Source organism: Mycoplana sp. ABR4_002, from assembly GCF_056159645.1.
The window spans coordinates 343,525-453,998 of the sequence record NZ_JBSWVO010000002.1; the positions used below are offsets into that span (position 1 = coordinate 343,525).

Genomic DNA, 110,474 nt, shown 5'->3' on the forward strand with positions numbered 1-110,474 from the left:
TGTCAAAATAGACCTTGCCGCGGTTCCACTGCACGCCCTTCTCGACGAGCTCGGCGCCGCAGCCGAGCCGGTCGAGGATTTCCAGCGTTCGCTTGGAAAAGCAAATGGCGCGCGAGCCAACACTCAGCTTATCGTTGTCGTCGAGCAGGAGCACGGGGACACCCTGCGCGGCAAGGTCGACCGCGACGGCCAGCCCGACCGGTCCGGCCCCGACCACGATGACCCGGTGGCGCACGGGCGCTGGCGCATCCTGGTCGGTTGACCGAGCGAAAGGGTAGACCGGGGTCTCGAAGATCTTCGCCATGTCTGCTCCTCCCGCCGATGCCGCCAACAGCGCTTAGACCTGCTCATGCTCCGGCAGGTCCATCATCCCTGCAGCGCATGCCACATCTGGCGGTCGCGCTCGGCGGTCCAGATCCGCGGTGTGTCGATGCCGAGCGCCTCGTCATAGGCGCGAGCGACGTTGAAAGGCAGGCAGTGCTCGTAGATGGCGTAGCTTGCGAACTTGGGGTCGCATTGCGCCCTGCAGACGTCCCACGCCTCCTTCAACGAGCCGCCGCCTTGCGCGACGCGGGCCACGGGACGGAATGTCGAGGTGACGAAATCGGCGGTGTTGCCGAGCGCCTCATTCACCAGTTTTTTGCCGACCAGCGCATCGCCCCTGCCGGGGGCGATCGCATCGACGTCAAAGCTGCGGATCGCCTCGATGGTCCGCGGCCAGTCGGAGAAATGGCCGTCGCCGCAATAGCAGGCGGAGCGATGCTCGACGATGTCGCCGGTGAACATCACATTCTGGTCCGGCACGTAGGCGACGATGTCGCCAGCGGTGTGGGCGCGGCCGAGATGGATCAGGTCGACGCGGCGCTTGCCGAGGTAGACGCTCATGCGCTCCTGGAAGGTCATGGTCGGCCAGGTCAGCCCGGGGATGCTCTCGTGGCCCTGGAACAGACGGGGAAAGCGCTGGAACTCGGATTCCCAGTCCTCCTTGCCGCGCTCCGCCACCATGGCGCGGGCCTTGTCCGACATGAGGACCTGCTCGGCGCCATAGGCGGAGGCGCCAAGCACCCGCACGGCGTGGTAATGCGTCAGCACCACGTACCTGATCGGCTTGTCGGTGACGGTGCGGATCTGCTCCACCACCTTGCCGGCCAGCCGCGGAGTCGCCTGCGCATCGACAACCATCACGGCGTCGTCGCCAATGATGACACCGGTGTTCGGATCGCCCTCGGCGGTGAAGGCCCACAGATCCCGGCCGATTTCGGTGAACGATATCTTCTTTTCCGTGCTGTCGCCCTGGGATGCGAATGCCCTGGTCATCGTCCTGCCTCTGTCGCGTTTGTCGCCGGCACCGCGATGGGCGGTGCCGGCCTGGATCCTCAAGCCTTCTCGTATTGCCGCACCGTCTGCTCGATGGCGCCGAAGATCGAATGCCCGGACTTGTCCTTCATCTCGATGCGCACGATGTCGCCGAAGCGCATGAATGGAGTCTTCGGGGTGCCGGTCTCGATCGTCTCGATGGTGCGGATCTCGGCGATGCAGGAATAGCCGGCGCCGCCTTGCGCGACCGGCTTGCCGGGCCCGCCGTCGAGCTTGTTGGAGACGGTGCCCGAACCGATGATCGTGCCCGCCGCCAGCGGCCGCGTCTTCGCCGCATGGGCCACCAGCTGGCCGAAGTCGAAGGTCATGTCCACGCCCGCGTCCGCCCTGCCGAAGGGCTTGCCGTTCAACGACACCAGCAACGGCAGATGGAGCTTGCCGCCATCCCAGCTATCGCCCAGTTCGTCCGGCGTCACCGCAACCGGGGAGAAGGCGGAGGAAGGCTTGGACTGGAAGAAGCCGAAGCCTTTGGCGAGTTCGGCCGGGATCAGCCCGCGCAGCGAGACGTCGTTGACGAGCATGACCAGCCGGATTGCCCGCCGCGCCTCCTCGTCGCTTGCCCCCATCGGAACGTCGTCGACGACGACGGCGACCTCGCCCTCCATGTCGATGCCATAGGCCTCGTCCGCCATCACAATCGGGTCGCGCGGCCCAAGGAAGCTGTCCGAGCCGCCCTGGTACATCAGGGGGTCGGTCCAGAAACTTGCCGGCATCTCGGCGTTGCGCGCCTTGCGCACCAGTTCGACGTGGTTGACGTAGGCCGATCCGTCGGCCCACTGGTAGGCGCGCGGCAGCGGCGAGGCGGCCTCGTGCTCGTGGAAGCGCATGGTCGGCTGCGAGCCGGTTTCGATCCCCTCGGCCACGCGGGCGAGCCGCGGGCCGGTATGGGGCCAGTCGTCGAGGGCCGCCTGCAGCGTGCGGGCGATGTGCCCCACCTCCGAGCAGCGCGTCAAATCCTTCGACACGACGACCAGCCTGCCGTCTCGGGTACTGTCCTTGAGTGTGGCGAGTTTCATGCTTCCTCCCGTGATCTTGTTTTCCGCCGCGCCAGTATGGCATCTTCGCCGCGAAGCGTCCCCTCCAGTGCGGCGCGCCTGCCAAGGAAGTCATCCGCTTGAAACGATCCCCGTGGAAATCGCTCGGCGTTGCCGCAGCCGCCATCGCGGTTACAGCTGTAATCCTGCACCTGATGGGACGCATCTGGATCTGCAAATGCGGCTACGTAAAGATCTGGCACGGCGTAGTCGTCTCCTCGGAGAACTCGCAGCACCTCTCGGATTGGTACACGCCGAGCCACATCATCCACGGCATCCTGTTCTACGCGCTGTTCACCTGGCTGCTGCCGAAGGCAAGCATCGTCACGCGCTTGGCGTTCGCGCTGGTCGTCGAATGCGCCTGGGAGATCTTCGAGAACACCGACCTCATCATCAACCGATACCGCGAGGCGACTATCTCGCTCGACTACTTTGGCGACAGCATCCTCAATTCCGCCGCCGACATCGTCGCGATGCTGGTCGGTTTCTTTCTCGCCGCGCGTCTGCCGGTCTGGGCAAGCATCGCGATCATCATCTTCTTCGAGGCCCTTACAACCTACCTTATTCGCGACGGGCTGGCGCTGAACATCCTGATGCTGGTCTGGCCGCTGGAGGCGGTGAAGGCCTGGCAGGCGGGCGGCTGAGGCTCCTGCCTGGTCGGGACGTCTCCCCTCCTCCGTCATGCCGAACCTGATCGGGCGTCCGGGGCGCCCGACGTCTCGGGCGCAGGCAAGGGCGTGGCGACGCGCCGGCGCTGGACCCGGAAGGGGGCGGTTGGCATTTATCGCTTCTCCTTCGTCCAGAACCGGGGTGCCTTGTTCGTCCAGAACCGGGGTGCCTTGCAAATGCGGGGTAGGAGCCGGACCGGTCCTCAGGTCCGGAGCGCAACGGCCCGACATTACTTGAGGCCCGGCGTGCCGTCGAACTTGCGCTCCAGCCCGTCCCAGCAGTCGATGTAGTTGTCCTGGAGCGTCTCCAGCTCGGCGGCGAAACGCGTCAGCTGCTGCGGGTACCGGGTTTCGAACATGAACGCCATGGTGTGGTCGAGCTTGACCGGCTTCAGCTCGCTGTTCGAGGCTTTTTCGAAGCCCATCGCGTCCGGCCCGTGCGGCAGCATCATGTTGTGCAGGCTCATGCCGCCGGGAACGAAGCCTTCCTCCTTGGCGTCATACTGGCCGTGGATCAGGCCCATGAACTCGCTCATGATGTTGCGGTGGTACCAGGGCGGGCGGAAAGTGTGCTCGGCCACCATCCAGCGCGGCGGGAAAATGACGAAGTCGACGTTGGCCGTACCGGCCTCCTCGGTCGGCGCCGTCAGGACGGTGAAGATCGACGGGTCCGGGTGGTCGAACAGGATCGCACCGACCGGCGAGAAGGTGCGCAGATCGTATTTGAACGGTGCGTAGTTGCCGTGCCAGGCGACGACGTCGAGCGGCGAGTGGCCGATCTCGGTGACGTAAAACTTGCCGCACCATTTCACATGAACCCGGCAGGGCGTCTCCTTGTCCTCGAAGGCGGCGACGGGCGTCTTGAAGTCGCGCGGGTTGGCCAGGCAGTTGGCGCCGATCGGACCGCGATCGGGCATGGTGAACTTGGCGCCGTAATTCTCGCAGATGTAACCGCGCCAGGTATCGCCGTCGCCAAGGCGCGAAACCTTGAACATCATGCCGCGCGGGATCAGGCAGGTCTCCAACGGCTCGACATCGATGATGCCGGTTTCGGTAAAGACCCGGATGGCGCCCAGCTGCGGCACGACCAGCAGCTCGCCGTCGGCGTTGAAGAAATAGTCGTCGACCATGTCGGCGTTGAAGGCGTAGGCGTGCGCGGCCATGCCGACCTGGGTCATGACGTCGCCGGCCGTCGTCATGGTGCGAATGCCTTCGAGGAAGTTGACCGCCTCACCCGGGGCCGGAAGCGGGTTCCAGCGCAGCTGGCCGAGCGGAAGCGAGTGATCGTCGAGGCAGGGCGCCGTTCGCCAGTGCGGATAGCTGGCGTTGGAGAAGCGGCGGGTGTGCCGCACGCTCGGCCGGATCCGGTACAGCCAGGACCGTTCATTGGTGCCGCGGGGGGCGGTGAAGGGGGAGCCGGACAACTGCTCGGCATAGAGGCCATAATTGCATTTTTGCGGGCTGTTCTGGCCCTGCGGCAAGGCACCGGGCAGCGCCTCCGTCTCGAAGTCGTTGCCGAAGCCCGGCATGTAGCCGACGCTGTTGGACGCGGTCGTGCTTCCGGCAGCCGTCTTGTCTGACTTGTCGAGCATGGCTTGCACCTCCGCTGCAAAGCTGCGATATCGCAGGAACTGGTTGCAGTCGTAACTGTCTATTTTGTAACTATCAAGGCGACCGCATGGGCAGGCGCTCCGGCACTGACGCGTCGAAATCCTCGGTGACCGAGGATGGCTTCGATCTCGATGGCTTTCTTCCCTACCGCTTGAACCGGGCGGCGGAGATGGTGAGCCTGCGCTTTGCTGCGCAATACAGGGCGCGTTACGCCATGACCCGACCGGAATGGCGCACGCTCGCGGCGCTCGGCGCCTACGGACGAATGACGGCGACCGAAGTCGGGATCAGTTCGACCATGCACAAGACCAAGGTCTCGCGCGCGGTCAAGTCGCTGGAAGACCGACGCTGGCTGAAGCGGACGGTCGACGACAACGACCGGCGCGTCGAGCATCTCGAACTGACCGCGCCCGGCCTGCGGACCTACCGCGAGATGGTGGACCTGGCGCGCGCCTATGAACGCGAACTGGCGGACCTGCTCGGCGGCCCGGGGCTGAAGCAACTGGAAGCCGGCCTCGGCGCGGTGGAAAAAAGCCTGACGTTGTCGGCGGACGGGCACGGCAGTCGGTCTGCGAGGGCGAACAAGGACAGGCGATAACAGGCTGGGATCGTCCCGGCACGGCCGGAGGGCGCGCGCGGAGACCGATCGAGCGGGCGTCAATTGCCCCTGACGGCCGCACTCCTCGCGAGGAGGCATGTCGGCGCCCTCCACGGCCGCGCGCCTTGCCGGTCGCACCGTGCGCGCCCCTCCCCCCGTGCCCGCTAGCGCCAGGACAGCTGGTCTTTCGGCAGCCGGCCGCTGGGGTCAAAGACCTTGACCCGGTGCGGCAGGTCGGCGCCCCATTTCCACAGCACCAGGTTGACGTCGTCTGCGCCTGCACCGGGCGCGTAGCTCGGAACGACGATGCCGGCGACGGCGCGCGCGACGAGCCGATCGTAAACCGCCCAGGAGGCCGGGCGCCTGCCATCGGCGAGGGCCTGGGCCCAGGCGCAGGCCATTTCCTCCGTCGTGACGGCGACTTCGTCGCGACCGGCCTCCGTGGTAAGGTCGGCGATGTGTTCGCAGTCGATCTCGTAGGCGCAGAGGACGCAGGGGTCGATCCGGTGCGCAAAGCCCTGGTTGGCCTCCTTGACGGCGGTCATGATGCTCAGCGCCAGATAGAGCGCCGGCACGCCCTTCGGATTGAATCGCGCGCCCCGGATCGCCGCGCCGTCGCCGGAGACCGGCTTGAAGGACCAGCGCGGGTCATGTGCACGGTAGGCCGTGCCGACAAACCTCAAGCAAAACCCCCGACGGCCATATGGTCGAGATAGTCGCGCACCGCCGCGGCCTTGCCGTCCTTCACCAGCGCCTCCGCCGTGCGCCCGCCGAAGGCGGAAATCGGCTGCGCCCGGTACCAGGCCATTGCCTGTTCCTTGCCGCCCGCCCAGTCGTTGACGCGGCTGATGATCTCCAGCATCTCGCGCAGCCGCCCTTGCGTCTTCGGGCCGCGGCTCCGTTCGGCGCGATAGAGCGTCTCGCGGGCGATCCCGGCTGTCTCGGCGAGCTGGCTCTTGGACATGCCGAAATCGTCCGCTACCTCGTCCACGGCGATTTTCCCGCCCGCGCCGATATAGGCCAGCACGAGCGGTGCCGAATCTTGATCTCGCTTCAGAGCCCGGGCCATGTCATGCCTGCCATATCGTTTGCCATCAATCCTGTGCGTAATATATGACGAAGATGTCGGTCGCACAAGCGAGAGCCCTGATGCGCGCATCGCACCGCCACACCGGGCATCACGGACACGAATCGGTCGCGGCCGATCGATTCAAAGCTTTCATTGGACGGCAAGGCTGACGCGAGTGAGAATCCCGCTCATGAGCACGGCCCCCTCCCCTCCCCCGCCAGCACCGCTTGATGATGGGCTTGTCTTGCGCCGCATCGAGCCGGGGCGCAACATGGCGCGCTTCTATGTCCTGGCGTTGGAACCGACGCTGTTCGGCGATGTCGCCGTGATCCGCAGCTGGGGTCGCATCGGCACGAATGGGCGGCGGGCGACCTTCTATCTCGGCTCGGCGGAGGCCGCGCGCGCGGCCTTGGCACAGCAGGTCGAACGCAAGCGGCGTCGGGGCTATGTGACGGCCTGAGCGGGCAGCGTCAGCGCCGCCCCCGCAACGAGGCGGCCGCCCGTCGGCCAGTTAAGGAGTTAACCTGTTGTTAACGATAAACCGTTTGACCGGGCAGGCAAATCAGTTGAAAAACAGTCGCGACGGAATTTTTCCGACTTTCCTCATTTAACCGTCGGGCATCATGGATCAAGTACTGAAATCCCTTCAAACGACGCTTCCCTCTTCGGCCGAGCAGATCATGCGCCACGCGCAGATCCTGTCGGCGCAGCTGCAAAGCCTGCGCCAGCAGATGTATCCGCCGGAGGCGATGAAGTCGCTCAAGACCTTTTCGTCGAAGGATGCGGCCGCTCTGCTCGGCGTCGCCGAATCGACGCTGCGGCAGATGTCGCTGGACGGCGAGGCAGTCATCCCCGACCGGCAGGAGAACGGACGGCGGGTCTATACGCTGGCGCAGATCAACGAGATCCGCGCCTATCTCGCCAACCGCCGTCCGAGCGAGGCGCTCGACTTCCTGCCGCGACGTCGCCCCGGCGACAAGCTGCAGGTGCTCGCCATCGCCAACTTCAAGGGCGGATCGGCCAAGACGACGACGACCGTGCACCTTGCCCATTTTCTCGCGCTGCAGGGCCTGCGCGTGCTGGTCATCGATCTCGACCCGCAGGCCTCGCTCTCGACCATGTTCGGCTACCAGCCCGAATTCGACGTCGATGCCAACCAGACGCTCTATGCCGCGATCCGCTATGACGAAGCCGATCGCGTGCCGCTCTCCGCCGTGATCCGCAAGACCTATTTTGACGGCGTCGACATCGTGCCCGGCAATCTCGAACTGATGGAATACGAGCACGAGACGCCGCAGGCGATCGCCAGGGGGCTGTCGCGGGGCGACGGCATGTTCTTCCGCCGCTTGAAGACCGTTCTCGGCGAGGTCGAGGCAGACTACGACGTCGTGCTCATCGATGCGCCGCCGCAACTCGGCTACCTGACGCTCGGCGCCCTCTACGCGGCGACCGGTCTGTTGATCACCGTCCATCCGGCCATGCTGGACGTCGCCTCGATGAACCAGTTTCTGGCGATGACCAGCGACCTGCTCGGCGTCATCGAGGACGCCGGCGGCTCGCTCGAGCACGACTTCATCCGCTACGTGCTGACCCGCCACAATCCCCATGACGTGCCGCAGGTCAACGTCGTCGCGCTGCTGCGCTCGCTGTTCGGCGAGGACGTGCTTGCCGCCTCGGTCGTCGACACGACGGCGATCGCCAGCGCCGGCCTTGAGAAGAAGAGCCTCTACGAGATGGCCCGCGGCAGTGTCGGCCGCGATACGCTCAACCGCGCGCTTGAATCCGTCGACGCCGTCAATGCCGAGATCTTCCGCCACATCAAGACTGTCTGGGGACGCAAATGAACAGCGCCAGTGACCGCTCCAAGAGAATGAAGGCCATGTTCGGCGGCATTAACCCGGAGGAACTGGCCGCTGCCGTCGCCCCCTCGCCGCTGTCGCAGGCCAGCCGGCGCGTATCCTCCGGCGCCGTCCGTTCGATGCAGGATTCCTTCTCGGCGATTGAGGACGAAAACGCCCGCCTGCGCGAACAGATCGCCGCGTCCGAGGCCGTGATCGAGATCGCCCCGGACCAGCTGGTGCCGTCCTTCGTGCGGGATCGCATGGACGGACAGGCCGACCCCGGGCTCGACGATCTGGTGCGCAGCCTGCGCGAGCACGGCCAGCAGGTGCCGGTTCTGGTGCGGCCGCATCCGGACCGGGACGGACGCTTCCAGATTGCCTACGGTCACCGCCGCTGGCAGGCGGCGCAGGCGCTGAACCGGCCGGTGAAAGCGATCGTGCGCGAACTTTCCGACGATGCGCTGGTGATCGCCCAGGGCAAGGAGAACAGCGAGCGCAAGGATCTCTCCTTCATCGAGCAGGCATTGTTCGCACAGGAACTGAAGGAGCGCGGCTTCGATCGCCAGACGATCGCCGCCGCGCTCGGCCGCAGCGAGGACAAGGGGCTGGCCTACATCTCGATCCTGACTTCGCTGGTGAGCACGCTGTCGCCCGAGGTGGTGCGGCGAATCGGTCCGGCGCCGAAGACCGGCCGTCCGAAATGGGAGAAGCTGGCGGTGCATTTCTCCGAGCGCAAACTGCCGGCGGCGCGCTCGTCCGCCGCCAACGGGCTGATGTCATCCGACAAGTGGCTGGCCGCGGACAGTGACACGCGTTTTGCGCTGCTGCTTTCGCTGCTCGAGGCAAAGGAGAAGCCGACCGCGGCCAGAACCACGATCAAGGGCGCGGCCGGGCAGGCCGCTGTGACGATCGAGCGGGCAGGGACCGTGACGCGCTTTTCCGTTGACGAGCGGCAGGCGCCGGGGTTCGCCGAATGGCTGGCAAGCGAACTGCCGGCGCTGGTGGCGCGGTTCGAGCGCCGGGACTGACGCGAGGGCCGGGATGCCCATCGCTTTGGCCTCCCCCTGTTCTCGGGGGAGCGGCCGTCGCCGGACCGGGCATTCCGGTGTGCGGAAATGGCTGAGTCGCCAAATCTGCGCTAGCACACTGAAAATACAGAGTAAAATTCGACGACGTTTCAGCTGTAACTCTACCGCGCGAGATACCAGATATCTCCCCTTGCAGAATGTAAGGGAGACCATCCACCGGTCCGATGAAGCGCCCGACATGGCGTGTCGACAGGAAGCGTGTAAATAGCAACATCTTGAAATTTCTTGCTAATCGATTTGAATGACTTTCAATCGATTTGGTGTACGTTCATCACGTTCGGCCCTGTTGCCAGGCTCCGCGCTTCTGTGATTAGTGCCGGTCACCCGTACTTAGTTTGTTATCAGGGAGAGATGGAATGGCGTTGATTACCATGCGGCAGCTGCTCGATCATGCGGCCGAGAACAACTACGCGCTGCCCGCATTCAACGTGAATAATCTGGAATACATCCAGGCCGTCATGCGCGCGGCCGACGCGACCGACTCGCCGGTCATCCTGCAGGCCAGCCGCGGCGCCCGCGCCTATGCCGGCGACGCCTTCCTGCGCCACCTGATCCTGGGGGCGGCCGAGGAATATCCGCACATCCCGGTCTGCCTCCATCTCGATCACGGCGACCAGCCCGCGACCTGCATCTCGGCCATTACCAACGGCTTTACCTCGGTAATGATGGACGGGTCGCTGCTGGCCGATGGCAAGACGGTCGCAAGCTACGAGTACAACGTCGGCGTGACCGCCGAAGTCGTGAAGATCGCGCATGCGGCCGGCGTCTCGGTCGAGGGTGAGCTTGGCTGTCTCGGCAACCTGGAAACGGGCGCCGGCGACAAGGAGGACGGCCACGGCTTCGAGGGCAAGCTTTCGCGCGAGGAACTGCTAACCGACCCCGACCAGGCGCTCGACTTTGTCAGCAAGACCGGCGTCGACGCGCTCGCCGTCGCCATCGGCACCAGCCACGGCGCCTACAAGTTCACGCGCGAGCCGGACGGCGATATCCTCTCGATCGAGACGATTGCGCGGATCAATGAGAAGCTGCCGAACACCCACCTCGTCATGCACGGCTCGTCGTCGGTGCCGAAGGACCTGCAGGACCTGTTCAATGCCTATGGCGGCAAGATGAAACCGACCTGGGGCGTGCCGGTGGCCGAGATCCAGAAGGCCATTCCGCTCGGCGTGCGCAAGGTCAACATCGACACCGACCTGCGGCTCGCCATGACCGGAACGATCCGCAAGAACTTCGCCGAAAACCCGGAGAATTTCGACCCGCGCAACTACCTGAAGCCGGCGACGGCGTTGATGGTGGAGGTGTGCAAGGAGCGCTTCGAAGCTTTCCGCACCGCGGGCAAGGCCTCGGCGATCCGCGTCAGGCGCCTGCCGGAGATGGCGAAGTTCTACGCATCGGCCAAGTGAGACCGAGGGGCGGGGAGGCGTCTTCCCGCCCCTTTTTGGGCCTGGCTTGGAGGCGTGCCGGCCTCCCAAGTCGTGCGCGGCGACGCCGGCGTGCGGGGAGGAGGTGCCCGGGCTTTGCAGCCGGCAAAGCGCTCAGAGCCCTGCCGCCTTGGTCAGATTGATGCGGAACCGATCGCGCCGGCGTTGGTAGCGCCGGGTCATTTCGGCGCTGGCGTGGCCAAGTTGGCGCTGCACGTGGCGCTCGTCGACCTCGGCTGCGGTCGCCAGCCCGGCGCGCAGCGAATGCCCCGAAAATATTTGCCTGCGCTCGCTCTCGGCCAACTCACCGCCGATGCCGGCCGCAACGACCGCACGTTTCACCAGCCGGGCGACCTCCTGATCATGAAGACGCTCAGTGCCGATGGCCCTGCCTTTGCCCTTGCCGGCGACACGGCGGAAGAGGGGGCCGCGCGCAAGCCGGGCCAGGCGGATCCAGATCTGCACCGCTTCCACCGGGCAAGTGATCTCTGACGTACCGCGGCCGACCTCGACCTCACGCCATCCGGTCTTGCCGCGCAGCGTCACCAACAGACCCCTGTCGAGGATCTCGATCCAGCCACGCCCGTCCTCGCTCTGGTCGCGGCCGAGGTCAAGGCCGGTGATTTCCGAGCGGCGCAGACCGCCGGCAAAGCCCAGCAGTAGGATGGCGCGGTCGCGCAGGCCACGCAGGCTGCCGCGGTCGAGCGTCTCCAGCATGGCGCGCAGTTCCTCGGGCCGAAGCGCCTCCTTTTGCCGCGGCGGAGCCGCATGGCGGTTGCGGATGCCGGCGAGAACGGTGGCGACGTGTCGGTCCTTGCGGTCGAGCGAAAACCCGCGTTGGGCGTAGTTCCAGGCAAGCGAGGACAGGCGCCGTTCGATCGTCGCCACCGAAATTGACCTGCCGTCGCGGCCAATCGTTCCGGCGGCGCAGGCCGTGATGTAAAGGCCGATCACCTGGGGATCCGGGGGTAGGGGAGAGAGGTCGGTGCGCCGGCACCAGCCGGAGTAATGCTTCCAGTCGGCCGCGTAGGCGCGACGGGTGTTGGCCGAACTCGCCGCTTCGACATAGGAGCGGGCGCGTTCGACCAGGGGCTCCAGACGATGGGGGAGCGGTGGCGCGTTCGGCAGGTTCTCTGGTGACCGACCTGCCGTTGTTTGGGCTGGCTCGGAGGTTGGCTCCGGTTGTTCTCCGGCCGATGGAGGCGTGGGCGTCATGGTCAGGCCGCCCGTAGCGAGATCGGCGGGACGACGTCATCGCCTGCGGGACAAGGCGGCTGCCTGGTCGAGGGTGCAGAAGCGCGCGAAAGCGCGCCATGGTCGCTGGAATTCACTCGTCGGGGGGCGGGTTTGCTGCAGCCCCATCGCGAGGCCAACGAGGGAACTCGCGCGGCCGCGCATGGCTTCGGTGACAGGCTGGTGGCTTTGACCGGAACGGAACTCGCCGGGGTGGTATTGGCCGTATGGCGAAGGGGTCGCGGGCGCCTGTTGCGGGCCGTCCTCCACTGCATCCTTGGCTCCTCTGTCCGATGGGCAATGTCGGCGACGTTCATTCGTCTGTCCCCGCCATCGCGGCGCACACACCGCGTGCCACAACCAGTGCACATAATGAACGATAATGCAAGATTATCGTTCATTATGAGCGATCGACATGACGTGCGCTTATCGAAGAATATTGCGCACTAAACTGCTCGCGATGGTCGCCTCTATCGACAGGGACGCGCGGCCCTCCATCCATCAAGACCGGGTTGAAGGCCAGCTTTGGTTCCGTTGCAACAGGTCAAGCCGACACTGCAAATTGGTACAGACGCGCTCAAAGGCCGGGACGCAGGTCGAGTTGATCGGCGATGGACGGGCATGGAAAGCCGGCAAGGCTCGCCTGCCGCTTCTACACCATGTGGATCAAGACGATACCGGACAAAATGGCTGAGCTGGCGACGACGCTTGACGCGTCGATGGTCACGGTCGATCCGGCTGTTGAGACACTTGTCCTGCGGACGCGGCGCGGAGCCGTTAAGGTCCTGTTGGCGGGCGTTGCAGTGCAGGATGCGCCGCTCGGAGCCCGAGGTCGACGCCAGTGGTTTCGCTGAGCCATGGGCGAGGGGCCATGCACGGTGAAAATGCACGGTTGGCGCCTGCCTCCGCGCCAGTGGCGGCAAAATGTAAGGCGGACCATCCCGCTCACGGCTGCTGTCGGGCCGTACGGGGTCCGGAAAGGAGGCGGCGCACCCTGCGCCATGGGGATCATCACTGACAAGACGTGGCCCCGATGGCGCGACCAGTCGTGGCGTCAGCCCAGGCAGGTGCCCGCCCCCGCAGGAACGGGCAAAGGCATGCCCATCGCCAGCGCCCCGCTTTCGCGCGCCTCTTGATGCTCGCATGTCAGCCGAAGACAGATTTCACCGCATCAACCGTACTCTTCACGACGGTGTCTGCCTCCTGCGTCGTCAGGCAGAGCGGCGGTGCAAAGCCGAGAATGTCTCCCTGCGGCATGGCGCGAGCGATGACGCCGCGTTCGAGGAGGGCGGCGGCAACCTGCGGGCCGATTTTTCTCGACGGATCGAAGAAGGCGCGGTCATCCTTGTCCTCGACGAATTCGACGGCGGCCATCAAGCCGTCGCCGCGCACCTCGCCGACGTGCTTGTGGCCGCCGACCGCGCTGGCCAGTTCGGCGCGGAAATATGCCCCGGTCGAGCCGGCGTTCTCGACAAGGCCGAGTTCGTCTATGAGCTCGAGATTGGCGATGCCGGCGGCTGCGCAGATCGGATGCGCGGAGTAAGTCCAGCCGTGGCCGATGGGACCGAGCTCATCCGAGCCCTTCACCAGCACTTGCCAGACCTTGTCCGAGACGATGGTGCCGGACAGCGGCGCATAGGCCGAGGTCAGGCCCTTGGCGATGGTGATCAGGGCCGGCTTCATGCCATAGTGGTCTGAGCCGAACATCGTGCCGAGGCGACCGAAGCCGGTAACGACCTCGTCGGCGACAAGCAGAATATCGTACTTGTCGAGCACAGCCTGGATCTTCGGCCAGTAGCCCTTCGGGGGCGGCACGATGCCGCCGGTGCCAAGGATCGGCTCGCCGATGAAGGCAGCGACCGTATCCGGCCCTTCCGCAAGGATCATTTCCTCCAGCTTGTCGGCGCAATATTGCGAGAACTGCTCCTCGCCCATCGACCGGTCCGGACGGCGGAAGAAATAGGGCGCTTCGGTATGCAGGATCGGTGCGCGCGGCAGGTCGAAGGCGTTGTGGAAGAGATGGAGGCCAGTCAGCGAACCGGTCATCACACCAGAGCCGTGATAGCCTCGCCAGCGTGAAATGATCTTTTTCTTCTCCGGCCGGCCGAGGATGTTGTTGTAGTACCAGATCAGCTTGATGTTGGTCTCGTTGGCATCGGATCCGGAGAGGCCGAAATAGACGCGGCTCATGCCTTGCGGCGCCCGGTCGACGATCATCTTGGAAAGCGTGATCGAGGCTTCCGTACCGTGGCCGACATAGGCGTGGTAATAGGCAAGGTTCCTGGCCTGCTCTGCGATCGCGTCGGCGATCTTCGTCCGACCGTAGCCGACATTCACGCAATAGAGGCCGGCAAAGGCGTCGAGGCTCGTCTTGCCGCTGGTATCGGTAATGTAGACGCCTTCGCCGCCGCCGATGACGCGCGTCGGCGTCTCGCCGCGGGCATGCATGCCCATATGCGTGGAAGGATGGAAGAAGTGGTCGCGGTCCCAGGCGGTGAGTTCGTTGCGTCTGTCGGACATGGTCGTTCCTTTCTGTGTGGCGGCGGCCGGGATCAGGCGGTCGTGTCGATGCAGAGATATTTGAGCTCGGTGAAGGCTTCCATGCCGTGGCGCGAGCCTTCACGGCCGAGGCCGGACTGTTTCCAGCCGCCAAAGGGAACCGGGCCGCCGGTGATCTTCACCCGATTGACCGCTACCATGCCGTATTCCAGCGCGCGGGCAAGGCGCATCTGGCGCGCGCCGTTTTCGGTGACGACATAGGCGACGAGGCCGTATTCGGTGTCGTTGGCGCGGGTGACAACCTCCTCCTCGCTGTCGAATGCGGTCACGGCGGCGACGGGGCCGAAGGTTTCCTCGCGCATGATCAGCGCGTCGTCGGAGACATCAGTGAGAAGCGTCGGCTCGTAGAAGAGGGGGCCGGCCTTGTGACGCTTGCCACCGGTCAAGAGCCTGGCGCCGTGCTTTACGGCGTCCCCCACCTGTTCTTCCACCTTGGCGATGGCCCGCTCATGCATCAGCGGGCCGATCTCGACGCCGTCCTCCAGGCCTGCGCCGACCTTCAGCCTTTCGATGCGCGCCTTGAAAGCCTTGACGAAGGCGGCGAGCGCCGGACGCTCGACATAGATGCGGTTGGCGGCAAGGCAGTCCTGCCCGGAGGTCGCGAACTTGGCGTTGACCGCGATGTCGGCGGCCTTGTCCATGTCGGCATCGGAAAAGACGATCAGCGGCGCATGGCCGCCGAGTTCCATCACCAGCCGCTTCATGGTCGGTGCGCACTGGCCGGCGATAAGCCTGCCGATCTCCGTCGAGCCGGTGAAGCTCATGGCGCGCACGCGCGCATCGGCGCTCAATCGCCCGACAATGGTCGCCGCATCGCCCGTCACCACGTTGAAGACGCCGGCGGGAAGGCCCGCCCGCTCGCCGAGTTCCGCAAGGGCGAGGGCGGAAAGCGGCGTTTCGCTGGAGGGGTGGGCGATCACCGTACAGCCTGCCGCGAGCGCGGCGGCGGCCTTGCGGGTGATCATGGCTGAGGGGAAGTTCCACGGCGTCACGATGCCGACGACGCCCAGCGCCTCGCGCCGCACGATCATTTCGGCGCCGGGCAGGTGGCTGGTAATGCTTTCCGAATTGAGGCGCTTTCCCTCCTCCGCGTACCACTCGACGAAGGAGGCGGCATAGTCGATTTCGCCGCGTGCTTCGGCAAGCGGCTTGCCCTGTTCCAGCGTCATCAGCAGCGCAAGGTCCTCGCGGGCCTCCAGCATGAGGTCGTGCCATTTGCGCAGGATCGCCGCCCGCCGCTGTGGAAGCATGTCCCGCCAGGCGGCAAAGGCCCGCGATGCGGCGGCGACGGCCTCCAAGGTCTGCTCGCCATCGAGCGCTGCGATCCAGGCGAGCGTTGCCGTGGAGGCGGGATCGGTGACCGGGAAGCTCTTGCCGTCCCGACCTGCAACCCAGCGCCCGCCAATGTAAGTAAGTTCACGCAAGAGGTGAGGGTCGCGGAGCCGGGCGAGGGCTTGGTGGAAAGCGGTGCGGGCGAATACGGCGGTCATGGCGGCCTCCTCTGGCGAATGAAAGCAGTGTGCCAGAAGCGAGACGACAGATTGTCTATTGCCGGAGCGGGATAAAGAGACTTTGGCCAAATGTCGCGGTGGCGATAGGCGATCTCTCTACCGGGGGGCGGGCAGGAGGGTGGAAAGCGGCAGCGCGGTGTCCTCCTTCACCGTCTTGGTGACGATATAGGTGAAGTAGCGGTCGATGCCGAGCTCACGATCGAGCAGGCCGTCGACGAGCCGCTGATAGGCGTCGATATCCGGCGTCATGATCTTCAGGATATAGTCGACGCCGCCGCCGACCGACCAGCAGGCAATGATTTCCGGTGTCATCGCGACGGCGCGCTCGAAGCGGTCGAAGTCTGCCTGGCGATGATTGGCGAGCGTGACCTCCATCATGACGCTCGCAACCGGTGCAACGCGCCGCACGGCGATGCGCGCGTGGTAGCCGGTCACGATGCCCGCCTGTTCCAGCTTGCGCAAACGCAGCCAGCAGGGCGTGGGCGAAAGGCCGGCCCGTTCCGCCAGCGCCAGCTTGGTGATGCGTCCGTCCTGCTGGATCGCGTCCAGGATGCGCAGGTCGATGGCGTCGAGTTTCAAAGGGACGCCCTCCGGGCGGATATCATGTCAAACGAGGGAAATAGACAATGCGAAGGCAAATAGGCGTTGTCAATTGAGCTGAATTTGAGCACTGTTGAAATCATGACAAGTTGGCGTCCCGACATATCCCAATTGCGCCGGCCGGCCTATCTTTCCCTTGCGGAGCAGATCGCCCGGGCCATTCAGGAAGGTCAGCTGCCGGACGGTGCGCGCCTGCCCCCCCATCGCAAGCTTGCCGATGACCTGAAGCTGTCGGTGCAGACGGTCAGCCGTGCCTATGACGAGTTGATCCGCCGGGGGCTCATCTCCGGGGAGGTCGGTCGCGGCTCCTTCGTGCAGACGCAGCCGAAGGAACCGGAGCCGCCCTATCTGCCCGAACGCGTCGGCGAGCTGGTCGATCTCTCGATCCTGAAGCCCGTTTGCGAGAAGCTGCACCTCGAGCGTATGCGCGCGGCTTTCGGCTGGCTTGCAGAGAATCTGCCGTCGAGCTCAGCGCTCTCCTTTCGGCCGAACATGGTCTTCCCGCGCCATCGCAACGTCGCCGCCGAATGGCTGGCGCGCTGTGGCCTGGAGGTCTCTCCGATGAATGTGAACATCACCAACGGAGCGACCTCGGGCATGACGGTTGCGTTGATGAGCGTTGCACCGCCCGGCGCCACGGTTGCGACGGAGGCGATCAGCCACCACACGCTGGTGCCACTTTCCACCTATCTTGGCCTGCATCTGCAGGGGCTGCCGATCGATGATGACGGGATGATCCCGGATGCGCTGGACGAGGCCTGCCGGACGGGCGTTGTTCGCGCCGTCTTCCTCCAGCCCTCCGTCATCAATCCCACCGTGACGCTGATGAGTGCTGAACGCCGGCAGGCGCTGGCCGAAGTGGCCCGGCGCCACGATATTGCGATCATCGAGAACGACATCCTGGGGCCGCTGGTCGAGGGCCGGGCGCCGCCGGTTGCTGCCTATGCGCCGGAGCGGACGCTCTATGTCACGAGCTTCACCAAGATCACGGTGCCGGGGCTGCGCATCGGCTATCTGGCGGCGCCCGATCGCTTCGTCGCGGCGGTTGCCAATCGTCACCTCGTGTCCAACTGGATGGCGACGCCTTCGATTGCAGAGATTGCCACGCGCTGGGTCAGCGACGGCACGGCCCTGGAACTCGTCGACTGGCAGCGCCGGGCACTCGGCATCCGCCATGCGATTGCAAAGGAAGTTCTTGCGGGACTGCCGTTCCGCTCGCATCCCCAGAGCCTGCATGTCTGGCTGCCGCTGCCGGACGGCCATGAGGAGGAGAGTTTCGTTTCCCAGGCGCGCCTGCGCGGGGTCGCCATCGCACCGGGGTCCTCGTTCCGCACCTGCAACGATGGCTGGCACCCGGCCGTGCGTGTGTCGCTCGGTTCAACGAGCGAACTGGAGCTGCGCACCGGCCTCGGCATTCTCGCCTCGCTTGCCAGCGGCAGCCCCGAGGCGCTGCTGCTCGCCATCTAGCGATATCGCCCGGCCGGGCGCGGTGAGAATAATTGTACTGATATTATTATTCGGATTGACATGATTTTGATCGCCGCGCATCGTTGGGCCATCACTTGTCTCAACAGGGAGAGACATGCATGGCCGCCCCGATCATCCGCATCGACAACATCGTCAAGCGCTACGGTCCGTTGACCGTGCTTGACGGCTTGTCGATGGAGGTCTTGCCGGGTGAAAAGCTTGCCCTTATCGGCCCGTCGGGTTCCGGCAAGACCACGATCCTGCGCATTCTCATGACGCTGGAGACGATCAGCGGCGGACACATCGAGGTCGACGGCGACCAGCTCTATCACATGCCGAAGAACGGTAGCCTCGTGCCCGCGGACGAACGCCATCTGCACAAGATGCGCGAGAAGATCGGCATGGTGTTCCAGCATTTCAACCTCTTCCCGCACAAATGCGTGCTCGACAACGTCACGCTCGCGCCGATGCTGACGAAGGGCGTGACGAGGGCCGAGGCGCAGAAGCGGGCGATCGAGCTTCTCGACATGGTGGGTATGGCCGACAAGGCTAGGAACATGCCCGCGCAACTGTCCGGCGGACAGAAGCAACGCGTCGCCATCGCCCGTGCCCTCGCGCTCTCGCCCAAGATCATGCTGTTCGACGAAGTCACCTCCGCACTCGATCCTGAACTGGTCGAAGAGGTGCTGAGCGTCATGCGCAAGCTTGCCGACGAGACCGACATGACCATGCTGCTCGTCACCCACGAGATGGGGTTCGCGCATGACTTCGCAGACCGCATCCTCTTCTTCGACCGCGGCAAGATCGTCGAGGAGGGCAGGCCGGACGAGATCTTCCGCAATCCCAAGCAGGAGCGCACGCAAACCTTCCTGCGCAAGATCATCGCGGCAGGGCACCGCGTCTGAGCGACATCCGTCGCCCGGAAACAAGGCCCCAACCAAAACCAGGACAGCCAGAGGAGTTCGGAACAATGAGCATGAGGACGTTTCTGACTATGGCCGCCGGCGCAAGCGCGCTGATCGCAAGCGTGAGCGTGGCGCCCGCTTCGGCCGATGACGGCAAGCTGGATCAACTGAAGGAGCAGGGTTTCGCGCGCGTCGCGATCGCGAACGAGCCGCCGTTCACGGCGGTTGCCGCCGACGGCAAGGTGTCGGGTGCAGCCCCGGATGTCGCGCGCGAGATCTTCAAGCGCCTCGGCGTCGACGATATCGTGGCATCGATCTCGGAATATGGCGCGATGATCCCGGGCCTTCAGGCCAGCCGGCACGACGTGATCACCGCCGGCCTCTTCATGAAGCCGGAGCGTTGCGCCGCCGTCGCCTATTCCGAGCCGATCCTGTGCGATGCCGAAGCCTTCGCCCTGAAGAAGGGCAATCCGCTTGGCCTCAAGAGCTACAAGGACATCGCCGACAACCCGGATGCCAAGATCGGCGCACCGGGCGGCGGCACGGAAGAGAAGCTGGCACTCGATGCCGGCGTGCCACGTGACCGTGTCATCGTTGTGCCGGATGGCCAGAGCGGCCTGAAGATGCTGCAGGACGGTCGCATCGATGTCTATTCGCTCCCCGTTCTGTCGATCAATGACCTTGTCTCCAAGGCGAACGATCCGAACATCGAGGTCGTTGCCCCGGTGGAAGGGGCGCCGGTCTACTGTGACGGCGCGGCCTTCAGGAAGGGCGATGAAGCCCTGCGCGACGCCTTCGACGTGGAACTCGCCAAGATGAAGGAAACGGGCGACTTCGCAAAGATCATCGAGCCCTACGGCTTTTCCGCCGCCGCCGCGATGTCGACGTCCCGCGAGAAGCTCTGCGCGGCTGATTGAACGGCAAGCTTGCCCGTAGCCGCGCTGCCTCGACCTTCTCCCCTTCTTAGGGGGGAAGGCCTCGGCGGGCGCATGAGGGGACGTGCCTGCATGATGCAAACCTGGGACACACCATGATCGACTGGTCCGGATACATTGGGCTGATCCTGCAAGGCGCGCTGGTCACGCTTGAACTCACCGTGATGGGTTCCGTGCTGGCGGTCATCATGGCGTTCATCGCCGGACTCGGGCGCGTCAGCCGCTACGCGGCCGTGCGGGCGCTTGCCACCGCCTACATCGAGTTTTTCCGCGGCACGTCGATCTTCGTACAACTGTTCTGGGTCTATTTCGTGCTGCCCTTTTCCGGCCTGACGCTCTCGCCGTTGCAAGCCGGTGTGCTGGCCCTCGGACTCAACGTCGGAGCCTATGGTGCGGAGGTCGTGCGCGGCGCCGTCAAGGCCATCGGCCGCGAACAGCGAGAGGCCTGCATTGCACTCAACCTCACCCGCTATCAGTCGATGCGCTACGTCATCCTGCCACAGGCGCTGCCACTGATGCTGCCGACCTTCGGCAACAATGCGATCGAGCTTTTGAAAGGCACGGCCGTCGTCTCGCTGATTTCGCTTACCGACATGACCTTCCAGGCGCAGGTGGTGCGCGCGCAGACCGGCAGTACGCTGGTACCCTTCGCCACAATCCTGGTGCTCTACTTCCTGATGGCGCTCGCCATCTCCTACGGCATGCGCTGGCTGGAACGCCGGGTCACCCGCGGCCTCGACGGCATGAGGACCTGACGATGGAATGGGACTGGAATTTCGTCTGGCAGATCATGCCGACCCTCCTCGAGGGTCTGAAAATCACGATTCTTGCCACTGCGCTCGGCGCCGCCGTCGCCGCGATTGTCGGTCTCGTCTTCGCCATCTTGCGCATGACGGCGCCGAAGCCGATTGCCAGGGCGACCGGCTTCATCGTCGAGTTCATTCGCGGCACACCGCTGCTCGTGCAGCTCTACTTCATCTTCTATGTGCTGCCGGATATCGGCGTTCGCCTGCCGGCACTGCTTGCGGGCGTCATCGGCCTCGGCCTGCACTACGGCACCTATACGGCGGAGGTCTATCGGGCCGGCATCGAGAACGTGCCGCGCGGCCAGTGGGAGGCGGCGAAGGCGACGAACCTGACCGGTCCGCAGACCTGGATCCATGTCATCCTGCCCCAGGCCATCCCGCCGATGATCCCGGCGCTCGCCAACTATCTCATCGCTATGTTCAAGGAGACGCCGCTGCTCTCCGCCATCACCGTGCTGGAGCTGATGAACCAGGCAAAGAGCGTCGCCAACAGCAGCTATCGCTACATCGAGCCGATGACGATGGTGGGGGTCTTCTTCCTGATCATGAGCCTGATCTCCGTCGTCTTTCTGCGCTGGCTGGAAGAGCGCTATGCCCGGGTGGAGGAACGCTGATGCCGCCGCTTCATCTTTCACTCGCCTCCCGCGCGCCGAAGCTCGACGAGCGTCCGCTGGCCAAGCGCGTCGGCTTGATCATCCTTGCGACGGATCATACGACGGAGGTGGATTTCCAGCGCATGGTGGCGAGTGAGCGGATCGGGGTCTACGCGACCCGCATTCCCTATGCCAATCCGGTGACGCCGGAGAACCTGCGCGCCATGCAGCCATCGCTGACGTCCGGCGCGGCGCTGATCCTGCCGGACGAGTCGCTCGACGTCGTCATGTATTCCTGTACATCCGCTTCGGTCGTCATCGGCGACGCGGAGGTCGAGGCGGCGGTCAAGGCCGCCAAGCCGACAGCCGCCGTCGTTACGCCGACAGCTGCAGCCGCGTCGGGACTGAAAGCCTTTGGCGCAAAGCGCCTTTCTATCCTCACGCCCTATACCGCCGAAACCAGCAGGCCGATGGCCGACTATTTCCTGGCGCTTGGCTTCGACATTGCCCGCTTCACCTGCCTGGGCCTGACCGACGACCGGGAGATGGCACGTATCTCCCCCGCCGAGATCGTGGCCTTCGCGAAGGAGGCGGCAGCGCCGGACAGCGACGCGCTCTTCATTTCCTGCACGGCCGTGCGGGCGGCCGGGGTCGCCGCCCAGATCGAAGCGGCCCTCGGCAAGCCGGTCGTCACCAGCAACCTCGCCACCGCCTGGGCCTGTCTGCGCCGTTGCGGTGAGACCGCGCCGCGGCCGGACCTTGGCCGGCTGATGACGCTAGCCCACCCGGATCGGTAAGCCATGGCGAACATTCCCGTCACCCTTGCGGATATTGAACAGGCGGCGCGTCGCATCGAGGGACGTGTGTTGCGCACGCCCTTGGTCACGTCCGCTTCGCTTACGGACCGGTGCGGCGTGCCCGTCGCCCTCAAGCTCGAGCATCACCAGACGACCGGCAGCTTCAAGCTGCGTGGTGCGACGAATGCCGTTCTCCTGCTTTCCGCCGGGCAACGGGCACGGGGTGTCGTTGCTGCCTCGACGGGAAATCATGGCCGCGCGCTTTCCCATGCCGCCAAGGCCGAAGGATCTGCGGCGACGATCTGCATGTCCCGGCTCGTGCCGGAGAACAAGGTGTCGGAGATCCGCCGCCTTGGCGCCAAGCTCCGTATTGTCGGCAAGTCGCAGGACGAGGCTCAGCTCGAGGTCGACCGGCTCGTCGCGGAGGACGGCCTTGTCATGGTTCCCCCCTTCGATGACGCCGCTGTGGTGGCCGGACAGGGCACGCTCGGGCTGGAGATCGTCGAGGCCATGCCGGAGGTGGCGACGGTGCTCGTGCCGGTATCCGGCGGCGGACTTGCCGCCGGGGTCGCGGCGGCGGTCAAGGGGCGCTCGCCAAAGGCGCGCGTCATCGGCCTGACGATGGATCGGGGCGCGGCGATGAAGGCGAGCCTCGATGCGGGCAGGCCGGTGCAGGTGCAGGAGGTGGCGAGCCTTGCCGATTCCCTCGGCGGCGGCATCGGCCTCGACAATGCCGTGACCTTTTCGATGTGCCGCGAACTGCTCGACGACGTGATCCTGCTGTCCGAGGCCGAGATCGCCGCCGGCATGCGGCACGCATACGGCGAGGAGCGGGAAGTGATCGAAGGGGCAGCAGCAGTTGGGATAGCGGCTCTTCTCTCCGGCCGGCTCGGAAGGCTGGAGGGCCCCGTGACCGTCATCCTTTCCGGCCGCAATGTCGACATGGCCCTGCACCGGCGGGTCGTCAATGGTGAAATCGATCCGTTCCGGGAGGACCGGCCATGACCAGGATGAAGATTCTTACCGAAGGGGAGTTGCGGCGGATCGTTCCGCTCGATTCCGAGGCGATCGCCTGCGTGGAGGCGGCGTTCCATGCGCTCGCGACCAAGGCTGTCGCGATGCCGCCGATCCTAAGGCTCGACATGCCCGAGCAGCGCGGCGAGGTTGACGTGAAGGCCGCCTATGTTCCCGGGCTTGACGGATTTGCCGTCAAGATCAGCCCCGGCTTCTTCGACAATCCGAAAATCGGCCTGCCGAGCACCAACGGCCTGATGGTGCTGTTCTCGACGAAGACCGGTCTCGTCCAGGCAGTGCTGCTGGACAACGGATACCTCACCGATGTGCGCACGGCCGCCGCAGGTGCCGTCGCGGCAAGATACCTTTCGCGCCCCGATGCATCGGTAGCCGCCATCTTCGGCGCCGGCATGCAGGCGAAACTGCAGCTGGAGGCCTTGAGTCTCGTGCGCCCGATCCGCGAGGCTCGAATCTGGGCTCGCGATCCGGCAAGGGCCGAGGCGACGGCGGCCGAACTGACCGCGCGGCTCGGCTTTCCCGTTCGCGCCGCCATCGATGGCAGAACTGCCGTCGATGGCGCCGATGTCATCGTCACCACCACGCCCTCGCAAAAGCCGGTGCTCAAGGCCGAATGGATCCAGCCCGGTCAGCACATCACCGCCATGGGCTCGGATGCCGAGCACAAGAACGAGATTGAGCCCGCCATTATCAGCGGGGCGGGTCTCTACGTTGCCGACAGCCTCAAGCAGACGCGCCGGCTCGGCGAGTTGCACCATGCCATCGAAGCCGGTCTTCTGACGGAGGGAGCGAGCTTTCCCGAACTCGGCGAGATCGTCGCCGGGCGCCTGCAGGGCCGCAGCGGCCCCGAGCAGATCACCGTGGCGGATCTAACAGGCACGGGTATTCAGGACACGGCCATCGCAACCCTCGCCGCCGCTCGCGCAGCGGCGGTGAATGCCGGCACCACCTTCGAAAGTTGAGACCGGCTTTGGCCGCGTAGCGAGGAGAACATGATGAAACAAGCGAACCTGAAGTTCTCACTTCCGGAGTATGCAGCTCGCCTTGAAAAGACACGCAAGGCGATGGAGGCCAAGGGCATCGACGTTCTGATCGTCAGCGACCCGTCGAACATGAACTGGCTGACAGGCTATGACGGCTGGTCCTTCTATGTGCACCAATGCGTCGTCGTGCCGCCGGCGGGCGAGCCGATCTGGTACGGCCGCGGCCAGGATGCCAACGGCGCCAAGTTCACCGCCTATCTCAAGCACGAGAACATCATCGGCTATCCCGACCACTATGTGCAGTCCACCGAGCGTCACCCGATGGACTACCTTTCGGCCAGGCTTGCTGAGCGCGGCCTCGACAAGCTCACGGTCGGCGTCGAGATGGACAATTACTGGTTTTCCGCTGCCGCTTTCGCCTCGCTTCAGAGGCACCTGCCGAATGCCCGCTTCGTCGATGCGACAGCGCTCGTCAACTGGCAGCGCGCGGTCAAGAGCGAAACGGAGATCCGGTACATGCGCAATGCCGCGCGCATTGTGGAGAAGATGCACCAGCGCATCGTCGACAAGATCGAGATTGGCATGCGCAAATGCGATCTCGTCGCGGAAATCTACGACGCCGGCACGCGCGGCGTGGAGGGGATCGGCGGCGACTATCCGGCGATCGTGCCGCTGCTCCCGTCGGGCGTCGAGGCCTCCGCCCCGCATCTGACCTGGGACGACCGGCCGATGAAGTCGGGCGAAGGCACGTTCTTCGAGATCGCCGGTTGTTACAATCGCTACCATGTACCGCTGTCGCGCACGGTCTTTCTCGGCAAGCCGACACAGGCGTTCCTCGATGCGGAGAAGGCGACGCTCGAAGGCATGGAGGCCGGCCTTTCCGTCGCCAAGCCCGGAAACACTTGCGAGGACATCGCCAACGCCTTCTTTGCGGTGCTCAAGAAGCATGGGATCGTCAAGGACAACCGCACCGGCTATCCGATCGGCGTTTCTTATCCGCCGGACTGGGGTGAGCGCACGATGAGCTTGCGCCCCGGCGACAAGAGCGAACTCAAGCCGGGCATGACCTTCCATTTCATGACCGGCCTCTGGCTCGAAGACATGGGCTTCGAGACGACGGAAAGCATTCTCATCACCGAGACCGGTGTCGAGTGCCTCGCCGACGTGCCGCGCAAGCTTTTCGTGAAGGATTGAACCATGCCGGAACGCGCCCTTCGTCCGTCGCCCATCAGCGCCACGGTCGATTTCTCAGCCGATGGCGTGCAGCACGGCTTCCTGCGCCTGCCATACAGCCGGGACGATTCCGCCTGGGGCTCGGTCATGATCCCGGTGACGGTGGTGAAGAACGGGGAGGGGCCGACGGCCCTTCTCACCGGCGGCAACCATGGTGACGAATATGAAGGGCCGATCGCACTCTTCGATCTCGCCCGGACGCTGACGGCGGAGAGCGTCTCCGGCCGCGTCATCATCGTGCCGGCCATGAACTATCCGGCCTTTCTCGCCGGCACCCGCACGTCCCCGATCGACAAAGGCAACTTGAACCGTGCCTTTCCGGGCGCCCCTGATGGTACTGTTACCCAGAAGATCGCCGACTATTTCCAGCGCACGCTTTTGCCGCTCGCAGACATCGTGCTGGATTTTCATTCGGGAGGCAAAACGCTGGACTTCCTGCCTTTCTGTGCCGCGCACATCCTGCCCGACAAGGGACAGGAGGCAAAGGCCTTCGATCTCGTCCGCGCCTTCGGAGCGCCGTGGTCAATGAAGATGCTGGAGATCGACGCGGTCGGAATGTACGACACGGCGGCCGAGGAAATGGCGAAGATCTTCATTACAACGGAACTTGGCGGTGGCGGCACGGCAACGGCGAAAAGCGCGGCGATCGCCAAGGCCGGGGTCGCCAATGTGCTCAAGGCGGCGGGCATCCTGAGGGGGGCGGTTGCGACGGCAGAGACCACCTGGCTCGATATGCCCGACGGCAATTGCTTCTCCTTCGCCGAGGATGGGGGCCTGATCGAGCCCCTGTTCGATCTTGGGGATGAGGTCAGGAGCGGCGCGGTCGTCGCCCGCATCCATCCCGTCGGCCGCACCGGTGCAGAGCCGCTGGAAGTCAAGGCGAAGATGGACGGCGTCCTCACGGCCCGCCATTTCCCCGGCCTCGTGAAATCCGGTGATTGCGTCAGCGTGCTGGCAAGCGTCGTGGCCGGTTCCTGATCGCTGCTGGTGCTCAGTCCGGTCTCGCCGGTATGTTGTGCGGCGTGATGATCTGGACGTCACTGAACCTGGGCACGTCGGCCGAAGCGACCAGCCTGTACCGGGCCGAGAGAGCGCGAAAAGCGTGGCGCAGGTCCTGCTTCAGATCGTGGTGCAGAACAAAGCCAATCTCGCCCTCCTGCAACAGCGAGAAGTTGTCCTCGTCGAGGTCATGGGCGATGAACTGCTTTGGGGTTAATTGCGCATGCTTGAGCACCTCGAGGATGGCACGATTTCCGCCTCCCATCGAGTAGACGGCGTCGACGGACTTGAGTCTGTGCAGTTGCTCGGCAAGTCGCCGACCGGTGTTTCCCGCCAATCCCGCACCGCCCGTGACCTCCACGATCTCGTAGCCTGGTCGCATGGACAGGAACCGGTCTCGGAAGCATCGAAAGCGTTCGGCTTCGCCTTGAAACTCCTCCTGGCTTCTTGAGGTCAGGACCGTGCCGGTCGGCGCGGCCAGCACGTTTGCCAGGAGGTAGGCGGCGGTGCAGCCGGCCTTGGCGTTGTCCACGCCAACATAGGCGGAGCGGGCGGAAGCGGGAATGTCGGTTACCAGCGTGATGACGGGGATCCCGGCCGCTTCGAGTTGATCGACGGCAGCGGCAATGCTCGGAACGTTTCGCGCCTTGAGAAACATTCCATGGCTGCCGCGTTTTCTGGCCCTTGTGAGTGCCGAGACGATCTCCCGCTCTTCCATAACCTCCTGAAACAGAAACCGTGGGCGAAAGACCGCCTCTGCCAGTTCCGGCAGCACCGCTTCACAAGCCGACCGAATCTGCCGGCTGAACCGCTTCGGGGCTTCGACCACCACGTCAACGAACATTCGGCGGCCAAGTGCTGCGAGCTGTTGCTCTTGAGCTTCCAGCTCCGCGACGGCCGCAGCAACCCGCAGACGGGTTTGCGGGCTCACATGGGCGCGATCGTTCAGGACACGGTCGACCGTGGCAGTCCCAAGACCGGCCTGCCGAGCGATTTCCTTGATAGGGAAACGATGAGTCATTGATGTCTTATTGATGTATCTTTGCCCGCAATCAAGGCGGCAGTTCGACTATCCTGCGGTGAAGACAGGAGGACACCCATGACGATCCAACTCGCGCCGCGGAACGGCTACTACACCGAGGCGGCCTGCGATCAGAGCGAATTCGTGTCGCTGACGGCGCGCAAGCTCGCTCTTTCGGAGGTCCCGAACGCCGCATCGGTCGAAAGAAACATCCCGATTTACGATGTTTCGGCAATGACCGAACGGCTGAATGATCCCGCCGCGCGCCGCGCGGTGATGGCGGAGTGGGCGCGGATCCTGCATTCCGGCGCCGGCGTCTTTGTTCTCAAGCAGGCCCAGCCCGATCACGGCGCTATTGATACGGCGACGGCAGCCTACGAACAGATCATTGCCGAGGAGAAGAAGGCGGGTAGGGAAGGTGCCGATCATTTTGCCGCCGCCGGCAGCAACGATCGGATCTGGAATTCGCTGCAGAAGCTTTGCATGGCCGCTCCGGAGGCTTTCGTCCGGTATTTTGCCTCGCCTGCGATCGACGCTGCCGCCGAAGCCTGGCTCGGCCCGAACTACCAGATGACAGCCCAGATCAACCTGGTCCATCCGGGGGGCAAGGCACAGCAGGCCCATCGGGACTATCACTTGGGGTTCCAGACGGCTGAAGTCAGCGCTACCTATCCCGCCCATGTCCACGACCTGTCGCCGCTGATGACCCTGCAGGGGGGCATCGCCCATTGCGACATGTCGGTCGAAAGCGGTCCAACCAAGTTGCTGCCGTTTTCGCAACTCTACCGCCCCGGCTATGCAGCCTGGCGGCGCGAGGACTTCCGTAGTCACTTCGAGGCGCACTGCGTGCAGCTTCCGCTGGAGAAGGGCGATGCGATCTTCTTCAGCCCGGCCCTGTTCCATGCCGCCGGCGAAAACAGCAGTGCGGCCATCCACCGGATGGTCAATCTGTTGCAGATTTCCTCTGCCTTCGGACGCGCGATGGAAAGCGTGGACCGGACAGGGATGTGCAAGCGACTCTTCCGCCCGCTGTGCGAGGCGTGGCGGGCCGGGGATTTGTCGGAAGCGGCCCTGGACGCGGTGATCGCCGCTTCGGCCGAAGGGTACTCCTTCCCGACGAACCTCGATCGGGACCCGCCGGTCGGTGGCCTGGCGCCCGAAACCCAGGCCGCCCTGCTGAAGAGGTCCATTCTCGATCGAACAGCCGAGGACCGGTTCGTCGCTCTTCTCGATGAGCGGGACGCGCGCAGACGTCCGTGACGCGCAACGCCGATTGACGATCCTACGGTGCCGGAAATGCCTCCGGTGTCGATCCGGTCCGGAAGCTGTCGGGGAAAGTCGTGACCGGGCGTGCGGTTCAATGACGGAAATGCTGGTATAGACCGCACGGGCGCAATAATCTCGCGGCGATGGATTCGCCCGCGCCGCCCCTGTCGATAGACCCGATATCGCGCCACCTTCCCGGCTGGACGGCGACGCGCGGCACCGACACTGGCGATGCCGACGCCGCCGTAGCCGCCGGGGCGGCCCTGGCCGTATTGGACGGTGTCGTCCGTGCAGAGCCGGCCTGGGCCGGATGCTGGCGCGCCCGCCAGGCGTTGAAGTGTGCGGTCGCGGCGGTGCGCCTGATGGGGCGCGGCGAGGACGAGGCCGCGCTGCGCGATGCCATCCTGCTGGCGGCGGACGGCGACGATGCCGGGCCGTCCGGGAGGGCGCTGCTGGCGTGCCGCCGTCTGGCCCGACATCGGACGACCGTAGGCACTGCGCTGCTCGAGGCGCTGGCCGTCCAGTTTGCGCTCGCATGGGACGACCGGCTGGCGTCCGTGCCCGCCGCGTTCGACGACGCGCTACAATCCGGCCGCTCCCCGCCTTTCGCGGTGGCGGCTCTGGTTGCTTCGCTATGCGCGCTGCGTCCGGATGCCGAAGCGCTCGCCTGGTGGCTGGCGGACCGGCTCCTGGCGGAGCGGCTGGGGTGGGACCGGCCAGTGCCGTTGCTGATGGCCGGACGATATGGACCGGCCTACCGACTTTCGGGCGGCCGGGGACGGATCGGCCCCGGCGACGACGGTTTCGGCCGGGCCGTCTGCCTGGCCCTGGTGGAGGGCACGGCCGAGGCGTTGCGGGCGGCGAACGAGATCGGTCGACGCGCATTGCAGCTTCAGGCCGCTGCACCGAGGATCCGCACCAAGGGGGCAGCGCCGGTGCTCGCGCGGCTGCTCGACGACGATGCGTTATTGGCTGCAGCTCCCGGGACAAATCTTTCCCGTTGGGCCAGTCGGCGGCTGTTCGAGCGGTTGGAACGGCTTGGCGCGGTGCGGGAACTCTCGGGACGATCGAGCTTTCGGATATACGGGCTGTAGCCATGGCGAGAGCGGAGGCGGTGCACGCAAAGGACAAGGGCGCGGGCGACGCCGATCCCATCGATCGTGCGCTCGCAGACCTGCCGCCGGAACTGCGCTGGCGCGAGTGGATGCTGCGTGTGGAGGCGGTGATCTTCGCCTCCGCCGAGCCGGTCAGCAGGGCGATGTTGTCAAGGGTGGTTGGCGAAGGCTGCAGCATCGACCTGCTCATCGACGACCTGCGCGAGGAGTTGCGGGGACGGCCCTATGACATTGTCGCCGTCGCCGGCGGCTACCAGCACCGCACAAGACCGGCCTACGGCGCCGTCATCCGGGCTTCGTCGGCACAGGCGCGTACGGCATCAGCAGCGTTGTCGGAACACGAGGCTGCGGTCTTGGTGGCGATCGCCTACCTACAGCCGGTAACACGCGGGGCATTGACGAATACCTTTGGCAAGGAGGTCTCGCGCGACACGATCGCCGGCCTCCGAGACGCCGGCTTCATTGCCTCCGGCCCGCGCAGTCCCACGCCCGGCGCGCCCTACACCTACGTCACCACGCCGCATTTCCTCTCCGCCTTCGGCTTCGACACGCTGCGGGACCTGCCCGACATCGAGATGCTCGAGGATGCGGGCCTGCTCGGCGAGGACGGCGCATCGACGGGAATTCTTGATGGCACCCTAAGCGGTCGGGGCGAGCCCATTTCCGACTAACCGATCTCGCTTGCAAGGAGCCCGGCGTGCGGGCTTCACCGGTCCAGCATGGCGATCCAGCCGATCGCCATCACCATGCAGCCGATCGCGACGGGAACGCCGGCGCGGGCAAATTCGCCGAACGAGATGGCGATGCCCTTTTTCTTCGCTTCCTCGACGACGATGATCCCGGCGAGGCTGCCGAAGACGAACATGTTGCTTGAGAACCCGGTTCCCAGAGCGAAGGCTGCAGCAAGGGCGTCACGGCTTTCCGCACCGCCGACATAGGGGATGAGCAGCATCACCGCCGGGTTGTTGCCAACGGTATCGCTCAGGATCGAGACAACGAGGAACAAAGTCAGCGGCTGCTCAAGGTCGATGCCGGTCGCCTTGAGATCGCCGAGCGCTTGCTGCGGCAAACCGGTAGCCGCCAGGGCCGCGTTGACGATGAAGAGACACATCAAAAGCAGAAGCAGATTGCCGTCGACGTGGCCGAGCATGTCGGATGAGGCGATACGGCGGTTGACAAGCAGCGCCGCTGCCGCGCCCAGTGCGATGAGTTCCTTCGGCCAGCCGGTCGCCACGAAGGCGAGAACGACAAGGAGCGTCACGACGGTCGCTTTCGCGGTCTCCAGTCGGTCGATCGGCGGCTGCGCAACGGCTTCGCCACTGGCCGTTCCATGCCAGCGGCCGCGGTAGAGGAAGGCAACAATTCCCCAGACGATCGGCAGCGACACCAGGGCCGGGAGCGCGGCCACGCGCAAAAAGCCGTTGAACGAAATGCCAAGGCCCTGGGCGGCGATGATGTTCTGCGGACTTCCGATGATCGTGCCCGCCGAGCCGGTGTTCGCGGCAAAGCAGAAACCCAACAGGAACGGCACAGGGTTGAGCCCGCGCGACAGGGTGATGGCGACGAGAAGCGGCGTCATCGCCACGACCACGACATCGTTCGTCAGAACCGAGGAGAGCAGTCCGGCAATGCCAACGAGAATTGCCAGAAGCGCGGGCGGCGACACGTCGAGCGTGGCGACACGGTGGGCGGCCCAACCGTAGAAGCCGCAAACGACGAAGGCGGCGGAGACAACCATCAAGCCGAAAAGGAGGGCGACGGTGTCGTAGTCGATCGCATCCCAGGCGGCCTTCGGAGCGATGTGACCGGTGGCGATCAGCACCAGAGCTCCGACGACCGCTGCGCCCGTGCGGTCGACCTTGAAGCCGGGCACCTGCCCGACGCCCATCGCGACATAGACGAGCAGGAAGATGACAACGGTGAGGGTCATGCGGACGAGAATGGTGCGGAGGGATTGGCGGTGGACGGACCAGTCATTCTCCCCCCTTCTTTTCCGCCTGCTCCGCGGCGTGGTACTTGCGGCGGATCTCGTCAAGATCGACGGTCGGCTTCGGGTATTCGAGCCTCATCGCCTCCATTGCCTCGAGAACGATGCCCGCCACCGCAAGGTTGCGGAACCATTTGTGGTCGCAAGGGATGGTAAACCACGGTGCGTTGGCGGTGGAGGTGCGCTCCAGCGCTTCGTCGAACGCATCCAGATAGTCGTCGAAGTAGGCGCGCTCGGCGTAATCGCCCTCGCTGATCTTCCATTGCCGGTTCGGATCGTCGAGCCGCTCGGCAAACCGCCGCAGTTGCTCCTCCTTGGAAACGACGAGGCAGAACTTAAGGATGGTCGTGCCGTTCTCTTCATACAGCAGCCGTTCCCACTGGTTGATCGACTCGTAGCGGCGCTCCCAGACCTTCTTGCCCACCAGCTTGTGGACCCGCGTGACCAGAACATCCTCGTAGTGCGAGCGGTTGAACACCGCCACGGTGCCCTTGGCCGGCGCTTGCGCATGGATGCGCCAGAGGAAATCATGGGCGGCCTCTTCGGCCGTCGGCACCTTGAATCCGTGTACCCGGCACCCTTGCGGATCCATGGCGCTGACCACGTGCCAGCAGACCCCGTCCTTGCCGGCGGCGTCCAGTCCCTGCAGCACGACGAGAAGCGAGTGCCGGTTGTCGCCGTACATCTTGCGCTGGAGCGCGCCGATCCTGCTTTTCATCTCCTCGAGCGTGCCGGCCGCCTGTTCTTCGTCACCGTGTTTGCCGTGAAAGGCGGGGTCGAATTTGGCCAGCCGGACCTTTGCGCCCGGTTCTACGATGAGCTTCTTGGTATAGTTCATCGCTTCATCCCCCCGCGATCGATTGGCTCAACTGACGGCTCTCGACTTCGCGCCGGTGCTCCAGCCGGAGGTAGATCAACTTCACGACATCGAGAACGGCCATCCAGGCCAGAACATACAGCCAGACCACGCCGATGAGGGGCCAGGGCAGCTGGGGAACCAGAATCCCGCTGGCGCACATCACGACGGCCAGGATCTGCGTGGCCACAATGGCGAAAAACAGGGAGACGGATGGGTAGGGCGGCTTGAGGACGGAGTGCGGCGTGCGAACGACGAACAGCATCAGGTGGCCGCCTGCGGCAAGCTGAAGAAACAGCATGGTCTGCAGGTGCGCCTCGTCGAGTGGGAACCGGGCCATGCGGGCCGGATCGCTCATCCACTCCATTCCCGCCAGCACGAGGCCGAAGCTCTGAGCGATCGCCAGCAGCCCCATCAGCGACGAAAAGACCATGGTTCGGTGCATGTCCCAGCGCACGGGCCGGGGCGAGGGCACGACGCGATCATAGGCGATGGTCATGATCGGGACGTCGTCGAGAAGGGCGAGTGCCACGATCATGATCGCGGTCAGCGGCTGGAAGCCGAAAAAGATGTAGGACAGGACGACGACGAACATGATGTCGAGCGTCATGGCGATGCGATAGTAGGCGTAGTTCTGGATCCTGCCAAAGATCTTGCGGGCCTCGACAATGGCGGTGACGATGGTGGACAGGCCGGGCGCGGTCAGGATCAGCGCGGCGGCGTTTCGCGCCGCGTCCGTCGCGCCGCTGACCGCGATGCCGCAATCGGCCTGCTTGAGTGCCGGCGCGTCGTTGACGCCGTCGCCGGTCATGGCGACGATGTGACCAAGGCCCTGCAGGCTCTTGACGATCTCGTACTTGTGCTGCGGAAAGACCCGCCCGAACCCGTCGGCTCGCTCAACGGCCCGTTCCGCGTCGAGCGGTATGTGATCCGGATCGGTCCCCGTGGCGAAGACGTCGCCCGCGACCAGCAGATGTTCGCCCATGCCGAGCTGCTTTGCGATCTCGCTGCCGATCGCGACGTCGTCGCCCGTCACCATCTTGACCGACAGGCCGAGTTGCCTGGTCTTCTCGATGGTCTCGCGGGCATCGGGGCGGGGCGGGTCCATGAGCGAGAGCAGGCCCACGAGCGTCCAGCTCTGCCCGTCGGACGAACTCGCGACGCCGAGGGCGCGGTATCCCCGGCTTGCGAGGTCATTGACCTGGCCGTCATATTTGCTGCGCGTCGCCGGATCGAGCCTGCACATGCCAGCGATGGCCTGGGGCGCCCCCTTGGCATAGTGATGGCTGCGGCCCTGGGCGTCGGTCACGGTCGAGACGGTACGCTTGTTGACGGGATCGAACGGGGTGAAGTCCCCCGGCTTGTACTGGTCAAGCACGGCAGGGGTCTTGAGCGCATGCAACACCGCCGCGTCGATCGCGTCCTGGCTACTGCGCTGGGTCGCCAGCGCCGCGGCGAGGATGACGTCGTCGGGTCGCGCAGGTCCGTAGGGAATTGGCTGGTCGAGCGTCAGCTGGTTCATCGTCAGCGTGCCGGTCTTGTCGCTGCACAGCACGTCGACCCCGGCCAGTTCGTCAATCGCCGAGAGGCGGCTGACGATGGCCTTCTGCTTTGAAAGCGCCAGCGCGCCGAGCGCCATCGTCACCGACATCACCGCCGGCATCGCCACCGGCACGGAGGCGACCAGGAGCACCAGGACAAACTGGGTGATGCTGCCGATCGTCGCCCAGGACCAGGTGTCTGCTACGACGACGTTGCGCCAGACCTGGAAGCCGATCAGCAACAGCGCGAGGGCGCCGGCGAGCAGGATCAGAAAGTCGCCGATCTGGAGCACTGCCTTCTGAGAATGGGACACGGTGCCGGCCGCGGCGACGAGCTTGGCGGTTCGGCCAAAGAAGGTCTGGTTGCCGGTTGCCGTCACCACGGCGGTCATCGAGCCCTGCTTGGCGATGCTGCCGGAATAGGCGATGTCGCCGACCTTCTTGCTGGCTGGAAGGGACTCGCCCGTCAGCGCCGCCTGATCCACGCTGAGGTATTCGCCATCAAGCAGCAGAAGGTCGGCCGGTACGATCTCTCCGGCGCTGATTGTCACGATGTCGCCGGGCACCAGTTCCGCGGCCCCCACCGATGCCCATTGGCCGTCGCGCAAGACCCGCGCCTCGAGCGCCAGCCCCTTCTTCAACGCCGCCAGAGCGTCGGCGGCCTTGTTGTCCTGCCAGAAACCGACGGCGGCGTTGTAGAGCAGCAGGCCCGTCACGACCGCAAAGTCGGGCCAGTCCTGTCGGGCGAGCGAGATCAGGGCGGCTGCCTCGATCATCCAGGGAATTGGGCCCCAGAAGTACCCGGCCAGCTTCTTCCAGCGGCTCTCTTCCTTGCTTTCGATCGCGTTGCGCCCGTATTTCTGCAGGCGTGCCTTCGCCTCGTCCGCCGTCAGGCCCTTGGGCGAGGTGTCGAGCGCCTTCAGCTTGGCAGCGATCCGGGCTGGATCGAGGACGGTGTCGCCCTGATCTGCACTGGTCGGGGGCTGCGCATTCGCTTGGGCCATGTTCGGCTCACGGGTGGAAGAAATTTCCCAGAATGTCTAGTTGCTGATCGCAGATCGGCCTGCTCGTCCGGTACAAGTCCTGCGCAAAGGCCGCGAAGTCGTTCTCGAGCAGGTCACAGATTTGTTCCGACCCACCTGGGCAGCAGCGTAACATCAAAAGGCGGGAATTACCTAATTGTGGCAGGCGTCGGCGCCTTTTCAAGGAGGGCCGCCACCTCAACGGCAGAAAAGCTTGCTCGGGAAGCGCAAGGCAAGAACAGCCACCGGATTGCCTGCGGTCGACGCCGCATGACGGTTCCGGCCGGATGTCCTGGCTCGAGAACGGTGCGCCATGACCGCCGAGACCGCCAGCCAGTATACCATCGTACACTGGACCTTTCCGCCGCCGTGCCCGATTAGAGCTTTCTGTCAGTCAGCCGAAAGGCACCGCCAAGCGAGGTGTACAGGATCCGACGGTCCGGGGTCCGTCAACCGTTGTTCCGCACCGTCGGGTGAGTTCGCGACGGTCGGGTTGACGATGTTCGTTGCGGCTCCATATCCGCATGCGGCGACCTTGGGCAGTCGCAGCACGATGGAATAAACCGATCGTCGGGGGCCGGCCTGCGGGGCAGGCGGTTGGGCCTGACAGTAAGCCTTCATCCAACCAGCACCTGGAGCTACTGCAATGATCCAAACCTTTGTCACGACGAAAGACGGGGTCGACATCTTCTACAAGGACTGGGGCGAGGGGCAGCCGATCGTCTTTCACCACGGCTGGCCACTGTCCTCGGACGATTGGGATGCGCAGATGCTCTTCTTCGTCAACAAGGGCTATCGGGTCATCGCCCATGACCGCCGCGGCCATGGCCGTTCCACCCAGGTGAGCGACGGTCACGACATGGAGCACTATGCCGCCGACGCTGCCGCACTTGCGCGTCACCTCGACCTGCGCGACGCGATCCACATCGGTCATTCCACCGGCGGCGGCGAGGCGGCGGCCTATGTCGCCCGCCACGGTGACGGCCGGGTGGCCAAGCTGATCATGGTCGGGGCCGTGCCGCCGCTGATGGTCAGGACGCCGGCCAACCCGGGCGGCTTGCCGATCGAGGTGTTCGACGGCCTCCGCGCCCAGCTCGCCGCCAATCGCTCGCAGTTCTACTACGACCTCGCCGGCGGTCCATTCTACGGCTACAACCGCTCGGGGGCAAAGACCTCGCAAGGCATCGTCGACAACTGGTGGCGCCAGGGCATGATGGGTAGCGCCAAGGCTCACTACGAGGGCATCAAGGCGTTCTCCGAGACCGATTTCACCGAAGACCTGAAGAAGATCGCCGTGCCGACCCTCGTCATGCACGGCGATGACGACCAGATCGTGCCGATCGATGATTCGGCCCGGCTGGCGGTGACGCTTCTCAGGAACGGCACGCTGAAGGTCTACGAGGGCTATCCGCACGGCATGCTGACCACTCACGCCGACGTGCTCAATCCGGATATCCTGGCCTTCATCAAGGGCTAGCGTCTCACCTCGGGCCCGGGCGCTTCGGACTGTATGGCGCGCTCATCGATTTGCGGGGCTGCGGCCGTAGAGCAGCAGCATCAGAATGATGACGATGCCATAGACAATCTGGCGCCCGGCCTCCGGCATCTGCATGACCGAGAGAATGGATTGCAGCAGGGTGATCAGGATCACGCCGGCGACCGTGCCGAGGTATGAACCGCGTCCGCCGAGGATCGACGTGCCGCCGAGCACCACCGCTGCGATCGACGGCAGCAGATAGGCGTCGCCCATGGCCTGGGCCGCCTTGGAGGCGTAGCCCGCCATCAGCACGCCGCCGAAGGCGCTGAGCCCGCCGGAAATCGCAAAGGCGATCATGACGATGCGTCGGGTGCCGATCCCGGAAAGATAGGCGGCGCGCTCGCTATTGCCGATGCCGTAGACCGATCGCCCGAAGGTGGTGCGCGTCAAAAGGAACACCATCGCCGCGCTGACCGCCGCCCAGACCAGAATGGCATTCGGTACGCCCGGAACGATGAAGCCGGTCGCGAGCCATCGCATCGCCGTGGACGCCGAGTCCTGCGGCGAGAAGCCGCCCGTGTAGAGCACCATCAGTCCCTGCGCCACGACGTTGGTGGCGAGCGTGACGATCATCGAGGGAATGCGCATGTAGGCGACACAAAAGCCGTTCAGGAGCCCGAACGCCATGCCGCAAAGGCAGCCGAACGGAATGGCGAGGATCGTACCGGCAGCACCGAACCCCGCTGCGGCACAGGCCATCATGGCGCCCATGGTCATCATCCAGGGCACCGACAGGTCGATGTGGCCGAGCAGGATCACCAGCATCATGCCGGCGGCGATCACGCCGAGAAACGAGGCGACCTTCAATTGCTGCAGCAGGTAGTCCAGCGAGAGGAAGTTGCTCGAATAAAGGCTGCCGAGAAACAGCAACAGCAGAATGCAGCCGAAGGCGGTGATGACGGCCGGATCGGCCCGCCGGAACAGGCGCGGCAACCGGGTACGAATGGGCATTCGCTTTTCCGTTGCTTCTGTCATTGGAACCAATCCAGGCGGTTGCGCACGCGCAGGAGCCCGACGGCGCCGATGCTGATGGCGATCAGCAGCACGATCCCCTGGAGCAGCGGCTGCCAAAGGGGATCGACGTCAAAGACGAACAGCATGTCGCCGGTGGTGCGCGCGGCAAACGCGCCGAAGATGGCGCCGACCGCACTGCCGCGACCGCCATAGAGCGACACGCCGCCGAGGACAACGGCGGCGATCGACCACAGCGTATAGCCGCTGCCGCTCGCATAGGCCGCTTCGCCGGTATAGGTGAAGAAGGTCAGGAACAGCCCGCCCATCCCGGCCAGCAGGCCGGCAAGCGTGTAGGCGATGAACCTGGCGCGTCGGATGGGAACGCCCGACATGAAGGCGGCCGCCTCGGATGAGCCGGCAGCATAGGCTGCGCGTCCTGCCTCGGAGCGCCGGAACGGCAACCATACAATCAGGACGACGCCCAAGAGCACGACAAGGCTGGAGGGAACGACGCCGAACAGGCGCCCGGTCATGGCGTCGGCCAGATCCTCGTTCACTGAGCCGCCCGGGTATGGCCGCAGCAGCAGCGCCACGCCGAAATAGACGGCGCCGGTGGCGATCGTTGCCACGATCGGCTGCAGGCGGCCATAGATCACGAGCACAGCGTTGATCGCGCCGCAGACGGTCCCCGCGAGCAGGACGCCGACAACGCCGAACGCCGTTTCGAGCGGTGTGCCGACGACGATCCACGAGGCCAGGCAGTTCGTCAGCACGAAGATCATGCCGACCGAAAGGTCGATTCCGGCGGTGATCACCACCAGGGTCTGGGCCATGGCGATGAAGGCAAGCAGCACGCCCTTGTTGGCCGCCGTCTGGGCGACATTGGCGGTGAGGCCTGCCGGGTGGTTGGCGATGTAGACGCCGAACATCAGGAGGAAGATGGCGAGCCCCATCAGCGTGCCGCGTTGCTCGTTAAGCCAGTAGCGCCATTCGCTCATACTACGGCCTCCCCCGACGGCTGGACGTTGAGCGCGCTCGCGACCAGAGCGCGTTCTGTGATGTCGGCCCCTTCCAGTTCGCGGACGATCCGGCCGTCGTAGAGCACCAGCACCCGGTCGCAGCAGCCAACCAGCTCGTCGTACTCGGTCGAGTAGAAGAGGATGGCGGCCCCGGCATCAGCCAGCCGGCGCAGCAGCTGATAGATCTCCTGCTTGGTGCCGACATCGATGCCGCGTGTCGGGTCGTTGAGGAGGATGATCCGCGGCTGACGCATCAGCCACTTGGCGATCACAACCTTCTGCTGGTTGCCGCCGGACAGCGAACCGACGGGAATGTCGAGGCCGACGGTCTTGATCGCCAGCAGGCGGACCATCTCATCGATCGCGCTCTCCTCCTTCTCACGGTCGATGACGCCACGCGCCGACAACTTGTCGAGCGCGGCGAAGGAAAGGTTTTCGCGCACGGTCATCGGCAGCATCAGCCCCTCTGTCTTGCGATCCTCGGGGATCAGGGCCATGCCTGTCGTGCCCGCGCGTGCGGTCGAAGGAGCCGCGACCGGCATCGCGGAACCATCGATGCTGACCGTGCCCGTCATGCCCTTCAGGACACCGAAGAGCCCGAGCAGCAGCTCGCGCTGCCCCTGACCGTCGAGCCCGCCAAGGCCGACGACCTCGCCGGGGTGAACCTTGAACGTGATGTCGCGCAGCCGGTCGGTCCAGCTGAGACTGCTGCAGGCGAGCACGGGGCTTTCGGCAGGGGCGCGCTGCGGTTTGGGAGGGAAGGCATTGGTGACCGCTCGGCCGATCATCATCTCGACCACCTCGTCGTCGGTTCGGGTGCCGGCGGCATAGCTTGCGACATTGCGACCGTTGCGGAATACGGTGCATTCGTCGGCAAGCTCGGCAATCTCGTGCATGCGGTGGGAGATGTAGAGCAGCGCCAAGCCTTCCGCGCGCAGCCGCCGCAGCACCGAGAACACCTTTGCCACGTCGTCGGCCGTCAACGCCGAGGTAGCCTCGTCGAGGATCAGAATGCGCGGCTTCCAGGCAAGCGCCTTGGCGAGTTCCACCATCTGGCGCCGCGACAGGGGCAGGTCGCGAACGAGCGCGCGGGGGTGGATGTCGTCGGCGCCGGCTCGGGCCAGCACCTCTTCCGCCACCCGGCGCTGCGCGGCCCGGTCGATCAGGCCCATCCGGCGTGGCGGGTTGGAGATTGATATGTTGTCGGCGACGTTGAGGTCGGGGATCAGCGAAAGTTCCTGGAACACGCAGGCGATGCCGGCGCCGGCTGCCTGGGCCGGCGAACGGAAGCGCACCTCGCGATCCCCAAGGTGCATGCGGCCCTCGTCCGGGGTGACCACGCCGGCCATGACCTTGATCAGCGTCGACTTTCCGGCGCCGTTCTCGCCGAGGATCGCGTGGATGCGGCCGGCCTCGACCACAAGCGAGGCGTCCTCCAGGGCGCGGACCCCGCCATAGCGCTTGCAGATGCCATCCATCCGGAACAGCGGGGGCGCGGCCTGTCCTTGCGTTGGGGTCATGAACTCCTCGATCCGAGCTGCCGTCGCAAGCCGTCGCTGTGCGGCCATGTTGCGAATTCGGTGACCACGACTGGTCCTTGCGGTCGCGGGGTTCGCCCGCGACCCTGCCGTTTGGAGAGAGGCCTGCCAGGCCTACTGGTTTTCCTGCGTCTGCCCCATGATTTCCTGCGCGCTGAAGTCGATCCCGCAGGTAGGGAAGGAATTGCCGACGAAGAAGTTGTCGGACTGGTCAGGATAGAAGTCCTGCCCTTCCTTGAAGTCCGGGTCCTCGACGATGGCCAGCGGCAGCTTGATCGATTGCGGCACAACCTGGCCTTCGAGCGCAGCAATCGCCGTCTTGATCGCGACCGCCACCTGGGCCGGGCCGGTGCCGGCCGACGAGCATTTCAGGCCATCGGCCGCATGCTGGGCGCAGAACTTGCGGAAGCCGTTCTCCGTCTCGCCGCCGAAGGGCACGAACGGATGGCCGGCATCGATCATCGCCTGTACGACGCCGGTGTCGCCGCCCTGGGCGGTGACGCCGTCGAATTTCTTGTGCACGGCGATCGCATCGGCCGTGGCCTTCTGCGCGGTCGGGTCGTCCCACTTGCCGACGACTTCGACGACGTCCCAATCCTTGCCGGTGGCGCCCAGCGTTTCATGGATGCCGTTGTGACGGTCGGTGTCGACCGACGTGCCGGCGACGCCGCGAACCTCGAGGATCTTGCCGCCTTCGGGCAGGTGCTTGGCCAGCCAGTTGGCCCACAGGATGCCGAGGCCCTTCTGGTCGACGTTGACATTGATCGCGTCCTCGGTGTCGAGGATGTTGTCGAAGGCAACGAGCACGACGCCGGCTTCCTTGGCCCGCTTGATCACCGGGCCGAAGGCCGTCGGGTTCTGGGCGTTGACGACGATCGCGTCAAAACCGGAATCGATGAAGTTGTTGATCGCCGAGATCTGTGCCGGCACGTCCTCGCCGGTCGAGACGACCTTGAATTCCTTGAGCTTGGCGGCGACGTCCGGCTGCGACGCGTAGGCCTTCGCCGTCTGAATCATCTGGATGCGCCAGGTGTTGGCGATGAAGCCGTTGGCGAGGGCGATCCGGTAGGGGCCTTCCTTCATCGGGAATTTGAAGAACTTGGTTTCCGCGGTCCAGGGCGCGAAACACTCCGGTTCGGCCGCGGGGCCGCTGACGACCTCCGGTTCGGCGAGAGCGGTGGTGGAGACAAGATTGAGCGCAGCGGCCGCCAAAAGGCCACCGAGAAATGGCTTGAGCATCGAATTCCCTCCCAGGCGTTTCGGAACGGGATGCGGAATCGAAATGAAAGGCCGGCGATAATCGAGCATGCGACGCAGACGATGGCCTGCTTCCAGAACCATTCCGGCACTTATCTCGATGCGCTATACCGGTGACGTTTCACGAACTCCTCCCTCAACGTCACAGATTTATGGTAGCGCTACCAATGGTAGTTGTAAAGCTGATCGCCCATCCGGTGCCGGCCGGGCGATCAGGACCGGATCGTGCTCTCGCGAACCTTCAGGGCAAAGCCGAGGTCGGCGACGGCGGGGTCGGGGCGTTCCCCACTGAGGGCGGCGCGGACCATCGCGATCGCGCGTCGGCCGATCTCGTAGCGTGGCGTGCGGATACTGGTGATCGGCGGACAGGCGACCGCCATCATCTCAAGGTCATTGTAGCCGGCGATCGCGATGCGCTGCGGGACCGGAATTCCGGCGCGATGGCATTCGAACAGCGCGCCCAGCGCCACGTCGTCGTTGTTGCACACCACCGCGTCCAGGTCAGGGGTCTTGGCTAGGGCCTGGCGAAGCAGGCCGGCTCCCATCGAGACGCTTGACGGCGCAGGCGTCGTGGTCAAGAGCGTTTCATCGAAGCGAGCGGCCGCTTCCAGCGCGGCGCGGTAGCCGGCCATCCGCCGCTGCGATCGCGGGTCCATGCGGGCGCCGAGGAAGCCAATGCGACGGTATCCCGTCTCGAGCAGGTGTTCGGTCACGGCGCGGCCGCTGTCGAGGTGCGAGAAGCCGACCATCATGTCGACCGGCTCCGGACCGATCTCCATGATCTGGACGATCGGGCAGCCGGCGGTTTCGAGCAGGCGCCGGGTTGCCGTCGACTGGTCGATGCCGGAGACGATGAGCGCCGAAGGGTGCTGCCCGAGAAAGACACGCAGCAAGCGTTCTTCCTCCTGCACGGAATAGTGGGTGTTGCCGAACTGGATCTGCAGCGTGCTGTTGCCCAGACCGTCATGGATGCCGCGGAGCACGTCGGCAAAGACACTGTTGGTGAGGGAAGGCACCAGCACGCCGATCACGTCTGCCCGGGCCGAGGCGAGCGCACGGGCGTTCGGATTGAGGACGTAGCCGAGGGCGTCGATCGCGGCGTCGATGCGAGCGCGCAGTTCGCGCGAGACACGCTCGGGGTCGCGCAGCGCGCGGGACACGGTGATCGTGCCGACGCCGGCGCGGCTTGCGACATCCGCCAGCGTCGGTCGTCCACTGCCTCGCCTCGGTCTGTTCGTCACAGCATCTCTCATCGTAAATGGTCCGCGGATCGCTCGCGCATCATAGTCGAACCGTCTCGCTCTGCAAAAGCGCTCTCCATCGACGGCGGGCTAGCTGGCATCCTGTGCGGGCGCCTGCGAGGTCAGCCGGTGCGAGGCCGCGATGATCAGCTCGTCCACCGCACGATTGGGGAACTGCCGCTCCACGGTCAGCGCGAAAAAGGTCTCGCTGATCGAGGGGAGCGCCACCACTTCCCTGAGCGTGCCCGCCTGAAGCTCGTCGCGGACAACGATTGCCGGCAGCGGCGCCAGCCCGATTGCCTCGCGCGCCATCAGGCGAAGCATGGCCATGTCGTCGACCTCCGCGACTATCGTCGGCGCCACGTTCAGACGCCGGCAGAGGGCGTCGAACTCGAGGCGGATGCTGCTTGCCCCGGTCGGCAGGATGACCGGCTGCCCGAGCAGCACTTCCTGCGCCAGCGAGGCCGGGTAGTCGAGAGAGGGGGCCGCGAACAGGCTGATGGTCTGCTGGGCCAGGCGGGTGACGACGATGCCGTCGGCGCCTGCGCCCTGGGGCGGCTGGTTGCAAAGCACGACGTCGAGGTCGAGCCGCCGCAACAGGCCTTCAAGTTCCGACAGGCTGCCGGACGTCAGCACGATCTCGACATCGGCCCGCCCGAGGCAGGGGCGCAGAAACTCGATCTGGAAGTTGCGCGACAAGGTCGCCAGCGCGCCGACCCGCAGGACCCGGCGCCGCCCGGTTTCCGCCCTCAGCGTTGCAAGCAGGTCGTCGCCCACGGCAAAGATCGCATCGGCATGGTCGAGCGCGATGCGACCGGCCTCCGTCAGGATCAGTTGGCGGCCGATACGCTCGAACAGTGGATGGCCAAGGCGCTCCTCCAGCGTGCGGATCTGCGTCGACAAGGCGGACGGGGAGACGGCAAGCCGTTCTGCGGCGCGCGTGAGGTTGCCCTCACGGGCCACATCCCAGAAGTAGCGGAGATGATTGTAGTTGAGATTGGCCATAGTTCTATTTAATGGAACGATTTGTTCCAAACAATGAATTTTTCAGAACATACGGAACCGGATAAATCGCGCTCCAGACAAGTAGACGCAAACCTCCGGTGGTCCTATGGACGTGCTTTTCTCCCCGATGATCCTGTTCTTCCTGCTCGGCGGGCTCGCGGCGATGATCCGCAGCGATCTCGCCGTTCCCGAGCCGATCAGCAAGGCCGTGGCGCTTTACCTGATGGCCGCGATCGGCCTGAAGGGCGGCGTCCAGCTGTCCGATTCCGGCTACAGCCACGAACTGCTCGCCGCCGGCATGGCCGGCCTGGTCCTGAGCTTTCTCCTGCCGCTGCCGGCCTTCTGGGTCGCGCGGTGGGTCGGCCGGCTTGACCGCGCGAATGCCGGTGCGGTCGCCGCTCATTATGGCTCGGTCTCGGTCGTGACTTTTGTCACCGGGATCGAGGTGCTGAAGGCGGCGAACCTGCCGGCCGAGGGCTACATGGTTGCCGTGATGGCGCTGATGGAGGCACCGGCGATCCTGATGGGTCTTTGGCTGGCGCGCGCGGGATCGGCCGCCGCCCACAGCGGCGGCCGGCAGATGGCCGAGGCCTTCTCCAACGGCTCGGTGGTGCTGCTGGTGGGGAGCTTCCTGATCGGCCTCGTTGCCGGCCGCGAGGGCTTTGCCCCGGTAGCGCCGCTGTTCGAAGGCGGCTTCAAGGGCATGCTCTGCCTGTTTTTGCTCGACATGGGGATTACCGCCGCGCGCCAGTTGCTGCAGTCGCGCAACCTGACGCCCGCGCTCGTGGCCTCGGCGGTGGCGATCGCGCTTCTCAACGGCACGGTCGGCGTCATCGTCGGAACGAAGGCGGGGCTCGCCCCCGGCTCGGCCGCAGCGCTCGGCATCCTCGCCGGAAGCGCCAGCTACATCGCCGCGCCGGCGGCCGTCCGGCTGGCCCTGCCGCAGGTCAATATCGGGCTGCCGCTGACCATGTCGCTCGCCGTCACCTTCCCCTTCAACCTGCTTGCGGGCATCCCGATCTTCGTCGCCCTTGCGCGCTGGCTGGTCTAGCCGGAAGCTCTCGCCGTCAGCGCGCCTTCCGGGCGAATTCGCTGCGGACGATGCCATGCCGCTGCAGCTTGTCGTAAAAGGTCTTGCGGGGAATTCCGAGGGCGGCGACAGTCTGCTGCACGTCGCCGCCGAAGGAGGTCAGCGTCTCGCGGATGACGGTGGCCTCGTAGCTCTCGAGCCGCTCGGGAAGAGAGGGCAGAGCGCCATTGGCGGGGAGGGGCGAGGGGTCTGCCCCGGCCGGCTCAAGCCCCAGCGCCACGCGCTCGGCGAAATGCGACAGCTCTCGCACATTGCCCGGCCAGTCGTACTCCCTGAGATGGCGGCCAACGGCGGCGGACAGTTGCGGCACATCCCGGCCGAACCGCCGTGCCGCCTTCTCGACGAAGTAGCGGAACAGCAGCGGCACGTCCTCGCGCCGCTCCCGCAGCGGCGGAATCGAGACCGCCACCACGTTGAGGCGATAGTACAGATCCTCGCGAAAGCTCTTGCGCCGGTCCGGGTCGCCGAGGTCGACCTTGGCCGCGGCGACGACGCGCAGGTCCACTGGTCGAACTTCGTTGGTGCCGAGCGGCGAAACCTCGCGCATCTCCAGGACCCGCAGCATCTGCACCTGCGCCGACAGCGGCATGCTTTCGATCTCGTCCAGAAACAGCGTTCCGCCGCTCGAATGCTCGATGCGGCCGACGCGCTTCTTCTGCGCTCCGGTGAAGGCGCCGGGTTCATGGCCGAAGAGTTCGCTCTCGATGATCTGTTCGGGCAGCGCCCCGCAATTGAGCGCGACGAAGTTGCCTTTGACGCGCCGGCTCCAATCATGCAGCAGCCGCGCCACCACCTCCTTGCCGCTTCCCGTCTCCCCGGTCACCAAAACGTCGACGTCGGTCTCCGCGATCTGTCGCAGCGTCTGGCGCAGGCGCTCCATCGCCGGGGTCTGGCCGATCAGCGGAAGGTCGTCCCCGGCCCGCGTTGCCGCCTCGCGCAGCCGCCGGTTTTCGACGACAAGCGCGCGCTTTTCCGCCGCCCGGCGAACGCACTGGACGAGCCGCTCGGCCGGGAATGGCTTGGCGATGAAGTCGTAGACCCCGTCCTGGATTGCCTGGACCGCCATCGGGATGTCGCCGTGGCCGGTGATCAGGATGACCGGCAGTTGCTCGTCCAGCGCGCGGATGCGCTCGAACAGTTGCAGTCCGTCGATGCCCGGCATGCGGATGTCGGAGACCACGACCCCCTCGAATGTCCGGTCGAGCCCGGCCAAAGCGTCGGCCGCGGCCGGCAGCGCCGTGACCCCGAAGCCAGCAAGTTCCAGGGTCTGCGCGGTGGCCCGCAAAAGATCACGATCGTCGTCGATCAGGAGAACGGGAACAGCGGCGTTCATGGACCTGCCTTTTGCAGATGGACGAGGAAGCAGGCCCCTGATGGACTGTTTTCCACCTCGATTCGACCGCCATAGTCGGTGACGATCTCCTTCGAGATGACCAGTCCGAGGCCAAGCCCTCTTTCCTTGGAGGTGTTGAATGGTTCAAACAGTGAACCGAGGATCGCGGGCGAAATGCCGGGGCCGTTGTCGCCGACGGCAACGGTGACCGCATCAGGAGCTTCTTGAATACGGACGCTGACCCGTCCGTCGGGGTGGTCCTCCACCGCCTCGAGAGCATTCTGGAACAGATTGATGAAGACCTGCTCCAGCCGCAGCCGGTTGCCCATGACCTTCAGGCCGGCGGGTGGCGGTGTGATCGCCAGGCGGCCCAGCTGCCCGGTGAAGCGACTGCGCAAGAGAAGAATGGCGCCGTCGATCACGTCGGCAAGGTCCACCGCCTCGGGCGCAACGCGGCCCTTTCGCGCCAGCGCCTTCAGGTCGGCGGTGATAGCGCCGATCCGTTCCGTGAGCCCGGCGATGAGATCGAGATTTTCCAGGGCCGGGCCCGGCTGCTGCCGCGCCAGGAAGACCTTGGAATTGTCCGCGTAGGCGCGGATGGTCGCAACCGGCTGGTTGATCTCGTGGGCAACGCCCGCGGCCACCTGGCCGAGAATGGCGAGCCTGTTGGCGTGGACCAGGTCTTCCTGCACCGACTGCAAGCGGGCCTCCGTTGCCCGGTGGTCGGCAATCTCGGCCTCGAGCCGGTCGCGCGCGCGGCTCAGGTCGATCGTCCGTTCAGCCACGCGGCGCTCCAGCTCGTCCCGCGCCGTCTGCTCTCTGGTCCTGTCCGCCATTGCCTGCTGGCGGCGGCGCAGCCAGATCGCCACCGCCAGCAGCAGCATCGCCAGGCCGAGCATCGCCGTCATCCTGGCCGACCGTACGGCCGCCGCGACGGCCGGATTGGTCGGCACAAGATATTCGAAGGTCCAGGGCGTCGAAACGACCGGGGCGGTGATCCGCAGGTAGTCCGCTGCCGCGCCGCCGGGCAGGACGGTGCGAACGAGGCTTGCGCCTGGTTCAGGAGGTTCGATGGCTGTGAAGGGAAGGGGAACGAGAGGTGCCTCGCCGAACTGAAGGCTCTGGCGAATTTCGGCCAATTGCCGTGGAGCCAGCGCCGTCGTCGTCATGAAGCGCCAGGACGGAATGCTGGTGATCAGGATGACGCCATTGGCATCGGTGACGTAGGCGGGGCGTCGCGCGTCGCGCCAGTCAGCTTCGAGCCGGTCGAACTCCATCTTGACCACGACGACGCCAAGCGGGACCGCCGCGGGCCCGACCCGGTGCGAGATGTAAAGTCCCGGGCGCTTGCTGATGCTGCCGAGCGCAAAATGCTCCGCCGAACCGTCCGTCATCGCCCGCGAAAAATATTCTCGGAACGAATAGTCGTTGCCGACAAAGCTGGTCGGCTCTTGCCAGTTGCTCGCCGAGATGGTCGTGCCCGCCGGATCGATAACGTAGAGCACGGCGGCACTGGTGCCGACCACCAGTTCCTCCAGCTTGCGGCTGAGCACCTGGCGCGTCTCCGCGCCCGGCGCCAGAAGCGCCTCTTCGACATCGCGATCGCGCGCGAGGAGCAGGGGCAGCGCCCGCGGCCGCTCGAGCACAGCCCGAAGCAGCGAAATCTTCAGGTTGGCGTCGGCCCGTCCTTCCGCCTCCAGGCCTGCCAGGGCGGTTGCCCGCCCGTAGAGCCCGGCGACGTGGAGCGCGGCGAGAACCAGCGCCAAGGCCACAAGGCCGAACGCGATCCAGGTTCGCCGCGTGTGCAGGCGCGGCGCCGGGCTGTCGCCTCGCAGGGTCTGTTCCATGTTCTATCCTGAGCATTTTTCCGCACAAACCTCAAGACGATTTGTGCGAATCGCCGCACAAAGCAATTCGTTGTGATGCGGCCTTTCTGTGTAACCGTAAAATAAAACAACAGGTTAAGGCGGTATATCCGCGTCTGGCACGCCGATTGCTGTTCTCCGGCAGATATCAGCAATCCGCCCTGGGAAGAGCCAATGTCTGGTGTGGGCGCGAAGGAGGACATCATGCACATCTCTTCTGAAGTCTCCGGGCAGCGCGCACCGCTGCCGTTCTATCGCCACCTCTATTTCCAGGTGGTGGTGGCGATCGTTGCCGGCATGCTCGTCGGTCACTATGCCCCGGATCTCGGCGCCAGCCTGAAGCCGCTGGGCGACGCTTTCATCAAGCTCGTCAAGATGATCATTGCCCCGGTCATCTTCCTCACGGTCGCGACCGGCATCGCCGGCATGTCGGATCTGAAGAAGGTCGGGCGTGTCGCCGGCAAGGCGATGATCTACTTTTTGACCTTCTCCACGCTGGCGCTCGTCGTCGGCATGCTGGTCGCCAACGTCGTGCAGCCGGGCGCAGGCATGAACATCGATCCGGCCTCGCTCGATGCCAGCACGGTGTCCGGCTATGCGGCCAAGGCGCATGAGTCGACCATCACCGGCTTTTTGATGAACATCATTCCGCAGACGATCGTCGGCGCGTTTGCCGAAGGTGACATCCTGCAGGTGCTGTTCTTCTCGGTGCTGTTCGGCGTCGCGCTGGCCATGGTCGGCGACCACGGCAAGCCCGTCGTCGACTTCCTGCACGCGCTCACGGCGCCGATCTTCCGGCTCGTCGCCATCCTGATGAAGGCCGCTCCGATCGGCGCCTTCGGCGCGATGGCCTTCACCATCGGCAAATACGGCATCGGCTCGATCGCCAACCTCGCCTTTTTGATCGCGACCTTCTACATCACCTCGTTGCTGTTCGTCTTTGTCGTCCTCGGCGCTGTCGCCCGCTACAACGGCTTCTCGATCGTGGCGCTGATCCGCTACATCAAGGAAGAACTGCTTCTGGTGCTCGGCACTTCCTCGTCGGAAGCCGCCCTTCCCGGCCTGATGCAGAAAATGGAGCGGGCCGGCTGCAAGCGCTCGGTCGTTGGCCTCGTCATTCCGACCGGCTACTCGTTCAACCTCGATGGCACCAACATCTACATGACGCTGGCTGCCCTGTTCATCGCCCAGGCCGTCGGCATCGACCTGTCCTGGGGCGATCAGATCCTCTTGCTGCTGGTGGCGATGCTGAGCTCGAAGGGGGCCGCCGGCATCACCGGCGCCGGGTTCATCACGCTCGCCGCGACGCTTTCCGTCGTGCCGGCGGTGCCCGTCGCCGGCATGGCGCTCATCCTCGGCATCGACCGCTTCATGTCGGAATGCCGGGCGCTGACCAACTTCGTCGGCAACGCCGTCGCCACCATCGTCGTCGCGCGCTGGGAGAACGAACTGGATGTCGCCAAGCTCGATGCCGCGCTTGGCGGGCGCAGCACGGAGGCGGCGGCCGAGACGCCGGCTCTCCAGCCGGCCGAATAGTTTCCTCCCAAGGAAGAGAGGCCGGCAAGGTCTCCGGAAAGGGCCCACTCTTGCAGCGGGCCTTTTTTGTGCCGGGCTGGTCTTCGGTCAGGCCGCCTCGAGCGCCTGGGCCAGGTCGGCAATCAGATCGTCCGGATGCTCGATGCCGATCGACAGGCGGATCGTCGAATCGAGCACGCCGATGCGCCGGCGCACGTCCTCCGGCACGCCGGAATGGGTCATCGATGCTGGATGGCTGGCCAGCGACTCCGTCCCGCCGAGGCTGACCGCGAGCTTGAAGATCTGCAAGGCGTTGAGGAAGCGGAAGGATGCCGGCTGGCCGCCGCGGATGTCGAAGGAGAAGGTCGAGCCGGCTCCGCTCGACTGGCGGGCGAACAGCCGACCGACCGGGCCCTCGGGATCGTGATAGGGGAGATAGTGGATCGCCTCGACCTTGGCGTGGTCGCGCAGGAAGTCGGCGACAGCGCGGGCGTTGCTGTTCGCCTTCTCCATGCGGATCGACAAGGTCTCGAGCGAACGCCCGAGCATCCAGCACGAATGCGGGTCGAGCTGGGTGCCGATCGCCCCGCGCAGCGCCTTGACCGGTTTCATCACGGCCCTCGCGCCAAGGGCGGCGCCGGCGATCAGGTCGGAGTGCCCCCCGACATACTTGGTCAGCGAGTAAAGGGAGATATCGGCGCCGTGCGCGATCGGACGCTGGAACACAGGCCCGAGCAGCGTGTTGTCGCAGGCGACGACCGGCCGGTGCCCCTGCGCCTCGCCCATGGCCTCGGCGATGCGGCGCACCATCGCCACGTCGACGAGGCTGTTGGTCGGATTGGCCGGCGTCTCCACGAGGATGACCGAGACGCGCCCCTTTTTCATCGCCTCGTCTGCGGCCGTCTGGACCGCGTGTTCGCTGACGCCGTCGGCAAAGCCCACTGCCGAGACGCCGAGATTGAGCATGGTCCTGGCCAGCAGCGTTTCCGTGCCGCCGTAGAGCGGTTGGGAGTGCAGGATGACATCGCCGGGCCGGACGAAGGCCAGCAGCGTGGTGGCGATGGCCGACATGCCCGAGGAGAACAGCGCGCAGCTTTCGGTCCGCTCGTAGAGGGCCAGGCGGTCCTCGACGATCTCGCTGTTGGGATGGTTGAAGCGGGAATAAACCAGCCCGCTCGCCGTGCCGGCCGGCGGCTCGCGCCGGCCGGCGGTGTAGTCGAAGAAATCGCGCCCTTCCTCGGCGGAGTGGAACACGAAGGTCGAGGTCAGGAACACCGGCGGCTTCACGGCCCCTTCGGACAGTTCCGGATCAAAGCCGTAGTTGAGCATCTGGGTTTCCGGATGCAGCTCGTGGTTCCCGATATGGGTCTTCGAGGGACGGGGCGCGGTCATCGCGATTCTCCTGGCTACCTTCGCCGGCCGGGCCGCGACATGCGGTCCGCCCTTGCGCAATTCTTGCAGGAGTTGCCGAAGGAGAAAAGCCGGTCCCGTCGGCCGCCTGGCGAAACTCTCCGATGCCGCAAAGGCCAAGAGCAACATCGGCCGGCGATGGGATACGAGGCGAGCGACGCTCGCGTGGGTCAGCGTCCAACCGGCGCCGGCAGGTCCATGCCGGTCAGGCGAACGCTCTCCCGCCACAGGGCCTCGGCCAGGTTGGGGTCGACGGCAAAGGATCGCACGCCGCGGCGGGCATCGTCCGACAGCTGCGCCACGTCGCCGTCTTCGCAGTAAAGTCCGCCGAGCCCGTCGAGGCGGGGGCTCGTCGCGCACCACACGGTCGTGGCGGCACCCTGTGCAGCCGTCTTCCTGTCCCGCTCCGGGTCGATGACGGGGTTGCCGTCCGCGTCCACCGCGCCGAAGCTGTCGATCTCCTCGCGTGACAGGTGCCGGGCGAGGGGACCGAGGACCGAGCCGGGGTGACTGCTTTCTCTTGTCGCTGGGCGTCCCCTTCTCGATGCCGGCTCGGGTTCGGATTTCGTTTCGATCGGCGGCCGAATGGTGGCCCCGCCGGGCGTTGAAATCGCCTGATGCGGTTCTGGGGCACATCGCCGCTGAACTAGAATACCAGTCCGAAAGCGCCTTCGGCGCGGCCTTCAAACGCGTCCATGGCGTGTCGCCACGCCGGCTGGCGGCCAGACTTCGCCGGTAGCGAGCGGGGTACGCCGTGAGGCCCAGGAAGTAAGACTGGCGAGGGAAGGCTTGGTCTCTTGCCCAAGGGACGATAAGTCTGTTCTCGACCTTGCGTTGGGCGGTCAACACTCCTGACGTGTATCGAGACTGCCGCTTGATATCTGCGCTGGTATGGTGCGGCGACAACGAACGATCAGGAGGAACGCCATGAACTGGAAGAGGCACGTGGATACTGCCCTTGACGGCAAGCATCCCGGGCTGGGACATCGCGTCGAGCTTTGCCTCCACGCCCTCATTGTCTATTCAGCCATAGAGATGGGGATCGAGACCATTCCCGGTTTGCCGGCCTGGGCAAAAACAGCGCTCTCCGCTTCGGAAATTTTCGTGGTTGCCGTGTTCACGATCGAGTACGTGCTGCGTCTCGTCACTTCGCCGAACCGCAGGGCCTACGCGTTCAGCTTCTTCGGTGTCGTCGATCTCGTCGCGATCGCTCCGTTCTACCTTGGCCTCTTGTTTGCGGGATTCGGGATCGACGTTCGTGCGATCCGAGCGCTGCGGTTGCTGCGCCTTGCCCGGCTGTTGAAACTCGTGCGCTACAACAATGCGCTCGAGCGTCTTCAGGCAGCTTGGCGCGTGGTGCGCGAGGAGGTGATCATCTTCAGTGCAGCGTCATTTGTCGTCCTCTATGTCTGCGCGCTGGTGATCTACCAGTTCGAGCACGACGCCCAGCCCGAGGCCTTTGCATCGATTCTCGACGCGATGTGGTGGGCTGCCGTGACATTGACGACGGTGGGCTATGGCGACATCTATCCGGTCACGGCGATGGGACGGTTCTTCACCGTTGTCATGCTGTTCGTCGCGCTCGGCATCATCGCCGTGCCGACCGGACTGGTGGCATCGGCCTTGAGCGCCATCAGGGGCCGTGAACGCAACGACTCGGGATCCTGAGCCGCGTCGGCAAGACCGTGCCGAACGCCGATCGCGCCTTCCCCGGTATCGCGTCGACCCCCGACTACCGCGCAGGCCCTGCCGCCTTGACGAAATCGACGAAGGCACGCAGGGCGGCGGGCATCTGCCGCCGGCTTGGGTAGTACAGATAGAAGCCGCTGTAGTACGGGCACCAGTCCTCCAGCACCCTGATCAGCCGCCCTTCTGCCACGTAGGTCGAGACCTGGTCCTCGAAGGCGTAGGCGACGCCGGCGCCGAGGAGGGCGGCCTCGACCATCATGTCCTGGTCGCCGACCACAAGCGGCCCGTCCACCGCCACGCTTAGCTCCAGCCCGCCCCGCTCGAACTCCCACCCGTACAGCCGTCCGCTGCCGAAGCGCAGGCCGATACAGGGAAGCGCCTTCAGTTGCTCGGGGGCAGTCGGGATCGGAAAGCGCTCGAACAGCACGGATGCTGCCACAATCGCGCTGCGCTGGCGCCCGCCGATCGGAACCGCGATCATGTCCTGCGCGATCACCTCGCCGAAGCGTATGCCGGCATCGAAGCCCTCGGACACCATGTCGACCAGATCGTTGTCGACGACAACCTCGACGCTGACCTTCGGGTAAGCCGCGAGGAAACGCGCGACGACCGGCAGCAGCACCATTTTCGCGGACGTGCGGGCGGCATTGAAGCGCAGCCGCCCGACCGGCGCGCCGCGCAGGCTGTTGAGGTCGTCGAGCGCATCCTCGATGTCGCGATAGGCCGGGGCGACACGGGACAAAAGGCGTTCGCCCGCCTCGGTCAGAGCGACGCTGCGCGTGGTGCGGTTGAACAGGCGGAGATCCAGCCGCTCCTCCAGCGCCTTGAGGGCGTGGCTGAGCGCCGACGGCGTGCAGCCGATCTCCGCTGCTGCGAGACGAAAACTGCGGTGGCGTGCAAGCGCCAGAAACGGCGACAGGTCGGTGGGGGAGATGGCGCGCATTGCTGAATTTTACTCATCAACGCGCAGAAAATCCAGTCGATTATCTCAGCAACAACGACGCGATAGAACTAAGCCAGCCGCCGATGATGGAGCGGCGATCAACCAGGAGGTTCTCATGCATACGTGGTTCATCACCGGGGCATCTCGCGGCTTCGGCGCGCTCATCGTCGAAAAGGCCCTAGCCAAGGGTGACCGAGTCGTCGCCACCGCCCGCAATCCCAAGGCGCTCGCCGAACGCTTCGGCGAGCGGCCCAATCTCCTCGCCGTCGCCCTCGACGTTACCGATGAGACCCAGGCGCATCAGGCGGTGAAGGCGGCTGTCGAGCGCTTTGGTCGCATCGACGTACTCGTCAACAATGCCGGCTATGGTCTGCTGGGCGCGGTCGAGGAGGCGAGCGGACCGGAGGTCGAGGCGCTTTATCGAACGAACGTGTTCGGCCTTCTCGCCGTGACGCGCGCCGTGCTGCCGCACATGCGCCGCCAGCGCGCCGGTCGCATACTCAATTTCTCCTCGATCGGCGGCTATCGCAGCGCCGCAGGCTTCGGGGTCTACTGCTCGACGAAATTCGCCGTGGAGGGCCTGACCGAGGCGCTCGCCGACGAACTGAGACCGCTCGGCATCCATGCCACGGCGATCGAGCCCGGCTATTTCCGCACCGACTTCCTCGACGCGACCTCGCTCGGGGTCAGCCCGATCCAGATCGACGACTACGCCTCGACGGCCGGGCTGGTGCGCACGAAGGCGCGCGAGATCAGCCACAACCAGCCCGGCAATCCAGACAAGCTGGCCGAGGTGGTGGTTGCCTTCGTCGATGCCCAGGACCCGCCGGTACGTCTGCCGCTCGGCAGCGATGCGGTCGCGGCGATCGCGGCCAAGCACGTCGACGACGGCGAGTTGATCGCAAGGTGGCGGCCGCTTTCCGTCTCGACCGACTTCCCGCCGGCTGCGTGATCGACCGGCAGGATCTCCAGCGCGTTGACGCGGCGGGTCGGCCATGCCGACCCGCCAAACTGTCGGTGTGTGACTGTCTTGCTGTTGCGGCTTTGCCGCGCGAGCGCTGCCGGGCAGTCTTACTTCAAGTCTAGTGAACGTCTGAGTGACGTGTGCGATGGGTGTGCGACCCCGTTGCGTTCGGGTTGCGACGGCTGCGGCGAGGGCGGCAACCGCCGCAGCAATTGCGCCGCCTGCCTCAAGTCCCGGGTCGCAAACCCCTCGTCAAAGCGGTGATAGACGGGGTGCAGCACGTCATGGGCCTTCGCCCCTTCGCCGCGCCGGTACAGGAGTTCGGCCAGCGACGTCGCCGAGCGGAGCTGCCAGCCGAGCGCGCCCTGCGCCTCGGCCATGGCAAGGGACTCCTCGAGCAGCGCCATGGCGGCGCTGGCGTTGTCGCTCTGGATGACGAACGCCTTGACCCGGAGAAGCTCGGGCAGGCACCAGTGTTCGCATGAGACGCGCGCCCGCTGGACCGCTTCTTCCACCGTTGCAGTGGCTTCCGACCAGCGGCGGCGCTGCACAAGAGCGGCGGCATAGTGAGCCAGGGCGCGGGTAAAGACGGGGCCGAGGCATTCGGTCCGCAGGTGCGAAAGCGCGCCCGCAAGGATGGCCAGGCCGTCGTCGCTGCCGCGATCGAGCTTCTCGATGCCGTCGTAGCATTCCCCGATGGTCCTCCAGACTTCCAGCCCTTTCGCGGCCGTTCGCTCCACAACCAGCCGAGCAAACCGCCGCAGCGCCGCAAGGTCGCCGACGTTCCAGGCGACCGGACAGGCGCCCTCGGTCAACGCATAGGAGATCGTACCGGGATGATTGATGGCCATAGCATCCTCGACGTTCCGGCTCGCCATGGCGATGGCCTGGTCCGGGAAACCTTGCAACCAAAGAATCTGTGCGAGGAAGCATCGTGACGAGATCCACTGGTCGAACTGGTATGTGGCGATGTCGCCGGGATCCCGGTCGCTCGCAAGCACCCGCTCCACGAACTGCCGCGACAGCGCAAGGTTGCCGACGAAAAAGTGGGAGATTCCCTGCATCCGGCTGGCATTGCGGCGAACGCGTGAATCGCCGGAACGGGCGGCAAGGCGATCAAACCGCCGGCTGAGCTGGACTGCCTGGTCATATCGCCCGCGATTGCGCGTGTCGACCCACAGGCCCCAAAGCGCCCGTTGCCGGTAGTCGATGCTGCCGAGCTGCCCGGAGAGCCGCAGGACCTTCAACCAGGCGGAACGCGTGTTGGTGCCCGCGCCTTCGATGTTCATATAGGCGCTGCCGAGCGCAGCATGCAGCTGCATCGATTTCCAGTCCGACCCGCCTCCTCTCCGGAGCTTGGAGATCGCCTGCTCGACGCGCCGCCGGCACTCGTCGATCATCGAGCGGGCGAACCAGGCCGGAACCGCGGCCAGGGTGAGCTCGCAGGCAAGATCGAGATTGCCGTCGACCGAGAACGCCCAGTCGAGCGCCCCGCGAACCTCCTGCAAGTAGGAGTCGTCGTATAGGACCGAACCGTTGCCGGACCGAGCAGCGCGTTCGGATTGCAACTGGCTCCCGACATGCAGGGCATGGCGGCGGCGAACGGCACTTTCCTCGCCACTGCTGATCAGCCTCTCCGCGGCATAGGCGCGGGTCGTGTCCAATAGGCGGTAACCTTGATGCTCGTGAACCTGGCGCAAGCTCAATAGCGACTTTCGATAGAGATGGCCCAGCCCGTCCAACACGTCCTGTTCGTCGAGCCCGCCGGTGGCCGCCACCGCCATCGCCGCCTCGGCGGTGAAAGCCGACTGGAAGGTGGACAGACGGTTCAGCAGCATCTGTTCCTTGTGCGGAAGCAGATCGTAGCTCCAGTCGAGCGCAGACCGCATGGTTCGCTGCCGCGGCGACCCGTTGCGCAGACCGTCGGTCAAAAGGCCCGGATGCCGGTCGAGCCCGTTCAGCAGACCGCCAATTCCGAATTGTTCGACCCTCGCCGCGGCGAGTTCGATGGCCAGCGGCAGGCCGTCGAGGCGTGCGCAGATCTTGCCGACCATCGCGTGGCTTCCGGCATCATCCGGCAGGGTGAAGCCGGCGGCCGATGCCTTTTCCCGGAACAGGTCGATCGCGGTATAGGCGCCGGCATTCTCGAGGCTGGCCGGCTCGTCCTGCGGAAAGCGTAGCGGCTGCAGCCGGTGCACCCATTCGCCCTCAACGCGAAGCACTTCCCGGCTTGTCGTGAGGATATCAAGCCGCTCGGTGTCTGCGAGGAGGCCCGAAACCAGCATCGCCATCGCCTCGATGACGTGCTCACAGGTGTCAAGGATCAGCAGCGCCGGCGCACCCGCCAGATGGTGGGCAATGGCATCGAAGGGCGACCGGTCCGAGACGGCAAGGCCGAGCGCCGACGCCAGCATCGACGGAACCAGGCGTTCGTCACGCAGGCTGGAAAAGTCGACGTAGTGCACCTCGCCCGATCCGGTCCGACTCCTTCTCCGGCCGACTTCCATCGCAACGGCGGTCTTGCCGATCCCGCCCGCTCCCGTCAACGTCACCAGCCGATGGTCTTGCAGAGTGGCGGAGATGGCTCCGATCACCTCGTCTCGACCGATCAGGCGGCCGACCGTCGGAACGGCGCGATAGCCTTGGGCGGGGGCGCGAGGGGCTGCCGACTGGGCCGGGTCGATGAAGGCGTAGCCGCGCCCGCTTCGGTTCACGACGTAGCAGTCGGCGTCGTGAGCGGACAGGACCTTCCGCATGTTCCGGATCTGGACGCGCAGGGTGTTCCCTTCGACGATGCTGTTTGGCCAGGCGGCATGCATGAGTTCGTCAGGGGAAACCGTCTGCCCCGGGGTCTGGACGAGGCGTACCAGCAGGTCGAGTGCCCGCGAGCCGATCCGCACCGGCTTGCCGCCCGCAAGCAGCACGCGTTCGCTGAGCAGCAGTCGACAGTTGCCGATCCGGACCGAGTTTGCTTCGCCCGTCATCCCGCGCTCCGTGCCGAACCGTTCCACCGCGGACCAGCTGTGCCTGGCCAATTCCCCAGCGGGCGGCATGATAGACCGACATGGCGTCCATGGGGAGGCGGCTCTGGTGCGGATTTCTGCGGGCGGTCCCGCCGGGCGGTGGAAACGGCGGCGAGCTTTGGCACGCGCTGCCACCCGACCGTAACGGCAACGTCGTCAAGGTCGGTGACACTACGGCCTCGACCGGGCATCCCCGGCGGGGTCGCGGCCTGTTGTCGGGCCCTGGCTCAGACCATATCGGTTGGCAGGGGCTCGCAGGCTCGGCCGGTCGGGTCAGCAGCGCTGTGGTTTCACGATTGCGGGCTCCGCTCGTCACGCGCTGGCACGGATTGGGGCCGACTGAACTTGATGCGCTTCTGTTCGATCAGCAGGTAGCGCTCGTCGGCCTCGGCGAGGGCCATGGTCATGAAATAGATCAACAAGGGCGCCGGCTCCTTGTCATGCTCGGCAAGCTTGATCAATTCCATCAACACACGGGCAATGTATTCAAGTCGCTCCTGGCTCATGCCTTTCCCCTTCCCCGGGAATAGACTATCACGTTAGGTAAGTCGGAGACATAAATCCGCATCATCAATATTTTGATCTAGAACGTTGCCGTCCTGCCGCCGCGATCAAGAGCAGGCACCGCAGGCTGTGATCGCGGCTCTCAGGTTGTAATCTGATCGCCCCGCGCTAAGGTTGCCTTGCCTCTCCGCAGGCGTGTCTTCTTGGGCCGCAGGTGAACCGCAGGAACCCGGCGCCGCCCAACCACCAGGGGAACGAAAACAATGAACCTACGAACCAAGCATGCCTTGATTGCAGCGGCCGTCGTCGCCGCGCCGTCGATCGCCATGGCCCATACGAGTGCCGACCCGTCCGCCAGTCTCGCTCACGGCTTTGTCCATCCGGTCGGCGGCATCGACCATTTGCTCGCGATGATCGCGGTCGGAACGCTCGCCTTCATCCTCGGCGGACGCGCCCGCTGGCTTGTGCCGGTGACCTTCGTTGTGATGATGGCCCTTGGCGGGCTGCTTGGCATGCAAGGTGTCACCATTCCCTTCGTCGAGGTCGGCATTGCCGTCTCGGTCATCGTGCTGGGCCTTGCCCTGTCGTTGCGGTGGAAGGCGCCGACGGCGGCGGCGATGGCCACCGCCGGCCTCTTTGCGATCTTCCACGGCCATGCTCACGGTGCGGAGATGCCTTTCGATGCGGCCGGCCTGTCCTACGCGTTCGGGTTCATGGCGGCAACGGTGCTGCTGCATGGCCTCGGGATCGGTCTTGGCGCTGCCGTCAGCCGGACGGGATCACTTTCGGTGCCGGCGATGCGGCTCGGCGGCGGTGCGATCACGCTCGCCGGCCTGGCGCTGCTGGGGGGCGCCCTCTGAGCTGGCAGGGGTGAGAGGCAGCCTGGGGGAGGCGGGCGGTCTCGATTTGTCATCTATCTGGCCCAGTGAAGGGCGGCGCAGTGGTGCGCGCCTCCCTTCACTGTCCTATGTGGCTCACACAGCGTGCAGCACGTGCGTGGCCTTGACCGCGGCGGAGGCGCGGTTCTCGACGCCGAGCTTCACATAGATCTGCTCTAGATGTTTCGTCACGGTGCGGGCGCTCAGGCCGAGAATCTCGCCGATGTCCCGGTTGGCTTTGCCCTTGGCGATCCACAGGAGCACCTCGGATTCGCGCTGCGTCAGCGAAAAGTGCTGACGCAGGATTTCGTCGTCGCTGAGCCGGTTCTCGGCCGTCAGCCGGAACAGATATTCGTCCGCGCCGATCGCGCCGAGATAGGACAGATGAAGGCCCGACTGGCCGCCCTGGCGGATGGTGAAGCTGCCGTCCCGGCCCGCTTGACCCTCCCCCATCCAGAGGGCGATCTGCGCCGCCACCGCTTCCAGGCCATCATCCCCGCCCGTTGCCGCGTTGACGAGGCGCGTCGCCTGCGGCGTCGACCAGCGCACCCGGCCGTCGCCGTGCACGGCCAGCAGGTGCCGGCCCGCGGCGTCGAGCGCCACCCGTGCGCTTTGCGCGGAGCGGGCGTTGGAAAGATGTACCCGGATGCGGGCGCGCAACTCATCGATGTTGATCGGCTTGGTAAGGTAGTCGACGCCACCGACGTCGAGCGCGCGCACGACATGTTCCGTCTCGGTCAACCCGGTCATGAAGACGACCGGAATCTGGCCCGCCGCCGGGTTCGCTTTCAGGCGCAGGCAGGTTTCGAACCCGTCCAGGCCTGGCATGACCGCATCCAGCAAGATGACATCCGGCGTGATGCGCTCGACGATGGCAAGTGCAGAGCTGCCCGAGGTGGCGATCAGGACGGTGAAGCCGGAGTGCTCAAGCGCCTCGGTGAGAAAGCCGAGCGCCTCGGGGGAATCGTCCACCAGCAGGACGATGTCGCGGGGGGTGGATGTTTCAGTCACGACCGGGCGCCCCTTCCGCAAAGCCCTTGAGGAAGGCGTCGTAGCCGGACAGGTCGAACGCCTGCACGTAGTCGCGCAGGGCGTCGGCAAAGGGGCGGTGTTCCGGCCGCCGGGCGATTTCGGTCAGCTTCGCCTCTATTCCGCGGACATAGCCGATCTCGCCGAGCCTGATCAGTTCGGCCACGTGCGCCGGCCCCGGATGGATGATCCTGTCCAACCGCTCGAGCATTTGCCCATTCTCGCCGTCATCGCCGTAGCGCCATTTGAGCCCGAGATGCAGGGCGAGCTTGTCGTAGAGCTGGCGCAGGTCGAACGGCTTGGCGAGGGTGTCGTTGTGGCCGCTATCGCTGCGTTGGGCCGAGCCGTCGCCGATATTGGCGGAGAACATGATGATCGGCACCGTCTGCCCAATCTGGCGCAGCCGCGCCACGAGTTCCCAGCCGTTCATTTCCGGCATGGAGATGTCGACCAGAAACAGATCCGGGTGCATGGCTTCGACCAACGCAAGACACTCGCGGCCGTTGCTTGACTGCAATACTTCGAAATCGAGCGGCGCCAGGGTCTCCTGCATCAGCCGGCGGTGGTCCTCGTTGTCGTCCACGACCATGATGCTGCGGCGCTGCCCATCGTAGCCGCAGATGCGCCGGGCCGGCTCGATGAGTGCCTGCGGGCGGTCGATGGCCGACAGCATCAGTCGGATCCGGAACGAAGTCCCCTGGTCCCGAGCGCTGGTGACTGCGATCTCGCCGCCGAGTGTCTGGGTCAGCAGCCGGGTAATGGTCAGGCCGAGCCCGAGGCCCGGCATGCGCCCGAGATGCTCGGCCTCGCCGCGCTGGAACGGGTCGAAGATCTTTGGCAGATCCTTCGCGGCGATGCCGCGGCCGGTGTCTTCAATAGTGAAGGTGGCGACCTGGCTGCGATAGGCGACATCGAGCCGGATGCGGCCGCTGTCGGTGAATTTCAGCGCGTTGGAAAGCAGGTTGACGAGGATCTGGCGCAACCGTTTCTCGTCGGTGCGCACGTATCGCGGCAGCGACGGTGCGCGCGTGTGCTCGAAGGCGACGCCCTTGGCCTGTGCCTGCGGCCGGAACATTTCCACGATCTGGTCCAGGAAGTCGTGGATGTTGAGCTCGTTGGAATAGACCTGCAGCTTGCCCGCCTCGATCTTGGAGATGTCGAGCAGGCCGTCGATCAGGCCCGAGAGATGTTCGGCGCTGCGCCGGATCACCTTGATCGCCGACTGGCGCGGGGCCGGGATGGTCTCGTCGCGCTCGAGCAGTTGTGCATAGCCGAGCACGGCATTGAGGGGCGTGCGCAGTTCGTGGCTGAGGCCGACGACGTAGCGGCTCTTGGCCCGATTGGCCGCCTCCGCCGCCTCCTTTGCCTCCTGCAGTGCGGCATCGGTCTTCTTGTGCGCTGCGATCTCCTTCAGAAGCAGCGTGTTCTGGCGCGAGGACTCTTCCTCCGCCACCACCCGGCTGTCATGCGCAAGCACGTAGAACCAGCAGACGACGCAGGTGACGACGGCGAAAACGAAGAAGACGATCGCCACGGTGCGCTCGACCACGGCTGCCGTTTCCGGGGAGGCGCCGCCGGCGTGGTGCGCTATCATCGCGAGGATGATGCCGATGCCGGTGATCGAAAGCGCGGCCGAGACGGCGTAGCGGCCGAGCCGGGTCGCAAGTCGGTCGATGATGGGCCTGGGAAGCAGTGCGTGCGCAACGTGGGCGGCCTGCGCATGGAAGCGCGCCTTGGGCTTGCACATGTCGTGGCAGCGGCTGTCGAGTGAGCAGCAGAGCGAGCAGATCGGAGCGGCGTAGGCGGGGCACCAGGCCATGTCCTCCGGCTCGAACGGGTGCTCGCAGATCGAGCAGGTTATGGTGTCCTGCTGCTGCCAGTTCCGTCGCGGCTTGCGGGCAAGGTAGTATTTGCCGTCCGTCCACCAGGCAATCAGCGGCGAGGCGACGAAGGCGGTTCCGGCGGCAATGTAGGGGGCGAGCGAGGAGGCGACGTCGCCGAAAGCGCCGAAATGGGCAAAAAGCGCGACCCCCGCCGATATCGCCATGGCACCGAGGCCGACGGGATTGATGTCGTAGAGATGGGCGCGCTTGAACTCGATGCCGGGCGGCGACAGGCCGAGCGGCTTGTTGACGAACAGGTCCGCCGAGATGGTGCAGAGCCAGGCCATGGCGACGATGGAGAAGATGCCGAGTGTCTCCTCCAGCAGTCGGTAAATGCCGAGTTCCATCAGAAGCAGGGCGATCGCGACATTGAATACCAGCCATATGACGCGGCCGGGATGGCTGTGGGTGAGGCGCGAGAAGAAGTTCGACCAGGCCAGCGAGCCCGCATAGGCGTTCATCACGTTGATCTTCAGCTGCGACACCACCACGAAGGCGACCATCAGCAAGAGCGCCGCGGTTTCCGATGGCAGCATGTAGCCAAAGGCAGTGAAATACATCTGCGCCGGATCTGCCGCGCGCGTCGACGGCACGCCGGCGCTCAGCGCCAGCACGACAAGGAATGAACCGGCGATGAGCTTCGGCGCGCCGACAATCACCCATCCGGATCCGGCGAGGAAGACGGCGACGCGATGACGCAGCTTGCGCTGGCCGTCGGGCGGGAGGAAGCGCAGGAAGTCGACCTGTTCTCCGATCTGCGCCATCAACGCGAAGATGACGGCGGATGCCGCGCCGAATTCGACCAGGTGGAACGGGGCGAAGGTGCCGGCCGGGCCGGAGGCATGGTGGATGCCGGCATAGGCCAACCATTCGCCAAAGCTTTCCCAGTCGGCAAAGGCGATGAAGACGAAGGGCAGGATGTTCAGCACGATCCAGAAAGGCTGGGTTACGAGCTGGAACTTCGAGATCAGCCGCACGCCATAGGTCACAAGCGGGATCACCGCGACCGCACTGATGATGTAGCCGATCCACAGCGGGATGCCGAGAGCCAGTTCCAACGCCCCGGACATGATCGATGCCTCGATCGCGAACAGGATGAAGGTGAAGCTGGCATAGACGAGCGAGGTGATGGTCGAGCCGATGTAACCGAAGCTGGCGCCGCGGGTGAGAAGGTCGATGTCGACGCCGTGGCGGATCGCGTAGCGGCTGATCGGCAGGCCGACAACCAGGATCATGAGGCTCGCGACCGCAATCGCCGCAATGGCATTGGTCGTGCCGTAGGACATGGTGATCGTGCCGCCGATCGCCTCCAGTGCCAGGAACGAGATTGCGCCGATCGCCGTCTGCGAGATGCGTTGCGAGGAGAAGCGGCGGGCGCTCTTGGCGGTGAAGCGCAGCGCATAGTCCTCCAGCGTCTGGTCGGCGACCCAGCGGTTGTACTGCCGACGGACGGGGATGATGCGCTGGCGTGCGGCCATGGGCTTCCTTTGCAACAGGCGGGCCGATGCGATCGCCCTCCGGCATGGTCCTACCACATCGCGTCGGCTCGGAAAATTGGTGCGTTGCGGCAAGAATGCCGCCGATGTCCCCCACACCTACGTAGAATGACGTATGTGCACTGCAGCGTGAACGTCGGATGATCGCTCGAGCAACGGTCAAGAAGACCAACCGTCCCGTTGCCCGTCCGAACTAGAGGGGTTCACGAACATGACTATCAAGGCACGCCTGACTGGCGCATTTCTCGGCGCCGTCCTTTCGACGACGGCGCTTCATGGCGCCTTCGCCGCCGACGACACGATCAAGGTCGGTATCCTCCACTCGCTGTCCGGCACCATGGCTATCTCGGAGACCACGCTGAAGGACGCCATGCTGATGCTCATCGAGGAGCAGAACAAGAAGGGCGGCCTGCTCGGCAAGAAGCTCGAGGCGGTCGTGGTCGATCCAGCCTCCGACTGGCCGCTGTTTGCCGAAAAGGCACGCGAACTGATCTCGGTCGACAAGGTTTCCGCGGTGTTCGGCTGCTGGACCTCGGTGTCGCGCAAGTCGGTTCTTCCGGTCTTCGAAGAGCTGAACTCGATCCTGTTCTACCCGGTCCAATACGAGGGCGAGGAAAGCCAGCGCAACGTCTTTTACACCGGCGCGGCTCCGAACCAGCAGGCCATCCCCGCCGTGGACTACCTGATGGAGAGCGAGGGCGTCGAACGCTGGGTACTTGCCGGCACCGACTACGTCTATCCGCGCACGACCAACAAGATTCTTGAGGCCTACCTGATCGCCAAGGGCGTTGCGCCCGAAGACATCATGATCAACTACACGCCATTCGGTCACTCGGACTGGCAGACGATCGTCTCCGATATCAAGACCTTCGGCTCGGCCGGCAAGAAGACCGCCGTCGTTTCGACCATCAACGGCGATGCCAACGTGCCGTTCTACAAGGAACTCGGCAACCAGGGCATCAAGGCCGAGGACATTCCGGTCGTCGCCTTCTCGGTCGGCGAGGAGGAACTGGCCGGCCTCGACACGGCGCCGCTCGTCGGCCATCTGGCCGCCTGGAACTACTTCCAGTCGGTCGACAACCCGGCGAATGCGGAGTTCATCGAGACGTGGAAGGCGTTCACCAAGAACGACAAGCGCGTCACCAACGACCCGATGGAAGCCCACTATATCGGCTTCAACATGTGGCTGAAGGCGGTCGAGAAGGCCGGTACGACCGATACCGACGCCGTGCTCGATGCGATGATCGGCGTCTCCGTGCCCAATCTGTCGGGCGGCTTGTCCACCATGATGCCGAACCACCACATCACCAAGCCGGTCCTGATCGGCGAGATCCAGGAGGACGGCCAGTTCGAGACCGTTTGGGAAACACCCGGCCTCGTGGTTGGCGACGAGTGGTCCGATTTCCTGCCCGACTCCAAGGATTTGATCGCCGACTGGCGGGCGCCGATGTCGTGCGGAAACTTCAACGTCGATACCGGCAAGTGCGGCGGCAAGGGCTCCTGATCCATAAGAATCGGCCGGCCGGCCATGGTGGCTCCCCCACATGGCCGGTCGGAGGCATCCCGTCGTCTCCGGTGGCGGGATGCTCCGATGCTTTGCTGCGCGCGCCGGATGTCGGCTTCCGGTCCGGCCTTGCGAGGATATCAACATGTTCATGCGGCTAGCCTATAGATCGCTCCAGTGCCTGCTGGTGGCCGTCTCGATCCTGATCACGGTGCTCGCGACCGATCTTCGCGCCGAGGACGATCTGCGCGCGCTGATCAATGCGCTTGCGGAGGGCGGGTTCTCCCAGACCGAAAGGCAGGTCGAGGCGCTGGCGAAGACCGGCGATCCGAAAATCGTTCCGGCGCTGGAAGCGCTTGCCTCGGGCGACCTCTACCAGCGCAAGTCCGACGGCCAGGTGTTCCTGACCCGGCGCGCCGGCGGGAAACTCGCCCTGATCGATCCGCTGAGCGGCGAGAAGGTCGGCGAGGAGGCCAAGGCGGGGCTGGTCAAGATCAAGGTCAACAACGGCCTGCGCCGCTCGATCCGGTCGGCGCTTGGCGGCCTGACGCTGATGAGCCCGGATGCGTCCGTGCGCCGCCAGGCGGCGCAGACGATGCTGCGAACGCCGTCGGCCGATGCGCTCGAGCAGATCGAGACCGCGCTTGCGAGCGAGCGCAACGCCGACGTGAAGGCCGTGCTGGAGCAGGCGCGATCGGCTGCGCTGCTGATGTCCGACCGATCAGACGCTGAAAAAATGGCGGCGATCGCCGTCATCAGCGCGACGGGCGGGCAGGATTCGCTGTCGCTGCTCTCTGGCGCGCTCGCCGTTGCCGACGACGGCCTCAGGCCGGCGCTCGAAGAGGCGATCGCCAGCATCCAGGAGCGGCAGGCGTTCTGGGCCGCGGGGCAAAACGTCTGGTACGGACTGTCGCTCGGCTCGGTGCTGCTGCTTGCAGCGATCGGACTTGCGATTACCTTCGGGGTCATGGGCATCATCAACATGGCCCACGGCGAAATGGTGATGCTCGGCGCCTATACGACCTTCGTCGTTCAAGAGGTCGTCCGCACGTCCTTTCCCGCCCTGTTCGACTGGTCGCTGGCAATTGCGCTGCCGCTCGCCTTCCTGGTCACCGGCCTTGTCGGTCTTGCGATCGAACGCGGTGTCATCCGCTTTCTTTACGGCCGGCCACTGGAAACATTGCTCGCCACCTGGGGCATCTCGCTGATCCTGCAGCAGGCCGTGCGGACCATCTTCGGCCCAACCAACCGCGAGGTCGGCAACCCCGCCTGGATGTCCGGCGCGTTCGAACTCGGCGGGCTGACGATCACCTGGAACCGGCTCTGGATCATCGTCTTCTCGCTCGCGGTCTTCGCCGCCCTGCTGTTCCTCCTGAAGCGGACGCCGATGGGGCTGCAGATGCGGGCGGTCACACAGAACCGCCGCATGGCGGCATCGATGGGCATCCGCACGCCCTGGGTCGACGCGCTGACCTTCGCGCTCGGCTCCGGCATCGCCGGGATCGCCGGGGTGGCGCTCTCGCAGATCGACAATGTCTCGCCAAACCTCGGCCAAGGCTACATCATCGACAGCTTCATGGTCGTCGTCTTCGGCGGAGTCGGCAACCTCTGGGGTACGCTCGTGGGCGCGTTCACGCTCGGCATCGTCAACAAGTTCCTCGAGCCCTATGCGGGCGCCGTGCTCGGCAAGATCCTCGTGCTCGTGCTGATCATCCTCTTCATCCAGAAGCGGCCGCGCGGTCTCTTCGCACTCAAGGGAAGGGCGGTGGAAGCATGATCGCCTCGTTTCTCCTCAAGTCCTTCGATCGTACCGTCGTCGTCGCCGTCGCCGTCCTGATGGTGCTCGCGGCGCTGGTTCCGGCGCTGAATCTCCTGACCGCTCCCGACCATCCCCTGCATGTGCCGACCTATCTCGTATCGCTGTTCGGCAAGTATCTGACCTATGCGCTGCTGGCGCTTGCGCTCGACCTCGTCTGGGGCTTCTGCGGCATCCTCTCGCTCGGACACGCGGCCTTCTTCGCGCTCGGCGGCTATGCCATGGGGATGTATCTGATGCGCCAGATCGGCGCGCGCGGCTCCTACGGCAATCCCATCCTCCCCGATTTCATGGTGTTCCTGAACTGGAAGGAGCTGCCCTGGTTCTGGCACGGCTTCGACATGTTCTGGTTCGCCGCACTGATGGTCGTGCTGGTGCCGGGGCTGCTTGCCTTTGTCTTCGGCTGGTTCGCCTTCCGCTCGCGCGTTAACGGCGTCTATCTCTCGATCATCACCCAGGCGATGACCTATGCACTGCTGCTGGCCTTCTTCCGCAACGACATGGGTTTCGGTGGCAACAACGGGCTGACAGACTTCAAGGACATCCTCGGCTTCAACATCCAGGCGGACGGCACCCGCGCAGCGCTGTTCGCGGCGTCGGCTGTTGCGCTTGCCGTCTCGCTGGTGCTCACCTCCGGCATCGTCAGGTCGAAATTCGGCAAGATCCTGGTCGGCGTCCGCGACGCCGAGAGCCGCACCCGCTTTCTCGGCTACCGGGTGGAGCACTTCAAGCTGTTCGCCTTCACCGTTTCGGCGATGATGGCGGGGATTGCCGGGGCGCTCTACGTGCCGCAGGTCGGCATCATCAACCCCGGCGAGTTCGAGCCCGGCAATTCGATCGAGGTCGTGATCTGGACGGCCGTCGGCGGCCGCGGCACGCTGATCGGCCCGATCATCGGTGCCGTCCTCGTCAACGGCGGCAAGAGCATATTTACCGCCGCTTTCCCTGAATTCTGGCTGTTCGCGCTCGGCGGGCTGTTCGTGCTCGTCACGCTGCTGCTGCCCAAGGGCATCGTCGGCACCATGAAGGCCTGGCTGGCGCGGCGCAGGGAATACCGAATGGCCGCGGCCGCCAACGAGTCGACAGACCCGGCCGGCGCGGCAGAACCCCAGGCGGCGGAGTAACCCGGCATGAATGCGCTCGTCAGCAACGCCAAGCCCAACAGCCTGCTCTATCTCGACGGCGTGTCCGTCTCCTTCGACGGGTTCAAGGCCCTGAACGCACTGTCCTTCGTCATCGAGCCGGGGGAACTACGCGCTATCATCGGTCCCAACGGCGCCGGCAAGACGACGATGATGGACATCATCACCGGCAAGACCCGACCCGACGAGGGCTCGGTGTTCTTCAAGGGTGACATCGACCTGACCCGGAGGGACGAGGCGGAAATCGCCCAGCTCGGCATCGGTCGGAAATTCCAGAAGCCGACCGTGTTCGAGAGCCACACCGTCTGGGACAATCTGGAACTGGCACTGAACCGCCACCGGGGGGTGTTTGCGACGCTGTTCTACCGCATGTCCGGCGAGGACAGGACCCGCATCGAGGAAATCCTGTCGACGGTGCGGCTTGCCAATCGCCGCGACGACCTGGCCGCAAGCCTGAGCCACGGCCAGAAGCAGTGGCTGGAGATCGGCATGCTGCTGGCCCAGGAACCGGAACTGCTGCTGGTCGACGAGCCGGTCGCCGGCATGACCGACGCGGAAACGGCCGAAACGGCAATCCTGCTCAAGGCGATCGCCAAGACCAGGTCGGTGGTCGTTGTCGAGCACGACATGGGCTTCATCCGCGACCTCGGCGTGAAGGTGACCTGCCTGGCGGAGGGATCGGTGCTGGCGGAAGGCTCGATCGACTTCGTCAGCGCGGACCAGAGGGTCATCGAGAACTATCTGGGACGGTGACGATGAACCCACGGCTCACATTCTGCGGCGTGCCCGGCCATTTTCCGTGCCACCAGCAGATCGATCATGCCGCCGTCTTCGGGCGGGCGAAGTCGCTCTTTTCAGGAGATTTCTCATGCTGACCGTCGAGAAAGCCAATCTCTATTATGGTGCCGCCCAGGCGCTGCGCGGCATCTCGCTTCAGGCCGAGATGGGCAAGATCACCTGCGTACTCGGCCGCAACGGCGTCGGCAAATCGAGCCTGCTGCGGGCGATTACCGGCCAGCACCCGTTGTCTTCGGGCGCTGTCGCCTTCAACGGCGTGGCATTGAACGGCCTGGCGCCGTACGGCCGCGCCAGGCAAGGGATCGGCTATGTGCCGCAGGGTCGCGAGATCTTTCCGCTGCTGACGGTCAGGGAGAACCTCGAAAGCGGCTTTGCGCCGCTGAAGCGGGCGGAGCGGTTCATCCCCGACGACATCTTCAGCCTGTTTCCGGTTCTGCAGTCCATGCTATCGCGGCGTGGTGGCGACCTTTCGGGTGGCCAGCAGCAGCAACTGGCGATCGGCCGGGCGCTGGTGACGCGGCCGAAGATCCTCGTGCTGGATGAGCCGACCGAGGGCATCCAGCCGTCGATCATCAAGGATATCGGCAGGGCCATCCGATATCTTCGCGATTCCACCGGAATGGCGATTTTACTTGTGGAACAATATCTTGACTTCTGCAGTGAACTTGCCGATCACGTCTATATCATGGACCGCGGCGAGATCGTGCACGAGGGACCTGCCGAGACGCTGGACACGCCGGAAGCGCGCCGGCATCTGACAGTATGACGGTTCCGATCCGGTTCGCGCCGTCTTGTGCCAAGGCCCATCATCGGAGGCGGACGAGCGACGTGGCGACGGCGACAACAGCATCCCTGCAAAGGGCGCACGGCGCGGGTCGGCTGAGGACCAAGCAGCAGGCCGGGCGCAGCCGACTCGACACCTTCTATCAGGAAGGCTGTGCCAAGATCCGGTTACCCGAAACCTACGACGCGACGATGGAGGCGGTGCTGATCAACACCGCCGGCGGTCTCACCGGTGGCGATGTGCTCGACTGGCGCTTCGAGGCGGGCGAGGGGACGGTCCTGACCCTGACGACCCAGGCCTGCGAAAAGGTCTACAGGGCAGGTGCCGGCACCGCGGCGGTCGGCACGACAATCGTTGTCGACGAGGGAGCCCGGGTCGACTGGCTACCGCAGGAAACGATCCTGTTCGACAGGGCTTCGCTGACGCGTCGGCTGGAGGTGGATCTGGCGCAGGACGCCGAGTTCCTCGCGCTTGAGGCCGTAGTCCTCGGACGAAAGGCGATGGGCGAGACGATGCGGTCCGGGCTGTTTCGCGACCGCTGGCGCATCCGCCGCGCCGGCCGGTTGATCCATGCGGAGGAGACACTGCTGTCGGGCGGGGTGAGCGATCTCGGTGCGCGCGAATCCGTTCTTGGCGGCGGCCGCGCCTTCGCCACGCTCGTCTATTGCGGCTCCAGGGTCGAGGCGCTGGTCGACCCGCTGCGGGCCGTGCTCGACGGCACGTCCGCCGGCGCCAGCCACTGGCAGGACAAGCTCGTGGCCCGTATCGTGGCGCCGGACGGCTTCGCCTTGCGAAAAATCCTCATCCCGGTCATTTCGCACTTGCGCAATGGCGCGAGCCTGCCGAAAGTCTGGACTCTGTAGTTGCAACGGACAGGCACCCATGAACCTCACCCCGCGTGAAAAGGACAAGCTGCTGGTCGCCATGGCGGCCATGGTGGCACGCCGGCGTCTCGAACGCGGCGTCAAGCTCAACCATCCCGAGGCGATCGCGCTGATCACCGACTTCGTGGTCGAAGGGGCGCGCGACGGACGCCCGGTGGCGGAACTGATGGAGGCGGGCGCGCACGTCATTGCCCGCGGGCAGGTGATGGAGGGCGTCGCCGAGATGATCCACGACATCCAGGTCGAGGCGACCTTTCCCGATGGCACCAAGCTCGTGACCGTTCACGAACCGATCCGGTAAAGCCATGCTCGAGTTGCGCCCCAACTGCGAATGCTGTGACCGAGACCTCCCCCCGGAAAGCCCGGACGCGCTGATCTGCACCTTCGAATGCACCTTCTGCGCCGTTTGCGCGAAGGACCTGCTCCTCGGCATTTGCCCAAATTGCGGCGGCGAACTCGTGCGGCGTCCGGTGCGTCCCCCCGCCATGCTGGCGAAATATCCTGCTTCGACGAAACGCGTATTGAAGGCCGCCGGCTGCCGCCCGGCCCAGGAGGATGATGCATGATCCCCGGTGAAGTCATTGCCGCAGACGGCGAAATCGAGCTCAACGCCGGCCTCGCGGTGGTGACCCTCGATGTTGCCAACACCGGCGACCGGCCGGTCCAGGTCGGCAGTCACTATCATTTCTTCGAAGCCAACCCCGCGCTGTCGTTCGACCGCCAGCAGACCCGCGGCATGCGGCTCGACATCCCCGCCGGAACGGCGGTCCGGTTCGAGCCGGGCCAGACGCGCACGGTCAGGCTCATCCCTTTCGGCGGCAAGCGTGAGGTCTACGGTTTTCGCCAGCAGGTGATGGGCAAGCTTTGATGCGCGCGCTCCCCCTTCTGGTTGCGTGCACGATGCTGTTCGCCGGTCCGGCTGGCGCCGCGGCCCAGGATGCTGCGCCGGAGGTCGATTGCGGGAACGCCGCGACGCAGATGGAGCTGAATGTCTGCGCCGACCGGGACTACCGGGCGGCCGACGTGGAGCTGAACAAGATCTACCGTGCAACCATCGCGTCGATGGAGGCGATGGACCGGGACATGGCCGACCTCGGTCCGGGCTTTGTCGGGGCAGTGGAGGCTTTGAAGAAAGCGCAGCGCGCCTGGATTCCCTATCGCGACGGCCAATGTACGCTTGCCGGCTTCGCGGCGCGCGGCGGCTCGATGGAGCCGATGCTGGTCTTGGCCTGTCTTGCCGACCTCACGCGCAAGCGCACGCAGGAACTTAAGGAGCTTGTCGAAGGGCAGGGAAATTGAGCGTCATCCTTTCTCCAGACAGCGTTTCATTGCAGAGGTAGAGCCATGCCCTTCAAAATGTCCCGTGCCGCCTATGCCAGCATGTTCGGTCCGACCGTGGGGGACAGGGTCCGGCTGGCGGACACCGAACTCTTCGCTGAAGTCGAGCAGGACTTCACCGTCTATGGCGACGAGGTCAAGTTCGGTGGGGGCAAGGTCATTCGCGATGGGATGGGCCAGAGCCAGGCGACGCGCACCGAGGGCGCCGTCGATACCGTCATCACCAATGCGTTGATCCTCGACCATACCGGAATCTACAAGGCCGACGTCGGACTGAAGGACGGCCGCATCCATGCGATCGGCAAGGCCGGCAATCCCGATACCCAGCCCGGAGTGACGATTATCGTCGGCCCGTCGACCGAGGCGATCGCCGGCGAGGGCAAGATCCTGACAGCCGGCGGCATGGATGCGCATATCCACTTTATCTGCCCGCAGCAGATCGAAGAAGCCCTGATGAGTGGCATCACCACCATGCTCGGCGGCGGCACCGGTCCGGCCCACGGGACGCTCGCCACCACCTGCACCGGCGCCTGGCACATCGAGCGCATGATCGAAAGCTTCGATGCCTTCCCGATGAACCTGGCGCTCGCCGGCAAGGGCAATGCCTCGCTGCCGGCGCCGCTCGAGGAGATGGTGCTTGCCGGCGCCTCCTCGTTGAAGCTGCACGAAGACTGGGGCACGACGCCGGCTGCCATCGACAACTGCCTTTCCGTCGCCGACGCCCATGACGTCCAGGTGATGATCCACACCGACACGCTGAACGAGAGCGGTTTCGTCGAGGATACGGTCGCCGCCATCAAGGGGCGCACGATTCATGCCTTCCATACCGAAGGCGCTGGTGGCGGGCATGCCCCCGACATCATCAAGGTCTGCGGCCTGCCGAACGTCATCCCGTCCTCGACCAATCCGACGCGGCCCTACACCGTCAACACCATTGCCGAGCATCTCGACATGCTGATGGTGTGCCACCACCTGTCACCGTCGATCCCGGAGGACATCGCCTTTGCCGAAAGCCGGATCCGCAAGGAGACGATCGCGGCCGAGGATATCCTGCACGACATCGGCGCCTTCTCGATCATCTCGTCCGACAGCCAGGCCATGGGGCGCGTCGGCGAGGTGGCGATCCGCACCTGGCAGACCGCCGACAAGATGAAGCGCCAGCGTGGTCGCCTGCAGGAAGAAGCCGGCGACAACGACAACTTCCGCATCCGCCGCTACATCGCCAAGTACACCATCAATCCGGCGATCGCCCACGGACTCAGTCACGAGATCGGCTCGGTCGAGGTCGGAAAGCGCGCCGACCTCGTCCTTTGGAACCCCGCCTTCTTTGGCGTCAAGCCGGAGATGGTGCTGCTGGGCGGGTCGATCGCGGCGGCCCCCATGGGCGACCCGAATGCGTCGATCCCGACGCCGCAGCCGATGCACTACCGGCCGATGTTCGCGGCCTACGGCAAGCTTCGGACCAACTCGTCCGTCACCTTCGTCTCGAAGGCCTCGCTCGACGCCGGGCTGGCGCAGCGCCTCGGGGTCGCCAAGTCGCTGGTGGCGGTCCGAAACGTGCGCGGCGGCATTTCGAAGGCGTCGATGGTGCACAACAGCCTGACGCCGCATATCGAGGTCGATCCCGAGACCTACGAGGTGCGGGCCGACGGCGAGTTGCTCACCTGCGAGCCGGCCACCGTGCTGCCCATGGCGCAGCGCTATTTCCTGTTCTGACCCGGGCCGAGGAACCGACATGCCCTATCGCTCGACCGAGATCCTGAAGCCCGGGACTGCGCATGCCGACCCGATCGACGTGATCGTGCTCGCGCACGACCAGCGCCACTTGCGTCGCAAGCTCCTGCACATGCGAAATGACGACGTCGTCATGCTCGACCTGAAGGAGCCGGTGCAACTGGCCGATGGCGATCGCCTTCTGCTCGACACCGGTGCCTGCGTGCAGATCGCCGCCGCGGACGAGCCGCTGTACGAGGTCCGCGGGCGCGACCGGTTGCACCTGACAGAGCTTGCCTGGCATCTCGGCAACCGGCACCTGCCGGCACAGATCGAGGCGGAGCGCATCCTCATCCTGCGCGACCACGTCATCGCCGACATGCTGCAGAGGCTGGGCGCCACCGTTGAGGAGGTGATCGCGCCGTTCCATCCGGTTCGCGGCGCCTATCACGGCACCGGGGGGCATGGCCATCACCACCATGAATGACCCGGTCCCGGAGCGGGGCACGATCGCCTTGCTGCGGCTGGCGGCCTGGCTGTCGCCCGCCTTTCCCATCGGCGCCTTCTCCTATTCCGGCGGGCTTGAGCAAGCCGTGCATGATGGGCAAGTGCGCGACCGCGCCAGCTTGCAGGCGTGGTTGGCCACGGTCGTTGGCTGTGGCGCGCAGTGGAACGACGCGGTGCTGCTCGCCGAGGCCTACCGCGCCTGCGACGATCCTGCGCGGCTCGCCGCCGTTGCAGGCCTCGCCGGGGCGCTGGCGGGCTCGGCCGAACGCCATCGCGAGACGATGCTGCAAGGGGAGGCTTTCCTTGCCGCAGCTGCCGCATGGCCCCACCCGGTTCACGGCCGGATCGGCACGATCGCAGCTTATCCGGTGGCCGTCGGGGCGGTGGCCGGCGCACACGCCACCGGGCTTGAGCCGGCGCTTGCCGCCTATCTCCTTGCCGCCGCCTCCAACCTGGTGTCGGTGGCGATCCGCTGCGGCGTGCTCGGACAGCGCGATGGCGTTGCCGTGCTCGCCGCGCTCGAGGCCCCGGTTGCCGAGGCCGCCGCCCGCGCGGCCGACAGCACGCTCGATGATCTCGGTTCGGCGACGATCCTTGCCGACATCGCGAGCCTGCGCCACGAGACGCTTGCAACGCGGCTGTTCCGATCATGACGGCAGCTGCCAGCATGACGCCCGTTTGCATGTTGGCTTTTCGTCAGCGCCGGCCCGCCGTATCCTGCCACGTTTACCCGTCAGCCCATTTCGGAGGTCCCTAGGCCATGACATCGAACAACGGTCCCCTGCGTATCGGCATCGGCGGCCCCGTCGGGTCGGGCAAGACGGCGCTGACCGAAAAGCTGTGCAAGGCGATGCGCGAGCGCTATTCGGTGGCGGTCGTCACCAACGACATCTATACCCGCGAGGACGCCGAGGCGCTGGTGCGGATGCAGGCGCTCGGCTCGGACCGGATCGTGGGCGTCGAGACCGGAGGCTGCCCGCACACGGCGATCCGCGAGGACGCCTCGATCAATCTCCAGGCGATTGCCGAACTCAACCGGCGCATTCCAGATCTCGACGTGATCTTCATCGAGTCCGGCGGCGACAATCTGGCGGCGACGTTCTCGCCCGATCTTGCCGACCTGACGATCTATGTCATCTCGGTGTGCCAGGGCGAGGAGATCCCCCGCAAGGGCGGACCCGGCATCACCCGTTCCGACCTCCTGGTGATCAACAAGAAGGACCTTGCGCCCCATGTTGGCGCCGACCTCGGGGTTATGGAGCGTGACGCGGCCCGGATGCGCTCGGCCCGTCCGTTCGTCTTCTCGGACATGAAGCGCGGCGAGGGCGTCGACCGGATCGTCGAGTTCCTAAGGGTGGAGGGCGGTCTCGCCTGATCCGTCGAGCGACAGGCCCCGGAGCGCGTCCAGCCTCGCGGTCGGCGATCATTGATGCCGGCGTCAATGCACGGAGGCCGTGCTTGCATCGCGTGCGACAAAATGAATACAATATGTACACATAAAGCCAGTTGCATGCGCCGCAAGCGAACCGGCGGTCCACACGAAAGGAAAAAGCGATGAGCCAAGCCGCCACCCTCACAGTCGAAGCTCTTGCCGATCTGGTCGAAGAGATCTTGCGCAAGGGCGGGTTCAGCGCCCGCCAGGCCGGTGCGGTCGCCCGCGTCATCGTCGCCGGTGAGGCAGACGCCTGCAAGTCGCATGGGGTCTATCGCATCGAGGGCTGCCTGCGCACGCTGAAGGCGGGCAAGGTGGTGCCAGATGCCGAGCCGGTTCTGCAGGACGATGGCTCGGCGGTCATCCGGATCGATGCCAGGGGCGGCTTTGCCAATGCGGCCTTCGAGCTCGCGGCGCCGGTCCTGGCCGAACGCGCGCGCAAGCTCGGCGTGGCCGCGCTGGCGATCAACGACTGCACCCATTTTTCCGCGCTATGGCCCGAGGTCGAGGCGCTGACCGCGCTGGGCGTGGCCGCGCTGGCGATGTGCCCGAGCTATGCGACGGTGGCGCCGACGGGAGGCACCAAGCCGCTGCTCGGCACCAATCCGATCGCCTTCGGCTGGCCGCGTCCGGGGTCGTACCCCTATGTGTTCGACTTCGCCACCAGCGTCGCCGCCCGCGGCGAGATCGAACTGCACCGACGGGCTGGCAAGCCTCTGCCTGAAGGCTGGGCGATCGATGCCGACGGCAATCCGACCACCGATCCCGAGCAGGCACTGGCCGGGGCGATGCTGCCCTTCGGTGGCCACAAGGGCTCGGCGATCGCGACGATGGTCGAATTGCTCGCCGGTGTGATGATCGGCGACCTCACCAGCCCCGAGGCGCTGGAGTTCCTCGGCACGACGACGCTTGCCCCGCAGCATGGCGAACTGATTGTCGCCTTCAGCCCCGAACGCCTGTCGGCCAACCGGCGCGGCAACCCCTTCGATCGCGCCGAGGTGCTGTTCGAGGCGGTGGTCGGCCAGGGCGCCCGACTGCCCTCGCAGCGGCGCTTCTCCGCCCGCGAGGTGTCCCGCACGCAGGGGATTTCGCTGACGGCGGAAGAGGTCGCGAAGCTGCAAGACCTTCGCGAGCGCGGGCTTGCGGCCGTCTGACTGCTTTGTGTTTCGGGAACGTGCGGCATCGGCCGCGTCGAGTGACGATCGTATCACCGGCGCGCCGTACCCCTGACGCTCATCTGCGCCCCAGGGTTGGGCTGAGGCCCTCCTGCGGTCGACCGCGGCAGGCTGTCAGCGGCAACGCCGGGAACGATCTCGACGGGGATGTTGGCCTGATCGAGAGCGTTCAGATCGGCATGGCCGCTGCCGAAGGTGAGCCGCACCACGCGCTTTCCCGTCCGGGCGAGCTTGATCATGAGCGAGGTGACGTCGTCCGCTCCGTCGCCGCGACCTCCTGACTGCGTGCCGACCAGCATGCGCCTGGCTTCGCGGCGGGCAAGTTCGAGCACTTCGCCCGAGACGTGCTCGTCGAACAGGATGACGTCGGCGGACTGCAGGGCGCGCACGGCCTTCAGCGTCAGCAGTTCGGCATCACCGGGACCGGCGCCGACGAAGGTCACCTGTCCGGTCGCGACCGTTGTGCCCGCCATGGCCCGCGCGCTGTGCAGCAGCGTCTGCTCGGCATGCGCATCGGCCTCCTCCTTGAAGGCGAGGTCGACGAACCGTTCCCAGAACACTCGCCGCGCGGGTGCGGTCTGCAGCAGAGCGTTGATCCTCGAGCGCAGGTCGTGCGCCAGTTTCGCCCAGGACCGCAGCGACGGTGGCAGCAGCGTCTCGATCTTGCGGCGGATCGCCTGGGCCAGGATGGGGGCGGCGCCGTCGGTGGAGATGGCGACGATGACCGGGGAACGGTTGACGATCGAACCGAACTGGAACTGGCAAAAGGCCGGCTTGTCGATGATGTTGACCGGAACGCCGGCCGAACAGCCGGCTTCGAAGAAGGTGCGGGCGTCATCGTCGTCCTCGCAGTCGGCTATGGCCATGGCGGCAGCCGCGAAATCCGCCGGCGACCAGCGCCGCGGATGGTGGACATAGCGGCCCGTCGGCGTCGACGCGGGCAGGGAATTGAGAGCCTCGGGCCCGACCAGGCCTGCGAAGCACTCCGACAGCGTCTCCGCATAGACGTGAACCTGCGCACCGCAGGCCGCGAGCAGCTCTGCCTTCCATGCGGCGGCGTCCGAACCCCCGGCGACGACCACCTTCCTGCCGGCGAGTGCCCAGAACACCGGCAGCTTGGCGAGCGGTTCCATGCGGGCAGGCGCGTTATTCCGCTGCGGCGGCAAGACATCCATCGATGATCCCCCTGATCTCGGCGCGGCAGGAGCCGCAATTGGTGCCGGCATTGATCTCCTTGCCGACGGCCTTGACCGTGTGGCAGCCGCCGCGGACGGCCGCGACGATCTGGTTGACGCCGACGGAAAAGCAGGAGCAGACAGTGGCGCCCGGGTCCGGCCTGCCGGCGCCGGGGCGTCCGGCGACGAGGGTGAAACGCTTGCGCAGGTTGCCGTGTTCGGCCGCAAGCTGCGATACCGCCCAGGCGCGGGCGACCGCGACCGGCTCGCGGGCGAGGAAGAGGGCGGCGAGCAGGCGGTCGCCGTCGAAGAAGGCAAACCTGAGATCGCCGGTCTGGCGGTCGGCATAACCGAGCGGCTCGATCTCCTCGGCGATTGCGAACGTGTCACGGCACCACGCCGTCCAGTCAGGGATCTCGCTGGCAAAGGCAAGTTCGAGCCGCCAGCCGCCTTCGGCCTTCGCCACCGCCCAGTAGTCGGCCGCCGGTGCTGCCGGCCTGGCGACGGACACCGCAAATCCATAGAAGGCGGCGGCGAACGGACGGGCTGTGACCGCGACGTTCTTCGAGGCCGGCTGCCCGGAAAACCTGTCGGTCAGCGGCGGCACCAGCGCATCGATACGGGCCTTGGCGGCGAACTGGTCGTTCCAGTGCATCGGCACGAAGATGCTGCCGCGTGCCTGACGCCCGGTGATCAGGGCGCGCACGACGGCCTTGCCGTGCGGGCTTTGCAGCTCGACGAGACCGGCATTGCCGACGCCGAGTTCGAGAGCATCGCGCGGGTGAAGCTCGGCAAAGGGCTCGGCGATATGGGCGGAAAGCCGTGCGCTCTTTCCGGTGCGTGTCATCGTGTGCCACTGGTCGCGGATGCGCCCGGTGTTGAGGGTAAAGGGATAGGCGGCGCTGGTGCGATCGGTTCCGGTCGGGTTTACGGCGACGAAGCGGGCCCGACCGTCGCCGTGGAAAAAGCCGCCGTCGGCGAAGAAGCGCCTTGCCCGGGCGTGTCCCGCCTCGCTCGGCGACGCGCGGTCTGCCGGTTCCGGCCACTGGAACGGTGTCATGGTCTCGTATTCCGCACCGGTAATGCCCGCACGGGCGCCGATGTCGAAGTCGCGGCTGCCGCCGTTCTCGTAGGCGGAAAGGGCGGCATGCTCGGCGAAGATCTCCCTCGGAGAGGCATAGTCGAAGCCGGAGTAGCCCATGCGTCGGGCGACTTGGGCCAGCTGCCACCAGTCCGCACGCGCCGCACCGGGGACCGGCAGGAACGGTCGCTGCCGCGAGATACGGCGCTCGGAATTGGTGACGGTGCCGTCCTTCTCGCCCCAGCCGAGCGAGGGCAGCAGCACATGGGCGTGGCGCGCGGTGTCGGTGGTCTTGAGCACATCGGAGACGACAACGAAGGGACAGGTCTTGATGGCCGCCTCGACCGTGTCCGCATCCGGCATCGATACCACCGGGTTGGTCGCCATGATCCACAGCGCCTTGATCCGCCCGTCTGCGACGGCCTGAAACATGTCGACGGCCTTGAGGCCGGGATGCGTCGCGATGGTCGGGGAGCCCCAGAAGCGCTGCACCCGGTCGCGATCATCGGCATTCTCGATCGCCATGTGGGCGGCGAGCATGTTGGCCAGTCCGCCGACCTCGCGCCCGCCCATGGCGTTCGGCTGGCCGGTCAGGGAGAAGGGACCCATGCCCGGCCGGCCGATGCGACCGGTCGCCAGGTGGCAGTTGAGGATCGCGTTCACCTTGTCGGTGCCGGATGACGACTGGTTGACACCCTGGCTATAGCAGGTGACGACCTTTTCGGTGCGCTCGAACAGACCGAAGAACTGGCGGAGCTCGCCGGCGCCGAGCCCGGTCTGCTCCATCAGTTGCGGAAACGTCGTGGTGCTGGCGGCCGCAAAGGCATCGGCGAAACCTTCCGTATGGGCGGCAAGGTAGCTTTCGTCGATCGCCGTGCTCTTGGCGAGGTGGGCGAGCAGGCCATTGAACAGCGCCACGTCTCCGTCGGGCCGGATCGCGAGGTGCAGGTCGGCGATGTCGGCCGTCATCGTCCGGCGCGGGTCGATCACCACCACTCTCATACCCGGCCGGGCGGCCTTGGCGGCGGCAAGGCGCTGGTACAGCACCGGATGGCACCAGGCGAGATTCGAGCCGGTCAGGATGACCAGGTCGGCGAGTTCCAGGTCCTCGTAGCAGCCAGGAACCGTATCTGAGCCAAAGGCGCGCCGATGCCCGGCAACGGAGGACGACATGCACAGGCGCGAGTTGGTGTCGATGTTGGCCGAGCCGATGAAACCCTTCATCAGCTTGTTGGCGACGTAATAGTCCTCGGTCAGGAGCTGCCCGGAGACATAGAAGGCGACGGAGTCGGGGCCATGATCGGCGATCGCCGTCGCAAAACGTTCCGCCACGAGATCGAGCGTCTCGTCCCAGCCGGCGCGCCGACCACCGATCTCCGGATGCAGCAGGCGCCCGTCGAGATCGATGGTCTCGGCCAGTGCCGATCCCTTGGAGCACAGCCGCCCGAAATTGGCCGGATGGTCCGGGTCGCCCTTGACGGTGACCGTGCCGTCATCGTCGATGCGGGCGATCACGCCGCAGCCGACGCCGCAATAGGGGCAGGTGGTTTTCGTATCAGTCGGCATCGGTAGCTCCGTTGCGCTCATTCGGAGGAAAAAGGAGGCTACTCCGCAGCCATCATCAGGCTTTCCAGCGCGATCGAGAGCGCGCCGTCCTCGTTCCTGACGGGAATGGTCCTCACTTCGCCATCGTCGGCGCCGAGCGCCTTGCCGGTCTCCAGCGAGATCACCCAGTTGTGCAGCGGGCAGGTGACGGCCTTGCCGTGCACGATGCCCTGGCTGAGCGGCCCGCCCCTGTGCGGGCAGTGGTCCTCGATGGCGAAGACCTCGTTCTCGGCGGTGCGGAACACGCCGATCTTGCCGTGCGGCGTCTTCACGCAGCGCGCACCGCGCAGCGGAATGTCCTCGATCGTGCCGATGGAATACCAGTTCATTGCCAGTCCTTTCTGTGTCTGCCTTGGGAGTTCCGGGCGGGGCAGCCCCTCCTCCGGATACCGCCCCGCCCGCCGCCTCGCCGCGCCCTCGACCCTCAACGGGGAGACGCGGTCACTCAGCGGCCTCGTTGAAACCAACCGATGCCATCGGCCGGAACTCGTGCTTGTCCTTGCCGGAGACGCGCTCCGACCAGGGATCGACCTGGGCAAACCTCTGCGAGAACACGAAGCGGTCGAAATAGCCTTTCCGCTTCTCCGCATCCGCCATGATCTGGCGGCGGATCTCGTCGAGGCCGATGCGCTTGGCCCACTTGTAGATGCGCTCCAGATAACGAGCCTGCTCGCGGTACATCTGGGTCAGCGCCACGATGTGTTCGAGCGCCTCGTCTTCGGTCTTCACGAGACCGAGCACCTCGGTTCCCTTGATGTCGAGACCGGCGGCGCCGGCGAAGTGGATCTCGAAGCCGCTGTCGACGCAGATGACGCCGATGTCCTTGCAGGTGGCTTCCGCGCAGTTTCGCGGACAGCCGGAGACAGCCATCTTCAGCTTCGCCGGGGTCCATGAGCCCCACATGAACTTCTCGATGCGGATACCGAGGCCGGTCGAGTCCTGCGTGCCGAAGCGGCACCAGTCGGAGCCGACGCAGGTTTTTACCGTGCGCAGGCCCTTTGCATAGGCCTGGCCGGAGACAAAGCCGGCCTTGCCGAGGTCGGCCCAAACGGACGGAAGGTCTTCCTTTTCGATGCCGAGCAGGTCGATGCGCTGGCCGCCGGTCACCTTCACCATCGGAATGGCGAATTTGTCGACAACGTCGGCGATCGCCCGCAACTCGCTCGACGAGGTGACGCCGCCCCACATGCGCGGCACGACCGAATACGTTCCATCCTTCTGGATGTTGGCGTGGACGCGCTCGTTGATGAAGCGCGACTGGTAGTCGTCGGCATATTCGTCCGGCCAGTCGCAGACGAGATAGTAGTTCAGCGCCGGGCGGCACTTGGCGCAACCGCAGGAGCTCTTCCACTCCAGTTCCTGCATGACGGCGGGGATGGTCTTCAGCTTCTTCGCTTTTATCAGGCGCCGGACATCGTCATGGCCGAGTTCGGTGCAGCCGCACATCGGCTGGACCGCGGCGGGGTTGTAGCCGTCCCCGAGCGTCAGCGTCATCAACTGTTCCACGAGCCCCGTGCAGGAGCCGCAGGAGGCCGAGGCCTTGGTGTGAGCACGTACGTCGTCGAGCGAGGTCAGGCCCTTGCCGGCAATGGCCGAGACGATCTTGCCCTTGCAGACGCCGTTGCAGCCGCAGATTTCCGCATCATCCGGCAAGGCTGCAACGGCCGCCATAGGGTCCAGCGGGGACCCTCCCTGGTAGGCCTGGCCGAAGATCAACGTCTCGCGCATTTCGGAGATGTCGGTCTGCTTCTTCTTCAGGTCGTTGAACCAGGCACCGTCGGCGGTCTCGCCGTAGAGCACGGTGCCGATGATCCGGTTCTCCTTCAGCACAAGGCGCTTGTAGACGCCGGCGGAGGCGTCGCGCAGGACGATTTCCTCGCGGTCGTCGCCATCGGCAAAGTCGCCGAGCGAAAACAATTCGATGCCGGTGACCTTGAGCTTGGTCGGCGTGTCGGAATGGACGAAGGCGGCCGAGCGCTCGCCGGCAAGATGGGAGGCCGTGACACGCGCCATCTCGTAGAGGGGGGCGACGAGGCCATAGACCTGGCCGGCGACCTCGGCGCATTCGCCGAGCGCCCAGATGCTGCCATCCGAGGTTTGCATGCCGTCGTCGACGACGATGCCGCGGTTGACCGCGAGGCCGGCGTCCTTGGCGATGCCTACATTCGGTCGGATGCCGACAGCCATGACCACCAGCGTCGCAGGGATGACGCGACCGTCGTCGAGTTCGATGCCTTCGACCTTGCCGTCGCCGATGATCGCCTTGGTATTGGCCTTGCAGATGACCTTGATGCCGCGCTCCTCGACGGCCTTCTGCAGCAGATAGCCGGCGGCGGGATCGAGCTGGCGCTCCATCAGCGTCGGCATGACGTGAAGGACGGTGACGTCCATGCCGCGGTTGGCGAGGCCGGCGGCGGCCTCGAGACCGAGCAGGCCGCCGCCGATGACCACGGCCTTTTCGCGTGACTGGGCGGCGAGCAGCATGGCCTGCACGTCGTCGAGGTCGCGGTAGGTGATGACGCCGCGCAGGTCCTTGCCCGGCACGGGAATGATGAAGGGCACCGAGCCGGTAGCAATCACCAGCTTGTCATAGCTCTCGGTGACGCCGTGGTCGGAGGTGACGGTCTTGGCTGTACGGTCGATCGCGACGATCCTGTGCCCCTTGTAGAGGGTGATGCCGTGCTTGATGTACCAGCCGTCGCCGTGGATGATGATCTCTTCGTACTCCTTCTCGCCGGAGAGAACCGGCGAGAGCATGATACGGTCGTAGTTGACGCGCGGCTCGGCGTTGAAGATCGTCACCTGGTACCGGCCCGGGGCCTTCTCCAACAGGTGCTCCAGCATGCGTCCCGGCGCCATGCCGTTGCCGATGATGACTAGTTTCTCGGTCATGGGTCTTTCCTCGATGTCAGGTGGCGGCGACGGCGGAGACGGACAGGCCGCGGCGGTCCATCTGCCTGACCGAGACGTGCATCCAGATCAGCGACACGGCGACGACGGCGAAGAGCAGCAGGAAGCAGCTGGACCAGAGCCCGGTTGCGTCCTTCAGCAGCCCGAAGGCGATCGGCAGGATGAAGCCGCCAAGACCGCCGACCATGCCGACGACGCCACCGACCGCGCCGACGCTGTCTGGGTAGTAGGCCGGGATGTGCTTGTAGACGGCCGCCTTGCCGAGGCTCATGACGAAGCCGAGGACGAAGACGACGACGATGAAGATCGCCGGCGTGATGCCGATGGCCTGGTCGGGACCGGCTGCCGGCAGGGACAGGATGAGGGTTGCGGCCGCCGAAACGCCGAACATCCAGTACATCACGCTGCGCGCGCCCTTCTTGTCCGACAGCAGGCCGCCGAGGGCGCGAAAGATGCTGCCGGGGATCGAATAGGCGGCGGCGATCATGCCGGCTGCAGCGATGTCGAAGCCGTAGACGCCGACGAGATAACGCGGCAGCCACAGCGACAATGCCACGAAGCCGCCGAAGGCGAAGAAGTAATAGAGCGAGAAGCGCCAGACCTGGGCGTTCTTCAGTGGTGCGAACTCCTGCATCAGGCTCCGGGGAGCCGCGCCCTTCTCGCGGCGGGCGCGGTAGGCCGGATCGTCGGTCGTGGTGAGCCAGAAGACGATCGCCGTGAGGACCAGGGCCGCGGCCCAGATCTGCGCCACTGCCTGCCAGCCCCATGCAAGCAGAACGAACGGGGCGACGAATTTCGTCACCGCCGCGCCGACATTGCCGGCGCCGAAGATGCCGAGCACGGTGCCCTGCTTCTGCGGCGGGTAGAACGGCGAGATATAGGCGACGCCGACGGCGAAGGAGCCGCCGGCGAGGCCGACACCGAGCCCGGCAAGCAGCATCTGCGGATAGGTCGTCGCGTAGGAGAGCAGGAACGTCGCGGCCGCCGAGGCCAGCATCGTCAGCGTGTAGACGAGCCGGCCGCCGTAGCGGCTGGTCCAGACGCCGAGCGCGATCCGGACGAGCGAGCCCGTCAGGATCGGCGTGCCGACCAGGAGGCCGAACTGGGCCTCGGTCAGGCCCAGGTCCTGCTTGATGCGAACGCCGATGATCGCGAAGATCGTCCAGACCGCGAAACAGATGGTGAAAGCGAGCGTGGACATCCACAAGGCTTTGGCTGGTTCGCCGGCGGACATGGCTTGGGTGTTGTCAGACATGGCTTCTCCTGGGCCCGACAAGGTCGTGCCGATCCATCTTGAGGTTGAAAACAAAAAGCCGCTGGCCAGGCCCGCATGCACCTAGGGTGCGCGTTGATCCTGGTCAGCGGCTTTGCTGGGGACGCCCGTCGTTGGACGCCAATTTCGTGGCCCGCAGGCCCGCTGATTGTGAAGCAAGACGCGTGCCATTTCTATAAGTAATTGTTTTTTAATGAATCAGGTCAGGACTGCGGGGCGGCGTCGGTGATCCCTGCCTGTGCTGGTGCAGCAATCGAGCCAAAAATTGTGCAGTGCGTGCAAATTGGGCAGGCGTTACCGACGCGCCTGGGTGGCGATATAGCCGTCGACGTCGTCGGGATCGAACAGGTTGCCGTCGAAGAAACCGTCGGGGCCGAGCGTGAGGGCGCCGGTGGAGCCGACCGGGGTCTCGGCGCGCAAGGCGCCCTCAACCTTGGAACTGGCCGATGGCATGGCGACGCCGAACGCCTTCAGCGTTTCGCGGTAGATGTCCGGCCGGTAGGTGCCGGCGGCGATCGCCTGATTCTTCGGCGTGTGCTCCACCTGCCGCCAGCGAACCATCTGCGTATAGAACCACAGGGCATGGCTCTTCCACGGAAAGGTCGCCGCCTTGGCATGGGGAACGAAGAAGTCCCGGACGGCGCGCGTCTGACCCTCGCGCACCGCGAGCACGCCCTTCAGGGCGGGTAGCAACAGTTCGGCTGGGCGGTCGACATAGGCCGGTCGGGCAAGCAGGGCCGCCAATTCATCGTGGTTCTCGGGCCGGGCGCACCAGCGCGCTGCATCGTAAAGCCCTTTGAGAAGGGCGGCGAGCGCATCCGGGTGCTGGTCGGCCCATCCGGCATTGACGCCCAGCACCTTTTCGGGGCTGGACTTCCAGATTGCCGCCTTGACGGTGGCAAGGTGCGCGCCGCGCTTCAGGACGCCGAAGGTGTTCCACGGCTCCCCGGCACAATAGCCGTCGATGGCACCATTGGCCAGCGCATCGCCCATGTCCGGCGGCGGCAGGACGACGATCTCGATATCGCGGTCGGGGTCGATGCCGCTGGCCGACAGCCAATAGCGCAGTTCGTAGTTGTGACCCGAATAGGGGTGGACGACGCCGAAGCGCGGTGGCGCGCCGCGGCGATCGATCGCCTGTCGCAGGGCGAGGCCGTTGATGCGGGCGTCGAGGTCGTCGGTCGCGCCGTGCTCGGTCATGGAATGCCAAAGGGCGTCCGAGACGGTGACGGCGTTGCCGCCGAGTCCGAGCGCCATTGGCACGACCATTCTTGGGGCCAGTGCGGTCAGGCCGAGATTGCAGGCGATCGGCATCGGGCCAAGGATGTGGGCGACGTCGAACTGGCTGACAGCCAGCCGGTCCCGGATCGTTGCCCAGGATCGCTCGCGCACGAGCGTCAGGTCCACCGATTGCGCTTCCGCAAAACCCTTTTCCCGTGCGGCGACGAGCAGCGCGCTGTCGAGCAGCGGCACGAAGCCGGCGGTGACATGGTGTCTGGTCGTCATTCCTTCGCTCCCGGATCGAGCAGGCTTGCCGCCGTGACGAGACTTTGGGCGATCTCGACGATCTTGCGGTTCTGGTTCATCGCCGTCCGCCGCAGCAACGCATAGGCCTCCTCCTCCGTCAGTCCTCGCGAGCGCATCAGCAGGCCTTTTGCGCGATCGACCACCTTGCGGTTCTCCAGTTCGCCACGCGTCTCCTCGAGTTCGCGGCTGAGTCTGGAAAAGGCGTTGAAGCGGCTGATCGCCATCTTCAGGATCGGGCGGACCCGCTCCTGCTTCAGCCCGTCGACGATATAGGCCGAGACGCCGGCCTCGACCGCCGCCTCGATCGAGGCCTCGTCCGACTGGTCGACGAACATGGCGATCGGGCGTTGCACCGCGCGCGAAATCTGAAAGATGCTTTCCAGCATGTCGCGGTTCGGATTCTCCAGGTCGATGACGATGACGTCGGGATTGATGTCGGCGATGCGCCGCGCCAGGCCGTTCATGTCGTCGATGATGGTGACGTGGTCATAGCCCGCTTCGCGCAGGCCCAGTTCGATGATCGAGGCGCGAATGCCGTTCTCGTCTATGACGAGAACGCTCAGGCTACCCGGTTTCGGCGTTCGGCTGGCCACGGGTCTAGTTCCGCTCGTTGACGCCGGGTGCTTGCGGCCGTGCGGCCGGCGCCGGCGTGGAAGAGTGGGATCGTACCATGCTCGTGCTTGCCGCCCATCGGAATCCTGTTTCTCCCGGCATAGAAAGCGTGCTCCCGCATGCAAATCAAGCAATTTGTTTATTGCGCAAATTTTAGGCAATGCGATCGGAATGGCGGCGCTGCGGCGATAGCCCGCACCTATCGAAGTTTCAGGATTTATCTATTTCATTCGCCCGTCTATGTTGCGCCGCGAAAGCGTGTCCCGCTTTGCAGCAATTTCTATCAGGAGCCCCCATGTCTCTCATCAATACCCCCATCAAGCCGTTCAAGGCACAGGCCTTCAAGCAGGGCAAGTTCATCGAGGTGACGGAAGCCGACATCAAGGGCAAGTGGGCGATCTTCTTCTTCTACCCGGCCGACTTCACCTTCGTTTGCCCGACGGAGCTCGGCGACCTGGCCGATCACCATGAAGAGCTGCAGCGCCTCGGCGTCGAGGTGTTCTCGGTCTCGACCGACACCCATTTCAGCCACAAGGGCTGGCACGACGCCTCGGAGACGATCGGCAAGATCCAGTACGCCATGATCGGCGACCCGACCGGCACGATCACGCGCAATTTCGAGGTCATGCGCGAGGGCGAAGGCCTCGCCGACCGCGGCACCTTCATCGTCGATCCGGACGGCATCATCCAGGCGATGGAAATCACCGCCGAAGGCATCGGCCGCAACGCCGCCGACCTGCTGCGCAAGGTCAAGGCGGCGCAGTATGTCCGCGCGCATCCGAACGAGGTTTGCCCGGCCAAGTGGGAAGAGGGCGCAAAGACGCTCGCGCCGTCGCTGCAACTCGTCGGCAAGATCTGACGATGGATGCTGCCCGCCCCGCACGTGCGGGGCGGGTCTCTGCCCGCGTTCTTCTCCCAAGACCGCAGCCGCGCTGCCCTCATTCCATGCGGAGTGCCCGATGCTCGACGACAACCTGAAAACCCAGCTGAAGACCTATCTCGAAAAGCTTGTCCGGCCGGTCGACATCCTGGCCTCGGCCGACGACAGCGAAACATCGCGGGACATGATGGCGCTGCTCGGCGAGATCGTCGAACTCAGCGACCGGATTACCCTGACCGCGCGCAGCGGCGACGGCGAGCGGGTTCCCTCCTTCGCGCTGACCAGCCCGGGCCACGACATCAGCCTCCGTTTCGCCGGCATTCCGCTTGGCCATGAGTTCACCTCGCTGGTGCTGGCGCTATTGCAGGTCGGCGGCCATCCGCCGCGCACCGAACAGGTGATCCTCGACCAGATCCGCGACCTCGATGGCGAATTTGCCTTCGAGACCTATTTCTCGCTCTCCTGCCAGAACTGCCCGGACGTGGTGCAGGCGCTGAACCTGATGGCCGTGCTCAACCCGGGCATCCGCCACGTGGCGATCGACGGCGGCGTGTTCTCCGCGGAGGTCGAGAGCCGCCAGGTAATGTCCGTGCCCACCGTCTACCTCAACGGCGAGCTGTTTGCGCAGGGCCGCATGGAGGTCGAGGCGATCCTCGCCAAGCTCGACACCGGTTCCGCCGCCCGAACCGCGGCAACGCTCGATGCGCGCGCGTCCTATGAGGTGTTGGTGATCGGCGGCGGGCCGGCCGGCGCCGCGGCCGCGATCTATGCCGCGCGCAAGGGCATCCGCACCGGCATCGCGGCCGAGCGCTTCGGCGGTCAGGTGCTCGACACGATGGCGATCGAGAACTTCATCTCCGTCCGGCACACGGAAGGACCGCAGCTCGCCTCCTCGCTCGAGGCGCATGTGAAGGACCACGACATCGACCTGATGAACCTGCAGCGCGCCGAGAAGCTGGTGCCGGGCAAGGACATGATCGCGGTCGAGCTGGCCAATGGCGCGACGCTGCGCTCGCGGACCGTGATCCTCTCCACCGGGGCGCGCTGGCGGCAGCTCGGCGTTCCGGGCGAGGCGCAGTACCGCAACAAGGGCGTCGCCTACTGCCCGCATTGCGACGGGCCACTGTTCAAGGGCAAGCGCGTGGCCGTCATCGGCGGCGGCAATTCCGGCGTGGAGGCGGCGATCGACCTTGCCAATATTGTCAGCCACGTGACCTTGATCGAATTCGACGGCAAGCTGCGGGCCGACGAGGTTCTGCAGCGCAAGCTGCGCAGCCTGCCGAACGTCGACATCCTGCTCAATAGCAGGGCGACGGAAGTTCTCGGCGACGGTCAAAGGGTCACGGGGCTCACCTATGAGAACCGCATTGCCGGCCAGCGCCACAGTCTGTCGCTGGAAGGCGTCTTCGTGCAGATCGGCCTGCTGCCGAACACCGAGTGGCTGAAGGGCACGCTCGAGCTGTCCTCGCGCGGCGAGATCGTCGTCGACGATCATGGCCGGACCTCGGTCCCCGGCGTCTTCGCCGCCGGCGACTGCACGACCGCGCCCTACAAGCAGATCGTGATCGCGCTCGGCGAGGGGGCCAAGGCCTCGCTCGCGGCCTTCGACCACCTGATGCGCAGCACCGCCCCGGACGCGGATACGGCCGAGGCCGCCTGAGGCGGCCGGAACGACCTGAATGACCCTGCGCGAGCTGGAATACCTGATCGCCCTGGCGGATCATCGGCATTTCGGCCGGGCCGCCGAGGCTTGCCGAGTCAGCCAGCCGACGCTGTCGACGCGGATTTGCAAGCTCGAGGACGATCTCGGCGCCCCCCTGATCGAGCGCTCGCCCCGGTCGGTGATGCTGACTCCCTTCGGTCGCGACGCCGTGGCCAGGGCGAGGCGGATCATGGGCGAGGTCGACGAGATGCGACGAGCGGCACTGCGTTGCCAGAACCCCGGGACCGGCACGCTGCGGCTCGGCATCTTCCCGACGCTCGGCCCCTACCTGCTGCCCTGTGCGGTGCCGCGCTTGCATGCGCGCTATCCAAGGCTAGAGACCCTGCTGGTAGAGGAAAAGAGCGATGGCCTGCTGTCGCGCCTGCGCGAGGGCCAGCTCGACGCGGCGGTGCTGGCGCTACCTGTCGACGACGACCGCCTGCATACGGAACAGCTGTTCGAGGAGCACTTCCTGCTCGCGGTGCCCGCCAGCCATGAGCTGGCATCGCGCGGCACCTTGACGTTGGACGAGCTTGACGGCCACGACCTGATGCTGCTGGAGGAGGGGCATTGCCTGCGCGAGCAGGCGCTCGAGGTCTGCCGGCTCTCTGGCGCCAGCGAGCGTACCTCGTTCCGGGCGACGAGCCTTGAGACACTGCGCCAGATGGTGGGCGCCGAGGTCGGCATGACCTTGCTTCCGGAACTGGCGACGCGGCAGCCGGCCACGGCGCAGATCCACCTGTTGCGGTTCGACGGTGTTTCGCCGCGCCGGCAGATTGGCCTATGCTGGCGCAGGAGCTCGGCAATGAGCGCGTTCCTGAAGGACGTTGCCGCACTCCTGCGGCAGCTCGCCGGGGAGCTACTTTCCGAGGACCGGTAGCCGCCGCATGCTTCGCCGGCACAGATGGCGCCGGCCACAGAGGGCGTGCCATGAAGGCGATGGTGCTTGAGACAATCGGCGAGCCGCTCGCGATGGCCGCATGGTCGGATCCCGTGCCGCAGGCCGGGCAACTGGCGATCAGGGTCGAGGCCTGCGCCGTCTGCCGCACCGACCTTCACGTCGTCGACGGCGACCTGCCCGAACCGAAGCTGCCGCTCGTGCCCGGACATGAGATCGTCGGCATCGTCGAGAAAGTCGGCGCCGGTGTCGACGCCGCCATGCTCGGACGCCGTGTCGGCGTGCCGTGGCTCGGGCACGCCTGCGGCCAGTGCCCCTATTGCCGCCGGGCCGAGGAGAACCTCTGTGACCGGCCGCTGTTCACCGGCTATACGGTCGATGGCGGCTTTGCCACGCATGCGGTGGCCGACGCCGATTTTGCCTTCGAACTCGACCCTGGCCAGGATGCGGCCGCGCTGGCGCCGCTCCTCTGTGCGGGCCTGATCGGCTGGCGCACGCTGAAGAAGGCGGGGGAGGCCAGCCGCATCGGCATCTACGGCTTCGGTGCCGCCGCTCACATCATCACCCAGGTCTGCCGCTGGCAGGGGCGCGAGGTCTATGCCTTCACGCGGGAGGGCGACCGTGCCGCGCAGGCGTTCGCGGCCGGCCTTGGGGCCGTTTGGGCGGGGAGCGCGCGCGAAGCGGCGCCGGTCGAACTGGACGCGGCGCTGATCTTCGCTCCGGTCGGCGAACTCGTCCCGGTAGCGCTGCGTGCGGTCCGCAAAGGTGGGCGGGTCGTGTGCGGCGGCATTCACATGAGCGAGATTCCGGCCATGCCCTATTCGATCCTGTGGGGCGAACGGAGGGTGGAATCGGTGGCCAACCTGACGCGCCAGGACGGGCGGGAGTTCTTCGATATCGCAAGACAGGCCGGGGTCAGGACGCACACCATTCCCTATGCGCTGGCAAGGGCCAACGAGGCGCTGGCCGACCTGCGCGCCGGGCGGCTGAGCGGCGCGGCGGTCCTGATCCCTTGAGGCAACGTCATTCTCAAGGCGCATCGGGCCGCGGGGCGAGGATGTCGCCAACGACCGCTTCCGGCGGGCGGGCGCTGTCGATCCGAAGGAAAAAAGATCGACATCAAGGGCGGCTGAAGCCGCCCCGCGCCGAACGGAAGGCAAGACACCGAGGGCGCGGCGCCAGGGTGTTGGGCCCGGCGTAAACGCGCCTCATGCGAACGGCTCGGCCGGTCCCTTGGCCGGCGGTGTGAACCAGGCTGGCCCGGCCTCGGCCATGTGGATGTGATCCTCGAGGCGGATCCCGAAGCGTCCGGGAAAGACAACCATCGGCTCATTGGAGAAGCACATGCCCTCGACGAGCGGCGTCGTGTTGCCGCGGACGAGGTAGGGTTCCTCGTGGATCTCCAGGCCCAGGCCATGGCCGGCGCGATGCGGCAGGCCGGGCAGGCGATAGCCGGGGCCAAGTCCGTGCCTTTCGAGCACGGTCCGCGCGGCGTCGTCGAGACCCTGGCAGGGCGCGCCGATCCTCGCGGCCTCGAACACCGCCTGCTGCGCCTCGCGCTCGATTGCCCAGGCGCGGGCGAAATCGGCTTCCGGCTCGTCCAGGGTATAGGTGCGGGTGAGGTCGGAGTGGTAGCCGTCGAGACGCGTTCCGGTATCGACGAGAATGGCCTCGCCCGCCGCCAGCATCTGGTCGCCGTCGGCGCCGTGCGGCAGAGAGGTCGCCGCACCGAAGGAAACGATGCAGAAAGTGGAGCCGCCGGGTGCACCGAGCGCCCTATGCTGCTCATCGATGTAGCGCACCACCTCGGAGGCTCGGATTCCCGGTTTCATGATGGCGTGCGCGCGCCGTTGCACCTCGAGCGTGAGCGTCATGGCATGCCGGATCAGCGCGATTTCAGCGGGGGACTTCCGCAGCCGCAGGCCGCGGATCAACGGGCCGCCGTCGGTGAGGCGACCGGGGCCGAGGCGCGCGGCGAGCGTGTGGTAGGCAAACAGCGGCAATGCGTCGTCCAGCGCCAGCGATCCCTTTGCACCCATCAGATCGGCAATGAGCGCTGCCGGATCATGGTCTTCTTCCCACGTGGCGAACTCGCCCTCGAGATGGGGAAGGGTCTCCACCCGGCTGCGCTCGAACGCCGGTACGACGTAGATCAGCCTCGCAGGGGTCACCAGTGCGCCGAGCAGCCGCTCGCTCTGGTGCCACACCAGTCCGGTAAAGTAACGGAGGCTCTCCGTCGATCCGAGCAGGACCGCGGCAACGCCAGCCCGCTCCATGGCGTCTCGCAGGCGCAGAAGCCGTGCCTGCCGCTCGGTGTCGGTGATCGGGCCGGGTGGGCTTGACGCAGTCATGCGGAACTCCAGTTTGTTGCGGTGTTGCAGTCAACGCCCGGGACGAGCCGGACTGTCGGTACACCTTATTTTGTTTGTGGTCAGTTTGTCGACAGCCTTGGCGACTGCTATGGATCATGCGGCGCGATGCAACGCGCAGACGAGATAAAACGCAGCCCAAGGACGAGACCATGCCAGTGTGCGAATATACAATTCCCGGAATGCTCATCCGCGACCATCTGGTGCCGGTTCCCCTCGACTGGTCGAGCCCGGAGGGCGACACCATCGACGTCTTTGCCCGCGAGATCTGCGACCCGGCGCGGCGCCGAGAGCAACTGCCGATGCTGGCCTTCCTGCAGGGTGGTCCCGGCGGCAAGTCGCCGCGCCCGGCGGGCGGCGGGCCGCCCTGGCTGGCTGAGGCGCTCAAGACCCACCGTGTCATCCTCATCGACCAGCGTGGCACCGGTCGCAGCACGCGAGTCGAGAGCGCGACCATGGCCGCCTTTAAAGATGGGGCGGCGGCGGCCGACTATCTTTGCCATTTCCGGGCCGACAGCATCGTCGCCGATTGCGAACACCTGCGCAAGAGCGTCTTTGGCGGAGCCAGGTGGTCGACGCTCGGGCAGAGCTACGGCGGCTTCCTGACGCTGACCTATCTGTCGAGAGCGCCGGAAGGGCTTTCGGCCTGCTACGTGACCGGCGGGCTGGCGGGACTGGAGGCGTCGGCCGACGACGTCTACCGCCGAACCTACCCGCGCGTCGCCGAGAAGAACGAGCGCTACTACCGCCGCTATCCGCACGACCGCCAACGGATCGGGCAGATTGCCGATTTCGTCGCTTCGAGCGACGTGCTGCTGCCGGACGGCGACCGCCTCAGCGTGCGCCGCCTGCAGACGATCGGCATCGACCTCGGCATGGCGCCCGGTTTCGAGAACGTCCACTGGCTGATCGACGAGGCCTTTTCCGGACCGGCGCATGACCGACTGTCGGATCACTTCCTTGCCGCCGTCATGGAACAGACATCCTATGACGCCAATCCGCTCTTCGCCGTCCTGCAGGAGAGCATCTACGGGCAAGGCCAGGGTGCGACCGGCTGGGCGGCGGAGCGGATCCGCGCCGAACACCCGGCGTTCGGCGAAACGAACCGGCCGCTGCTGTTCACCGGCGAGATGATGTATCCGTGGATGTTCGAGGAGATCCGCTCGCTGCGGCCGTTCCGTGCCGCCGCCGAAGCCCTTGCCGCGCGCTCTGGCCATTCCCGGCTCTACGACCCCGACCGGCTGGCCGCAAACGAGGTGCCGGTGGCGGCCGCAGTCTATTTCGACGACATGTATGTCGACGCCGGTCTGTCGCTCGACACCGCACACCATGTCGGCAACCTCGAGGCCTGGGTGACGAATGAATACGAGCACGACGGCGTGCGCCAGTCGGCTGCGGTCTTCTCGCGGCTGGTGGCGATGGTGAAGGAACGCGGCGGCCCGCTGGCATGACGGTGTCCGGCCGAGCGGGGCCGGCGAGGGTGCATTGCGGCGGCGCAGGCCCTTGTCATCCCTGCACGGACAGGTCCATCTGCCGCTGCAGGTCGCGGGCGACATAGTCCTGAATCTGCCGGACGATCTGCCTCGCGTGCCTTGTCGCCAGCCGGTCGCACGCCTCGACGTCGCCGGCTTCGATCGCGGCGATGATCTCCTCGTGCTCGTCGACATATTGGCGCGGAAGCTGGTCGTCGAAGCTCGAATAGTACAGCCGCAGGATGCGCCGTCCCTCGTCCAGCAGGCGGGTAAAGAAGGCGGTGTAATAGGCGTTACCGCCGAGTTCGGCGATGGCGACGTGGAATTCGCGGTTCGCCTCGATCATGGCAAAGGCGTCGCGGTTCTCCACGGCCTTGGCGAACTCGCACTGGTGGGCTCGGATCCTGGAAAGGAGCGCGGGGTCTTTCCGCGTCGCCGCGGCGCGGGTCGTGGCGCGGTACATCAGCATCAGCGCGTCGAAATAGGCCGGCAGAGCGGCGAAATCGATGGCTGCCACCACCGTGTTGCGGTTCGGCAGGCTCGTAACCAGCCCATCGGCGGCAAGCCGCAACAAGGCTTCGCGCACCGGGGTTCGCGACATCCGGAAGCGCTCGGACAGGCGCACCTCGTCAAGCGGGCTGCCGGGCTTCAGGGCCATGGTCAGAATTTCCTGTCGGATTTTTTCGTAGACCGTCTGCGTACCGGAGCCGCGTGCCCCCCTTGCCTCCATCTGCATCCCGTCCTTCTGTTGTGGCCTGGCGTCGGGCCGATCGCTCATCGACATCTTGCTTGCCGGATACCACAGATCAAGCCTTCTTCGCTCAACCTGCCGTCCAATCCTCGGCTGTGTGGGGCGCAGGCGGTGGAACCGGAGTTGGGTGACGGGCGTTTTTCCCTGGATAAATGGCCGTGCATGGCGATTTTACGAATGTGGCAAAAAAGAGAAAGAAATACTCTATCATTCTTATAGACATTCTCTATAATCCACCTGGCCAGGCAATGAATTGCCAGGGCGGGGGCGTTTGCGTGAACGCTTTTCTGCGGAGCGCGAGAGCCACGAGAAAGGACGACCACGATGAGCAATGCGGATGCTTTCGGCAAGGCCGGCTACAGTCAGAAGCGCCAATCCTATTCGCCGCGTCCGGAGCGGGCGCGCCGCTGGGCTCTCGACGGCATTGTCTGCAACGTGGCCGCGGGCGCGGCTTTCCTCTTTCTCGTCGCATTGGTGCTCGGCCTGATCGGCCACTGACGCGCACTCACAGGCCCCAGATCCGCCTGGCGTTGGCGCGGTAGAGTTTTTCCCGTTCCCCCGCCGAGCATTGCCCGAAGATCACCTGGGTGGCACCGACCCAGGTGGAAAGCCCGCCGCCCTTGGTGCAGACGGGCCAGTCGCTGCCCCAGACGACGCGATCCCAGCCGAACGCCGCGACGATGTGCTCGGCATAGGGCCGGATCGTGTCGACCGTCCAGGTCTGAGGGTCGGCATAGGCGACGACGCCCGAGACCTTGGCCGTGACGTTCGGTCGGCTGGCGATCTCGCTGATACCGCGCTTCCATTGATCGAAGGCGCCGGCCACGATATCCGGCACACCGCAATGGTCCAGCACGAAGCGGACCGCGGGCGCACTGTCGATCAGGGCGGCCGCCAGGGGCTGCTGGCGCGCGAGCATGCAGATGTCGAAGGTCAGGCGGCTGTCGGCCATCCGCTTGAGATTGTCACGAAACAGCGCCTGCTCGGAAATGTCGTCGGGGACCACGTGCAGCACGCGGCGAAAGCCCTTGACGAACGGATCGGCCTCGCAACGCTCAAGATAGGCGGCAAACCCGATCTCCTCCGGCCGGCAGGCGGCAATGACGCCCTGGACCAGGCTGCCCCGGGCCGCGGCCAGGCTGCGGACCATCTCCGTCTCAACCTCGATGTCGGCGGTGGCGACGTCCACCTCCATGTGCAGCGCGCCTTCAATGCCAAGGCGCCTCGCCTCCTGCACATATTCGGGATAGGTGAAGTCGCGGTTCAGGTCACCGGCTCCCGACAGCCACGGATAGCTGAGGCGCGACTGGTCGATCAGGTGAAGATGGGTGTCGATGAACACGATGCGCCTCCCTCGTCCGCTGCGCCGGATCGGCATGCTGCCTGCGGCGTGCACTTCGTTCAAGTCGCGTCCGATCCCTTGTTTCGTCTGTTGACAGCGACAAAATATGTCCTTTATGCATAAAGAACAATTTGGCGTTTGACCAGTGGGCAGGCCCAGCGCTTGCCCGCCGCCGCCCAGGGGGAGGACAGAATGGCCCGTATTACCGGCATGCGCGTTTTCGACCTGCGCTTTCCGACATCGCACAGTCTGGACGGCTCCGATGCGATGAACCCGGACCCGGACTATTCGGCCGCCTACGTCATCCTCGATACCGATCAGGCCGGTCTCGCCGGGCACGGGCTGACCTTCACCATCGGCCGCGGCAACGACATTTGCTGCACGGCCATCCGGGCGATGGAACATCTGGTCGTCGGCACCGGCCTGGATGAGGTGCGCAAGGCGCCTGGAAAATACTGGCGCCACCTGACCAGCGACAGCCAACTCCGCTGGATCGGCCCGGACAAGGGCGCAATGCACCTTGCGACCGGCGCCGTCGTCAATGCGGTGTGGGACCTGCTGGCGAAGCAGGCGGCCAAGCCGGTCTGGCAGCTCGTTTCGGAGCTCCCGCCCGAGGAAATCGCCGACATCGTCGACTACCGCTATCTCACCGACGTGCTGTCGCGCGACGAGGCGGTCGCGCTGCTAAAGAAGGCGCAGGCCGGCAAGGCCGAGCGAATCGAGACGCTGCAGCGTGAGGGCTATGCCTGCTACACCACGTCGGCCGGCTGGCTCGGTTATCCGGAAGAAAAGCTGCGGCGGCTGTGCCGGGAGGCGGTCGATGCCGGCTTCAACCACGTAAAGATGAAGGTCGGCCGCGACATCGACGACGACATCCGCAGATTGACGGTCGCCCGGGAGGTGATCGGCCCCGACCGCTATCTGATGATCGACGCCAACCAGGTCTGGGAGGTCGACCAGGCGATCGACTGGGTGAACAGGCTTGCCTTCGCCAAGCCCTATTTCATCGAGGAGCCGACCAGCCCCGACGACATCGCCGGCCACCGCAAGATCCGCCGGGCCGTCGGCCCGGTGAAGGTCGCCACCGGCGAGATGTGCCAGAACCGGATCATGTTCAAGCAGTTCATCGCCGAAGGGGCGATCGACATCGTCCAGATTGACAGCTGTCGCATGGGCGGCTTGAACGAGGTGTTGGCGGTGCTGCTCGTTGCCGCCAAGTTCGACCTGCCGGTCTGGCCGCATGCCGGCGGCGTCGGCCTTTGCGAATATGTGCAGCACCTGTCGATGATCGACTACGTTGCGGTTTCCGGCACCAAGGAGGGCAGGGTGATCGAATATGTCGATCATCTCCACGAGCACTTCGTCGATCCCTGCGTGATCCGCAACGCCGCCTACATGCCGCCATCGAGGCCGGGATTTTCGATCGAGATGAAACCGCAATCCATTGCCCAATACACGTTCCGGCCGTAAAAGACGGGTCGCGGTCCGGGCAGGGGACATGGCCGGACATTCTGCCGAGGGAGTACCAGAGTTGAAAGAGATCCTGACGATCGCCGACCTCAAGGCGCGCGCGAAGCGGCGCGTGCCGAAGATGTTCTTCGACTACGCCGATTCCGGCGCCTATACCGAAGGCACCTACCGGGCGAACGAGGAGGATTTTCACAAGGTGAAGCTGCGCCAGCGGGTGCTGGTCGACATGTCGAACCGGTCGCTGGAAGGTGAGATGATCGGCGAGAAGGTGTCGATGCCGGTGGCGCTGGCGCCGACCGGCCTGACCGGAATGCAGCACGCCGACGGCGAGATGCTGGCCGCCCAGGCGGCGGAGGCGTTCGGTGTTCCCTTCACCCTGTCGACGATGAGCATCTGCTCGATCGAGGACGTGGCCGCGGTCACGACCAAGCCGTTCTGGTTCCAGCTGTACGTGATGCAGGACCGGGATTTCGTGCTCAACCTGATCGACCGCGCCAAGGCCGCAAAGTGCTCGGCACTGGTGCTCACGCTCGACCTGCAGATCCTCGGCCAGCGCCACAAGGACATCCGCAACGGGCTGTCGGCGCCGCCGAAGTTCACGCCCAAGCACGTCTGGCAGATGGCAACGCGGCCGCGTTGGTGCATGGGGATGCTCGGCACCAGACGGCGTACCTTCGGCAATATCGTCGGCCACGCCAAAAGCGTCACGGACCTGTCTTCGCTCTCGGTATGGACCAACGAGCAGTTCGATCTCCAGCTGTCCTGGAAGGACGTCGCCTGGATCAAGGAGCGGTGGGGCGGCAAGCTGATCCTCAAGGGCATCCTCGACGAGGAGGACGCGCGCATGGCGGTCTCGACCGGGGCCGACGCGATCATCGTCTCCAACCATGGCGGCCGCCAGCTCGACGGCGCGCCTTCGTCGATCAGCATGCTGCCGCGCATCGTCGATGCCGTGAGCGGCCAGGTGGAGGTGCATCTCGATGGCGGCATCCGCTCGGGGCAGGACGTGCTCAAGGCGCTTTGCTACGGCGCCAAGGGCACCTATATCGGCCGGCCCTTCCTTTATGGTCTCGGCGCCGGCGGCAAGGCGGGGGTGACCCGGGCGCTCGAGATCATCCGCAAGGAACTCGACATCACCATGGCGCTGTGCGGCGAACGCGACGTACGCAACCTGTCGCGCCGGAACCTGCATCAGGGCGTCTGATCTCTCCTCTCACGGTGCTGGCCGCGGCGGATCGTATCCGGACTGCGGCCGGTTAACTTTAGCAAAAGCTAATTCTATTGGATGGGGTCCCTGCAATTGCCAGAAGCCCGGATCGGGCGCACAATTCCGCCGTTCAAGCGGAGGGACGCATCCATGACGGATCGCAGGGAACTCGAGAGAACTGTGCGGGCCTTCTACCGGGCCCGGAATGACCACGACATCGACGCCATCATGAGCATGGTTGACCCGGTAGCCAGCTTCCGCATTGCCGGCAACTATCGCCTCGGACCGCTGACGCATTCGGTCGATGGCGCGTCCGAAATTCGTGCCCGGTTCAGCGACCTGATGGCAAGCTGGGACCTGTCGGACATGGATTTCGACAGCATCTACATCGATGGCGACACGGCGATCGTCCACCGGGCAGGGCCGGTCCGCTTCATCCCCCAGGACAGCTTCTTCGACACCGAGATGATGGACAAGCTGACGTTCCGGGACGGGCGCGTGATCGAGTTCACCGAATTTGTCGACACGCTGCAGGCCGCCGAGATCATCGGTTTCGTCAAGCCGTCCGGTGTCTGGACGGGTGTTGCCGGCGTGCCGATGGAAACGATGGAGGTCCTGGACGCACTCGACAGGCCGAACGCCTGACCGCGCGACCGACGGAGGGACTGGAACCGCGTCAAGGGTGCGTCGCCTTGGCGCGTGGCGGGCGTGCGGCGGCTCAGTGACCGCGCTCGAACCCCAGCAGCACGTTTACCGCGTTGACGCCGAGCGCGTCGATGGCGTAGCCGCCTTCCATGACGAACAGGGTTGGCAGATGCAAGGCTGCAAGCTGTCCGCCGATGATGAGATAATGCTCACTGTCGAGCTTGAACTTCGAGATCGGGTCGTCCTTGAACGTATCCACCCCGAGCGATACGACGAGCGCTGACGGGGCGAAGGCGGCGATCCTTGCCTGCGCCTCCTCGAAGGCTTCCCGCCACTCGGACCAGCCGGTGCCGGCAGGCAGCGGGTAGTTTAAATTGAAGCCGTCGCCTGCACCCTCGCCGCGCTCCCGCGCATGGCCGACATGGAAGGGATACTCGAAGTCCGGGTCACCGTGCAGGCTGACGACGAGCACGTCGTCGCGATCGTAGAAGATCTCCTGTGTTCCGTTGCCATGGTGATAGTCGATGTCGAGGACCGCGACGCGGTCGTGGCCCTGGTCGCGGAAGCGCTGCGCGGCGATGGCGGCGTTGTTGAGGTAGCAGTAGCCGCCGAAGAAGTCGCGGCCGGCATGATGCCCCGGCGGGCGGCAAAGCGAGAAGGCGGCGCGCTCGCCGTCGATCACCGCATCGGCTCCGGCAAGGGCCGTGTCGGCGGCGCGGCGGGCCGCCTGCCACGTCGTCTCGGTGATCGACCCGGCCATGTCGAAGGAATAGTAGGACAGGCGCGCATCGAGCCCGGAAGGCGGACGCGCGGCGGGCGGCATCGAGCGGTGGCGCCAGCTGTAGGGCCAGACCTCGCCGTCGCGTCCGGCGGCGCGCCATTCGGCGACGATGTGCTCGAGAAAGTCGAGATAGTCCGGTTTGTGGACGCTATCGACAGGGCCGCGGCCATAGTGCGGCGGCTTGATCACCGGACCCAGTTCAACCTCCCGGACCCGCGCGAGCACGATCTCCGCCCGTTCGGGTTTTTCGACGGTTTCGACGATCTTGCCGAATGCTAGTTCCATCCCGCTGTGGTGAAGATGGTGATCGGCGGTGTAGAAGGTCTTCATGGGGTGGCCTGAGAACTGGGAGGGTCAGACGATCTCGCCGTAGAGCGAGCGTTCGAGGGCAGTGATGTCGGCGGCAAAGCGGCGATATTCGGCTCGCTTGAGCGCGAGGAAGACGAAATGCATTCTCTCGCCGAGCGCGTCCTTCAGAAAATCGGAGGACGTCGCCGCGGCGATTGCGCCGCGCCAATCCGGCGGCAGGCTGTCGGGCGGGCCTTCGGCATAGGCGGTGGCGTGCGGGCCGGGATCGGCCTTGGCCGCAATGCCGCGCTGGATGGCGGCAAGCACGGTTGCGCCGACCAGATAGGGGTTTGCGTCGATGCCGGCGGCGCGCTGCTCCAGATGCCGGCCGGTGCCGGGGCCGGCGGGAATGCGGACGGCGACGGAGCGATTGTTCGTGCCCCAGGTCGGGGCCGTCGGCGCATAGCTCTGCGCCGAGAACCGCCGCCAGGAATTGAGGTGGGGGGCAAAGACGAGCATCGTCTCGTCCATGGTTTCGAGCAGTCCCGCCACCGCCTGGCGAAGGAGCGGCGACAGTTCCTCGCCCCGGTCGGCAAACAGGTTTTCGCCTCCCGCGCCGGCAAGGCTCGCATGCACGTGCATGCCCGATCCGGCCCGGCCGGCAAAGGGCTTTGCCATGAAGCACGCCATCATGCCGTGGCGAAGCGCCACGGCGCGCAGCAGGCGCTTCAGCATGACGATATCGTCCGCAGCTTTGAGCGCATTGTCGTGCCGAAGCGTCAGCTCGAACTGGCCCTCGGCATACTCGGAGATCATCGTCTCGACCGGCAGGCGCTGGGCCTCTGCGGCGCTATAGACCGCATCGACAAACGGTTCCAGCCGGTCGAGGTCGCTCACGCCATAGACCTGAACGCCTTCCGGTCGCTCGCCGGTCAACGGCAGCCGCAGCGGCTGGAAGTTGCCGATCGCGTCCTTCTCTCGGTCGAGCAGGTAGAATTCCAGCTCAAAGGCGAGGATTGGGTGGAAGCCGTCCGCCTTCAGCAGCGCGTCGCGCCGGGCGAGGGCGTGCCGAGGGTCGGCCGCCATCGGCGTGCCGTCAAGCTCGTAGAGCGCGAGCCGTACCTCGCCGCGCGGCGGGTTGGTCCATGGCAGTGACACGAGCGAGCCGGGGATCGGCCAGGCGCGACGGTCTGCGTCGCCGTCAGACCAGACCAGGCCGGTCTCCTCCACGTCCTCGCCGCAGACGTCGAGCCCGAGGATTGAGCCCGGCAGATGACGGCCGGCGCGGAAGATCGGCAGGAGTTCATGGCGGCGGACGATCTTGCCGCGGGCGATGCCGTTGGCATCGATCAGGACGAGGTCGAAGGCCATGATGTCCGGATGCGCGGCGAGGAAAGCGTCCGCTTCGGCGATTTCGGCCGCACCCTTGGGCCGTGACGAGGTGTCCCGTGTCATGCGCTCCCTCTCGCCGTCAGTCGCGCCAGCACCGCGCCGAAGGCCGCAACCAGCCCGTCTGCCTCCGATTCGGCGAGCGCCGGGCTCACCAGCACCATATTGTGGAACGGTGTCAGCAGATAGCCGAGATTGAGCATGGCAAGGTGCAGGGCCTGCTCGACCGTGTCGGAGGCGGCCGCCCGTGCCTCGGCAGCGTTGCGGACCGGCTGCGGCGAAAGCACCACCTCCAGCCGCGCGCCGATACGTGACACCGTCCACGCGAGCCCGCTTGCTGCAATGGCCGCCTTGAAGCCGGCCTCTATGCGGTCGGCGCGGGCGTCCATGGTCCGATAGGCCTCGTCGGTCATGACCCGTTCGAGGCAGGCTCGCAGGCAGGCAAGCTGGATCGCGCTGCCCGACAGGGTCGTGCCGATGCCGGAATGGCCGTGCCCGCTCTGCTCGCGGCGGATCACGTGCAACCGGTCGGTGACTGCTTCCGTCATGCCCCAGACACTGACGGGAATGCCGCCGCCGATCGGCTTGCCCATCACCATCAGGTCCGGTTCGAGCCCGTGCTTGCGGCTGTAGCCGCCAGGACCTGTCGAGATCGTGTGGGTCTCGTCGATCAGCAGGAGGGTGCCGGCGGCGCGCGTCAGCCTTCGTAATGCGGCATGGAATCCCGGATCGGGCAGGATCATGCCGCAATTGGTCATCACCGGCTCGGCCAGCACGCAGGCAATGTCGTCGCCGGACAGCGCCTCGGCCAGGGCCTTCTCGTCGTTGAACGGCACGGCGACGGTCTGTTCGCCGAGGTTCCGCACCTGGCCGAGCAGGTTGCGTCGCGAAACCGTCCGTCCATCGACCAGGTCGACCAGGGTGTCGTCGACCGCGCCGTGGTAGCAGCCGTCGAACACAAGCAGCTTCGCCCGGCCGGTGACGGCGCGGGCGACACGGATCGCAAAGCGGTTGGCGTCGCTTGCGGTGGCGGCAAGCTGCCAGCGCGGCAGACCGAAGCGCTCGGCCAGCAGGCGGCCGACCGCCTGCGCGTCGGACGACGGGAGCATTGTGGTCAGGCCGCGTGTGCCGGCTTTAGCGAGCGCTTGCAACACCGGCGCGGGACCGTGGCCGAACATCGCCCCGGTATCCCCGAGGCAGAGGTCGGTCAGCCGGTTGCCGTCGATATCGGTCAGCGTCACGCCGGTCGCGGTCTCGATGACGGGCGGAAAGGGTGATGGCCAGTCGAGCATCCAGTGTTGCGGAACGCCGTCGAAGAAGCCGGACGAGGTCTGCCGATGGAGCTCCGCCGAGCGCGGGCGCCGGCTGGCGAAGACGGTGCGCTCGGCTTCGAGGAGCGCGGCGGCCCGCGCCTCCAGATGCGCACGAGCCCCAGGCCGCCCGTCATTGGCGATGGACATGAAGCGCTTCCTCCCCTCGAGGTCACCGGGGCGCCGCGACCGCCTCGTCGCGGATGTCGCCGAAATGTGATCACCTATGGTAAGTTGTGATCTATTTGTCAATGAGACGTGACGGCGGTTCGCCGGGCTTGATCGCGCTACGGGCGACTGCCACAGTGCCGATGCGATCGCGGTCCCTTCGCGCCCCGATCGACCGGAGAGTCTGGCGGAAGGGGGGCGGATGACGCAGGAGACGGTCTACGAGATTTGCGATCCGCGATTTCGTCATCTCATCGTCGGGAGCGCGCGGCTGGAGGAACTCCATTCCGGCTGCCGATGGGCCGAGGGGCCGGTATGGTTCTCCGATGCCAACCAACTCGTGTGGAGTGACATCCCCAACCAGCGGATGCTGCGCTGGACGCCCGAGGGCGGCGTGTCGGAGTTCCGGCGGCCGTCCAATTTCGCCAACGGCAACACCCGCGACCGGCAGGGCCGCCTGGTGTCCTGCGAGCACGGGCTGCGCCGGGTCACTCGCACCGAGCCCGACGGCAGCATCACGGTGCTCGCGGACAGCTTTCAGGGGCGGCGGCTGAATGCGCCCAACGACGTCGTCGTCCGTTCCGACGGCACTATCTGGTTCACCGATCCGACCTACGGCATCATGTCTGACTACGAGGGACACAAGGCCGAGCCGGAACAGCCGACGCGCAACGTCTATCGGCTCGACCCTGCCACCGGCGAGATCGAGGCGGTCGTGACAGACTTCGGCCAGCCGAACGGGCTGGCCTTCTCACCCGACGAAACGATCCTCTATGTCGCCGACTCGGGCGCCAGCCACGACCCGGCCTGGCCGCGCCACATCCGCGCCTTCGACGTCGTGGACGGGCGCCGGCTCGCCAACGGCCGCGTGTTTGCCCTTGTCGACAAGGGGGTCCCGGACGGTTTCCGCCTCGACACCACCGGCAATCTCTGGACCAGCGCCGGAGACGGCGTGCATTGCTTCGCTCCCGACGGCACGCTGCTCGGCAAGATCCTTGTGCCGCAGACGGTCGCCAACCTGACCTTTGGCGGGTCGCGCCGGAACCGGCTGTTCATCACCGCGTCGACCTCGCTCTACGCGGTCTACGTCGCAGCGACAGGGGCGCAAGTGCCTTGAGGCGGTCGGCCTAGCCTCGTCCTTCGCGCTTGAGCTTCTGTTCCCTGAAGAAGATGAACAGACCCGAGGCGACGATGACGACGGCGCCGACCAGCATGGCCGTGCGCGGCATGTCGCCGAAAAAGATCCAGCCGAACAGGACTGCCCAGACAAGCATCGTGTATTGCAGCGGCACCACGGTTGCCGCGTCCGCCAGCTTGAGCGCGCGGTTCACCAGCAGATGCGCTGCCATCGCAAAGATGCCGAGCAGGCTGAGCAGGCCGAAGTCCACCGGTCGCACCGGTGTCCAGCCGGCCGGGTCGAGCGCGATGGCAATGAGCGAGAACAGGGCCGCGCCGGCAACCTGCCAGAACACCAGCGTCGTGTCCGGAGTGGCCCGCAGCACACGTCCGAAGATCAAGGCGAAGCTGAAGGCGAGGCTGCCTGCAAAGGCGATCAGGGCCGGCGGGCTGAGGCTGTCGGCGGATGGCTCCAGTGCAATGACGACACCGGCAAAGCCGACCAGAATCGCCGTCCAGCGCCGCCAGCCGACCTTCTCGCCGAGCATCATGGGCGAGAGGGCGGCGACATAGATCGGCGCGGCCAGCCAGTAGGTCATGGCATCGGCGAGCGGCATGAAGCCGACGGCGAAGTAGAAGGCGGTCGCCTCGAAGGCGAACAGCAGCGCCCGCAGGGCCTGCAGCCGCGGACGATCGACGCGCACGAGATTGCGCCAGCCCGTGCGCCAGAAGAACGGCAGCAGCACCAGCACAGCCGCGAGGCTGCGAACCAGTATGAGCTGCGGCGCCGAGTAGGTCGCGACCAGCCACTTTCCGAGCACGTCGTTCAATGAAAACATCAGCATGCCGAGCAGCATCAGCAGCACGCCGACTCGCGTCGCGTTCGAAGAGAGTGCCGTTCCGGCCGTCAGTTCGCTCATGATGAAATCCGTGCGCTTGGGCACGCGTGCGCTGCAAGGCGAGACGGGCCGCATTCGGTGACGCCAGCCTGTCGCACATCCGCTGCCGGCAATCCAATCAACAAATTTGATCGCCGCATGAAAACCGGACAAGCAAGGCGCGGGCGAAAAATCTGCGAACGGCAGGTTCCTGCGATTGATCCCTCGGTGAAGCGGTGAAATGCTGCAGCCGGAGATGAGGCACGTACCGCTTGCGGTGCGGCAAAAGGGAAGAGGCAATGGCAGACAGTAACGGCAACGGCGCCCGCCGGTTGCGGTCGCAGGACTGGTTCGACAATCCCGACCACGTCGACATGACCGCGCTCTATCTGGAGCGCTTCATGAACTACGGCGTCACGCCGGAGGAACTGCGCTCGGGCAAACCGGTGATCGGCATCGCCCAGAGCGGCAGCGACCTCAATCCCTGCAATCGCCATCACATCGAACTGGCCAAGCGCGTCCGCGACGGCATCCGTGATGCAGGCGGCATTCCGATCGAGTTCCCGACCCATCCCCTTTTCGAGAACTGCAAGCGTCCGACGGCGGCCCTCGACCGCAACCTTGCCTATCTCGGCCTGGTCGAGATCCTTTATGGCTATCCGCTCGACGGCGTGGTGCTGACGACCGGTTGCGACAAGACCACGCCATCGGCGATCATGGCCGCCGCCACCGTCGACATCCCGGCGATCGTGCTGTCCGGCGGCCCGATGCTGGACGGCTGGCACGAGGGCGAGCTCGTCGGCTCCGGTACCGTGCTGTGGCGGTCGCGGCGGAAATACGCCGCCGGCGAGATCGACGCTGCGCAGTTCGTCGACACGGTGATGGATTCGGCGCCGTCGATCGGCCACTGCAACACCATGGGTACGGCCTCGACCATGAATGCGCTCGCCGAGGCGCTCGGTCTGTCGCTGACCGGCTGCGCGGCGATTCCGGCCGCCTATCGTGAGCGCGGCCAGATGGCCTACCGCACGGGGCGACGGGCGGTGCAGCTCGTGCTCGAGGACATCCGCCCTTCGACCATCCTCACCCGCGCGGCCTTTCTCAACGCGATCCGGGTCAATTCTGCGATCGGTGGCTCCACCAACGCCCAGCCGCATCTGGCGGCGATGGCCAGACACGCGGGCGTCGAGCTCCGCCCGCAGGACTGGCAGGAGTATGGCTATGACATTCCGCTTCTCGCCGACGTGCAGCCCGCCGGGCGCTTTCTCGGCGAGCGTTTCCACCGCGCCGGCGGCGTGCCGGCGATCATGCGCGAGCTGCTGGACGCGGGTCGGCTCGACGGAAATTGTCGCACCGTCACGGGCAAGACGGTCGCAGAAGACCTTGAGGGCCGCCATGCGACCGATCGCGAGGTGATCCGTCCCTTTGCCGACCCTCTGAAGGAGCGCGCCGGCTTCCTCGTCCTGACGGGCAACCTGTTCGACTTCGCCATCATGAAGACGAGCGTGATCTCGCACGAATTCCGCCAACGCTACCTCAGCGAACCGGGACGGGAAGGGGTGTTCGAGGGACGGGCGATCGTCTTCGATGGGTCGGAAGACTATCATCGCCGTATCAATGATCCCGCGCTGGACATTGACGAGCGCTGCATACTGGTGATCCGCGGCGCCGGCCCGCTCGGCTGGCCGGGCTCGGCCGAGGTGGTCAACATGCAGCCGCCGGATCATCTTCTCAAGCGCGGCATAACCAGCCTGCCGACGATCGGCGACGGGCGCCAGTCCGGCACGGCCGACAGCCCTTCGATTCTCAACGCCTCGCCGGAGAGCGCGGCCGGGGGCGGTCTCGCCTGGCTGCGAACCGGAGACACGGTCCGGGTCGATGTCGTGCAGGGGCGTTGTGACATGTTGGTGGAGGAGGCCGAGATCGACCGGCGTCGGAAGGAGGGGATCCCTTCAGTGCCGCCGGACGCCACGCCGTGGCAGCGCCTCTACCGGCAGACGGTGACGCAGATCGCCGATGGCGCCGTGATCGAGGGTGCGCCCGACTTTCGCCGGATCGCGGAGAAGGTGCCTCGGCACAACCACTGAGCCGCGCGTTCACCCTACCTGAGCGCCCGCAGCGCGTTCACGATCACGGCCACGTCGATCAGTTCCTGTGTGAAGGCGCCGGCGACCGGCGGAAGATGGCCGGCGGCGGCGACCAGCATGGCAAGCACGGAGAGCCCGAGACCGGCCAGCACGCTCTGCAGGGCGATGCGCCTTGTGCGATGGGCGGCACGGATCGCCCTGATGAGGTTGTCGAGCCGGTCCACGAGCAGGACCACGTCGGCGCTCTCCGACGACGCGGCGGCGCCGCGGGCGCCCATGGCAATGCCGACGGTGGCCGTCGCGAGCGCGGGGGCGTCGTTGACGCCGTCCCCGACCATCATCGTCGGCGCCTTTGCCGCTTCACGCCGGACGATCTCGACTTTGTCTTCGGGGGCCAGTTCCCCGTGTGCATCGGCAATCCCGAGCCTGGTTGCAACCGCTGCGACGACGTCGGAGCGATCGCCGGAGGCGAGCACGACCCGGCGGATACCGGCCTTGCGGAATTCCTCCAGCATGGCTGCCGCATCCGGCCGGATGCGGTCGGCAAGCACGACGATCCCGGCCACCTCTCCGTCCACAGCGACGGCAACGACGACCGCGTCGACAGCCAGGCCGTCGCGCAGCGAGTAGGGATCGCCGCCGCGGCTGTTGTCTCGCACGTAGCGGCTGGCTCCGACCGTTACCTCGTGCCCCTCGACCAGGCCCGAGACGCCGGTTCCAGCCACCTCGCTGACGCGGCTTGGCGTCGAAAGCGACAGGCCGCGCCGGCGTGCGTCCTCAACCAGGGCCTGGGCGATCACGTGGTTCGAGGCCTGGTCGAGCGAGGCGGCGAGGCGAAGCATCTCCAGCGCGTCCCTGCCATCGGTCGCGCGCAGTTCTATGACGCGGGCTTCGCCGTAGGTCAGCGTGCCGGTCTTGTCGAGAACGGCCGTGCGGACGGAGGCGAGCGCCTCCAGCGCCCCGCCGCTCTTGATCAGGACGCCGAGCGCGGCCGCGCGGGACATGCCGGAAATGATCGCGACCGGCAGCGCCAGGATCAGCGGACAGGGCGTGGCAACGACGAGCACTGCGAGCGCACGGATGCGATCGCCGGACAGCCACCAGGCAAGGCCGGCGACCAGCAGGGTGAGGACCAGGAACCAGACCGCGTAGCGATCGGCGATGCGCATGCTGGGGGCCTTGCTCTGCTGGGCCTGCTGCACCAACCGGACGATGTTGGCATAGGTGCTTTCTGACGCAGGCCGCTCAGCCACGAGATCGAAGGCATCGCCGACATTGGTGGAGCCGCTGAGAATTTCGTCGCCTGATGCCTTGTCGACCGTGGCGCTCTCGCCGGTGAGGCTGGACTGGTCCAATGCGGCGGCTGCGGAGGCGAGCGCGCCGTCGACCGGGACCACTTCGCCGCGGCGGATGAGAATCCTCTGGCCGGGGACAATCGCGTCGAGCGGCACCTCCTCCAGCGTTCCGTCGGTGTAGCGCATCGCCGTGTGGGCCACGCGCCCGAGCAAGGCCGTCATCTCGTGCCGGGCGCGGCCTTCGGCAAAGTTCTCGAGCAACTGCCCGCCGGAATACATCAGCGCCACGACATTGGCGGCGAGCGGTTCGCCGAAGCTCAGCGCCGCCGTCATCGACAGCGCCGCGACCAGGTCGAGTCCGACGTCACCTCTGCGCAGCGACGTGGCGATCTCGATGAGCAGTGCGGCGAGCACCGGGACCGTCGCCGCGAACCAGATCCCGTCCGCCCAGGCCCCGGCCACGTTGATCCAGGCGAGGGTGCCGCCGACTAACCCGCTGGAAGCGATCGCGACCAGCGCCGTGCGAATGGTGCTGAGGTACTGTTGAGCGCTCGCCACGGTCAGCCCTCCGTTGCAGCCGTTTTCCGGAACCGGCCGGTTCATCGGTATGCGAGCGCGCAATCGAGGATCGATCGATCCGCGGCCGCCATGAACAGGCCCGCCATGAACAGGCGTTGACACGCCCGCCTCAACACCGGCTGACCTGACGGAGCAATAGCCGCCACCGCCCATTCGATCCGCACGCCAGCAGCCGGCGCCGTGTCCGCCGCGCTATGCCGATCACGCGGCGATGGTGGCGTCGACCGGCCCGTCGCTCTCCTCGGCAGGCTGTCGGGTAAGGTAGGCGATCAGGTCCTTGATCGTGACCAGATGCAGGCCGTGCTGCCGTGCGAACAGCGTCAGCTCCGGCAGGCGCGCCATGGTCCCGTCGTCGTTTGCGACTTCGCAGATCACCCCGGAGGGGGCCTTGCCGGCGAGGCGGCAGAAATCGATGGCGGCCTCGGTGTGGCCGGGCCGGCCGAGCACCCCCTTGGGGTTGGCGCGCAGCGGAAAGATGTGGCCCGGGCGGGCGAACGCGTCCGCCTTCGCGGCCGGGTCGATCAGCGCCCTGACGGTGGCGGCGCGGTCGGCGGCGGAGATGCCCGTCGTCGTGCCCGGCAGGTAGTCGACCGAGACGGTGAAGGCGGTCTTCAAGGATTCGGTGTTGTTCGGCACCATCAGCGGGATGTCGAGCGCGTCGAGGCGCTCGCCCTCCATCGACACGCAGATCAGCCCGCGGGCCCGGTTCATCATGAAGGCGATCTTCTCGGCGGTGGCGTCCTCGGAGGCGAAGACGATGTCGCCCTCGTTCTCGCGGTCTTCGTCGTCGACCACGACGATCATCTCCCCGCGGGCGATGGCGGCGATCGCATCTTCAATCTTCGAAATCGTCATGCTGCAGTCTTTCAAGGGTTCGGCCGGATCTTCCGGCGCTCGTTGCACCATCCCCGCCTGCGCGGATCAGGCAAACGTCCCTTGGGCGAACAGGCACCGCGCCCCGGCTCGTCGCGAGGGGTGGGCGTGCCTTGCTCTCTTCCATCCGGACTATACCGTCGGCTCCGGCCTCGCACCGGATCTGCTGACCTCCCGGCAGGGCCGGGAGCGCTCGCGGGCTCCGGGATCCCTCCCGATACCGCCGGTGGGGAATTGCACCCCGCCCTGAGAACAGCGCGAAGATAAGGATATCCGGGCGGCAATTGCAAGGGAGCCTTCGATCCGAAGAGGCACAAAAACGACGCCCGCGCGTTGAACACATCGTTGAACACCGGC

96 protein-coding genes, 1 pseudogene and 1 riboswitch (1 of these 98 running past the window's edge) are annotated in these 110,474 nt (G+C 65.7%); of the genes and pseudogenes, 52 read left to right on the forward strand and 45 right to left on the reverse strand.

Going from position 1 to position 110,474, the window contains the following annotated elements:
* From ACXAGF_RS21840 to ACXAGF_RS21850, 3 genes are all read right to left on the reverse strand, one after another.
* Window positions 1–304, reverse strand: the 5' portion of a protein-coding gene (locus ACXAGF_RS21840) for an FAD-dependent oxidoreductase (protein ID WP_475019645.1). Its footprint begins 1,313 nt before the window's first position; only the first 304 of its 1,617 coding nucleotides appear in the window; its start codon is at window positions 302–304; its stop codon lies beyond the left edge, outside the window.
* Window positions 305–366: 62 nt separating this feature from the next.
* Window positions 367–1,317: an MBL fold metallo-hydrolase gene (locus tag ACXAGF_RS21845; protein WP_475019646.1), complete on the reverse strand. Its 951-nt coding sequence runs from the start codon at window positions 1,315–1,317 to the stop codon at window positions 367–369.
* Window positions 1,318–1,376: 59 nt separating this feature from the next.
* Complete coding sequence (locus ACXAGF_RS21850; protein WP_475019647.1) at window positions 1,377–2,393, reverse strand: fumarylacetoacetate hydrolase family protein; 1,017 nt, start codon at window positions 2,391–2,393, stop codon at window positions 1,377–1,379.
* A 92-nt stretch (window positions 2,394–2,485) separates the two neighbouring features.
* Here ACXAGF_RS21850 and ACXAGF_RS21855 point away from each other — a divergent pair, with 92 nt between their 5' ends.
* Window positions 2,486–3,055 (forward strand): DUF2585 domain-containing protein, encoded by a 570-nt coding sequence (locus tag ACXAGF_RS21855; RefSeq protein ID WP_475019746.1) that lies wholly within the window; start codon window positions 2,486–2,488, stop codon window positions 3,053–3,055.
* A gap of 254 nt (window positions 3,056–3,309) precedes the next feature.
* On the opposite strand, the gene hmgA is transcribed toward ACXAGF_RS21855, so the two are convergent.
* Entirely contained in the window at window positions 3,310–4,671 is a 1,362-nt protein-coding gene (gene hmgA, locus ACXAGF_RS21860; protein WP_475019648.1) for a homogentisate 1,2-dioxygenase, read from the reverse strand.
* Window positions 4,672–4,796: 125 nt separating this feature from the next.
* Between hmgA and ACXAGF_RS21865 the strand changes: the two genes are divergently transcribed.
* On the forward strand, window positions 4,797–5,288 hold the full coding sequence (locus ACXAGF_RS21865; protein ID WP_475019747.1) for a MarR family winged helix-turn-helix transcriptional regulator: 492 nt from the start codon (window positions 4,797–4,799) through the stop codon (window positions 5,286–5,288).
* 164 nt (window positions 5,289–5,452) lie between these two features.
* Here ACXAGF_RS21865 and ACXAGF_RS21870 read toward each other — a convergent pair whose 3' ends face one another.
* Together ACXAGF_RS21870 and ACXAGF_RS21875 are read right to left on the reverse strand one after the other, a co-directional pair.
* Complete coding sequence (locus ACXAGF_RS21870; protein ID WP_475019649.1) at window positions 5,453–5,971, reverse strand: RES family NAD+ phosphorylase; 519 nt, start codon at window positions 5,969–5,971, stop codon at window positions 5,453–5,455.
* Window positions 5,968–6,357: an antitoxin Xre/MbcA/ParS toxin-binding domain-containing protein gene (locus ACXAGF_RS21875; RefSeq protein ID WP_475019650.1), complete on the reverse strand. Its 390-nt coding sequence runs from the start codon at window positions 6,355–6,357 to the stop codon at window positions 5,968–5,970. The genes ACXAGF_RS21870 and ACXAGF_RS21875 overlap by 4 nt, the downstream gene beginning before the upstream one ends.
* A gap of 190 nt (window positions 6,358–6,547) precedes the next feature.
* Between ACXAGF_RS21875 and ACXAGF_RS21880 the strand changes: the two genes are divergently transcribed.
* From ACXAGF_RS21880 to fba, 4 genes are all read left to right on the forward strand, one after another.
* On the forward strand, window positions 6,548–6,817 hold the full coding sequence (locus ACXAGF_RS21880) for a WGR domain-containing protein (protein WP_475019651.1): 270 nt from the start codon (window positions 6,548–6,550) through the stop codon (window positions 6,815–6,817).
* 163 nt (window positions 6,818–6,980) lie between these two features.
* Complete coding sequence (repA, locus tag ACXAGF_RS21885) at window positions 6,981–8,201, forward strand: plasmid partitioning protein RepA (RefSeq protein ID WP_475019652.1); 1,221 nt, start codon at window positions 6,981–6,983, stop codon at window positions 8,199–8,201.
* Window positions 8,198–9,226: a plasmid partitioning protein RepB gene (repB, locus tag ACXAGF_RS21890; RefSeq protein WP_475019653.1), complete on the forward strand. Its 1,029-nt coding sequence runs from the start codon at window positions 8,198–8,200 to the stop codon at window positions 9,224–9,226. Before repA ends, repB begins: the two co-directional genes overlap by 4 nt.
* 416 nt (window positions 9,227–9,642) lie before the next feature.
* Window positions 9,643–10,689, forward strand: a complete 1,047-nt coding sequence (gene fba / locus ACXAGF_RS21895) for a class II fructose-bisphosphate aldolase (protein ID WP_475019654.1) — start codon at window positions 9,643–9,645, stop codon at window positions 10,687–10,689.
* 132 nt (window positions 10,690–10,821) lie between these two features.
* Here fba and ACXAGF_RS21900 read toward each other — a convergent pair whose 3' ends face one another.
* Complete coding sequence (locus ACXAGF_RS21900; RefSeq protein ID WP_475019655.1) at window positions 10,822–11,922, reverse strand: tyrosine-type recombinase/integrase; 1,101 nt, start codon at window positions 11,920–11,922, stop codon at window positions 10,822–10,824.
* A gap of 629 nt (window positions 11,923–12,551) precedes the next feature.
* Between ACXAGF_RS21900 and ACXAGF_RS21905 the strand changes: the two genes are divergently transcribed.
* The gene (locus ACXAGF_RS21905) at window positions 12,552–12,794 is read left to right on the forward strand and encodes a hypothetical protein (protein WP_475019656.1); all 243 of its coding nucleotides are present in this window, start codon (window positions 12,552–12,554) and stop codon (window positions 12,792–12,794) included.
* A gap of 292 nt (window positions 12,795–13,086) precedes the next feature.
* On the opposite strand, the gene ACXAGF_RS21910 is transcribed toward ACXAGF_RS21905, so the two are convergent.
* The 3 genes from ACXAGF_RS21910 to ACXAGF_RS21920 all read right to left on the reverse strand — a co-directional run bounded on the left by ACXAGF_RS21910 (window position 13,087) and on the right by ACXAGF_RS21920 (window position 16,589).
* Window positions 13,087–14,460 carry an aminotransferase gene (locus tag ACXAGF_RS21910; protein WP_475019657.1) on the reverse strand — a complete coding sequence of 458 codons (1,374 nt, stop codon included), beginning with the start codon at window positions 14,458–14,460 and terminating at the stop codon, window positions 13,087–13,089.
* Between the two features lie 32 nt (window positions 14,461–14,492).
* Complete coding sequence (locus ACXAGF_RS21915; RefSeq protein ID WP_475019658.1) at window positions 14,493–15,989, reverse strand: NAD-dependent succinate-semialdehyde dehydrogenase; 1,497 nt, start codon at window positions 15,987–15,989, stop codon at window positions 14,493–14,495.
* A gap of 117 nt (window positions 15,990–16,106) precedes the next feature.
* Window positions 16,107–16,589, reverse strand: coding sequence for an Lrp/AsnC family transcriptional regulator (locus tag ACXAGF_RS21920; RefSeq protein ID WP_475019659.1), 483 nt, complete (start codon window positions 16,587–16,589; stop codon window positions 16,107–16,109).
* 102 nt (window positions 16,590–16,691) lie between these two features.
* Between ACXAGF_RS21920 and ehuR the strand changes: the two genes are divergently transcribed.
* From ehuR to doeB, 10 genes are all read left to right on the forward strand, one after another.
* Window positions 16,692–18,077, forward strand: a complete 1,386-nt coding sequence (ehuR, locus tag ACXAGF_RS21925; protein ID WP_475019660.1) for a MocR-like ectoine utilization transcription factor EhuR — start codon at window positions 16,692–16,694, stop codon at window positions 18,075–18,077.
* A 119-nt stretch (window positions 18,078–18,196) separates the two neighbouring features.
* Window positions 18,197–18,982 (forward strand): ectoine/hydroxyectoine ABC transporter ATP-binding protein EhuA, encoded by a 786-nt coding sequence (gene ehuA / locus ACXAGF_RS21930; protein WP_475019661.1) that lies wholly within the window; start codon window positions 18,197–18,199, stop codon window positions 18,980–18,982.
* 71 nt (window positions 18,983–19,053) lie between these two features.
* Entirely contained in the window at window positions 19,054–19,899 is an 846-nt protein-coding gene (ehuB, locus tag ACXAGF_RS21935; protein WP_475019748.1) for an ectoine/hydroxyectoine ABC transporter substrate-binding protein EhuB, read from the forward strand.
* 113 nt (window positions 19,900–20,012) lie between these two features.
* Window positions 20,013–20,672 carry an ectoine/hydroxyectoine ABC transporter permease subunit EhuC gene (gene ehuC / locus ACXAGF_RS21940; protein ID WP_475019662.1) on the forward strand — a complete coding sequence of 220 codons (660 nt, stop codon included), beginning with the start codon at window positions 20,013–20,015 and terminating at the stop codon, window positions 20,670–20,672.
* Window positions 20,673–20,674: 2 nt separating this feature from the next.
* Window positions 20,675–21,337, forward strand: a complete 663-nt coding sequence (ehuD, locus tag ACXAGF_RS21945; protein ID WP_475019663.1) for an ectoine/hydroxyectoine ABC transporter permease subunit EhuD — start codon at window positions 20,675–20,677, stop codon at window positions 21,335–21,337.
* Entirely contained in the window at window positions 21,337–22,113 is a 777-nt protein-coding gene (gene eutA, locus ACXAGF_RS21950) for an ectoine utilization protein EutA (protein WP_475019664.1), read from the forward strand. The genes ehuD and eutA overlap by 1 nt, the downstream gene beginning before the upstream one ends.
* Before the next feature lie 3 nt (window positions 22,114–22,116).
* A complete protein-coding gene (gene eutB, locus ACXAGF_RS21955) occupies window positions 22,117–23,118 on the forward strand; it encodes a hydroxyectoine utilization dehydratase EutB (RefSeq protein WP_475019665.1) in 1,002 nt (333 codons plus the stop codon).
* Complete coding sequence (eutC, locus tag ACXAGF_RS21960; RefSeq protein ID WP_475019666.1) at window positions 23,115–24,107, forward strand: ectoine utilization protein EutC; 993 nt, start codon at window positions 23,115–23,117, stop codon at window positions 24,105–24,107. The genes eutB and eutC overlap by 4 nt, the downstream gene beginning before the upstream one ends.
* Window positions 24,108–24,140: 33 nt before the next feature.
* Complete coding sequence (gene doeA, locus ACXAGF_RS21965; protein WP_475019667.1) at window positions 24,141–25,322, forward strand: ectoine hydrolase DoeA; 1,182 nt, start codon at window positions 24,141–24,143, stop codon at window positions 25,320–25,322.
* A 3-nt stretch (window positions 25,323–25,325) separates the two neighbouring features.
* Window positions 25,326–26,339, forward strand: coding sequence for a N(2)-acetyl-L-2,4-diaminobutanoate deacetylase DoeB (gene doeB / locus ACXAGF_RS21970; RefSeq protein WP_475019668.1), 1,014 nt, complete (start codon window positions 25,326–25,328; stop codon window positions 26,337–26,339).
* A gap of 13 nt (window positions 26,340–26,352) precedes the next feature.
* Here doeB and ACXAGF_RS21975 read toward each other — a convergent pair whose 3' ends face one another.
* Window positions 26,353–27,381 (reverse strand): LacI family DNA-binding transcriptional regulator, encoded by a 1,029-nt coding sequence (locus tag ACXAGF_RS21975; protein WP_475019669.1) that lies wholly within the window; start codon window positions 27,379–27,381, stop codon window positions 26,353–26,355.
* A 78-nt stretch (window positions 27,382–27,459) separates the two neighbouring features.
* Here ACXAGF_RS21975 and ACXAGF_RS21980 point away from each other — a divergent pair, with 78 nt between their 5' ends.
* The 3 genes from ACXAGF_RS21980 (at window position 27,460) to scpB (ending at window position 30,433) form a co-directional block, all read left to right on the forward strand.
* Entirely contained in the window at window positions 27,460–28,641 is a 1,182-nt protein-coding gene (locus ACXAGF_RS21980; RefSeq protein WP_475019749.1) for a phytanoyl-CoA dioxygenase family protein, read from the forward strand.
* A gap of 149 nt (window positions 28,642–28,790) precedes the next feature.
* Window positions 28,791–29,741 (forward strand): DUF1403 family protein, encoded by a 951-nt coding sequence (locus tag ACXAGF_RS21985; protein ID WP_475019670.1) that lies wholly within the window; start codon window positions 28,791–28,793, stop codon window positions 29,739–29,741.
* Window positions 29,742–29,743: 2 nt separating this feature from the next.
* Window positions 29,744–30,433, forward strand: a complete 690-nt coding sequence (gene scpB, locus ACXAGF_RS21990) for an SMC-Scp complex subunit ScpB (protein WP_475019671.1) — start codon at window positions 29,744–29,746, stop codon at window positions 30,431–30,433.
* 35 nt (window positions 30,434–30,468) lie between these two features.
* On the opposite strand, the gene ACXAGF_RS21995 is transcribed toward scpB, so the two are convergent.
* Genes ACXAGF_RS21995 through ACXAGF_RS22005 form a run of 3 tightly spaced genes read right to left on the reverse strand, consistent with a single transcriptional unit; the run spans window position 30,469 to window position 35,150 of the window.
* Entirely contained in the window at window positions 30,469–31,692 is a 1,224-nt protein-coding gene (locus tag ACXAGF_RS21995) for an ArsB/NhaD family transporter (protein WP_475019672.1), read from the reverse strand.
* 43 nt (window positions 31,693–31,735) lie between these two features.
* Window positions 31,736–32,587, reverse strand: a complete 852-nt coding sequence (locus tag ACXAGF_RS22000; RefSeq protein ID WP_475019673.1) for a polyphosphate kinase 2 family protein — start codon at window positions 32,585–32,587, stop codon at window positions 31,736–31,738.
* 4 nt (window positions 32,588–32,591) lie between these two features.
* Complete coding sequence (locus ACXAGF_RS22005) at window positions 32,592–35,150, reverse strand: plasma-membrane proton-efflux P-type ATPase (protein ID WP_475019674.1); 2,559 nt, start codon at window positions 35,148–35,150, stop codon at window positions 32,592–32,594.
* A 664-nt stretch (window positions 35,151–35,814) separates the two neighbouring features.
* On the opposite strand from ACXAGF_RS22005, the gene ACXAGF_RS22010 reads away from it, so the two are divergent.
* Window positions 35,815–36,645 carry an alpha/beta fold hydrolase gene (locus ACXAGF_RS22010; RefSeq protein ID WP_475019675.1) on the forward strand — a complete coding sequence of 277 codons (831 nt, stop codon included), beginning with the start codon at window positions 35,815–35,817 and terminating at the stop codon, window positions 36,643–36,645.
* Window positions 36,646–36,687: 42 nt separating this feature from the next.
* On the opposite strand, the gene ACXAGF_RS22015 is transcribed toward ACXAGF_RS22010, so the two are convergent.
* The 6 genes from ACXAGF_RS22015 to ACXAGF_RS22040 form a co-directional block, all read right to left on the reverse strand.
* Window positions 36,688–37,656, reverse strand: coding sequence for an ABC transporter permease (locus ACXAGF_RS22015; protein WP_475019676.1), 969 nt, complete (start codon window positions 37,654–37,656; stop codon window positions 36,688–36,690).
* A 20-nt stretch (window positions 37,657–37,676) separates the two neighbouring features.
* The gene (locus ACXAGF_RS22020) at window positions 37,677–38,657 is read right to left on the reverse strand and encodes an ABC transporter permease (RefSeq protein ID WP_475019677.1); all 981 of its coding nucleotides are present in this window, start codon (window positions 38,655–38,657) and stop codon (window positions 37,677–37,679) included.
* Entirely contained in the window at window positions 38,654–40,198 is a 1,545-nt protein-coding gene (locus ACXAGF_RS22025; RefSeq protein WP_475019678.1) for a sugar ABC transporter ATP-binding protein, read from the reverse strand. The genes ACXAGF_RS22020 and ACXAGF_RS22025 overlap by 4 nt, the downstream gene beginning before the upstream one ends.
* Window positions 40,199–40,330: 132 nt before the next feature.
* Window positions 40,331–41,455, reverse strand: coding sequence for a sugar ABC transporter substrate-binding protein (locus ACXAGF_RS22030; RefSeq protein ID WP_475019679.1), 1,125 nt, complete (start codon window positions 41,453–41,455; stop codon window positions 40,331–40,333).
* Window positions 41,456–41,685: 230 nt separating this feature from the next.
* Window positions 41,686–42,726 (reverse strand): HTH-type transcriptional regulator GntR, encoded by a 1,041-nt coding sequence (gene gntR, locus ACXAGF_RS22035; RefSeq protein ID WP_475019680.1) that lies wholly within the window; start codon window positions 42,724–42,726, stop codon window positions 41,686–41,688.
* A gap of 78 nt (window positions 42,727–42,804) precedes the next feature.
* Window positions 42,805–43,719 carry a LysR family transcriptional regulator gene (locus ACXAGF_RS22040; protein WP_475019681.1) on the reverse strand — a complete coding sequence of 305 codons (915 nt, stop codon included), beginning with the start codon at window positions 43,717–43,719 and terminating at the stop codon, window positions 42,805–42,807.
* 106 nt (window positions 43,720–43,825) lie between these two features.
* Between ACXAGF_RS22040 and ACXAGF_RS22045 the strand changes: the two genes are divergently transcribed.
* Window positions 43,826–44,770: a sodium-dependent bicarbonate transport family permease gene (locus ACXAGF_RS22045; protein ID WP_475019682.1), complete on the forward strand. Its 945-nt coding sequence runs from the start codon at window positions 43,826–43,828 to the stop codon at window positions 44,768–44,770.
* Between the two features lie 16 nt (window positions 44,771–44,786).
* Here ACXAGF_RS22045 and ACXAGF_RS22050 read toward each other — a convergent pair whose 3' ends face one another.
* Together ACXAGF_RS22050 and ACXAGF_RS22055 are read right to left on the reverse strand one after the other, a co-directional pair.
* Entirely contained in the window at window positions 44,787–46,142 is a 1,356-nt protein-coding gene (locus tag ACXAGF_RS22050) for a sigma-54-dependent transcriptional regulator (protein ID WP_475019683.1), read from the reverse strand.
* Window positions 46,139–47,989, reverse strand: a complete 1,851-nt coding sequence (locus ACXAGF_RS22055; RefSeq protein ID WP_475019684.1) for a sensor histidine kinase — start codon at window positions 47,987–47,989, stop codon at window positions 46,139–46,141. Before ACXAGF_RS22055 ends, ACXAGF_RS22050 begins: the two co-directional genes overlap by 4 nt.
* Window positions 47,990–48,211: 222 nt before the next feature.
* On the opposite strand from ACXAGF_RS22055, the gene ACXAGF_RS22060 reads away from it, so the two are divergent.
* Entirely contained in the window at window positions 48,212–49,543 is a 1,332-nt protein-coding gene (locus ACXAGF_RS22060) for a dicarboxylate/amino acid:cation symporter (protein ID WP_475019750.1), read from the forward strand.
* Window positions 49,544–49,630: 87 nt separating this feature from the next.
* Here ACXAGF_RS22060 and ACXAGF_RS22065 read toward each other — a convergent pair whose 3' ends face one another.
* Together ACXAGF_RS22065 and ACXAGF_RS22070 are read right to left on the reverse strand one after the other, a co-directional pair.
* Window positions 49,631–50,914, reverse strand: coding sequence for a cystathionine gamma-synthase family protein (locus ACXAGF_RS22065; RefSeq protein WP_475019685.1), 1,284 nt, complete (start codon window positions 50,912–50,914; stop codon window positions 49,631–49,633).
* A gap of 188 nt (window positions 50,915–51,102) precedes the next feature.
* Window positions 51,103–51,372, reverse strand: a complete 270-nt coding sequence (locus ACXAGF_RS22070) for a hypothetical protein (RefSeq protein WP_475019686.1) — start codon at window positions 51,370–51,372, stop codon at window positions 51,103–51,105.
* Window positions 51,373–51,859: 487 nt separating this feature from the next.
* Between ACXAGF_RS22070 and ACXAGF_RS22075 the strand changes: the two genes are divergently transcribed.
* Entirely contained in the window at window positions 51,860–52,600 is a 741-nt protein-coding gene (locus ACXAGF_RS22075; protein ID WP_475019687.1) for an ion transporter, read from the forward strand.
* 64 nt (window positions 52,601–52,664) lie between these two features.
* Here the strand turns inward: ACXAGF_RS22075 and ACXAGF_RS22080 are convergent, their stop codons facing one another.
* Complete coding sequence (locus ACXAGF_RS22080) at window positions 52,665–53,564, reverse strand: LysR family transcriptional regulator (RefSeq protein WP_475019688.1); 900 nt, start codon at window positions 53,562–53,564, stop codon at window positions 52,665–52,667.
* 115 nt (window positions 53,565–53,679) lie between these two features.
* On the opposite strand from ACXAGF_RS22080, the gene ACXAGF_RS22085 reads away from it, so the two are divergent.
* A complete protein-coding gene (locus ACXAGF_RS22085) occupies window positions 53,680–54,516 on the forward strand; it encodes an oxidoreductase (protein WP_475019689.1) in 837 nt (278 codons plus the stop codon).
* A gap of 119 nt (window positions 54,517–54,635) precedes the next feature.
* Here ACXAGF_RS22085 and ACXAGF_RS22090 read toward each other — a convergent pair whose 3' ends face one another.
* Together ACXAGF_RS22090 and ACXAGF_RS22095 are read right to left on the reverse strand one after the other, a co-directional pair.
* Entirely contained in the window at window positions 54,636–57,512 is a 2,877-nt protein-coding gene (locus tag ACXAGF_RS22090; protein WP_475019690.1) for an ATP-binding protein, read from the reverse strand.
* A 329-nt stretch (window positions 57,513–57,841) separates the two neighbouring features.
* Window positions 57,842–58,057 carry a hypothetical protein gene (locus tag ACXAGF_RS22095; RefSeq protein ID WP_475019691.1) on the reverse strand — a complete coding sequence of 72 codons (216 nt, stop codon included), beginning with the start codon at window positions 58,055–58,057 and terminating at the stop codon, window positions 57,842–57,844.
* A 261-nt stretch (window positions 58,058–58,318) separates the two neighbouring features.
* Between ACXAGF_RS22095 and ACXAGF_RS22100 the strand changes: the two genes are divergently transcribed.
* Window positions 58,319–58,915: a HupE/UreJ family protein gene (locus tag ACXAGF_RS22100; RefSeq protein WP_475019692.1), complete on the forward strand. Its 597-nt coding sequence runs from the start codon at window positions 58,319–58,321 to the stop codon at window positions 58,913–58,915.
* Window positions 58,916–59,029: 114 nt separating this feature from the next.
* On the opposite strand, the gene ACXAGF_RS22105 is transcribed toward ACXAGF_RS22100, so the two are convergent.
* Entirely contained in the window at window positions 59,030–59,944 is a 915-nt protein-coding gene (locus ACXAGF_RS22105) for a response regulator (RefSeq protein WP_475019751.1), read from the reverse strand.
* Entirely contained in the window at window positions 59,937–63,323 is a 3,387-nt protein-coding gene (locus ACXAGF_RS22110) for a hybrid sensor histidine kinase/response regulator (RefSeq protein WP_475019693.1), read from the reverse strand. Before ACXAGF_RS22110 ends, ACXAGF_RS22105 begins: the two co-directional genes overlap by 8 nt.
* Window positions 63,324–63,552: 229 nt before the next feature.
* Here ACXAGF_RS22110 and urtA point away from each other — a divergent pair, with 229 nt between their 5' ends.
* The 15 genes from urtA (at window position 63,553) to ACXAGF_RS22185 (ending at window position 76,413) form a co-directional block, all read left to right on the forward strand.
* Window positions 63,553–64,845: an urea ABC transporter substrate-binding protein gene (gene urtA / locus ACXAGF_RS22115; RefSeq protein ID WP_475019694.1), complete on the forward strand. Its 1,293-nt coding sequence runs from the start codon at window positions 63,553–63,555 to the stop codon at window positions 64,843–64,845.
* A 145-nt stretch (window positions 64,846–64,990) separates the two neighbouring features.
* On the forward strand, window positions 64,991–66,622 hold the full coding sequence (urtB, locus tag ACXAGF_RS22120) for an urea ABC transporter permease subunit UrtB (protein ID WP_475019695.1): 1,632 nt from the start codon (window positions 64,991–64,993) through the stop codon (window positions 66,620–66,622).
* A complete protein-coding gene (urtC, locus tag ACXAGF_RS22125) occupies window positions 66,619–67,785 on the forward strand; it encodes an urea ABC transporter permease subunit UrtC (RefSeq protein ID WP_475019696.1) in 1,167 nt (388 codons plus the stop codon). Before urtB ends, urtC begins: the two co-directional genes overlap by 4 nt.
* 6 nt (window positions 67,786–67,791) lie before the next feature.
* Window positions 67,792–68,556, forward strand: coding sequence for an urea ABC transporter ATP-binding protein UrtD (gene urtD / locus ACXAGF_RS22130; protein WP_475019697.1), 765 nt, complete (start codon window positions 67,792–67,794; stop codon window positions 68,554–68,556).
* 115 nt (window positions 68,557–68,671) lie between these two features.
* Window positions 68,672–69,367, forward strand: coding sequence for an urea ABC transporter ATP-binding subunit UrtE (urtE, locus tag ACXAGF_RS22135; RefSeq protein WP_475019698.1), 696 nt, complete (start codon window positions 68,672–68,674; stop codon window positions 69,365–69,367).
* A gap of 62 nt (window positions 69,368–69,429) precedes the next feature.
* A complete protein-coding gene (locus ACXAGF_RS22140) occupies window positions 69,430–70,248 on the forward strand; it encodes an urease accessory protein UreD (RefSeq protein WP_475019699.1) in 819 nt (272 codons plus the stop codon).
* A gap of 19 nt (window positions 70,249–70,267) precedes the next feature.
* Window positions 70,268–70,570 (forward strand): urease subunit gamma, encoded by a 303-nt coding sequence (locus tag ACXAGF_RS22145; protein ID WP_475019700.1) that lies wholly within the window; start codon window positions 70,268–70,270, stop codon window positions 70,568–70,570.
* Window positions 70,571–70,574: 4 nt separating this feature from the next.
* On the forward strand, window positions 70,575–70,835 hold the full coding sequence (locus ACXAGF_RS22150) for a DUF1272 domain-containing protein (protein ID WP_475019701.1): 261 nt from the start codon (window positions 70,575–70,577) through the stop codon (window positions 70,833–70,835).
* Window positions 70,832–71,137 carry an urease subunit beta gene (locus ACXAGF_RS22155; RefSeq protein WP_475019702.1) on the forward strand — a complete coding sequence of 102 codons (306 nt, stop codon included), beginning with the start codon at window positions 70,832–70,834 and terminating at the stop codon, window positions 71,135–71,137. The genes ACXAGF_RS22150 and ACXAGF_RS22155 overlap by 4 nt, the downstream gene beginning before the upstream one ends.
* A complete protein-coding gene (locus ACXAGF_RS22160) occupies window positions 71,137–71,568 on the forward strand; it encodes a lysozyme inhibitor LprI family protein (protein ID WP_475019752.1) in 432 nt (143 codons plus the stop codon). The genes ACXAGF_RS22155 and ACXAGF_RS22160 overlap by 1 nt, the downstream gene beginning before the upstream one ends.
* 45 nt (window positions 71,569–71,613) lie before the next feature.
* Window positions 71,614–73,323 carry an urease subunit alpha gene (gene ureC, locus ACXAGF_RS22165; protein ID WP_475019703.1) on the forward strand — a complete coding sequence of 570 codons (1,710 nt, stop codon included), beginning with the start codon at window positions 71,614–71,616 and terminating at the stop codon, window positions 73,321–73,323.
* A gap of 19 nt (window positions 73,324–73,342) precedes the next feature.
* Entirely contained in the window at window positions 73,343–73,807 is a 465-nt protein-coding gene (ureE, locus tag ACXAGF_RS22170; RefSeq protein ID WP_475019704.1) for an urease accessory protein UreE, read from the forward strand.
* Complete coding sequence (locus ACXAGF_RS22175; protein ID WP_475019705.1) at window positions 73,785–74,480, forward strand: urease accessory protein UreF; 696 nt, start codon at window positions 73,785–73,787, stop codon at window positions 74,478–74,480. Before ureE ends, ACXAGF_RS22175 begins: the two co-directional genes overlap by 23 nt.
* A 107-nt stretch (window positions 74,481–74,587) precedes the next feature.
* Complete coding sequence (gene ureG, locus ACXAGF_RS22180; RefSeq protein ID WP_475019706.1) at window positions 74,588–75,202, forward strand: urease accessory protein UreG; 615 nt, start codon at window positions 74,588–74,590, stop codon at window positions 75,200–75,202.
* A gap of 179 nt (window positions 75,203–75,381) precedes the next feature.
* Window positions 75,382–76,413: an Ldh family oxidoreductase gene (locus tag ACXAGF_RS22185; protein WP_475019707.1), complete on the forward strand. Its 1,032-nt coding sequence runs from the start codon at window positions 75,382–75,384 to the stop codon at window positions 76,411–76,413.
* Between the two features lie 71 nt (window positions 76,414–76,484).
* Here the strand turns inward: ACXAGF_RS22185 and ACXAGF_RS22190 are convergent.
* The 7 genes and pseudogenes from ACXAGF_RS22190 to ACXAGF_RS22220 form a co-directional block, all read right to left on the reverse strand.
* Window positions 76,485–77,609, reverse strand: a pseudogene (locus tag ACXAGF_RS22190) (siroheme synthase family protein); the annotation flags it as partial.
* Complete coding sequence (locus tag ACXAGF_RS22195; protein WP_475019708.1) at window positions 77,581–80,256, reverse strand: nitrate reductase; 2,676 nt, start codon at window positions 80,254–80,256, stop codon at window positions 77,581–77,583. The pseudogene ACXAGF_RS22190 and the gene ACXAGF_RS22195, both read right to left, overlap by 29 nt.
* 38 nt (window positions 80,257–80,294) lie before the next feature.
* The gene (nirD, locus tag ACXAGF_RS22200) at window positions 80,295–80,624 is read right to left on the reverse strand and encodes a nitrite reductase small subunit NirD (protein WP_475019709.1); all 330 of its coding nucleotides are present in this window, start codon (window positions 80,622–80,624) and stop codon (window positions 80,295–80,297) included.
* 112 nt (window positions 80,625–80,736) lie between these two features.
* Window positions 80,737–83,187, reverse strand: coding sequence for a nitrite reductase large subunit NirB (gene nirB / locus ACXAGF_RS22205; protein ID WP_475019710.1), 2,451 nt, complete (start codon window positions 83,185–83,187; stop codon window positions 80,737–80,739).
* A gap of 16 nt (window positions 83,188–83,203) precedes the next feature.
* Window positions 83,204–84,460, reverse strand: coding sequence for an MFS transporter (locus tag ACXAGF_RS22210; RefSeq protein WP_475019711.1), 1,257 nt, complete (start codon window positions 84,458–84,460; stop codon window positions 83,204–83,206).
* Between the two features lie 312 nt (window positions 84,461–84,772).
* Window positions 84,773–85,984, reverse strand: a complete 1,212-nt coding sequence (locus ACXAGF_RS22215) for a CmpA/NrtA family ABC transporter substrate-binding protein (RefSeq protein ID WP_475019712.1) — start codon at window positions 85,982–85,984, stop codon at window positions 84,773–84,775.
* Window positions 85,981–86,598 carry an ANTAR domain-containing response regulator gene (locus ACXAGF_RS22220; protein ID WP_475019713.1) on the reverse strand — a complete coding sequence of 206 codons (618 nt, stop codon included), beginning with the start codon at window positions 86,596–86,598 and terminating at the stop codon, window positions 85,981–85,983. The genes ACXAGF_RS22215 and ACXAGF_RS22220 overlap by 4 nt, the downstream gene beginning before the upstream one ends.
* 314 nt (window positions 86,599–86,912) lie before the next feature.
* On the opposite strand from ACXAGF_RS22220, the gene ahpC reads away from it, so the two are divergent.
* The 4 genes from ahpC to ACXAGF_RS22240 all read left to right on the forward strand — a co-directional run bounded on the left by ahpC (window position 86,913) and on the right by ACXAGF_RS22240 (window position 91,113).
* Window positions 86,913–87,476, forward strand: a complete 564-nt coding sequence (gene ahpC, locus ACXAGF_RS22225) for an alkyl hydroperoxide reductase subunit C (protein ID WP_475019714.1) — start codon at window positions 86,913–86,915, stop codon at window positions 87,474–87,476.
* A gap of 100 nt (window positions 87,477–87,576) precedes the next feature.
* Window positions 87,577–89,157: an alkyl hydroperoxide reductase subunit F gene (gene ahpF / locus ACXAGF_RS22230; RefSeq protein WP_475019715.1), complete on the forward strand. Its 1,581-nt coding sequence runs from the start codon at window positions 87,577–87,579 to the stop codon at window positions 89,155–89,157.
* Window positions 89,158–89,176: 19 nt separating this feature from the next.
* The gene (locus tag ACXAGF_RS22235; RefSeq protein WP_475019716.1) at window positions 89,177–90,079 is read left to right on the forward strand and encodes a LysR substrate-binding domain-containing protein; all 903 of its coding nucleotides are present in this window, start codon (window positions 89,177–89,179) and stop codon (window positions 90,077–90,079) included.
* 50 nt (window positions 90,080–90,129) lie between these two features.
* The gene (locus ACXAGF_RS22240; protein WP_475019717.1) at window positions 90,130–91,113 is read left to right on the forward strand and encodes a zinc-dependent alcohol dehydrogenase family protein; all 984 of its coding nucleotides are present in this window, start codon (window positions 90,130–90,132) and stop codon (window positions 91,111–91,113) included.
* Between the two features lie 192 nt (window positions 91,114–91,305).
* Here ACXAGF_RS22240 and ACXAGF_RS22245 read toward each other — a convergent pair whose 3' ends face one another.
* On the reverse strand, window positions 91,306–92,448 hold the full coding sequence (locus ACXAGF_RS22245; RefSeq protein WP_475019718.1) for a M24 family metallopeptidase: 1,143 nt from the start codon (window positions 92,446–92,448) through the stop codon (window positions 91,306–91,308).
* 170 nt (window positions 92,449–92,618) lie between these two features.
* Here ACXAGF_RS22245 and ACXAGF_RS22250 point away from each other — a divergent pair, with 170 nt between their 5' ends.
* Window positions 92,619–93,917 (forward strand): alpha/beta fold hydrolase, encoded by a 1,299-nt coding sequence (locus ACXAGF_RS22250; RefSeq protein ID WP_475019719.1) that lies wholly within the window; start codon window positions 92,619–92,621, stop codon window positions 93,915–93,917.
* 55 nt (window positions 93,918–93,972) lie between these two features.
* Here the strand turns inward: ACXAGF_RS22250 and ACXAGF_RS22255 are convergent, their stop codons facing one another.
* A complete protein-coding gene (locus tag ACXAGF_RS22255; protein WP_475019753.1) occupies window positions 93,973–94,674 on the reverse strand; it encodes a GntR family transcriptional regulator in 702 nt (233 codons plus the stop codon).
* A 339-nt stretch (window positions 94,675–95,013) separates the two neighbouring features.
* Between ACXAGF_RS22255 and ACXAGF_RS22260 the strand changes: the two genes are divergently transcribed.
* Window positions 95,014–95,187: a hypothetical protein gene (locus ACXAGF_RS22260; RefSeq protein ID WP_475019720.1), complete on the forward strand. Its 174-nt coding sequence runs from the start codon at window positions 95,014–95,016 to the stop codon at window positions 95,185–95,187.
* 7 nt (window positions 95,188–95,194) lie between these two features.
* On the opposite strand, the gene ACXAGF_RS22265 is transcribed toward ACXAGF_RS22260, so the two are convergent.
* On the reverse strand, window positions 95,195–96,031 hold the full coding sequence (locus ACXAGF_RS22265) for an amidohydrolase family protein (RefSeq protein ID WP_475019754.1): 837 nt from the start codon (window positions 96,029–96,031) through the stop codon (window positions 95,195–95,197).
* A 192-nt stretch (window positions 96,032–96,223) separates the two neighbouring features.
* Here ACXAGF_RS22265 and ACXAGF_RS22270 point away from each other — a divergent pair, with 192 nt between their 5' ends.
* From ACXAGF_RS22270 to ACXAGF_RS22280, 3 genes are all read left to right on the forward strand, one after another.
* Complete coding sequence (locus tag ACXAGF_RS22270) at window positions 96,224–97,501, forward strand: L-fuconate dehydratase (protein ID WP_475019721.1); 1,278 nt, start codon at window positions 96,224–96,226, stop codon at window positions 97,499–97,501.
* Window positions 97,502–97,562: 61 nt separating this feature from the next.
* Window positions 97,563–98,705, forward strand: coding sequence for an alpha-hydroxy acid oxidase (locus ACXAGF_RS22275; RefSeq protein ID WP_475019722.1), 1,143 nt, complete (start codon window positions 97,563–97,565; stop codon window positions 98,703–98,705).
* Between the two features lie 153 nt (window positions 98,706–98,858).
* Complete coding sequence (locus ACXAGF_RS22280) at window positions 98,859–99,353, forward strand: nuclear transport factor 2 family protein (protein ID WP_475019723.1); 495 nt, start codon at window positions 98,859–98,861, stop codon at window positions 99,351–99,353.
* A gap of 73 nt (window positions 99,354–99,426) precedes the next feature.
* Here ACXAGF_RS22280 and ACXAGF_RS22285 read toward each other — a convergent pair whose 3' ends face one another.
* From ACXAGF_RS22285 to ACXAGF_RS22295, 3 genes are read right to left on the reverse strand one after another with little or no spacing between them, the layout of a single operon-like run.
* A complete protein-coding gene (locus ACXAGF_RS22285; RefSeq protein WP_475019724.1) occupies window positions 99,427–100,464 on the reverse strand; it encodes a histone deacetylase family protein in 1,038 nt (345 codons plus the stop codon).
* Between the two features lie 24 nt (window positions 100,465–100,488).
* Entirely contained in the window at window positions 100,489–101,877 is a 1,389-nt protein-coding gene (locus ACXAGF_RS22290; protein ID WP_475019725.1) for a glutamine synthetase family protein, read from the reverse strand.
* On the reverse strand, window positions 101,874–103,271 hold the full coding sequence (locus ACXAGF_RS22295) for a transaminase (protein WP_475019726.1): 1,398 nt from the start codon (window positions 103,269–103,271) through the stop codon (window positions 101,874–101,876). Before ACXAGF_RS22295 ends, ACXAGF_RS22290 begins: the two co-directional genes overlap by 4 nt.
* A 220-nt stretch (window positions 103,272–103,491) precedes the next feature.
* Here ACXAGF_RS22295 and ACXAGF_RS22300 point away from each other — a divergent pair, with 220 nt between their 5' ends.
* Entirely contained in the window at window positions 103,492–104,406 is a 915-nt protein-coding gene (locus tag ACXAGF_RS22300) for an SMP-30/gluconolactonase/LRE family protein (RefSeq protein ID WP_475019727.1), read from the forward strand.
* A gap of 10 nt (window positions 104,407–104,416) precedes the next feature.
* Here the strand turns inward: ACXAGF_RS22300 and ACXAGF_RS22305 are convergent, their stop codons facing one another.
* Window positions 104,417–105,325 (reverse strand): DMT family transporter, encoded by a 909-nt coding sequence (locus tag ACXAGF_RS22305; RefSeq protein ID WP_475019728.1) that lies wholly within the window; start codon window positions 105,323–105,325, stop codon window positions 104,417–104,419.
* A 257-nt stretch (window positions 105,326–105,582) separates the two neighbouring features.
* On the opposite strand from ACXAGF_RS22305, the gene ACXAGF_RS22310 reads away from it, so the two are divergent.
* The gene (locus ACXAGF_RS22310) at window positions 105,583–107,370 is read left to right on the forward strand and encodes an IlvD/Edd family dehydratase (RefSeq protein WP_475019729.1); all 1,788 of its coding nucleotides are present in this window, start codon (window positions 105,583–105,585) and stop codon (window positions 107,368–107,370) included.
* Between the two features lie 14 nt (window positions 107,371–107,384).
* On the opposite strand, the gene ACXAGF_RS22315 is transcribed toward ACXAGF_RS22310, so the two are convergent.
* Window positions 107,385–109,268 (reverse strand): heavy metal translocating P-type ATPase, encoded by a 1,884-nt coding sequence (locus ACXAGF_RS22315; RefSeq protein WP_475019755.1) that lies wholly within the window; start codon window positions 109,266–109,268, stop codon window positions 107,385–107,387.
* A gap of 177 nt (window positions 109,269–109,445) precedes the next feature.
* Window positions 109,446–110,099, reverse strand: coding sequence for a 3,4-dihydroxy-2-butanone-4-phosphate synthase (gene ribB / locus ACXAGF_RS22320; protein ID WP_475018166.1), 654 nt, complete (start codon window positions 110,097–110,099; stop codon window positions 109,446–109,448).
* A 129-nt stretch (window positions 110,100–110,228) separates the two neighbouring features.
* Window positions 110,229–110,375: riboswitch (FMN riboswitch) on the reverse strand.
* Window positions 110,376–110,474: the final 99 nt, after the last annotated feature.

What these genes read in the sequence shown, in the direction of transcription:
- ahpF (WP_475019715.1), top strand. Translation starts at nt 87,577, where the DNA reads ATGCTCGACGACAACCTGAAAACCCAGCTGAAGACCTATCTCGAAAAG.
- eutB (WP_475019665.1), top strand. Translation starts at nt 22,117, where the DNA reads ATGGCGAACATTCCCGTCACCCTTGCGGATATTGAACAGGCGGCGCGT.
- urtB (WP_475019695.1), top strand. Translation starts at nt 64,991, where the DNA reads ATGTTCATGCGGCTAGCCTATAGATCGCTCCAGTGCCTGCTGGTGGCC.
- ACXAGF_RS22280 (WP_475019723.1), top strand. Translation starts at nt 98,859, where the DNA reads ATGACGGATCGCAGGGAACTCGAGAGAACTGTGCGGGCCTTCTACCGG.
- ACXAGF_RS22055 (WP_475019684.1), bottom strand. Translation starts at nt 47,989, where the DNA reads ATGGAACAGACCCTGCGAGGCGACAGCCCGGCGCCGCGCCTGCACACG.
- ACXAGF_RS22215 (WP_475019712.1), bottom strand. Translation starts at nt 85,984, where the DNA reads ATGACGACCAGACACCATGTCACCGCCGGCTTCGTGCCGCTGCTCGAC.
- ACXAGF_RS22300 (WP_475019727.1), top strand. Translation starts at nt 103,492, where the DNA reads ATGACGCAGGAGACGGTCTACGAGATTTGCGATCCGCGATTTCGTCAT.
- ACXAGF_RS22005 (WP_475019674.1), bottom strand. Translation starts at nt 35,150, where the DNA reads ATGGCCCAAGCGAATGCGCAGCCCCCGACCAGTGCAGATCAGGGCGAC.
- ACXAGF_RS22015 (WP_475019676.1), bottom strand. Translation starts at nt 37,656, where the DNA reads ATGCCCATTCGTACCCGGTTGCCGCGCCTGTTCCGGCGGGCCGATCCG.
- ACXAGF_RS22050 (WP_475019683.1), bottom strand. Translation starts at nt 46,142, where the DNA reads ATGAACGCCGCTGTTCCCGTTCTCCTGATCGACGACGATCGTGATCTT.
- ACXAGF_RS22175 (WP_475019705.1), top strand. Translation starts at nt 73,785, where the DNA reads ATGGCCATCACCACCATGAATGACCCGGTCCCGGAGCGGGGCACGATC.
- ACXAGF_RS21980 (WP_475019749.1), top strand. Translation starts at nt 27,460, where the DNA reads ATGACGATCCAACTCGCGCCGCGGAACGGCTACTACACCGAGGCGGCC.
- fba (WP_475019654.1), top strand. Translation starts at nt 9,643, where the DNA reads ATGGCGTTGATTACCATGCGGCAGCTGCTCGATCATGCGGCCGAGAAC.
- ACXAGF_RS21880 (WP_475019651.1), top strand. Translation starts at nt 6,548, where the DNA reads ATGAGCACGGCCCCCTCCCCTCCCCCGCCAGCACCGCTTGATGATGGG.
- repB (WP_475019653.1), top strand. Translation starts at nt 8,198, where the DNA reads ATGAACAGCGCCAGTGACCGCTCCAAGAGAATGAAGGCCATGTTCGGC.
- ACXAGF_RS22025 (WP_475019678.1), bottom strand. Translation starts at nt 40,198, where the DNA reads ATGACCCCAACGCAAGGACAGGCCGCGCCCCCGCTGTTCCGGATGGAT.
- ACXAGF_RS21845 (WP_475019646.1), bottom strand. Translation starts at nt 1,317, where the DNA reads ATGACCAGGGCATTCGCATCCCAGGGCGACAGCACGGAAAAGAAGATA.
- urtC (WP_475019696.1), top strand. Translation starts at nt 66,619, where the DNA reads ATGATCGCCTCGTTTCTCCTCAAGTCCTTCGATCGTACCGTCGTCGTC.
- ACXAGF_RS22085 (WP_475019689.1), top strand. Translation starts at nt 53,680, where the DNA reads ATGCATACGTGGTTCATCACCGGGGCATCTCGCGGCTTCGGCGCGCTC.
- ACXAGF_RS22310 (WP_475019729.1), top strand. Translation starts at nt 105,583, where the DNA reads ATGGCAGACAGTAACGGCAACGGCGCCCGCCGGTTGCGGTCGCAGGAC.
- ACXAGF_RS22030 (WP_475019679.1), bottom strand. Translation starts at nt 41,455, where the DNA reads ATGCTCAAGCCATTTCTCGGTGGCCTTTTGGCGGCCGCTGCGCTCAAT.
- ACXAGF_RS22290 (WP_475019725.1), bottom strand. Translation starts at nt 101,877, where the DNA reads ATGACACGGGACACCTCGTCACGGCCCAAGGGTGCGGCCGAAATCGCC.
- ACXAGF_RS22235 (WP_475019716.1), top strand. Translation starts at nt 89,177, where the DNA reads ATGACCCTGCGCGAGCTGGAATACCTGATCGCCCTGGCGGATCATCGG.
- doeB (WP_475019668.1), top strand. Translation starts at nt 25,326, where the DNA reads ATGCCGGAACGCGCCCTTCGTCCGTCGCCCATCAGCGCCACGGTCGAT.
- ehuC (WP_475019662.1), top strand. Translation starts at nt 20,013, where the DNA reads ATGATCGACTGGTCCGGATACATTGGGCTGATCCTGCAAGGCGCGCTG.
- ACXAGF_RS22000 (WP_475019673.1), bottom strand. Translation starts at nt 32,587, where the DNA reads ATGAACTATACCAAGAAGCTCATCGTAGAACCGGGCGCAAAGGTCCGG.
- ACXAGF_RS22090 (WP_475019690.1), bottom strand. Translation starts at nt 57,512, where the DNA reads ATGACGGGCGAAGCAAACTCGGTCCGGATCGGCAACTGTCGACTGCTG.
- ACXAGF_RS22040 (WP_475019681.1), bottom strand. Translation starts at nt 43,719, where the DNA reads ATGGCCAATCTCAACTACAATCATCTCCGCTACTTCTGGGATGTGGCC.
- ACXAGF_RS22315 (WP_475019755.1), bottom strand. Translation starts at nt 109,268, where the DNA reads ATGAACCGGCCGGTTCCGGAAAACGGCTGCAACGGAGGGCTGACCGTG.
- ACXAGF_RS22210 (WP_475019711.1), bottom strand. Translation starts at nt 84,460, where the DNA reads ATGTCTGACAACACCCAAGCCATGTCCGCCGGCGAACCAGCCAAAGCC.
- ahpC (WP_475019714.1), top strand. Translation starts at nt 86,913, where the DNA reads ATGTCTCTCATCAATACCCCCATCAAGCCGTTCAAGGCACAGGCCTTC.
- urtE (WP_475019698.1), top strand. Translation starts at nt 68,672, where the DNA reads ATGCTGACCGTCGAGAAAGCCAATCTCTATTATGGTGCCGCCCAGGCG.
- nirB (WP_475019710.1), bottom strand. Translation starts at nt 83,187, where the DNA reads ATGACCGAGAAACTAGTCATCATCGGCAACGGCATGGCGCCGGGACGC.
- ACXAGF_RS21975 (WP_475019669.1), bottom strand. Translation starts at nt 27,381, where the DNA reads ATGACTCATCGTTTCCCTATCAAGGAAATCGCTCGGCAGGCCGGTCTT.
- ACXAGF_RS21915 (WP_475019658.1), bottom strand. Translation starts at nt 15,989, where the DNA reads ATGACCGCCGTATTCGCCCGCACCGCTTTCCACCAAGCCCTCGCCCGG.
- eutC (WP_475019666.1), top strand. Translation starts at nt 23,115, where the DNA reads ATGACCAGGATGAAGATTCTTACCGAAGGGGAGTTGCGGCGGATCGTT.
- ACXAGF_RS22305 (WP_475019728.1), bottom strand. Translation starts at nt 105,325, where the DNA reads ATGAGCGAACTGACGGCCGGAACGGCACTCTCTTCGAACGCGACGCGA.
- ureC (WP_475019703.1), top strand. Translation starts at nt 71,614, where the DNA reads ATGCCCTTCAAAATGTCCCGTGCCGCCTATGCCAGCATGTTCGGTCCG.
- ACXAGF_RS21995 (WP_475019672.1), bottom strand. Translation starts at nt 31,692, where the DNA reads ATGACCCTCACCGTTGTCATCTTCCTGCTCGTCTATGTCGCGATGGGC.
- ACXAGF_RS21985 (WP_475019670.1), top strand. Translation starts at nt 28,791, where the DNA reads ATGGATTCGCCCGCGCCGCCCCTGTCGATAGACCCGATATCGCGCCAC.
- nirD (WP_475019709.1), bottom strand. Translation starts at nt 80,624, where the DNA reads ATGAACTGGTATTCCATCGGCACGATCGAGGACATTCCGCTGCGCGGT.
- ACXAGF_RS22045 (WP_475019682.1), top strand. Translation starts at nt 43,826, where the DNA reads ATGGACGTGCTTTTCTCCCCGATGATCCTGTTCTTCCTGCTCGGCGGG.
- doeA (WP_475019667.1), top strand. Translation starts at nt 24,141, where the DNA reads ATGAAACAAGCGAACCTGAAGTTCTCACTTCCGGAGTATGCAGCTCGC.
- ACXAGF_RS22250 (WP_475019719.1), top strand. Translation starts at nt 92,619, where the DNA reads ATGCCAGTGTGCGAATATACAATTCCCGGAATGCTCATCCGCGACCAT.
- ribB (WP_475018166.1), bottom strand. Translation starts at nt 110,099, where the DNA reads ATGACGATTTCGAAGATTGAAGATGCGATCGCCGCCATCGCCCGCGGG.
- ACXAGF_RS22075 (WP_475019687.1), top strand. Translation starts at nt 51,860, where the DNA reads ATGAACTGGAAGAGGCACGTGGATACTGCCCTTGACGGCAAGCATCCC.
- ACXAGF_RS22095 (WP_475019691.1), bottom strand. Translation starts at nt 58,057, where the DNA reads ATGAGCCAGGAGCGACTTGAATACATTGCCCGTGTGTTGATGGAATTG.
- ACXAGF_RS21910 (WP_475019657.1), bottom strand. Translation starts at nt 14,460, where the DNA reads ATGTCCGACAGACGCAACGAACTCACCGCCTGGGACCGCGACCACTTC.
- ACXAGF_RS22195 (WP_475019708.1), bottom strand. Translation starts at nt 80,256, where the DNA reads ATGCCGACTGATACGAAAACCACCTGCCCCTATTGCGGCGTCGGCTGC.
- gntR (WP_475019680.1), bottom strand. Translation starts at nt 42,726, where the DNA reads ATGAGAGATGCTGTGACGAACAGACCGAGGCGAGGCAGTGGACGACCG.
- ACXAGF_RS22260 (WP_475019720.1), top strand. Translation starts at nt 95,014, where the DNA reads ATGAGCAATGCGGATGCTTTCGGCAAGGCCGGCTACAGTCAGAAGCGC.
- ACXAGF_RS21850 (WP_475019647.1), bottom strand. Translation starts at nt 2,393, where the DNA reads ATGAAACTCGCCACACTCAAGGACAGTACCCGAGACGGCAGGCTGGTC.
- ACXAGF_RS22010 (WP_475019675.1), top strand. Translation starts at nt 35,815, where the DNA reads ATGATCCAAACCTTTGTCACGACGAAAGACGGGGTCGACATCTTCTAC.
- ACXAGF_RS22245 (WP_475019718.1), bottom strand. Translation starts at nt 92,448, where the DNA reads ATGACTGCGTCAAGCCCACCCGGCCCGATCACCGACACCGAGCGGCAG.
- scpB (WP_475019671.1), top strand. Translation starts at nt 29,744, where the DNA reads ATGGCGAGAGCGGAGGCGGTGCACGCAAAGGACAAGGGCGCGGGCGAC.
- ACXAGF_RS22255 (WP_475019753.1), bottom strand. Translation starts at nt 94,674, where the DNA reads ATGCAGATGGAGGCAAGGGGGGCACGCGGCTCCGGTACGCAGACGGTC.
- ehuD (WP_475019663.1), top strand. Translation starts at nt 20,675, where the DNA reads ATGGAATGGGACTGGAATTTCGTCTGGCAGATCATGCCGACCCTCCTC.
- hmgA (WP_475019648.1), bottom strand. Translation starts at nt 4,671, where the DNA reads ATGCTCGACAAGTCAGACAAGACGGCTGCCGGAAGCACGACCGCGTCC.
- ACXAGF_RS22285 (WP_475019724.1), bottom strand. Translation starts at nt 100,464, where the DNA reads ATGAAGACCTTCTACACCGCCGATCACCATCTTCACCACAGCGGGATG.
- ACXAGF_RS22150 (WP_475019701.1), top strand. Translation starts at nt 70,575, where the DNA reads ATGCTCGAGTTGCGCCCCAACTGCGAATGCTGTGACCGAGACCTCCCC.
- eutA (WP_475019664.1), top strand. Translation starts at nt 21,337, where the DNA reads ATGCCGCCGCTTCATCTTTCACTCGCCTCCCGCGCGCCGAAGCTCGAC.
- ehuB (WP_475019748.1), top strand. Translation starts at nt 19,054, where the DNA reads ATGAGGACGTTTCTGACTATGGCCGCCGGCGCAAGCGCGCTGATCGCA.
- ACXAGF_RS22295 (WP_475019726.1), bottom strand. Translation starts at nt 103,271, where the DNA reads ATGTCCATCGCCAATGACGGGCGGCCTGGGGCTCGTGCGCATCTGGAG.
- ehuR (WP_475019660.1), top strand. Translation starts at nt 16,692, where the DNA reads ATGACAAGTTGGCGTCCCGACATATCCCAATTGCGCCGGCCGGCCTAT.
- ACXAGF_RS22240 (WP_475019717.1), top strand. Translation starts at nt 90,130, where the DNA reads ATGAAGGCGATGGTGCTTGAGACAATCGGCGAGCCGCTCGCGATGGCC.
- ACXAGF_RS21905 (WP_475019656.1), top strand. Translation starts at nt 12,552, where the DNA reads ATGGACGGGCATGGAAAGCCGGCAAGGCTCGCCTGCCGCTTCTACACC.
- ACXAGF_RS22065 (WP_475019685.1), bottom strand. Translation starts at nt 50,914, where the DNA reads ATGACCGCGCCCCGTCCCTCGAAGACCCATATCGGGAACCACGAGCTG.
- urtA (WP_475019694.1), top strand. Translation starts at nt 63,553, where the DNA reads ATGACTATCAAGGCACGCCTGACTGGCGCATTTCTCGGCGCCGTCCTT.
- ureE (WP_475019704.1), top strand. Translation starts at nt 73,343, where the DNA reads ATGCCCTATCGCTCGACCGAGATCCTGAAGCCCGGGACTGCGCATGCC.
- ACXAGF_RS21900 (WP_475019655.1), bottom strand. Translation starts at nt 11,922, where the DNA reads ATGACGCCCACGCCTCCATCGGCCGGAGAACAACCGGAGCCAACCTCC.
- ACXAGF_RS22110 (WP_475019693.1), bottom strand. Translation starts at nt 63,323, where the DNA reads ATGGCCGCACGCCAGCGCATCATCCCCGTCCGTCGGCAGTACAACCGC.
- ACXAGF_RS22100 (WP_475019692.1), top strand. Translation starts at nt 58,319, where the DNA reads ATGAACCTACGAACCAAGCATGCCTTGATTGCAGCGGCCGTCGTCGCC.
- ACXAGF_RS22145 (WP_475019700.1), top strand. Translation starts at nt 70,268, where the DNA reads ATGAACCTCACCCCGCGTGAAAAGGACAAGCTGCTGGTCGCCATGGCG.
- ACXAGF_RS22270 (WP_475019721.1), top strand. Translation starts at nt 96,224, where the DNA reads ATGGCCCGTATTACCGGCATGCGCGTTTTCGACCTGCGCTTTCCGACA.
- ehuA (WP_475019661.1), top strand. Translation starts at nt 18,197, where the DNA reads ATGGCCGCCCCGATCATCCGCATCGACAACATCGTCAAGCGCTACGGT.
- ACXAGF_RS22160 (WP_475019752.1), top strand. Translation starts at nt 71,137, where the DNA reads ATGCGCGCGCTCCCCCTTCTGGTTGCGTGCACGATGCTGTTCGCCGGT.
- ureG (WP_475019706.1), top strand. Translation starts at nt 74,588, where the DNA reads ATGACATCGAACAACGGTCCCCTGCGTATCGGCATCGGCGGCCCCGTC.
- ACXAGF_RS22080 (WP_475019688.1), bottom strand. Translation starts at nt 53,564, where the DNA reads ATGCGCGCCATCTCCCCCACCGACCTGTCGCCGTTTCTGGCGCTTGCA.
- repA (WP_475019652.1), top strand. Translation starts at nt 6,981, where the DNA reads ATGGATCAAGTACTGAAATCCCTTCAAACGACGCTTCCCTCTTCGGCC.
- ACXAGF_RS22185 (WP_475019707.1), top strand. Translation starts at nt 75,382, where the DNA reads ATGAGCCAAGCCGCCACCCTCACAGTCGAAGCTCTTGCCGATCTGGTC.
- ACXAGF_RS22060 (WP_475019750.1), top strand. Translation starts at nt 48,212, where the DNA reads ATGCACATCTCTTCTGAAGTCTCCGGGCAGCGCGCACCGCTGCCGTTC.
- urtD (WP_475019697.1), top strand. Translation starts at nt 67,792, where the DNA reads ATGAATGCGCTCGTCAGCAACGCCAAGCCCAACAGCCTGCTCTATCTC.
- ACXAGF_RS21875 (WP_475019650.1), bottom strand. Translation starts at nt 6,357, where the DNA reads ATGGCCCGGGCTCTGAAGCGAGATCAAGATTCGGCACCGCTCGTGCTG.
- ACXAGF_RS22020 (WP_475019677.1), bottom strand. Translation starts at nt 38,657, where the DNA reads ATGAGCGAATGGCGCTACTGGCTTAACGAGCAACGCGGCACGCTGATG.
- ACXAGF_RS22155 (WP_475019702.1), top strand. Translation starts at nt 70,832, where the DNA reads ATGATCCCCGGTGAAGTCATTGCCGCAGACGGCGAAATCGAGCTCAAC.